The sequence below is a fragment of the Chryseobacterium sp. FG46 genome, assembly GCF_057809135.1.
Genome location: NZ_JBMDJJ010000011.1, coordinates 57672 through 140365, shown reverse-complemented (window position 1 = coordinate 140365; position 82694 = coordinate 57672). Strand labels below are relative to the sequence as shown.

Sequence of the window (82694 nt, the reverse complement as noted above, 5' to 3'; positions counted from 1 at the left end):
TTCTATTCAGATTATCCAAACTTTTTGCTTAGTCCCCAACTTTTGCGCTTGATCCGTCAAAACAGACAATGTAATTTTTGAAGAACATAATCAGAATAAATAAAAACAAAAAAACCTCTAAACTGAATTAGAGGTTTTAAAGTGGTTTCTCCAGGAATCGAACCAGGGACACATGGATTTTCAATCCATTGCTCTACCAACTGAGCTAAGAAACCATTTATGTTTTTGTTTATTACTTCGTTGTTTTAAAGTGATGCAAAAGTATAATATTTTGTAATACCACGCAAGTTTTTTGAGTTATTTTTTTGATGAAATGTATTGGTGTAGCCTGTTTATGTATTCAATGCGCTGTTCATCAATTATTTGGAAGGATTCTTTTTTTTATTTTTTTTTAAATATTATTTTTAATAGTTTTCTGCCAGTGTATTTTCATTACTGAAATTGATTTTTATTCTGAAATTATTGTCCTTATATGTTCCTGATAAGACAATAATTGAAAAATAAAACGAGAGCTATTTTTGATTTTATAAAATTTCAGGTTAAATTCGGGATTGGGTTACATCAAGTAATTTACAAAACAAATTTTTGACTTATGAAATTACCTACTGAATTAGGAGATGAATATATAAACAAAGTTCTTTCCAACCTTTCCTTGGAAGATCTTCCGGGTGAAGAGTGGAAGCTGATAGAGGACTTTGAAAATTATACTATTTCTAATCATGGAAGGCTAAAAAGTTTGGAACGGTGGGTTCCTGTTCCCAACGGAGGAGAGCGAAAAATATTGGAGAGTATTAAGAAACCACAGCTCGAGAGATATTTAAACAAGTATTTGAAAACTCATTTTTATCATGTGAGATGTAGTCTCTTTAGTGAAGGAAAAGTATATGGAAAATCAGTAGCACGTTTGGTATATTATCATTTTGTTGAAAAATTTGATATGGATGATCGTTCATTTCTTATATCTTTTAAAGATGATAATCGGTTTAATGTACATTTTAGTAATTTGGAAAAGTTAACCCTCAATAAACTACGTAGTAAAACCCTTAATAAAGGTAGAGGGAAGAAAGGCAACTATCAGCAGACAGTAAATCAATACACGGTTGACGGTGACTTTGTTGCAAGCTATAAAAATATTTATGCAGCAAGTGAAGTGCTTGGAATTTCTCCTCGTCACATTCTATCTGTACTCAACAAGAACAGGATTACTGCAGGACAGTTTCTATGGTTTTCAGAAGAATATATGCCTACTAAAGAAGACTTTATACCGAAGACTAAAAGTAAGCCGGAAAAAATACTCAATACAAGTCTATGGAAAAGACTCGGGCAGCCGCTAATTGAGGAAAGCAATCCGCCGGCCTGTATGAATTTATCACTAAAGGATCTTCCTGGTGAAAGGTGGAAGCCAGTTCCTGATCTTGAGGGATGTTTTGCCATTTCCAACAAAGGAAGAATAAAGCGGCTAAGCAGCTGGACGGAGAATAGAAACAAAACTTTTTGGAAAGAGCATATCATATCGCTCTTTGTACTAAGGCCTGATAATAAATCGTATTATTTTTATACTAAATTAAGCTATAAGGGACGAAATCATCCTATAGCTATTACCCGATTGCTATATTATTGCTTTGTCGAAAAATTTGATCTTACAGACAAAGATCTGGTGATTGTAAACAGAAATGATCCACAATGGGATTTAGAAATTTCGAAATTAACCTTACAGTCTGTTACTACAATCCTTACTGAAAGAAATAAACAGTATGCTACTAAGGTAAGAACGGTACTTAATTCCAAAGAAGTATTCAATAATCCTCTTTGGGAAAAACTAGGCAAACCCCGGATTAATAAGAAAAGTCCTCCAGCCGTTTTCGATTTAAGTTTAAGAGACTTATCGGATGAATGCTGGAAGTCACTACCCGGTTTCAAGGGTAAATATGTTATTTCCAATAAAGGAAGGATAAAACGATTGAGGGGATGGAAATCTGGTGCTGAATTGTATGGAGAGGAACAGATTTTATCTTTGAAGTTTAAAAAATCAGATTCTCCTTATCTTTATTTTACTCTGCGTACGAATGAAGGACGATTTGAAAAAAGACTTCCAAGAATGCTTTACTATTGTTTTATTGAAGAATTTGATCTGAATGACAGAACACTATGGATAGTTAATAAAAATGAGACTCAATGGGATATGGATATGTCAAAGCTTTTATTATGCTCTATGGCAGACTCTCTTAAAAATAAGAAATAAGTTATCAATGTCGCTTAAATGTTGCCCTCAAATTCTCCAGTTGTAAAAATGATGAAAAAGAGTTACCCCATTTTGCTCAGATTAAATAAACAGATAAATGGCCTGCAAGGATTGTTAAAGAAATAAATATTAATTATCTCCTAATTTTAGGATTTTTTTTTAATATTATTGAAATTTAATTATTTAATCTGTTTTAAAGTTATTCAATTTGATTATAACTGTCAGATTAAGTATTGACTAATTCATTTCAACTTTGCCTTTTTATCTTTTTAAAGAATCAAATTTTTGTTCTGTCAATTAGAAATTTTTAGGCTACTTATTTATAAAATTCTACCTAAAAGTTCCATAACAATTAAAAATAGAGTAAGTATAAAATCAATCATAATATTTTAGTTTTAATAGTCTAATCGAGCACCTTGCTTTTCCCACATCGATTTGTAAATTGATTCTTTGGAAATAAGTTCAAGATGATTACCTTTTTCAATAACCTGCCCGTCCTTCATCACCAAAATAGTATCAGCATTGGCGATAGTGCTTAGGCGATGGGCAATAACAATCATGGTTTTTTTCTGATTTCTGAATTCCTGTAAAGTGTTTTGAATAACCAATTCTGATTCTGTATCCAAAGAAGAAGTGGCTTCATCTAAAATTAATATTTCCGGATTTTTATATAAAGCTCTTGCAATGGCAATTCTCTGTTTCTGACCACCGGAAAGCAAAGCTCCGTTTTCACCTAAATACGTTTGAAAACCGTTGGGTAGCTTTTCAACGAAAGTTAATATACCCAGGTTTTTTGTGATGTTTAAAATCCTCTGTATATCCGGAAATTCTTCTCCTAAAGCAATATTTTCAATCACATTTCCTGAAAATAAATCGATCTGTTGCGGAACTACAGACACTAAATTTCTTAAAGAATAGTTGGAGATATAATTGATGTCATAGTCTCCAATCATAATTTTTCCTGCTTTGAGTGAATATAAATTTTGAACTAAAGAAGCTAAAGTCGTTTTACCACTGCCACTTTCTCCAACAATAGCAGTTGTTTCTCCCTTTTTTATAAGACAATTGAAGTTTGTAAAAACTTCGGTTCTGCTGCCATAACTAAAACCTACCTCCTTAAACTCAATATCTCCAATATTGTCTTTTGTTAATTCTAATTTATCTGTATTTTCCTCACGATCCAGATCCATGATTTCAAAAAGACGATCGGCAGCGATTAATGCATTCTGAATGGTTTTGTTCATTCCGATTAATTGCGATACAGGGCTTGTAAAATAGCCGATCAAAGCATAAAATGATAATAATTCTCCGGGAGTGATCACTCGGTCAATTACATACCCTGAACCTGCCCAAAGTAATACAATCGTAAATATTCGGGATAAAAATTCTGAAGAATTGCCGGAAAATAAAGCATTCATTACCGAAGCATAAATTGTTTTTAATAATTTTGAAAAAGCATTATCCGTTTTATTATTAGCAAAAGTTTCTACTCCAAATTGTTTTATAGTCTTTACAGAAGTGATGGATTCCACTAAGTGAGATTCAAGTTCGGCACTTTCTTCCATCAGCCTTCTTTCAACTTTTTTATTCAGCGTATTGGTGAGCCAATACACTAAAAAATAAAAAGGAATTACCAGTGCAGTAATTAATGCTAATTTCCAGTAATAGGTAAACATCAAAGCAAATGAAAAAATAATGATAAATAAGTTTACAAAAATCTGTATGGAAACATCATTAATAAACGTTCTTATTTTTACCGCATCATTTACTCTTGAGATAATTTCCCCAACCTTCATTGTATCAAAGAATCGTTGAGGTAATTTTAGCAAATGCTTGTAATATCCGAGAATAAGGTGCTTGTCCATTTTTTGCCCGGTTTGCAATACCAAAACACTTTTCATAGCTCCAATGAATATTTGAAATAGTAATATTACAATCATTCCTACAGAAAGAAGGTTTAAAAGCCTTTTATTTCCGTCTATCAGAACATAATCTGTTATTTTTTCAATATAAATAGAGGTTGATAATCCCAAAATAGTATACACCAATGCGCCTAATAAAGCTTGGATTAAAATACTTTTGTGGGGCTGAACTAAGTTCCAGAATCTTTTATAGAGACTTGTTTTTTCATCTTTTTGTTCAAAATATTCATTAGGTTCCAATAGAATAAGCACTCCTGTCCATATTTTTGAAAACTCTTCTATTTTGTAATCCTCCAATTTTCCTCTTGCGGGGTCCATCACCGTTATTTTATCTTTCGCAACTTTGTAAATGACCACATAATGATGCATTTGTCCGTTAACAATAACATGGGCAATAGCTGGCAATGGAAGTTCCGGCAAAGCATCAACACCTCCTTTTACCCCTTTTGCATTGAAACCCATTTGTTCCAACCCCTGTATTAACCCTAGAACATTCGTTCCCCTTGTATCAGTATGACAGATCTGCCTGATCTTGGCAATTGGCATTTTTAATCCGTAATGGATGGCAACGGAAGCAAGACAAGCAGCACCACAATCCTTTAGATCATGCTGTTTTATTAAAATATCTTTTTTCATTACTTTAGTTTCGGGTTAAACCAATCATCAACTCTGTCGAACAATAGTTGCCACAATGTGCGGTCTATCAAATGAAAACGGGCCGTAAAGCTCATTCCCTTCCCGATATTTCCTTTATATCCGCTTTTCAGTTGCAAATAATGATGATCCATTTTGCAAAGCACTCTGAAAAAGGCTTCTCCGGTTTGTTGGTTTACTTTAATATTTTGATCTATTTCCTGCACCTTTCCTTCCAGCAGGCCCCATTGATTATAATTATAAGTGTCGATCTGGAATTTTACATTTTGTCCGGTATGGATAAAGCCTATGTCTTTTGGAGAAACCAAACATTCAGCAATTAGGCTTTGTTCAGGAGATATTTCTCCTATGCTTTGCCCTTGCACCAAAAAATTACCTTTCTGTATTCCTGAAAAATTAACAAGCCTTCCCGAAATTGGAGCTATAATGATATAGTTTTTTTGTTCTTGGTTGATACGTTGTACTTCTGAACCTAGAGAACGTAACTGTCTTTCTATTTCCCTTTTTTGAGCTTGCCATTGAGCTATTTGTTGTTCTTTGATTCCTGAAATTTGTTTTTTTAACCCTTGATAATCATAATAATATTTATCGTATTCTGCTTTAGGAATTACCCCCTGATTGTATAGGCTCACAGCTCTGTCATAATCTTTTTGAGCTAAAGACAATTGTGTTTGTACCTGAGCAATTTTTTCCTGCATTGCCGAAAGTTCTCTTTGATATTGCCCGGTTTGTAAACCAGAAGTTTGTCCTCTTGTCAGTTGAATTAAGTCCTGTAACTGTGCTGAGTAATCTGAACTTTGGCTGTTTTGCAAATTCTTTTGAGTATCCAGCTGCTCTGCTGTTACGATCAGCAAAGTATCACCTTGTTTGAGTTCCTGGTTATTCTTTTCTAGTTTACTATAAATAATTCTCCCAGAAACAATAGCAGAAATTTTAGTGTTCTCCTGAACAGATCGTATTACTCCTCTTGATGAAGAGGAAATGGGGACTTTTATTATTGGTAAAATGCATAGGAAGGTAATTACAAGAATTAATATCCCTATATAAATTGATTTTTTGAACATTGAAAAAGTGATTTTTACATTATAAATAGATAACCGTAAAGATTAAATAACGCATGGAAGAGAACAGTTAAAATATAACAATACTTATTGTTGTGCTTATAATAATAGACATAAAGATTATTTAGAATTAATCCTCCGAAAAATGTCATCACAATATATAACCAATTGTAGTAATGCATTGAGGAAAAAACAATACTCATAATGACTATACACATTACATTGTTTTGGATTTTAATTTTTTTAAGAATTAGATACAAAATATGCTGGAAAATCAATGTTTCTACAATAGGAGCTATACAAATTGCAACGAAGTTAAGTTCATTTTTTGAAATATTCTGGTGTTTGTTGTAAGTGACATTAAAATGTAAGTAATTGTCATTGACATAATTGAAAAAATACCCATTCAGAACTGCTAAGATAAATGAAATTATAAAGAAAATAATTAGCTTTTTCATAAATGATAAAATGCTACCTTATTATAAAGGTAGCAATTTTTATTAGTTAATAATTATTAATTATAACCACCTCTCGGTCCTCCAACAGGATGTGAAGCGATTGTATCTGCAGCAGCTACGATTGCATCAGCTGCAGCATGAGCACCAGCTCCGATTGCATAAGCAACATCGTACCAAAAACCATCACCTCCATTAATTGATAATAGTTCGGCGTTTGTAAGGGCTTCTAAATTCATATTCAGTTTTAATTTTAAAATTAATGACCTGCACTAGCATAATAACCTGCCAATGCCACCTGACGTGCATATTCACGTGCTACTGCTCCAGCCGCATAAGCTATATCATACCAAAAACCATCACCCCCGTTAACTGTTAATAACTCAGAGTTTGTAAGTGTTTCTAAATTTTTCATAATATTAATTTGTTAGTTAATTATTTTTTTGGTGGGTTGTAATGCCCATTCCATCCATCTGAAAGCCCATCTTTGATTTCATTCCAATTTTCTATAACTTGTTCTAAAATCCACCAAGCCCCACCATTACCGCCTCCGTTTACTGTAATAGTCTCATGAGCTTCAAGCTCGACTAAGTTTAATTTTTCTAGATTCATTTTAATTTAATTTTAATCGTTATTAAGGATTTAAAGGTGGAGTACCTGTATATATAACATTACCAAGAATATTAATTGTTTGTGGATCTCCACCAATTGAGCCGCCTTCAATTGTTAATAGCTCATTTGTTGTTAAAAATGTTAATTTCATTTTTTTAAATTTTTAAATTCCTTTTTGTCATACAATCCCTGACATGGGAGTTTTGCTGATCAGCTCTATTTATACTTTTCATACTGCGCATTATGAAAAGAAAAATATTTGTGTTTTTACCTGAGACAAACTTAGGCAAGAGTTGAACATAAAAAAAACAATAGGTATCAGGATTTATAAATCCATATTATGAATTTATAAATTATTAATATTAAAGTTGTTGAAAATCAGTTAATTATATTATTGTTGAGTTTCAATTTCTTTAATGTAAATTGAAGGGGTAGTTCCAGTTTTTTTCTTAAATGCAACCGCAAATGCCTGCACATTATTATAACCAATTTCTTCCGCAATAGCCGGTAATTTATAAGACCGGAATTTTTTATCTTTTACAAGTCTTTCCAAAACATAATCAATACGCAGATCATTAAGATAAGAAGTGAAATTCTTCCCTTTATGATTATTGATCGTTTCGGACAAATAAGACGTATTGGTTTTTATATTTTTTGCCAGACTGGCTAGTGTAATGCCATTTTTTAAAAACAATTGTTTAATTTCAAAAGCTTCCAATTCATTTAGAATAAATAGAGTAACCTCTTCCGGAACAGTTTTAGTTATTATATTTTCTGTTTCAGTATGTTCAGGAATTAGAGATAGCTCAGGAATTTCTTTTTTAATATCTGTAGTAGATTCAGAATTTCTTTTTTCAATACTATGAATCAGTTCCTGGGCAATTTTCCGGTGTTCTTTTGCTGTTTTCTTTGCTTTATAATAGAGATATAGAACCAATAAAAGAATTAGTAATAAAAAACCAATCGAAGCATATAAAATTGTTTTCCTGTTTTTTAGATCGTTGATAATCTCTTCTTTTTCCTGTAAAAGGTTAGGGGTATCATATTTCTTGGGCAGTTCTGTGGACAAATATTGAAACTGCTCATCAAGTTTTTTGTCTACTTTTAAAAAACGATCAATATAATACAATTGTTTTTCTTTATCGTTCTTTTCTTTATAATAGTCTATTAGGTAAGTGTATACTTCCCGAAGTTCTGGGAAGGTAATATTAGTTTTCTGTACATTAGAGTCTAAAATAACAAAATATTTAACTGCTTTCTCTTTATTTGCCATTCCTTCAAAAGCTTTACCCAAATTAAAAAGTGCGTAATTTGCATTATCATCATTGATGCTGGAGAAATATTGATAAGCTTTAGATAATTCTGCTATGGCAGCTTTATATTTTTTTTGTTTAAGATTATAATAGCCAGAATAATAAAAATATTGGTTAACTATATATTTATTTTTACTTGTGAATTGTGATCTTTGACCTTCTCTAATTAAAAAATTGGCCGAATCTAATTTATTAAGTTCGATATAACAATATATAAGACTTATACGCATTTGATTATGTTGGGATTCATCTGTAATATTATTACCATTATATAAATAATATCTGAAAGTCTTAGCTGCTTCTGCATTTTTACCTATATAGCTATTTAAATATCCAATATTTATATTAGCATATGCAGTCATTTTACGATCATTCTGTTCTTTGGCATGTTGTAATCCTAAGATATAATTATCTAAAGCAACTTTTAAATTATCATATTTATAATAAAGATTTCCTTTCATCAAATCTGTCTGAGAAGGATATATTGTCCCTTTTAAATTTTTCGTAATTATTGCTGTACTGTCCAGATATTTTAGTGCATTGGGAAAATTTTCATTAAAATGCATAAGGACATAGCCGTCAGCTATTTGAAGGTTTTTTTTTTCTTTTTTTGCTTTTTGTAGATAATATTGAGCTATAATTTTTGCTTTATCTGTTTGGATATTTTCATTATAGTTATAAAATTTATCTTTCAATTGAGCATAATTCAATTCACTTAAGGTGTCGACAATATTTTTTTGAGCATAGATTAAATTACCCAACAGTAATAGAATAGGAAATATTAATTTCATCATTTTGTAATTGAAATGCATTATTAACTATAAAAAATAAAAAGTGATATTTATGTTTCATAATTCTCATATAAGTGCAATACAAAAGTATTAATTTCAATATATAAAATTGCATTATATATTAATATGTAAGCTTTTTAGGATTATAAATTTATAAATCTATACATCTATACATCTATACATATAGTTTTTTAAATCTAAAGATATTTAATTTGTTACATGCAATTGAATTTTTCAAATTTGAAAATTATAATGATTAAAATTAATATGAGTATAATTGGGCTTATAAAGCTCATGAATCTGCTCTTTCTATCAAAAGACCAGTCAAGTGCTAAATGTAAATGATAATGAAGCAATTAATATTTATCATTATTTGTTTTTTCTCGATTTTTTCTTATTCCCAAAAAACTAACTTATCACCTTCTAAACCAGTTACAGAAAGTTATTTTGGAACTAAGATTATTGATGAATACCGAAATTTGGAAAGTTTAGAAGATCCTAATACTATTAATTGGATAAAATCTCAAACAGCATATACCAACTCAATTCTTGATCGAATTCCTAAAAGGAATTATTATGTAGAGAAAAGATTAGAACTTGATAAAAGGCAAGGATATTCTGTATCTGATTTGAAAATAACAGGTAATGATAAATATTTTTATTTAAAGAAAAATGAAAATGAAAAAATCTCCAAGCTTTATTATAAGGATGGATTTTCAGGAAAAGAAGAATTGCTCTATGATCCTGTTAATTATAAAAATAACGAACGCAATCATGATTTCGTTATTAATTACATAAGTCCTAGTTGGGATGGTAGTAAAATTGCAATTTCTATGTCTGAAAAAGGGAATGAGTTAGCAGATGTAATTATTATGGATGTTAAAACAAAATATATTCAGCCAGAAATTCTTACTAATACAGCACCTGCTTCTTTTGATGGAATTAAATGGCTAAATGATAACACTGGCTTTTTTTGTGTAGCTTTTTCTACAATTGATTCTAAATCTAAAGATTTTTATAAAAATACACGAACTGTTTTATACAAAATTGGAACAGATTCAAAGAAATTAATTGAAATTTTTTCTGCTAAATATAATCCTGAATTAAAAATGACCGAAGATCAATTTCCTATGCTTTTAGATTTTGATAAAGAAGATCAGTATTATATAGGTATGGTTGCAGACTATAGTTATTACAGAAAAACCTTTATTATTAGTAAAAAAGATTTACTAGAGGGTAAAAAAAATTGGAAGCTTTTATCTGAACCAAATGATAAAGCAAAAAATTTAGAAATCTGGAATAATGACATTATTTTTGTTTCAGGCTATAATTCATCTTTTAATAAACTATGTAAAACGAGTATTAATAATTTCAACTTTAAAGACCCAGAAGTTTTAGTTCCTGAAAAAAAAGATGAAATTATTAAAAGTTATAGAATCACTAAAGATGGTATTTATTACACTACCACCAAAAATGGAGTGGAGGCTAAATTATATTTGCATAAAGATGGAAAAGATATTCATATCCAACTTCCATATCCATCAGGAAATATTAATTTGGAAAATAAAGGAGTAAATTACTCTGAGTTTTGGATAACATGCTCAGGCTGGGCAAATGAGGGACAACGTTTTAAGTATGATGTAATGACTAATACTTTGAAGCCTGAGAATCTTACACCTATTACAGAGTACCCTGAATTCAAAGATATAATAGTAAAAGAAATTACTGTAAAAGCTAGAGACGGAGAAGAAATCCCGGTATCACTAATATATAATAAGAATCTCAGAAAAGATGGTAAAAATATGGTGCTTATTGATAGTTATGGTTCTTATGGAATATCCTATGCTCCTTTTTTCGCAAAAATGTATTTATTATGGATTAACCAGGGAGGTATGGTTGCTGTAGCTCACGTAAGAGGTGGAGGAGAAAAAGGAGAGCAATGGCGTTTGGGAGGATATAAAGAAACAAAACCTAATACCTGGAGAGATTTAATAGATTGCACAGAATATTTGATAAGGGAAAAATACACCTCAAAAGATAAAGTTGCTATTTGGGGTGCTAGTGCTGGAGGAATTACAGTGGGCAGGGCTATGACTGAAAGACCAGATCTTTTTAAAGCTGTTATTGCAGAGGTTGGTGTAATGAATCCTCTTAGAGATGAGACAACACCTAATGGCCAGCCAAAAGAATTTGGTACAATAAAGGATCCAAAAGAATTTAAAGCTCTGCTGGAAATGGATTCTTACCACCATATTAAAAAAGGAGTAAAATATCCTGCAACTTTTATATCTGGAGGAATAAACGATCAGAGAGTTATCGTTTGGGAACCTGTAAAATTTGCAGCAAAGCTAATGGCTAATAACGCTTCTAATAATCCAACTTTATTAAAAATAGATTTTGAAGGAGGTCATGGAGGTAATATTCCTTCAGCACAACGATACGCCAACTTAGGAGATATGTTTGCCTTTGCATTATGGCAACTAGGACATCCTGATTACCAGCCAAAAGAAAACACAAAAAAATAAATGTCACGTTTTCCGTATCAATTTTTTGATGAATATGTAGTGCGTACTCCTTTATTTTCACGCAAAAACTTTCAACAGACAATAAGTAGCAAAGATGAAATTACAGATGCAGAACTGAAGGAAATCTGCATCAATCCCATATTTCAGGAGGCTGTTTATTTGGCTTCACCAGATTTACATGATGAGCTGGCTAAATGGATTAATTCAGAAAAAGAAAATCAAAAGCTAAAACAAACCCTGTTAAAATATTATAGCCGAATAAGTACGCGATGTACTCCATTCGGCTTATTTTCATCGGTTGGGTTGGGATCCTTCGACAAGCTCATGATAACAATTCCAGTTTCAGAAAAAATTAGAGATACCAAATTGGATATGCACTTTCTTGTTTCCTTAGCTCAACATTTTGTGCAGCTACCGGAGATAAGAAACAAGCTTTTGTTTTTTCCTAATAACAGTATTTATAAAGTAGGAAGCAGGATCCGCTATATAGAATACCAGTACAACGAAGGAAAAAGGGAGTATATTATTTCTTCAGCCCCACTTTCTGAGGAATTACAGCAGATATTAAATTTTTCAAAAGAAGGAAAAACGATACGGCAAATTGCGGAAATTTTGATTGATGAAAAAATCATACAAGACGAGGCCCTGGAATTTGTAGAAGAACTCATCAATAATCAGGTATTGGTAAGCGAATTGGAACCTAATGTTTCGGGAAACGATTTTTTGGATACTATCATTACTATTCTAGGTAAAAGAGAAATAAAAAAAGAGGCTGAAATTTTAATTTCGATAAAAAATAAACTGGATGAATTAGACAAAAACATTAGTAATCCAATCTCCAAATATGCTGAAATCGAAGAATTAATAAAACCCTTTGCAATAGAATACGAGCCAAAGTATCTCTTCCAGACTGATCTTTATAATAAAGCATTGCCTCATTTGTCCTTTGAATGGAAAAGGCAATTAAAAAAGGGAATAAGAATCTTGAACAAAATCACTTTGAGTCAAAGGGAAAATGAATTTTCAAAATTTAAAAAAGCCTTTAGTGAAAGATTTGAAACACAGGAGTTGCCATTGCTGTATGTTCTGGACAATGAAATAGGTATTGGTTACAAACAAAATGTTGCTGCAAAAGGTATTCATCCTTATTTGGAAGATCTGATTTTTCCGGTTTTACAAAAAAATCAAAACAAGAATATTGAGCTTACTCCGGTTCAACAGATCCTTAATGAAAAGGTGCAGGAAGCTTTATCTGATAATCAATATAGTATTACATTATCTGATGAAGATTTCAAAGATTTTGAAGAGAAATGGGATAATTTACCGGATACCATATCCATAATGACAGAGATAATTTCTGATAACAGCCAGAAAAAATTATTATTAAAAAATAGTACCGGAAGTAGTGCTGCTGATCTTCTAGGGCGATTTTCTTCAGAAAAATCACAAGTTCAGAGTCTCACAAAAAAGATTACTCAAAAAGAACAAGAGCTGAATCCTGATGAGATTTTGGCAGAAATTATCCATTTACCAGAAGCAAGAATAGGAAATGTAATCAGGAGACCAACTTTAAGGCAATATGAAATTCCTTATTTAGCCCAGTCGCTTTTGCCTGCAGAAAATCAAATACAAGTTGAGGATTTGTATATTTCCTTAAAAAATGATGAAATTGTTTTACGGTCAAAGAAATTGAACAAGAAGATCATTCCTTATTTAACAAACGCTCACAATTACTATACAAATACTCTTCCTGTCTATCATTTTTTATCTGATCTGTATTCTCAAAATACCAGATCCGGGCTTTATTTCAGCTGGGGTGGATTAGAGCATATTTATAGATTTCTGCCAAGAGTAGAATATGATAATATTATTCTTTCAAAAGCCAGATGGAAAATTACTGAAAAAGATATTTCTTCTTTGGATTTATTAAATTCAGATAAAGAAGATTTTTTGCTGAAACTAAGAAATTGGAGAAGCAAAAGAAAAACTCCTGTGTGGATTCAATGGGTAAAGTTTGATAATACTTTAACGATCAATCTGGAGAATTACGATATGGCAAAGCTTTTTATTCAGGCTGTAAAAAGTGAAAAATCAATCATTATAGAAGAGTTTTTATATAACGAAAATGATGAATTTAAAAGAGAATTCATTTTCCCCATGCACAAAAATAAATAACTGTTGTGATAAAAAGAAAATTTGTTCCGGGAAGTGAATGGCTGTACCTGAAAATCTATACAGGTGTGAAAACAGCAGATCTTATTTTGGAGGAAGCAGCACAGCCTTTGGTAGAATACTTTCAAGAAAATAATTTTATTTCAAAATGGTTTTTTATCCGTTATAATGATCCGAAACCACATTTAAGAGTAAGGTTTAAATTAAATAGTATTGATAACTGTAATAAGATTATTGAGAAAATAGATGAAGCCCTATATGAATCTGTAGAGAGTGGAGAAATTTCAAACATTATATTTGATACTTATAATAGAGAAATTGAACGTTACGGGGAAAACACCATTGAAGATGCTGAAACCTTATTTTGCAAAAACAGTGAATTTACTTTTCAATGTCTGCACTATGAAGATGAAGAGAAAATTATTGTTTCTCTTTTCTATATTGATGAAATGTTGAATAAGCTAAACCTTTCAGTTCAGGAGAAACTAGATTGGATAAAAGATTTTAATACAGCTTTTAAACAGGAATTTAATGCTGATAAAAAATTAAATTCTCAATTGGATAAAAAATATCGGGAGTTTAAACCAAAATATTTAGATTTTACTAGATCGGTAGATTTTTTGGAAGAGCGAAATGTGATTATGTCTAATATTGAAGAGAGTAATTTAGTGTTGCGGAATATTATTAACCACCATAAAAATCAATCTTTAGGAATATCATTGCAAAGCTTTTTCAGTAGTATTTTTCACATGAATATCAACCGGTTGTTTGTTTCTAATCAGCGTTTGTTTGAGATGGTTATTTATGATTATCTATTAAGGTATTACAAAATGAAATTATATATCCAATAATCCATATCATCCCTGATCCCTGTTATACGTAAAAATACAAAAAAACCTCTGACTAATCAGAGGTTTTAAAGTGGTTTCTCCAGGAATCGAACCAGGGACACATGGATTTTCAATCCATTGCTCTACCAACTGAGCTAAGAAACCATTATATTTTTGTTTGACTTACTTCGTAGTTTTAAAGTGATGCAAAAGTAGTAAGTTTTAGTATACAAAGCAAGTATTCATCGTACTTTTTTTGCATAAAGTTAAAAACCTACTGATTATCAGCCGGATTATTTTCCTGTTCTTTTCTGATCTGCTCACTCATCTCTTCCAATACCGGTTTGATCGTGTTTTCCGGAAGATCACTGATTCGGATATACATCAATCCGTCAATCGCATCATTGAAGTTAGGATCCACGTTAAAAGCAATTACTTTAGCATTTTGTTTAATATATTTCTTGATCAGAACAGGAAGTCTCAATTCAGGTTCAAGATCATCAATAATCTTGTCCAGCTTATTCAGGTCAGACTCCATTTCCTCAAAGAAAATGTTTTTATCCCTGTCGCGAAGCTTTACCTTGTATTCATTTCTCGGAGTGATATATTGAGCTACTGCAGAATCAAAATAATTAGAACGCATAAACTCAATCATTAGCGATTTTGAGAACTCAGAGAACTTATTAGAGATACTTACACCACCCATAAGAAATTTATGATCAGAATTTCTCAGACATACATGCACAATCCCTCTCCATAAAAGGAAAAGTGGAAGTGGTTTCTGCTGATATTCCTGGCAGATGTAGGCACGCCCCATTTCAATCACCTTTTTAAAGAAAGGGTGTATGTCCTGCTCAAACTCAAATAAAGAGCTTGTATAAAAGCCTTTGACGCCATATTTTTTCATCACTTCTCTACCCAATGCCATTCTGTATGCACCAGCCAGTTTTTTCTCACCGTTATCCCATAGGAAAAGGTGGTGGTAATGCTTGTCATACTCATCAAGGTCAAACGGAAGATTACTTCCTTCACCTACCGCACGGAAAGTAAGTTCTCTCTGACGTCCGATTTCCCTCATAATAGATGGAATTTCCTCGTAAGTCGTGAAATAGATCTCATAATTCCCGTTACTGAAAAGCATTTTATCAGTTCCTCTTAATTTGTCAACATCTTTAATGATATCTTCTAGAGGCGTTTCATCAATGATATTCTGAACAATATTTTCTTCCTTCAATAAAGGAAATTTTACAGATAAATTCTGAAGATTGATACTTTGAGCAAGAGATTTTCTTTTTTCATAATAAGATTTCATCATATAAACCTTACGTTTCAGAAACTCTCCCAATTCCTCAATTGTTTCCATATCATCCATTGCTTTCACAGTAATAGGACGCCCGATCCTGATTCTGATAGGTTTTTCCCTGTCATTCATCATTTCTGCAGGAAGCATCAGTGTCTGTAAATTCGGGTGAAGCTTAGCCACCTGATAAAAAAGTCTGCTGTTCTTGGCATGGAAATACATAGGAACTACCGGCACTTTAGCCATTCTGATCAGCTTAAGTGCCGTTTTTTCCCATTCCTTATCTAAAATTTCTCCGTAAGGATTATTCTTGTTGGAAACTTCTCCTGCCGGGAAAATACCTACACAGCCTCCATTTTGCAAATGCTTGAGTGTTTCACGCATTCCCGAAGAACTGCTGTAAGCTTCTTTTCTATTTTCAAAAGGATTTACAGCGATTACATAAGGTTCCATCGGTTTGATCTTCTCCAAAAGGAAATTACCCATTACCTTGAAATCCGGACGAACCTCTGTGAGAACTTTGCACATCAGGATTCCGTCAATAGCACCCAGCGGATGATTGGAAACCAGAATAAATGGCCCCGTTTTCGGAATCTTTGCCAGATCTTCTTCAAAAGCTACATAGCTTAGGTTTCTTTCTCTCACAAATGAGTCGAAAAAGTCTTTGCCTTCCTTGTCTTTTAGTTTGTCGTATAATTTATTTACTTCGTTTATTTTAGCAATGCTCATCACAGCAGATGCTACCGGGTTCTTGAGAAACCCAATTTTATTTAAGCCGGAAGCTTTGATCAGATCGTTTTTCGAAATTAAACTCATGTGTGTTTAGTCGCAATTAATATTATTGTGTTACCATTTGAAGAGTATTCTTGGAGATTTGTTCCAATAATACATTTTTTTCATGGTAAAATTTATCAATGTGATCCTTCTTCGCATTTCTTACTGTGAATAAAGATACATTTTTAATTGCTTCGGTTTTAAAAATTTTTTGAAGCTCGTTGTTAAGCTCATCAATATGATTAAATTTATCCTCAAGGCACAGTGCCAGAGAGATCGCAGAATTCTGCATCAGGGAAACTTTGATCTTATATTTGGATAAATATCCGAAAATCAGGCTCATGTGATCTTCTGCAATAAAAGAGAAGTCTCTGGTAGAGATTTTCAAAAGATCCTGGTTTTCTTTTAAAATATAAGATTCTTCCTGTTGGTTTTTGTCGGAAGCACCTACTTTTGTTCCTTCTTTGGTAGGATCTACGAAAGATTTTACATAAAAAGGAATGTTTTTTTGCTGTAGTGGCTGTAGTGTTTTCGGGTGAATAACACTTGCACCATAGTAAGCCATTTCAATAGCTTCCTCATAAGAAATATTGGAAAGAAGAGTTACATCACTGAACTTTCTCGGATCTCCGGTCATTACTCCCGGTACATCTTTCCAAATTGTCATTGCTTCAGCATTTAAGCAGTAAGCAAAAATAGCAGCAGAGTAGTCAGAACCCTCTCTTCCTAAGGTTACCGTAAAATTGTTGTCGTCAGAACCAATAAATCCCTGAGTTACATAGCATATTTCAGGATTAAGATGGGAAATAAATTCTTCCGTTTTTTTCCAGTCTACCGTACCTTCTCTGTAAGAATTATCGGTTTTTATATAATCTCTGGCATCCAGCCATTGATTTGTAAACTGAATTTCATTCAGGTATTCACTCACTATTTTTGTAGAGATCATTTCGCCACAGCTTACCACCTGATCGTATACGAAGTTGTAGTTAGGCGATTTATTTCTTCTTAAAAAAGAATCAATATCATCAAAAAAGACTTTGATTTCAGCAAAAACCGCATGATTTTCAGGAAAAAGTCCTTCCGCAGTTTCAATGTGTTTTCGTTTTATCTTTTCAATCTCAGTTTGATAGTTATCTTTTTTGAAATAAAGTTCTACAACTTTTTCCAACTCATTGGTCGTTTTACCCATTGCTGAAATTACCAGCAAGCATTTGGCAAATCCCTGGCTTTTTAGAACCATGGACACGTTTTTTACACTGTCGGCATCTTTTACTGATGCTCCACCAAACTTGAAAATTTTCATTAAATTGTTAAAAATAAAATTGTTAGATAAAAAATTACATGAGTTTTTTACGGACGTCAAAATTATAAATTTACAACGAGATATGAAATAGCCATGTGCGGAGATAGAATTAAGATTTCCTTAAAATCAACAATTCATGAAATAATCTGAATTTTTTACAGGCATAAAGTAGCAAATTTGGAGACCATATTTTCATTAAAACCCTGATATTATGTTGTGCTTTGCTTGTATCTCTCTGAAATACAGAAGTTAATCTCTTTTTTAATTAAATTTTCTTAATGCGATAAATTTTCCGAAATTTGGGCAAAACGTAAAAAGAAAAATATGTCAAATCAACCATTACAGACTTTAGGAGAATTTCTTATAGATAAACAGGACGATTTTCAGTATTCTACAGGTGAATTTTCTCGTCTTCTAAGTGCAATAAGATTGGCTTCGAAAGTGGTAAACAGAGAAGTAAATAAAGCCGGAATTGTAGATATAACAGGAGCTGCAGGAAACCAGAACATTCAAGGGGAAGAGCAGCAGAAATTGGATGTGATCGCTAATGAAATTTTTATTACGGCTTTATCTCAGAGAGAGGTTGTTTGTGGTATTGCTTCTGAGGAAAATGATGATTTTATTGATATTAAATGTGGTGAAAACGGACATTTAAGCAAATATGTGGTATTAATTGATCCTTTGGACGGATCTTCCAATATTGATGTCAATGTTTCCGTAGGAACTATTTTCTCCATCTACAGAAGAGTTACAGAACCGGGAACTCCTGTGCAGCTGGAAGACTTTTTACAGAAAGGTGTCAATCAGATTGCTGCGGGATATGTTATTTACGGTTCATCTACCATGATTGTTTACACAACAGGTAACGGAGTAAACGGATTTACATTAGATCCGTCTTTAGGAACCTATTATCTTTCTCATCCTAACATGACTTTCCCAAAAACGGGTAAAATCTATTCTATCAACGAAGGAAACTATATCAAATTTCCGCAGGGAGTAAAAAATTACCTTAAATACTGCCAGATGGAAGAAGGTGACCGTCCTTATACTTCAAGATATATTGGTTCTTTGGTTGCAGACTTCCACAGAAATATGCTGAAAGGAGGAATTTATATTTATCCATCTTATTCACAGGCTCCCAATGGAAAATTAAGACTTTTATACGAATGTAATCCAATGGCATTCCTTGCAGAGCAGGCAGGAGGAAAAGCAACAGACGGATTCAGAAGAATTCTTGAAATAGAACCTACAGAACTTCACCAGAGAATTCCTTTCTTCTGCGGAAGTATTGAAATGGTAGAAAAAGCTGAAGAATTTATGCGTATTGACAGCGTAAAATAAATGGAAGCAACTTACTTACAATATTTATTACAATTTAAACGCCCGAGTGGAACATCTCGAGGCGTTTTGCTTGATAAAGAGACCTTTATTCTGACTATTTCCGAAAAAGGAAGAAAAGGAGTAGGGGAATGTGCTGTTTTCAGAGGACTGAGTTTTGATGACAGGCCTGATTATGAAGAAAAACTGAAGTGGCTTTGTGAAAATATCAATCAGGATACCGACTTTTTGAAAGAAGAACTGAAAGAATTTCCTTCCATCTGGTTTGGATATGAGCAGGCAATTCAGAATTTGAAATATGATGGCAGTCTTTATTTTCCAAGTGAATTTACCGAAGGAAAATCTGCCATTACCATTAACGGTCTGATATGGATGGGCGATGCGGGATATATGGAAGAACAGATTCAGGAGAAGCTGGATAAAGGATTTCATTGCATTAAATTAAAAATTGGTGTCGATTGGAAATCTGAGCACGTTATTCTTCAGAAATTAAGAGAAAAGTTCTCCAAAGATCAGCTGGAACTTCGTGTGGATGCCAATGGTGGATTCAGTAAAGAGGAAGCGGTAATTGTTTTACAACAGCTTGCTGATCTTCATATTCATTCCATTGAACAGCCTGTCAAAGCCGGAAATTGGGATGATATGGCTGAGTTATGTGCAAAAACACCTATTCCGATTGCATTGGATGAAGAACTGATCGGAATTACTGATCCTGAAAAAAAGAAACAGCTTTTAGAAACGATAAATCCTCAATATATTATTCTGAAACCTGCTTTAGTAGGAGGATTTTTGGGTTCAGATGAATGGATTTCTCTGGCGGAAAATCAGAATATAGGCTGGTGGATTACCTCAGCTCTGGAGAGTAATATCGGCTTGAATGCCATTGCTCAGTATACATTTACCAAAAAAAATCCAATGCCTCAAGGTTTAGGCACTGGAGCTTTATTTGTCAATAATTTTGAATCCGATTTAGAACTCAGAAATGAGCTGCTGTGGTTCAAAATATAACTGTTACAAAATTTATTAGCATAATGGCGGTGGTGAATCCGGGCAAGTAGTCTGCCCACAGTAGTCAGGAGCCCATGATCTGCAGCACATGGCAGCCGGATTCCAACTATTACACCCAAGAGGCGGTCTTCCTCCTTTGATGCTTTTTAATTCCCCTCTTTTGATTTTCTTTAGATTTTTCATGATAATAATTTTATTTGATTGGTAAGTAAATGTCGATAACTTTTTTTAATTATACAACATGTGGAGAATTATTTAGTAATATTTAACAATTTCTCTGGAATATTTAAATAGTATTGAATATGGGTTGGGTTGGTCGCTGTCTTTTAACCTGGCAATCCCTTCCTGTTCAGAATATATAAATTTTTTTTATCCGGTCTGTAGGGGAGACCTGGTAGTTGTGATTCGGATATTTTACTGATTTAAAGGTTTTTACCCAATTAAATCACATCTTTTACGAAGATGGCTTTCTTTAAATAATTTAATATAAAAGAAACCCTTTTTTTAATCTGTCCCATAATAAAAAATTATATTTCCCTATTGTTTGAATTAGCAATCTTTGTGCCATACTGTAATTGAGGGCTAATTTTAACATAGGATTTATTTTTTAAGAAATAATTGTGAAAACATTTTCGTTATCTTTTGTTCTGTTGGTGATAAGATTTCTGTCAATTCCGTATAAATTCTGGAAGATATCATTTTGTACCTGCGAGCTTGAAAGATATCCCCAATGGTTTCCCACTTCATATTTAAAGCTGCCCAGAAGATCATCTTTTACGAAGGTACAATCAATAACAGACACAATATCTTTATACTGATCAATTCCACTGGGACCGTTTTTGCCAAGTCTTGGGGTGAGAATATTTTTTGTAAACTGAGAAGCCCCCAGAATAATATCCTGTCTGTTCAAGTAAATAGAAATCCTGTTGGCCAATAAAGGAAGTTTATTAAATGAGTCCTCGGAATCTTCAAATACTTTATAGCTCACATCGGCATTCAGCAATACAACCTGGTCAATTACACGAAGGATATTTTCCCTTTTAAGGCTGTATAACATGCTTTGAAGCACTCTGTTTCCCATAGAGTGCGCCATTAGATGTATTCTTTGATTGCAGGGAGCAAGATTCCGGTTGGAAAAAATATCTTTTAAAAATTGAGTATAGAAATAAAACATTCTCATTAGCGATGTTCCGGAATTGATGCTGGAAGCCTTATCATCAAAATAACTCAATGGGATTATACTGCCGGAGGCCGGCCAGCTCACAAATAAGATATGCTCTACAGGAGACGCAGGATTATCAATGAATATTTTCTTAAGATCAAGGATAGCCTTTAATTCGTCATCAAAATCATACAAATAACCATGAATGAATATTAAGACATCACTTCTGTCTTTGGTAGATGACATATTCTTGTATAATTCATAAAACATTCTTTGGGTTCCGCCAAGATTATTGGCCGTAAGAGAAGATTTTTTAATTCCTTTTTCACTCAACAGAACGTCTAAAACTTCTTCATAACCCTGTTTTTCGGGTTCAGAAAAAAGTTGGTAATTTAAAATATTTCTGTTGGTGTAGTCTTTTTTCTTTTTGACCTGTGCAGTAGGTTTCTTATAATTGTCAAAATCACATTTAGCGATTCTGAAATTAGGAATTGAGTATTCTTCATTGGAAAAAGAGTCTACTCTTTCGTCTTTGTGCCGGATAATTTTCCGGTTGCTTAAGATATAAACGGCCATGAGGGGTAATGGGTTAAAATGGTATTAGCTTTCCCAAGTTAGTGAAAAATATTGAATTACAATCAATGAGGCTTTTAAATTATCACTTTTACAAAAGCTTATTTTTACGTAACTTTGTGAAACTTTTTTTGCTAAAAAATAAAAGCTACTTTAATGGAAGAAGAAAAAAAATCACTCAATTTTATTGAGCAAATTATAGAAGATGATTTGGCAAACGGTCTGAAAAGAGATCAGATCCGTTTCCGTTTTCCACCTGAACCCAATGGTTATCTGCATGTAGGGCATACAAAGGCTATCTGCATCAACTTTGGTCTTGGTGAAAAATACAATGCTCCCGTAAACCTTCGTTTCGACGATACGAACCCTGAAAAAGAAGAACAGGAATTCGTAGATTCTATCATGAAAGACGTTGAATGGTTAGGTTTCAAATGGGATAAAGTTTTGTACGCATCCGATTACTTCCAGCAGCTTTACGATTGGGCCGTTCAGTTAATTAAAGAAGGAAAAGCTTACGTAGACGAGCAGCCGTCTGAAGTGATTACTGAGCAAAGAAAGAACCCTGCAGAACCGGGAATTGAATCTCCATACAGAAACCGTCCTGTGGAGGAATCCTTGGATTTATTCGAAAGGATGAAAAACGGGGAATTTGAAAGTGGTTCAATGTCTCTTCGTGCAAAAATCGACATGGTTTCGCCCAATATGAATATGCGTGACCCTGTGATGTACAGAATTTTGAATAAGCCTCACCACAGAACAGGTACAGCCTGGAAAATTTATCCTATGTACGACTGGGCTCATGGTGAATCTGATTATATCGAACAAATTTCGCATTCATTATGTTCTTTGGAGTTTGAAAACCACAGACCTTTGTACAACTGGTATTTAGATCAGGTTTACGAAGAAGGAAGAGTTAAAAACAAGCAGAGAGAATTTGCAAGGATGAATGTTTCCTATATGATTACTTCCAAAAGAAAGCTTCAGAGACTGGTAGCTGAAGGGGTCGTAACCGGATGGGATGATCCTAGAATGCCTACTATTTCAGGGATGAGAAGAAAAGGATTTACTCCTGCTTCTATCAGAAACTTTATTGAGAAAGTAGGAGTAGCAAAAAGAGAAAACCTTATCGAAATTCAGTTGCTTGATTTCTGCGTGCGTGAAGACCTGAATAAGGTTGCCAAGCGTGTGATGGCAGTTGTAGATCCAGTGAAATTAGTGATCGAAAACTATCCGGAAGACAAAGAAGAATGGTTGGAAACTGAGAATAATCCTGAACAGGAAAATGCAGGAACAAGAGAAGTACCATTCTCAAGAGAAATCTATATAGAACGTGAAGACTTCAAAGAAGAAGCTAACAATAAATTCTTCAGACTTAAATTGGGTGGAGAAGTTCGTTTGAAATCTGCCTACATCATCAAAGCTGAAAGGGTAGAGAAGGACGAAAATGGTGAGATTACTACCATCTACGCTACTTATGATGAGAAGAGTAAGTCGGGAAGCGGAACAGAGGAAAGTTTAAGAAAAGTAAAAGGAACTTTACACTGGGTATCTGCAAATCATGCTATTCCTGTAGAAGTAAGAATCTATAACCAACTGTTTACAGTGGAACAGCCTGATGCGGAAAAAGATGTAGATTTCTTAAACTTCATCAACCCTGAGTCTGTAACAACGGTAAAAGGATTTGCTGAGCCAAGTCTGAAAGACGTTGCTGTGGGAGAACCATTACAGTTCCAGAGAATCGGATATTTTACAAAAGATCAGGATTCTACAGATGATACATTGGTATTTAACCGAACAGTAACTTTGAAAGATTCTTATAAACCTGAATAATTTTCAGGAACAGATCATAAAATAAAAGCAGGACTTCATTTGAAGTCCTGCTTTTTTGTTGTTGGAATACGCGAAGGCGCAAAGAAATTTATGCATTCTGGATATTTTTGAGGCGCAAGAAATGGAAGATTTCCGGCAAGTGTAATACTACTTAATCAATCAATGTTCTAAGCTCCAGGGATCAACAAATTACAATTTTATCGGAGATAAAATCTTTGCGTCTTAAAAACGGTTTAAAAAAATAAGCTTGCGTCTTTGCGAGTTCCAACATACAGCTTTCAGAATTAATCTTAAGTAAGAATGATAAGTAAAAAGCAAGACTTCATACAAGTCCTGCTTTTATTATTTAATAGTTTAAAATCTGAAATTTAAGATTCTACTTCAGGAAACCCTTGTCCTGATAGGTGGGGTTTGGATATTTATAAAATCCTTCTCCGTTTAATACTCCCAGTTTTCCTTTATCAATATAATCTTCTTTTAATTTTTCAACGGCTTTGATTTTTAAAGGATCCTGAGTTTCTTCAGCTTCCATCTTATTAATATTGTAAGCGGTTGTAATTCCTACAATATCCAGAATACCAAATGGCCCTGCTGGTGCTCCGGTAGCTACCATCCATGTCTTGTCAATTGTTTCTATATCTGAGACTTCATTCACCCAGAGATTGACAGCAGCGCCAAGCAGCGGAACCAATAATGAATTGACAATATATCCGGGTTGTTCCTTCTGGATAGGTAGTGCTACCATTCCAATCGCTTTTGCAAATTTGATCAGCGAATCAAATACCTCCTGAGAAGTTCCGGGATGCCGCATTACCTCTCCGGTATTGTGCTTCCAGATTTCATTGGCAAAATGAAGTGCTACAAACTTTTCCGGTCTTCCTGTAGCTTCAGCAAACTGACTTGGAAGAAGGGTGGAAGAATTCGTTGCAAATACGGTTTTTTCAGGGGCTGTCTGAGCCAGTTTATGGTAGAAATCCATCTTAATGGCTGGATCTTCGGGAACAGCTTCTATCAGAAGATCGGCATCTTTTACTGCCTCAGCAAGATCAGATGAATAGCTGATATTTTTAAACGTGGAGTCTAGTTGCTCCTGCGTTGCTCCCAGGTCCTTTTTGTAAGCTTCACTTAAAGCGTTGAACTTACCTTTGGCTTTTTCCAGTACTTCATCATTGATATCATATACAGTAACTTTGAATCCGTGATAGGCAGTCTGGAAGGCGATCTGATATCCCAATACACCACTTCCCGCTATCGTTATATTTTTAAAATCCATGTGATTGATTTTTGATTAAAGATGCTTTTATTCGATGATCTTTTAGCCTTTTACTCCTTTTACCCATTCCTGAAATCTGGTCAGGAAAGATTCATGCTCTTCCTGTTCTTCAGGACGGTTTACAAGGATATGTTCAAAGTAAGTTCCTTTTAATATTTTTCTTAAAATTCCTTCTCCCAGGAAGGGTTTATAGTCATTCAAAGCCTGGGTAGCTTTTAATAAATGTCGGATGTCATACTGCAACGGATTGATGTCCGGAACCTGTTTATTGAGATTAAGAAGGTTGTAAACAGCTATTCTCGCCGTTCTCACAGAGCTTTCCATGGTGAAGACAACATCATTATTGGTTTCTACAAACTGTCCTACAAGACCTAAGTTGGTACATCCTTCAGGAACTACTCTCGGACGGTCTCCCATTGCTCTTGGCATAAACATAGAAGTGATGTAAGGCATGAATGCTGTACGTACAATGGTGTTTTCTATAACGTTATCCAGTTGATCAGTCATTCCAAGGTGATAACACAGCTCGGCAAGAATTTCGTTTCCGGTACACTGAGGCATTGTTTTTTTAATGTAATTACCTTCTTTACCCATCAGTAAAGCGTATACCCATACTACAAGGATGTCATCCGGCTGGGTAAGGAAGTGCGGCTGTCTGTTGCAGGTAAAGCTCATCACCCAATTAGAGTCTGTAATGGTAATAATCCCTCCTGTAGCTGTTCTTCCGGAATAAGGATCATTTACACACAGTTCTTTAAGCTTTTCTGTGAAGGCAGATGGACGACAGGTTAATGTAGCAGATTCCCAGGAAGATTTTTCAATATGACTACAGAATTTTTCAGGCTTCCCGAACACTTCAGATTTCGCTGCAAGATTTTTCCATAGTTTCCATCCGGCACTTTGTCCGGCGCTGCTGTTATCTATCGTAACTTCGGGAACAGTATTGTTGTCTCCGTAGAACGTACTTTCAGTCATAGATCCGGTAGTTACAATTACGTAGTCGTCTTTACCAATTGGTATTCTTACTTCTTCTCCATTTTGTTCAGTGATGATTCCTTCTACTGTTTTTCCTTCCGTATTAATATGAATATCAAGATCTTTTACCAAAGTGTTGAACTGAATCTGCACTCCTTTTTCCACAAGGAAGTTTTTTAATGGAGTTACATAAGTGTCATACTGGTTATATTTTGGGAAAACAAGGCATGAGAAGTCTTTCATTCCGTCAATGGCATGAAGAAATCTGTGCATATAAAGTTTCAGTTCCAGTAAGCTGTGCCAGTTTTCGAATGCAAACATAGAACGCCAGAAAAACCAGAAATTACTGTTCAGGAAAGACTCAGAAAAATAATCTTCAATGGTAAGGTCGTCCAGCTCTTCTTTTTTCTTTAACAGCAATTTTACAATGGCCAGCTGATCCTTTTTCTCAAGTCCGAATTTACTGAAATCCTTGATCTGTCCCTGGTTATGAATGAGTCTTGCTTTGGAATAGTTCGGGTCGTTATCATTTATGAGGCGGTATTCATCCAGCACACTGTAAGGCGCAGGCAGCTCCAGGGCAGGAATATCCTGGAACATATCCCATAAATTTTCATAGGTCATATCCATTTCTCTTCCTCCACGTATGATGTAACCGTCTTTGGCATTTCCGGCTCCATCCAGAGATCCGCCTTCCACATCCAGCTGATCGAGAAAAATAATATTTTTGCCTGGTACACGGCCATCACGGATAAAATAATACGCTGCCGACATACCGGCAATTCCGCTTCCTACAATATAGATTTTACTGTTTTCGTAAGATTGCAAAGGAATACCTTTATTACGTTGGTAATTCCCGATCTGGTCGGAGAAAGGCATCGTCTTTTCAGGAGTGTTAATCTGAACTTCTTTACTTGAATCCGGTTCGTGGTTTACTTTGCCGAACTGCTCAGAGGTATTTAAAACTTTATCGAATTTTGAATTGATCGTACTCATCTTTTATTGTTTTTAATTAACAGTATAAAGGTACCTCTATTCAGAAAGCGATATATATCCTCAAGTTCAGAATTATTATCCCCAAATTCTCATGACTGAATATTTTCTTTAGTTCTGTATTCCGAAGGCGAAAGCGTCGTATGTTTTTTAAAGAAACGGCCGAAGGCTGACGCCGAATTAAACTGAAGTTCAAAGGCAATTTCTGATATGGTGATCCCGGGATTTCCAAGCATTACATAAGCTTCTTTAAGCAGCGCCTCATCAATAACCTCATGAGGGGTTTTTCCACTTGCTTTCTTAATGATTTCGATGAGGTATTTATTGGAAACATGAAGTTGATCTGCATAAAACTGAACCGCCCGTTCCCTGGTGATATTTTCACGGACCAGTTTACTGAATTTGAGATAAAGGTCTTTTTTCCCTTCTTCTTTTTCCGGATTGGAAGCATTTTCCTGTTCCATAATCTCAGCAGTCTCCAGCAGAAGATTGAAAATAATGGTACGGATAATCTCTTCCGTAAACTTTCCCTGTTTTTTCGATTTTTTATCAAGGTAGTCCAGAAGGTTTTGCAGGAGTGAAGAATTAGTTGCCGTAGTTTTTACGATGCTGTATGAACCTTTGGAAAAAAGATTCATTTTTTCAATAATAAAAGGATTGGAAATATTTTTAATCAGGAAATTCTTGTCGAAGAACAGCAGTTTCATCGTAAAATCTTCACTCGTCTTTACAAATTTTACAATTGTGGAAGGAGCAGCCATAAGAAAACTGTGGGCCTCTATTTTATATTTCTGACGGTCTATCTCAATATTGATTTCTCCGGCAGTACAGATACATAGAGCGTAATAATCCATCCTGAAAGAAGCTTTAGGGAATTTGAAAATGGGTTTCCCGGAAGAAATGTAATAGGATTGCCGGCAGTCAATACTGTAAAAGGATAGCGTATCATGTAAATTTTCGTAGGTTACCATTCTTAGTATTGATTAAATTTTATGGTTTTTGAAGAGGTTTTTAGCTTAAATAGCCTTACTGTTACTGCAATTTACGATTTTTATAAAAGTCTTTGGATTTTATATTTTAAATAATCCATTTTTATACTGACAGACTGTTTGTATGGAAGTTATTGATGAAAAAGGTTTTAAATAGAGGCTTTTTGGGTTATTTTTAGCTAATTTTGCACTTTCAAATTTCCCCAAAAATAGTATTGTGAGATTAATTAACGTATATACGAGTTCTTTTAAAGGACTCTCGCAGGAGAGTTGGATGCTGGCGTTGGTAATGCTCATCAACAGGGCCGGTTCTATGGTACTTCCGTTTCTGGGAGTTTATATGACCAATCATTTACATTTCAGTATTGAAAATTCCGGAATTGTACTGAGTTTTTTTGGAATAGGTTCGGTCATTGGATCATGGCTGGGCGGTATGATCACGGATAAAATAGGAGAGTATAGGGTACAGAGTCTGAGTTTACTGCTCAGCGTTCCTTTATTCTGTCTGATTCCGCTTTTTACAACGGAAGCTGGTCTGGCGGGAATTATTTTAGCCCAAAGTATTGTAAGTGAAACGTTCCGTCCGGCCAACTCGGTGGCGATTACCAAATATGCAAAACCTGAGAATATTACCCGTGCTTTTTCGCTCAATCGTATGGCTGTTAATCTTGGATTTTCCATTGGTCCGGCGCTGGGTGGTATTTTATCGGCTATTTCTTATGAATTTCTGTTTTTCAGCAATGCATTGGCTGCTTTGCTGGCAGGATTGATGTATATCTGGTTTTTTAAAGACCGTGCAAGACTGGCGAAAGAGAAAGCGAAAAAGATAAAAGAAGCGATTGTTATTAAAAAGGAAAGTTCACCCTATCGCGATAGTAAATTCTTGATTTACTGCGTATTTTGTATGTTGTTTTCCATATGTTTTTTCCAGTTGTTCAGTACGCTGACGATATTTTATAAGGATACAGCACACCTGAGCCAGCAGAATATCGGATATATTCTCGGATACAGTGGTTTCCTGATTGTACTGCTTGAAATGGGACTGGTACAGATTGCTGAGAAGTATTTCACATTAGCTTTTACGATGTTGATCGGGACTTTCCTGTGTGGTATTTCCTACGCCATGCTTGCTTTCGATTACAGTTTGATTACGCTTGTATTGTCTATGACACTGCTTTGTGTAGGAGAAATATGGACACTCCCTTTTATGTCAACCATTACGGCATTACGTTCGGGAGAGAATAACAAAGGCGCTTATATGGGATTGAACGGAATGTCATTTTCCATTGCCTTTATCATCACACCTTATATAGGAACACTGATCGCTGAAAAATTAGGTTTCAGTGTATTATGGATCGGAACAGGAGTACTGGCGGCAGTTATCGCGACTGGCTTTTACTTTATCATTCCATGGATGCTTAAGGATAAAAATAAGGTAGAAAAAGAGATTATATAGACCTTTGTTCATGAATTTAAAAATAAAAAGTTTCCGGGCAATTTCGTAGAAATTGCCCGGAAACTTTTATTAATCATTCTTGTCCGATTAAATTAAAACATAATTACTCTGGAGCTATAATTTTAAAACAAATACGTCCTATTAACAGTTAGCTCTCATGGGAGCTGGATTTGATCCCATCGGGATCTGCTGTTAGTAGAAAAAAATGAAGTCCCGGTGAAAAATAAAGCTCCAGAGGAGTGACCTGTTAATTCATGCTGTAAATATTGATATTTTCAATGTATTTATACTTTTTATCGGACAGTAATGTTTTTAAATATATTAATGGCTTAATATTAAGATTTTGAAAGAATGGTATTGATGATCATATTCGCGTGAATCCTTGAATTTTCAATAAACCAAAGGTGGGTATCTTTTCCTCCGCAAACTACTCCTGCAAGATAGAGATTAGAAATATTGGTTTCCATGGTTTCAGGATTATAAAATGGATTGAGGCAGTCGCCGTTGAGTTCTATTCCTGAATTTTTCAGAAAATCAAAATCCGGAAGGTAGCCGGTCATGGCCAGTACGAAATCATTGTCAATTTCATGAGTTTCTCCTTTCTCATCTTTAAAAACCACAGAATTTTCTTTAATCTCGATCATTTCTGCATTAAAATGAGCTTTAATACTGCCCTCTGCAATTCTGTTTTCAATATCCGGTTTTACCCAATATTTTACACTTTTTGAAATCTCAGAATGACGGACAATCATCGTTACATCAGCTCCTTTTCTGTAGGTTTCCAGAGCTGCATCTACAGCAGAGTTGCTTGATCCTACAACAACAATTTTCTGTCTTGTGTAAGGATAGGGTTCTGTATAATAATGTTTGACTTTCGGAAGATTTTCTCCTGGAATATTCATAAGATTAGGAATATCATAGAATCCGGTAGCAATAACTACATTTTTAGCCCGATAGATTGCTTTGGTAGTTTTGATTTCAAATATTTCATCTTTTTTCAAGACATTCAAAACCTTTTCATAAAGATTGATATTCAGGTTTTTTTGTCTGGCAATTCCCTGATAGTATTCCAAAGCTTCCTGTCTTCCAGGTTTTGGAGCAGTAGAAATAAAGGGAATCTCATCAATTTCCAGCTTTTCAGCAGTGGAGAAAAAACGCATGTACAAAGGATAATTGTACAGTGAGTTGACAATGGTTCCTTTTTCTATGATTACATGACTAAGATTGTTTTTTTGAGCTTCAAGGGCGCAGTTCAAACCGATGGGTCCGGCCCCGATAATCAGAATGTCCAACATTTCCATCTAACAAATGTACGATGTAATTTTTAAAATGAGAAGCGGAAACCTACCAATCCTCATAGTCTTTATCTCTTTACGTTATTTACCGCTTGGCATCAGTTTTGGTGTTTTTACCCATTGCAAAATGTAAAATATGAAAAAATTATTGATCGCTGTAGTCGTTTTGAGTCTTGTTGCAGCCTGTAAGAAAGAAGCTGGAAAACCTGTTCCGAACGAGATCGATTCCATTGCACAAAATAAAACAGACAGTGCAGGTACGGTTCAGAATAATGCTGATAAAGAAGCTGCTTTAAAGCAGACTAATGATGAGGTTTTGAAGGCACTGAAGAATAAAGATTACACTGCTTTTGCTTCCCTGATCCACCCGCAGAAAGGAATTCGGTTTTCAATGTATGCTTTTGTTAATCTGAAGGAAGATAAACATTTTTCTAAAGCAGATTTTGAAAAATACCAGCCTGCTAAAACGTTGTTTACATGGGGGTTACAAGATGGCTCAGGAGATCCTTATAAAGCAACAATTAATGATTATTTGGGTAAATGGGTGTTTTCCAAAGACTTTACAGCTTCACAATATTCATTGAATAAATTTATCGGAGGAGGAAATTCCCTGAATAATTTAAAAGAGATTTATCCAAAAGCCGATTTCACAGAAAACTATATCAAAGGAACCGAAAAATCCGGTAATATGGACTGGAAAACGGTCCGATTTGTATGGGAAGAATTTCAGGGTAAATATTATCTGATTGCTGTGGTGAACGATCAGTGGACGATATAAAAGTTCAAAGTTAGAAGTTAGAAGTTAGAAGTTAGAAGTTAGAAGCAGGGAAATGGAATAAACTTCCAGCTTCCAGCCTCTAACTTCTTTCTCTTTTTTATCTCAAAACTTCAGTCAGCTGCTGAGTAAGATTTTTTCTTGAGAACTGCTCAATATGCTGAGTGTTTTCAAGAAGGCTGCCATTTTTCCAAAGTTCAAATTTTTCTAGAACAAATTTTTTGACAGTTTCTGTATCCTGATAACTAAAATGTTTTCCTGCCTTAGTTTCTTCCAGAATTTTTGCCACATCAGCTTTCTCAGGCCCGAAGGAAAGAATCTGTTTTCCTGAAGCCAGATATTCAAAGATTTTTCCTGGGATGATTCCCTTTGAAGATTCATTCGGGAAATTGGTAATAAGAAGCAGATCAGAATTCTGCATCTCTTCTACCGCTTTCCCATGAGCAAGGTATCCAAGGTTCAGGATATGGTTTTTCAGGCTTGAATTTTCAATGGACTGTAAAATTTTATCATCTATTCTTCCGACAAATTTTAATTTAAAATCAGTGGCAAAATCGACATTTTCCCTGATCAGTTCATCAAGTGCTTTCCATAGATTATCAGGATTTCTGAGTTGTTCCAAAACTCCTATATAACTTAGCGTGAACGTTTTACTAGCCTGTGGATTTGCTTTTTCACCTTTTTGCCCTGCATCACTTTCATCAAATCCGTTCGTAATACAAACGGCATTGGCTCCTGTTTTCCTGAAGTTTTCCGCATCAGTGTAGCTTGTCGCTAAGGTAATGTCTGCATTTTTAAATACAGCACTTTCCAGCTGACGGTGTTTTTTATCCGAACTTTTGGTTAATTTCAAATGTTTGTAATAGGAAATCTCTGTCCATGGATCACGGAAATCGGCAATCCATTTCAAATCCGGCATTTTATTTTTAAGCCCTAAACCAATCAGATGGAGCGAGTGGGGAGGACCGGACGTAACGATGGTGTCTATTGAATTCTCTTTCAGGTATTTTTCTAAAAATGCAATAGAAGGTTTTACCCAAAAGACTCTGGCATCAGGAATGAAAAAGTTACCTCTTACCCAAATTGAAAGTCTGGATTTCCAGCTTTGGTTTTTTCCTACATCAAACTGTCCCGCTTTGAATTTTTTATTGCTTTTGTTCAGTTTTTCAGCCAGCTGATAAGGTTCCCAGATTTTGGTTCTTACCATCTCAATATTTTCAGGAACGTCTTTCATCAACGTTTCGTCCAGCAATGGATAACTTGGATTTTCCGGAGTATAGATGATCGGTTTCCAGCCAAAATCTGGCAGATATTTTGCGAATTTCAGCCATCTTTGAACACCAGGACCTCCCGCAGGAGGCCAGTAATAGGTGATAATCAATATTTTTTTCTGTTCCATTTATTTACTTCTGTCAACCATGTCATTCTGAACGAAGCGTAGCGCAGTGAAGAATCTCACTCTATCTCTTCATTAAGCATTTTGTTCAGCTGCAATCTCTTTTTTCTTGTTCTTATTCATCCAGAAAATTCCAAATGCAGCCAGCAGGATAAATAATCCGAATGAAAGAAGAGAAATCCATTTTCCTTTTTCAATCACTTCAGGTTCAAAAACCATTCTGATATGGTGATTTCCTGCCGGAACATGTACGGCACGAAGCAAATAATCTGCTTTGATGTACGGAACTTCTTTCTCGTCCACAAGTACTTTCCATCCATGAGGATAGTAAACTTCAGAGAATACGGCCAATTGAGGTGTTTTAGACTGAGATTTAAATTCAAGTTCGTTAGGCTGGTATTTTGTAAGAGTAATAAATGCTGTAGAATCTGCCTGAACAGGTTTGTTATCAAAATATGATTTGTCAGATGAAGAAATGACAGCCGTTTTTTTGTTGTCTATACTCCCGATAGCTTTTATTTCCTGGTTAGGAGTATCTACAAATTTTAAATCACTTACAAACCATGCATTTCCGTTGGCTTTTGGATTAGGAACAACCTGTGGCTGCTCAGGGCCTCCGAAAACCATGTATTTGGCATTTAATAAGTTTAAAATATTAGGTGTTTTTACACTGTCGACACTATTAATGTATTCATTTAGTACATCATCGTATCTTCTTAATTTAACAGCGTGATAACCTCCAATGGAAGCCTTAAAATAAGACGTATTGGTTTCACTGGTTACACCCAGTGTCTGGTTGTAAATTCTGTAGTGCGTTTTGTCTTTTTCAGCAATCGTTTCCAATGTTTTGTTGATGTTGACATTGGATAAAATAGATTCCAGATTTGGATTTCCCTGAACTTTTTCAGCCAGCAGATCTGAGCTTTCTGTCTGGAAAGGATTTTCAGCAAAGATTTTATCTACATAATTTTCATCGTTTAAGTAACGCTTGTTGACGGACCAAAGATCAAATAAACTTACCACTCCGATGATAATCAAAGCTATATTCTGATTAAGCTTTTTCTTTAAAGTTAAGAATAAAGCAGCTGCAGCAATCGCTACATAGATGAATGCTTTTATCGCATCTATTCTGAATAGTTTATATCTTTCATCTACAAGATAATCGAGAAGGAAAGGAGGGAAGTAGGTTTTTTCGCTTTCTGTAGCAAAACCTAGTAATGACTTTCCAAAGACTAAAAGAATCAACAAAAATCCTAACGTTCCACCTCCCACATAAAGAAGGATTTTCTGTTTGTATTCTTCGGTCAGTTTTTCATCTGTGAAAAATCTGTATAATCCTAAAATGGCAATTAAAGGGAATAGTAGCTCTACTACAACTAAGATGGATGAAGGCGCTCTGAATTTATTATAGAACGGTACATAATCGATAAAGAAGTCGGATAGCGGCATGAAGTTACTTCCCCAGGCCAGCAAAATAGTGAGAATGGAAGCTCCTAAAATCCAGTAACGGTATTTTTTAGAGGCAAAAAAGAATCCCAATAAGGCAAGGAAACATACAATAGCTCCCTGATAGGCTGGTCCGGAAGTTCCCGGCTGATCTCCCCAGTAGGTTACCCCGCTGAAACCTTTGGAAATTCTATCCATTTCTGCCTGTGAGCCTACATTTTCCTGAACCAGTTCCTGAACTCTGTTCATGATTTCTTTTCCTTCAGGTTCCTGGCTTCCGCCACCCATTAATCTTGGGATAAAAAGGTTTAAAGTTTCCAGTTGCCCGTAGCTCCACATCAGCATGCTCTCTTTGTCCATTCCGGATTTTCCTGAAGTATGGCTGTCGTTATTTAAAATCTGCTTTCCACGAACTGTTTCTTTTACATATTCAGAATTGGCCATGATTCTTTGTGAATTCATTCCCACTCCGATAACACATGATGCTGCTATAATTCCTGATGAAATAAGGAAATGCTTCATCGGTGTCTTTTTCTGGATAGCTCTGATGAGTTCAGATAGGAATAAGAATCCTAAAGCAAGGAAAAGATAATAGGTCATCTGTGGGTGGTTCGCAGCAATTTGAAGACCCATAAAAAGGGTAGTGACAATGAACCCCCAGATGTATTGTTTTCTGATATACACCAGTAAAATACCGGCGAGCAGCGGTGCAAAATATTCAATGGTATTGACTTTACCATTATGTCCGGCGGCAATAATGATATAAAAATAGGTTGAAAGCCCGAAGAAAGTGGCTCCTAAGAGTGCATATTTCCAATTTCTGACTACTACCATTCCCAAAAGGAAAAAACCTGCAAACAGCAGGAAGAGATAATTAACCGGCCTTGGCAGGAAATTCAGATTGCTGTCGATTTTTTTGATGATGTCACCTTTGAACTGGCTTCCCATCTGATAAGTCGGCATTCCCCCAAACATGGAGTCACTCCAATAGGTCTCATTTCCGGTATTAGCTCTATAATCGAGCAGTTCTTTTGCTCCTCCTCTGTACTGCACGATGTCGTGCTGGAAAAGCTGTTTCCCTGAAAATACAGGAGTGGAATATAAAAATGCTAAAACTATAAATACTACTAATGAAGCTGCAATATAAATTAAGTTTTTATTTTTTGCCATGCTGGTTATTATCTTTTATTTCTTGGAATTTTTACCTTTTGTCCTTACTCTCTTTCACCTCTTCGTAGTCTACAGTTTCTGCATCCCAGTTAAGGTTCTGTTGGTTATTCTTATTCGAGTTTTGTATGTCCTGCTGTCTGTTATTCTGGTTGTCGTTATTGAAACGATAGCTGTAGAATGTCTTAAAGAAAATCCTTTTCAGAATGTTCCAGACAAAGAAAATAATAATGGCAGAGAGTACTAACTCAAGAATGTACTTCATAATTTTTTTGTTTAAAGTTCAGGGTTCAACATGTAAACTTTAAACCCTGAATGTTTATTCAAGTTATTTGGCAGATGGGTTTACCATTACCGAAGAATTGGAAACGCTCTTCATAGACTGAGATTGTTTTCCATCTGAAATGGTTTCTATCTGAGTTGTTTTTACGTTGATATTCAGGTTGGTAATCCATCCAGTACTTTCGTCAAATTTAATGGTTCCGTTCTGAACCAGTTCACTGCTCAGGCTGTGTGTAATTGGCCCTTGAGCTTTCTTTTCTGTTTTCTTAGGAATACCTCCGGTTACTGCAATTTCTGCTGCTCCGTTTCCTAAGCTTTTAAGCACATAATTTGATGTTACTTTTACGCTTCCGCTTGGATCAGCATTTTCAGAAGTTGACCACTTTTCTCCCATTTTTACTCCTTTTTTAGGAATAATCATCAGGTTTTTATGGAACTGATCTTTCAGTACTTTTTCGTTGAATGACTGCTTAAGGCTCGCTACTACGCTTGCTTTTTCATTGGCATCTTTGATAAGTGTACCTACGGCGTTACCTACTTTTGTGTAAACAGCATCAAATCCGGTAATAGAAATTACATTCCCTTTGGTATCCATCTTCATCTGAAGTTTGTTTCCGGTAAGTGCTTTGTTGACATTCCAGATCATTTTAAGATCATCTTCTTTAGGAAGAGGAAGTTTAGTGTCTACTACTACCGTTTTTCCCTGTGCTGACTGAGAACTTCTCTTTGCTACAAGGTTAAGGGTCATCTCATATACGTTTCCTTTGATGTCATCCACTACAAAATTCATTTCATCTGTAGATTCGCTGGTAGCCGTGATGGATTTTCCCTGAGGATCTGTCATGGTTTTTACATCCCTCTGATAAGTGGTAAGTGGATATGTCTTTCCTTTTTCTAATTTGAAAGTCTGTGTGATAACTCCCGCAGAATCTTTAATTGCCGGATTTTCTGCCACTTTTGCTACAGAATCAGCAGGAACTTCTACAGTTACTGTCTTTCCGGTTTTAGGATCTACTTTTGTTATTTTTGCCGTTTCTTTTTTACAAGATACAAGGGCTATTGATGATATAAGCGCAAGCGCTGCAATGTTCTTCATTTGATTTTTTAAACTTTATTTTTTACTACTATTTCTTAATCTGCAATATCATGCGGTTTTGCTTCATATTCTCCACCTGATTCATTGGAAAGGATTATGATTCTGTATTTTTTGACAGATAAATCTGAAATACATATAAAAACAATATCCTCATAATACTGCAACGTGATTGTACTGTCTTTGTTTATGGATTGGGTATTACGGCCATTTTTTGTCTTACCGCTTCATACAAAATTGCCCCACATGCTACAGATACATTCAGAGATTGAGTTTTTCCTTCAATAGGAAGTTTTATTTTTTCATCAGCATGATGCAATACTTCTTTAGAAATTCCGGTTTCTTCATTTCCCATAACAATAGCGCATGGCTCTGTCATGTTAACATCATAAATTAATTTCTGAGCTTTTTCACTGGCTGCATACACAGAAATTCCGCTTTGCTGAAGGAAATCTACTGCATGAGCCAGGTTGTTTTCTTTACATATTTTAATGTTGTAAATAGCACCTGCAGAAGTTTTTATAGCATCGGAGTTAATAGGAGCTGCACCCTTTTCCGGAATGATAACCGCGTCTACTCCTACACATTCTGCCGTTCTGCAGATCGCACCGAAGTTTCTGACATCAGTAAGTCTGTCCAGGATTAAAAGAAAAGGTGTTTTTCCCTGTTCAAATAACTGTGGAACAATATCCTCCACCTTATGAAACGGTACATCCGAAATAAAAGCAACCACACCCTGGTGGTTTTTTCTTGTAAAGCGGTTCAGTTTTTCAACCGGAACATAATTGGGACGGATTTTATTTTTCGCTAAAATGGCTTTTAATTCAGCATAAATAGGACCCTGAAGTGCATTCTGCACAAAGATCTTGTCAATCGTTTTTCCCGCTTCAATTGCTTCAATCACGGGACGCAGCCCGAAAATAAAATCGTCTTTCATTGAAAATATATTATATAGTTATAGAGTGAATTGTCAATCGTGAATTTTACTTTGTAAGTCAATCTGGTGGATGCATATTTACATTTGACTATTGACTTGCGCAGCAAGATTCACTATCTGCCTTTCTCTCCTAAAATTGCTCTTTTTTGTGCCATCACATATCCGTAGTGAAGGGTTTCATGCATATTGTTGAAGATGATAGCATCCTGGATGCTTTTCAGATCCATTCCGAAACTTGTAGTGTAGGGAGTGTAATCTGAGAAGAAATCACTGTCATAATCCTTCATTAAAATCTTTGAAGTTTCTGTAAGCAAAAATTCTAAATCTTCCACTTCAGATTTCTGAACATTTAAGTTGGGTAAAGTTCCTTTCTTGTAGGTCTCAATCCAATACTTGTCAATACGGAAAGGATTTCCGCTCAGGTAATAGTGCAGCAGCTGCTGTGTGGCAACAGTATGTGCAATATTCCAGTAAATATTGTTGTTGAAACCATCCGGAATCAGAATCAGGTCTTCATGAGAGGTATTCTGAAGGATATCTAATAGGTTCTTTCTTACCTGTCTGTGTGCTTGAAAATGATAATTCATTTTGCAGAATTTTTAATCTCCAAAAATAGTTTAATAAACTGGAAATGACAATTTTTGAACAGATGATTGAAGCAAAATTTATATATTTTTATGAAAAAAACTAATAATCTTATTGAGTTTTAAGCCTTCAGCAATTCATAACCTCGCATCAATGCCGGAATTTTTAACAAACTTTAACTCAAAAATGGCATTTATTATGTTGATTAATGCAAGTATTTATCAGAAATTTACCACTTATTTTAAATCAAGCTATGTCAGAGATATATCAAGCTGAAGATATCCGCCAATTGACGGAAAAAGTAAAAGAAAAAAACTACTTATTTTCTCTTCTGAGACAGGAAATCAACAAAGTTATTATTGGACAGGAATACATGGTAGATCGTCTTTTGGTAGGACTTTTGGGAAATGGACACGTCCTTCTTGAAGGAGTTCCGGGACTGGCTAAAACCTTAGCGATAAAAACATTGGCAGACGCTGTTCATGGAGATTTTTCAAGAATTCAGTTTACACCGGATTTACTTCCTGCTGATGTAGTAGGAACCATGATCTTTAATATCAAAGACAATGATTTTTCTATAAAAAAAGGACCGGTATTCGCGAACTTTGTTTTAGCGGATGAGATCAACCGTGCGCCGGCAAAAGTACAGTCCGCTCTTTTGGAGGTTATGCAGGAAAAACAGGTGACAATTGGTGATGAAACCATGAAACTTCCAAAACCGTTCCTGGTATTGGCAACGCAGAACCCAATTGATCAGGAAGGAACTTATTTGCTGCCTGAAGCACAAAGCGACCGTTTTATGTTGAAGTGTACTATAGATTATCCTGCTTTTGAAGACGAAAGACAGGTGATGAGAATGGTTTCAACATCCCATCAGCCCACAGTGAAACCTGTCATTTCCCTTCAGGATATTGTAGATGCGAAAGAACTGATCAATCAGATTTATCTCGACGAGAAAATTGAAAAATATATACTGGATATGGTGTTTGCAACACGTTATCCGGAAAATTACGGTCTTTCTGAACTTAAAAATTATATCAGTTTCGGAGCTTCTCCAAGAGCATCCATTAACCTTGCTATTGCCTCAAGAGCCTATGCGTTCTTAAAAGGAAGAGCATTTGTAATTCCGGAAGATGTAAAAGCATTGGCAAAAGATGTATTGAGACACAGGATGGGCTTAACCTTTGAAGCTGAAGCAGAAGAAATTTCAACAGAAGAAATTATTAACAGAATTTTAGCAAAAATACAGGCACCATAATGAGTGATGTGATCATAAGAAAAGCAGTTCAGCAGGATTGTGCTTCCATGTTAGGTTTGATAAAAGAATTGGCAGAATATGAAAAAGCATTGCATGAAGTAACCGTTACTTTGGAGGGTTTTACTCAGGATGGTTTCGGAACTTCTCCCGTGTGGGGAGCTTTCGTGGCAGAATATGAAGGAGGAATAGTTGGAATATCATTGTACTACGACAGATATTCAACATGGAAAGGACGAAGGCTGTATCTGGAAGATCTTGTTGTTACAGAAAGACTGAGAGGAAAACAAATAGGAAAGAAATTATTTGATGCAACGCTGGAATATGGTAAAGCCAATAATTACAGCGGAATGGTATTCCAGGTATTGAACTGGAATGAACCAGCCATCAATTTTTATAAAAAATACAGCCCGAAGTTTGACAATGAGTGGTTGAATGTTTCTATCGAATTAAAAGATTAACCCCGAATTCCGCACTCAACATTAAACTTAGAATTTTAAACATTAAACTCGTCTATGCAGATAAAAGATATTGTAAAAAAAGTAAAGCAGATTGAAATCCGTACCAGAAAAAAGACGGAGGCTGCTTTAATGGGACAATATCACAGTGCCTTTAAAGGGCAGGGGATGACTTTCTCGGAAGTACGTCCCTACCAGTTTGGTGATGAGATCAGAAGAATCGACTGGAATAAAACCGCACGTTTCCGTGAGCCATTTGTAAAAGTAATGGAAGAAGAAAGGGAATTGACAATGATGATTCTGGTTGATATTTCCGCTTCCATGGATTATGGCACAAAGGTTCAGCTGAAAAGGGAATACGTAGCCGAAATTGCAGCCAGTTTAGGCTTTTCAGCAGCAGGTAATAATGATAAAGTAGGACTGATCCTGTTTGCGGATAAAGTATACAAAGTCATTCCTCCCCAAAAAGGAAGAAAACATATTCTTTCCATTATCAGTAATATTCTCACTGCAGATTATGTTCCGGCAGAATCTAAAATAGACAAGGCAATGGAATATATGATGGGAATTTTTAAAAGAAAATCTCTGGTATTTCTGTTTTCAGATTTTGAGGATGCCTATGATTCCAAAATGCTGAGAGTGGCATCAAAGAAACATCAGTTGCTGGGAATGAGGATTTATGATGAAAAAGATAATGAAATTCCTGACGTAGGATATGCCCGTTTACTTGATGTGGAAACCGGAAAAGAGATCTGGGCCAATACTTCCAGTGCAAGATGGCGGTATACCTTCGCGGAAGCTCAAAAACAAAAACTGAGAGCCCTGGAAGAAGATTTTTCCAACAGCTCTGCCAGTTTTATGAATATCAATACCGGCTCAGATTATTCAAAATTATTGTATAATTACTTTCAGAAAAAATAACATCGGGCTTTGCTCGTAACTAAAAAACATGAGGCAGCTGCCTTTATTATTTTAACATTGAGAAAAATACTTTTAATATTATCTTTTCTGATCTGTGCAAATGCTTTTTCACAGATATTATCCTCTAACGTAGAAAAGAAGACTCTTGCTCTGGGAGAAATTAATCATCTTACCATAAAGATTGATAACCTTAATGAACAGCAGGTAACTTCGGCTGCCAAAAATGAGCTGCTCCCTTTTCATTTTGAAGAAACCAAAGACAGTATCGGACAAACGGCTAACACGTATGAAAGAAAGATAGAGTTTGCTGTTTTTGAAGAAGGAAAATTTACCATTCCGGAACTGGAATTCAAAGTAGGAGATCGAATACTTAAAACGATTCCTTATGAAATAGATGTCATTAATACAGCTCAAAAAGCAGATCAGATCAATGATATCATGAATAACAAGCAGGTGAAACTTGAACCCAAAGATTACTGGGAGCTTTACAAGTTTTATATTCTTGCAGCATTGGCAGGGATTGCACTGGTTATTGCCATTATTATGTTTGTAAAATGGGGAAGAAAATCAAAGAGTTCTCCTGTAGTGGCTACCAATCAGACCTTAAAAGAACTTGATTCCCTTAAAAAGAAAAAATATATTGAAGGCGGAAACTTCCGTTCATTTTATGTGGAACTGATCGATATTTCCAGAACCTTCATTACAAAACAATACCGCCTTCCGGCAGATGTACTTCTTACTGATGACCTTATAGATGTCATGAAAAAAAATAATACAATATCGCAGGACAACGAAAAAATAATAGAAGATGTATTTCTTAGAGGAGACCTGGTGAAATTTGCCAAAACATTCCCGGATCAGGAAACCATGGAAAGAGATTTTGCCAATATCAGGGATTTTGTGAAAAGATCATCCAAAGATTTAGAATTCGAAAACTTAAGAAAGGATGTTTAATTTTGAGTTTTACAGTCCATGGTTTTTGCTGCTTTTTCTGCTTTTTATTCCACTTTTAATTAAGGATATTGGAAGAAATAAAAGAAAAGGTATAAAAGTTCCTACGGTAAAAAATATGGATCATAGCGGTGGCATCCAGGGTGTACTTTTTTTACTGAAAATTTCGAAGTATATCATTCTTTCTGCGTTGATTATTGCCATGGCAAGACCGAGAACGTTTACCATTTCTCAGGACAGAGACGATACAAAGGGAGTGGATATTATGTTATCTATTGATGTTTCTCTAAGTATGCTTGCTAAAGATCTTAGTCCGGACAGAATCACAGCATTGAAAGATATTGCCGTGAAATTTGTCCAGAAACGTCCGAACGACAGAATAGGAGTGGTTGCCTATGCGGCTGAAGCTTTTACTAAAGTTCCGGTTACCTCAGATCATCAGGTCGTTATTGATGAAATTAAAAATCTGAATTCTGCAGGTCTTGAACCTGGAACAGCTATCGGAGAAGGTCTTTCCGTAGCGGTGAATCATTTGATTAAAAGCAAAGCCAAAAGTAAAGTAATCATTCTGATGACGGATGGAGTAAGCAATATTCAGAATGCAATTCCTCCACAGATCGCAGCCGAACTTGCAAAAAATAATAATATAAAGGTATATTCAATAGGAATAGGAACCAATGGTTATGCACTGATGCCGACATCTCAGGATATTTTTGGAGACCTTATTTTTACGGAAACAGAGGTTACCATTGATGAAAATACCTTGAGAGAAATAGCACAGACAACGGGAGGTAAATATTTCAGAGCTACCTCAAACAGCAGTCTGGAAGAAGTATATAATGAGATCAACCAATTGGAAAAATCTGATGTAAAGGTTTCCAAGCTGTACAATTATGAAGAATATTTCAAAATATTCCTTTGGATTGCACTGGCTATGTTGGTATTGGATGCATTGTTGAGATGGGTATTTTATAAAATTTTAAGCTGATGAGTTGGTCTTTAGGAAATTATTGGTATTTATTTTTACTGTTGCTTCTGCCGCTGTTAGCTTCTTTCTTGATCCGTTTTTTACAATGGAGAAATAAAAAAAGAGAAATTTTTGCGGCCAGCCAGTTTCACGAGAACTTATTTGAGAAAAGATCAGGATTTACAAAGTTCTTTCCTGCATTATATTTATTGGGAACATTATTTCTGATATTCTCTATCATTGACCTTCTGAACGGTTCAGAAGAGGTAAAAAGTACCCAAAAACTGAACAATGTGATCTTTATGCTGGATGTATCCAATTCTATGAACGCTGAAGATATAGATCCAAGCCGTTTAACGGAAGCCAAAAATCTGATGCTGGCTACCATGAAGAAAATGAATAATGACAAAGTCGGTATCGTGATTTTTGCAGGAAATGCCATGTCTATTATGCCTCTGACAACAGATTATAATTCTGCCGAAACTTATATCAGCGGTATTGAAACCAGCTCTATGCAGATTCAGGGAACAGATTTTCTGAAAGGAATGCAGGCCGCTGCTGAAAAATTTAAAAATGTGAGCAAAGGATCCAGAAAAGTAATTCTTTTGAGTGACGGTGAAGATAATGAAGGAAATGATAATGCTGCCATCAGATTGGCTAATAAAGAAGGAATAAGCATTACTTCTGTAGGAGTGGGTACAGATGAAGGTGCTCCGGTTCCGGAATATGTGTTCGGACAGCTGATGGGTTATAAAACCGATGCCAACGGAGGTACAGTGATTTCAAAAAGACAGACAGAAGCATTAAAGAAAATGGCTGAATCTACAGACGGAACTTATATTGACGGAAATAATATCAATGAAGCTCCGGACAGAATTGTAGACGCAGTTAATAAAAAATCTGCCGGTGCGGAAACTATGGTGAAGTCGCAAAATGCCAATCATTATTACCAGTATTTTCTTGCAGTATCTCTTCTGTTTTTCTTTTTAATTTATATTTTTAATCCCAAAAAAGACTTTAATGTGTAGAATTCCTTTATTTATAGAAGAAATTCTACAACTACTTTAACCGAATTTTAACAAATAAAACTCTGTTTCTTAACATATAAAGGAATAATTTTGCAAGTGATGAATACTAAAATCATATTTTTATCGTTTATTGTTGCCCTTTCGTTCTCAGGCGTCATGTTTGGGCAGGAAAGCTATAGAAATTTAGTGTATGAAGGCAATCAGAAATTTGACGGTAAAGATTATGACGGTGCCTCTTCAAAATATATGGAAGCGATAAAATCCAATGATAAAGATTTTACCGCTCATTACAATATGGGGAACGCATTGTATAAAAGTAAAAAATACGAAGAAGCAAAGGCTGAGTTTGAAAAAGCAGAAAAACTTTCACAGACACTTCCCGATAAAATGGCTGCTCTTCATAATTTAGGAAATGCTTATATGCAGATGAATCAGCCGGAAAAAGCTGCTGATTATTATAAGAAAGCTTTGAAGCAGGATCCCCACAGTGAGGTAACCAGAAAAAATTATGAGATTGCCAAACTGAAAGAGAAAGAAAAACAACAGCAAAAAAACGAACAGAATAACTCAGGAAAAGGCGGCGGCGGAAATGATCAGAACAAAGGGGATGATCAGAAAGGCGACAAAGACAAAAAACAGGATCAGGGTAACGGCCCACAAAACGAAGGTAAAAGTGACCAGGGTGACAATCCAAAGCAGAATCAAAATAATGAAGGCAGAATGCCAAAGAATCTTGAAAATGCGATCTTAGATAAAATAAACGAAAAAGAAAAAGAAACCGCCAGAAGAATTTTAAATAAAAATTCTTATTCGATGCCTGAAAGCAACGAGAAGGATTGGTGATGCAGCACAAATTAATTTACATATTGCTTACTCTGGCATCCGTAATTACTTACGGACAGGTAAATCTGTCTATGGACGCAGATAAAACCGAATATGCGGGTAAGGATATCATTAATCTGACCATTGTTCTTGAACTTAACGGAAGTGATCTTGTACAGCAGACAGGTTTTCAGCTTCCGGATCTTTCAAAATTTAATATTATAGGAAGCGGATCTGTTACCAATACCGTGATTGATCCGGCTACCAATACTTTAATTACCCAAAAAGTTTCCAGAATTGCTCTTGAGCCTAAGAAAAAAGGGAAAATAAAAATTGGTTCCGTTCTTGTTACCGTAAACAACAGGATTTATAAAACAGAACCTTTTGATGTCAATATCCGTGATATTGTCGACAGAAGATCATTGGCAGCCAATACTTCCAATGACGTCTATCTGAACATGGAAATCGATGACCGGGATGTATATCAGGATCAGCCTACCGTAGCTGTTCTGAGAGTGTATTCAAGAAATATGGATAACCTGAGAAAGGTGAAAAATATCCGTCTTCCTCAGCAGGACAATATCAATGTACATCCTATCAATTTTGATAAATCTGAGATAGATCCTTCAGGATATGGAAATATGCCTTCACAGGTTCTGGCTATGTTTATGGTATTTCCGAATGAAGCCGGATATGTTGAAATTCCAGGAGTATCCGCTTCGGTAAGTACTTATTCAATTAAAACAAAAATTGTTTCCAATAAAGTTAAAATCAATGTAAGAAAGCTTCCTGAAGGAGCTCCGGAATGTTTTAAAAATGCTGTTGGGAACTTTAATGTCAACGTATACAATGCTTCCAAAGAAAAACCGGAAGCCAAAAAGCCTCTGAATGTAGTGGTGAAAGTTTCAGGAGAAGGTAATTTACCGGATATGCAACTTCCTAGAATTGCAGCTTCTCCGGACTACGAAGTTTTTGCACCGAAAATTACCTCTAAAGTAGCTCCGGGAACTACCGGAATGAAAGGTGAAATCCTGGCTAATTATGTGATTATTCCTAAAAAATCAGGAGTAATTTCAATTAAGACAGAGCAATTTGCTTTCTTTGATCCTGCCAATAAAGAATATGTAGATCTTGGACAAAAAACACTGGATCTTAATGCATTTTCTCATGATCAGATTATGGAGGCACGTTCTACTGTAGAAAAAGTAAACGAATACACCAATAACCTTTTGGAGACAGTAAATACTCCGGTATTAAAAACCACTTCATTTAAAGTAAAAGAAAAAAGTAAATTCCACTGGAATATTCTTTTAACCAATATTGCTATTCTGATCAGCTTATTTGTTGCGTATCTGTTATTTAAAAATTGGCAAAAAAAACGTACATTAGTTAGGGAAACTGTACCTTCAAAACCTTTAGGTTCAGTAGCTGAAACAGAAAAGGAGATCAGAGAATTGATGAAAACAGATATCAATGATTATTTCGGATATCTGGAAAATCTTAAAGATAACGGAGAGTATGAAAAGTTTTTTATAACTCTGGAAGAATTGGATGAAGAAGTAAGAAGTCAGTATTTTCAGGGCTCTGCTTCCGAGTTTAAGACTTTTCTTGAAAAGCACAAAGGGTCTTCACTGGCAGAAGAATACAGCAAGCTACAGCAGAAAGTTCAGATGGAGAAATACAGTCCTGTGAAATCAACTGAAGCTCTTGAAGAACTTTTGAAAACTATTGTTAATTTATATTCACAAATTAACAAATAATCAGTTTATTTTCATATTTTTGCGAAATTTTTAATTACAAATAGATGGAAATTTTTGATGGTTTTTCTTTTAAAGAGGTTGTTACCAGCTTTATGGTTCTTTTTGCTGTTATTGATATTATAGGCTCAGTTCCTATTATAGTAAGCCTTCAGCAGAAGTTTGGACAAATTGAAGCCGGAAGGGCTGCCATTACTGCCGGAGCTATTATGATTGTTTTCCTGTTCGTAGGAAATAAGATTCTTAAGCTTATTGGAGTTGATGTAAATTCCTTTGCTATTGCCGGAGCTTTTGTGATTTTTGTCATAGCGCTGGAAATGATTTTAGGGATTGAAATTAATAAAACTACTGAAGCAAAGGCCGCATCCATTGTACCCATCGCATTTCCGCTGGTTGCTGGTGCTGGAACCCTAACTACTGCACTATCTCTCAGAGCTGAATTTCATGATATTAATATTATCTGCGGGATTATTCTTAATACAATTTTCGTATATTTGGTGCTGAAATCAGCGAAATGGCTGGAAAGGAAAATCGGGGATGCTACTTTGATGATTCTTCAGAAAGTTTTCGGAATTATCCTTTTGGCAATTTCAATTAAATTATTCACCGCAAATTTTGCCCAGTTGGTGCAGAATTATATTAATTTTTAAGAGTCATGAAGAAGTTTTATAAAGTATTTTTAGTACTGTTTATTGTATTCATCACCATCAATCTTTATGCTATCAACTGGCAAGCAACAGATATTCTTGGAGATGAAGATAACATTAAGTTTGTATTCTCAGCAGGTGCTGCAGCAATAGGCCTTATCCTGCTTTTTGTAATGGATACCTGGAGCAGAATTGGTGTAAAGAAATAAATTGAATTTCTCAATATAGATATAGCCTCTTTCTTTTTGAAGGAGGTTTTTGTTTTTTTAGGTGACAGGTTTTAGGTAGCAGGGGCTAGATGATAGTAATTATGAATTATGAATTATCGCCGTTATTAAAAACATTATTGGATTTCATATTCAATAAGAACAGGCTTTAGCCAACTTATAATTATGGTGCAAAGTTCGCAAAGGTATTATTAGCCACTTTAAAATCATTCGCAAGGGCGTTTTGCACTCAGCAAGGAAAACTATACGAAAATATCCGTGAAAATCTGTGCAATCTGTGATCAACTTAACACGTAAAATAATATGATCTAAAAAATAGCCAAGTTTTTCAATATCGCTTCAGATTTCAGTTCTGTTTCTTTCCATTCTTTGTCCGGATTGCTTTGAGCTGTTATTCCGCCTCCCACAAAAATATGTACAGAATCTTTATAAAGCCTTGCACAGCGTAGATTTACAAAATAAAGAATACTTTCTTGTGTTTCTACTTTTATATAGCCTGCATAAAATTCACGGGGGAATTTTTCGTATTTACGGATATTCTCATTACAAAAATCTTTTGGAATACCACAGACAGCCGGAGTAGGATGCAGGTCCTGAATAATTTGATCAAGATCTTCAGGTTTTATACTGGTTTTAAAATCTGTTCGTAAATGTTTGATATTACCGGAAATATGATCATAGGTTTCCGATTGTTGTACGTTGTCAGAATAGTTCTTAAGAATATCCTGAATGTAAGTGGTAACCGGCTTTTGTTCTTCAATTTCTTTTTCAGACCATTCTTCAGATACGGGAAGAGTTCCGGCAAGAGCCATGGTTTCAAATTCGAGAGTCGTCTTATTAAACTTCCCTAATACTTCCGAGAAAGCTCCCATCCATGCATTTTTTCCATCATTAAACAGATATCTGAAGGCATTGGGGTAAGTTTCGCAAAGATTTTTGAAACTCTCTTTATAATCGATGGATGTAAAGTCTGTAAAAATTTTTCTTCTGGAATAAACCATCTTTGGCAGGTGATTTTCTTTAATCACTTCGATCACTTTCTGCAATGTTTCGCAGTATTCTTCTTTTGTTTCGGCAGAAGAAGCTGTAGAATCGCTTATCAGGCTTTTGTTGCTAATAGAAGTATGAGCAAATTCTGCAGCATCAATTTCAAAAATATCTCCGCTGAAGCTGATCTGTTCTAAGCTGTTATAGGAAAAAAAAGTGACAGCATTTTTTGTGTTTTTTTCATCCGCAGACAGGAGTCTCTCGTCAAAAGGAAATTTGAAATAAATCATGGGTTATGAAAGATTTTGAAAATCATCATTGGGAAATACTATAGAAAATTCCCCCTGTGATTTTCCTTTTTACAAAGGTATTACTAGTCTTAAAGATGTCAAAATAAAAAGAGCTTAAATTTAATTAAGCTCTTTATTTTTTTATGTTGATGCAATTTATCTGTGAATGATATTGTTCGTCATTGTAGTATGATTGATCAAAACTCCTTTTTCATCACGGATTTCAATTTCAGAAACGTGCATGGTTTTACCTTTTCTGATAAAACGTGCCGTAGCAGTTACAATACCATCTTTTTTGCTTCTTAAATGATTGGAATTGATATTGGTTCCTACTCCGTAATATTTTTCACCATCGATAAAAATATTAGACAGGCTTGACCCTAAGGTTTCAGCTAAAACGCAGCTAGCTCCTCCATGCATGATTCCAAACGGCTGATGGGTTCTAGGGAGAACAGGCATTGTGGCTGTAAGGGTTTCGTTTTCAAGATCAATATCGATAAATTTGATTTCAAGGGTTTTGGCAAGAGTTACATCTCCCCAGTTATTGATGAATGCTAATATTTCTTCTTTTGTCTTACCTTTCATTTTTAATAGTTGATAAATGATGATTAATTTTGCTTCTAGCTTCTAGCTTCTAGCTTCTAGCTTCTAGCTTCTAGCTTCTAGCTTCTAGATCGGTTCCCATAATATCGGGATTCCAGTTGGCAGGCACTTTGGGAACAATGTCATTTTTTATATAATAGTCCTGGATTTCCTGTATAATTTCTGAAAAAGGGACTGATGCTATTCTTTCATAGGGAATGGTGTAGCCCAGATAAACAATTTTTCTTTTAAAATCCCCTGCTGCCAGAACAATAGGAACTTTTGCAGCCAAAGCCATGTGATAAAATCCTTTTCTCCATTTGGGTACCCAGCTTCTCGTTCCTTCCGGAGTAATAACAAGACTGAAATCTTCCTTTGAAAACTGGTTGGCTACGAAATTCACAAGGTCGTTTTTCTGGCTCCTGTCGATCCCAATACCTCCAAGCCCTTTTACGATACCTCCATACCAGGCTTTGGTGTGGGCATCTTTAATAATAATCTTTAAAGGTTTTTCCAAAGACCAATAGGCGAAATTTCCTAAAATGTACTCCATATTATGAGTGTGTGGTGCTACCACAAGGATACACCTGTTCAGATTGTTGACATCGCCCTGCAGAACGACTTTCCAACCTAATATTTTTAACATTGCTTTGCCTAACAGCTTTTTCATAAATTTTCTGGATTAAAAACAAAAAAGTATAACCAAACTTTGGTTATACTTTACAAATATATTGAAATATTATCGCTCTTAAAACAAACCGCTAATTAAATCTACGATTTTCATTACGAATTCCATTGCAAATTGTATCATGATAAGGCTGTGTTTTTGATTATTTGGTTATTAAATTTTAGCTTTACGAAATTAAAACTTTTTTTTCACATAATAAACTAAATAGAGATTTATTTTCACTTTTCTGAGAGAAGAAGGGTGTGAATTTCAAACGGTTGCCATCCACTCACACCTTCTACCACTCTCTGAAGTTAATTATTTAGTTTGTATGGAAATTTCGTTTTTACCGTCTTTGATTTTGATGTCCATATCTTTATTTGATTTTTTGATGGTAGACACTGCAGAATCAATTACTTTCTTTGCCTGGTTGTTCGGAACTTTTTTACCGTTTACAATGATGCTGTCTTTGTCATCAGAGTTGTATTCGATACTTGAACCGTTTACCGTGATTTTATTTTTTTCAATTCTGATACCGTTGTTGTCTTCATCCCCATCCTGATCACTGTCATTGATTCCGTCTCCGTCTAAGTCTCCATCCATATTGATGCGGTCTTTTTTCATTGATATAACCACCATTTTCTGAGGAACTACAAGTTCATAATCAAGCCTGTAATCTCTGAATCTGTGCTCATATGGATACTTGATGTAGTTCGGAAGTAATACTTTATTGTTTACCACTTCTACAGGAACTGTCAGCTGGATAGGGAAGTTATATCCTTTTCCTTCTTTTTTGATGATCAGATAAGGAGTTTTAATATCTGGTTTTCTTGTAACATCTACAGAAATATAATCTTCCTCATACACTGATTTTTTATCAGAATAAATATCATTGTCATACGCTTTGAAGCTCTGAGGGATGTTGATCTGTTTTACATCCACATATACGGTATCTGAAGTGGTGTTGATGGCAACATTTTCTACGTCTTCCTTGCTTCCTCTGTAAATCATATCTTTCTTAGCCATGCTTATCCCGAAGTAAGTTCCAAGCCCGATCAAAAGAAGGAATAAACCACCTACAACCCATCCGATATTTCTCAGTTTTGTTTTTGGAGAGAAAATCTTGATGCTTAATAAACTGAAAAGGATTGCTGGGATTAAGCTTCCGATCACCATCATAGCAGCCAGTACTTTATCAAGTCCCTGATCATCCATATAGAATCTGATCTCATTGGCTCCCGGGAAATCCGTATCCATTGCAAAAAGGGCAAATAATACAAATACTCCAATAATGCTGCTTACAGCCATCAGTACGAAGAATCCTCCTACGATATATTTGAAAATATTCCAGACTCCGCTGCTTGCGTTGCTGATATACGGTTTGTTTTCGTTATAGATTTCTCCGACCCTCTGAGTAGATTCATTGGCAAACTGTACCAATTTGTTAGACTCATTCTTAAGATTGTCGAAGTTCATAGGCTTTCCCTGCATTTTCAGGAAATCTGCTGCTGTTTCAGCTTTTGGAAGTACGATCCAAAGGATTACATATAAAAGACCTATTAATGAAGAGGAAATGGCTGCTGTGAAAATTCCTAATACGAAGATTCCCAGCCAGATTGCTCTCATGGTAGTAATATCCATTCCTACATATTGAGCTAAACCTGCACAGACTCCTGCTACTTTTTGTTTTTCCGGATCACGGAACAGCTGCTTTTTATCTGTATAATGAGTTCCTGAATTATTGTTTCTGGCAGATGTTTTTTCAGAAAAATAAGCTTCTTCCTGTTCTTCGATTTTTTCAGGGCTTCCGATCTGTGCGATTACCTTTTCTACATCGGTATCGTTAATCACTTCACGTTTTCCTAAAGAATCTTTGAAAATCTCCACCATTCTTATTTCTATGTCATGCATTACTTCATCAGCCTCAGAAGCATCCAGAGAGCTTCTCAGTGCGTTCAGGTAATCGCTGAGCTTTATATATGCGTGTTCTTCTATGGTAAAAGAAAAACCTGCGAGTCCTATTGAGAGTGTCTTGTTCATAGCTTTGTTTTTTAATTTTGTTGAGTGATTTGGTTTACTGAGGCTGTCAGTTCATTCCATGTATTGAGAAGTTCATCCAGGAAAAGTTTTCCTTTTTCTGTGATCTGATAATATTTTCTGGGTGGTCCTCCGGTAGATTCTTCCCATCTGTAAGAGAGAAACTCTCCGTTTTTAAGTCTTGTAAGAAGAGGGTAGAGGGTCCCTTCCACTACATCCAGTTTTCCTTTTTTCAGTTCGTCAATAAGATCAGAAACATACATTTCGCGGTTATTGATGAGACTTAGAATACAGAATTCCAGAATTCCTTTTCGCATTTGCGCTTTGGTATTTTCGGTATTCATCTTTGATAAGTTTTGTTAATTAGTTATATAATTTTCGAAGTTCGGAACCTAGCTAGTTGTACCTATTTCGATTTTACATTACAAAGATATGTAATTAAAATGGTATTATGCAATACAAAGTAGTGTAATTTTTAAAATAAATTATTTAATATACTGATAATCAAATAAATAATTTTTATTTAAAATTTGTTAGAATTAGATTTGAATGAGAAATGGTGAAAAAAACACTTAAATTTTAAGTAAGAATGAAAGAAATGAAGAGAAAAGAAAAGTAACCAGCTATCATTCATTACTCATTATCTGATTTTGAGGTCCGTATCAGTATTCGTATTTTTGTTAGAAATAAAAACACCTAAATCATTTGTAAAAAGCAAATCTAAAAGTACTTACAAAAGAAAAGATAAATAATAAATGGGTAACCACAGGGTATACTCTTCAGAACAATATAACAGAGAAAAGTAAAATGAAAATTCAGAAAGAGATCGATTTTATTCTTGCAGTGGATGCACTTAAAAATGTACAGCGAAGAAATTATAATGCAGATGATTCCCGAAGAGAGAATACGGCGGAACATTCCTGGCAGATTATCATTCTTGCCCAGATCCTTTATCCGTATGCTAAAAACCGTGCAGATATTGATTTACTGAGGGTGATAAGAATGCTTTCCATTCATGATCTTGTGGAGATTGAAGCCGGAGATACTTTTATTTTTGATGAAAAAGCAATGGTAGGAAAATTTGAAAGAGAGAAAGCTTCAGCCCAAAAAATCTTTGGAATTCTGGATGAGCCTTTGCGTACAGAATTTTTTAACCTGTGGCTTGAGTTTGAAGAAGAGACAACACCGGATGCTATTTTTGCCTGCGGGATCGACAGGATTATGCCGTTTATTTTAAATTCCCATACTACAGGAAAGAGCTGGACGGAAGCAGGAGTAACAGAAAAACAAATCCGAAATATGCTTGAAAATGCTATCAGCAGAGCATCGGATGAAATGGGAGAGGCCTTTGAGCTTCTTTTAAATAAAAGTCTGGAAACGGAAAAAGTGTTGAAATAATTTCAATAAAAATATAATAAATTTCGGGCGGCCAAAGGCCGCCCGAAATTTATTTATAGTATTTGAATTGGTTTTTTGAATTCATCGATGGCTACAAAAGTAAAATCACCTACAATAGCTTTTTCTCTTTCATAGGAATACATCTGTTCAGTGTAAATTTCAACATTCACTTTCATACTGGTTTTTCCCACGTATGAAACTTTCCCGATCAGTTCCACAATGGTTCCGGCAGGAATAGGTTTTTTAAAATCAATCTTATCACTGCTTACGGTTACCACTCTTTTTCTGGCAAAACGGGTTGCTGTGATAAAAGCTACTTCATCCATCAGCTGCATGGCAGTACCTCCAAAAAGGGTATCGTAATGATTGGTTGTGTTAGGGAAAACCGCTTTAAAGATTCTGGTTTCGGATGCTTCAATTCTTTCTTCTGTAGTCATATATCATTATTATAATTAAAGCGATAAGAAATGATTGGAAACAACAGAATAATGACAGGAACTTACAGAATTCCTGAAACAATCCATCAGATCAATACAACTTCAAATCGCGAAAGTTACATGTTTAAGAAAAAGGCAGGTCTCCTGACTTGTAACATCATTTATCTCCTTCCCATGCCTCGCACAGTGGATCTTTGATAAAGACTTCAGTTACTTACAGTTGCGCGACAGTCCGTGATTTTCACACGGTTCCCTTTTAATCTGCAGTGATGCAGAACCAATTTCTGTGATGAATAAGTGTAAAACTTTTCGAATGCAAAAATAATGAATTTATTCCGGATTATGATAAATAATCTGGCTGATTACTCTTCCCTTCTTAATTGTCCAGAGTGTAGTGTATCTGTTTTCTCCTGAACCATTGATCATATAAAGAAAAATATTATCATTGTCAAGAGATGTTACTCCTACGTTCTCAAAATCCATGGTAGGCTGGAACATATTTTTGATAGCTTCTCTTACAAAAACAGATCCTCTTCCGGGTTGCTGCACTCTGATGGATTTGATTTCGGTCATTCCTTCAGGAAGGTCATTTCCAATTCCCCAAGGTTTTACTTTATCAATGGTAAGAATCTTTCCATCCGCATCTTTTTCCTTTTTACGATATCCTGCATTGGAAGGATAAATATCAATCACCACTTTGCTTCTTTGGGCAGTAGGGATTTTAGGATCCGAATTGTCGGTGAAAATAAGGGATCTTCCATTTTTAGATTTAGATGGAGTATAGGCGGGAAGCTGGTCCACATATGCAATACGCCCTTTATTCACCATTCCTTCCTTATCAAGAGTTTCATACCGTACAAAAGGCTTGTCGTCATCCTGTTTTTCCGGATATTTGATCCAGATCCATTCCGTTTCTCCCGGAGCCGGTTTTACATAAACAAATACATCTCCTTTGCGCATACGGATCTTGTCTACAATTTTTCTGTAATCGTCTTTGTGTACACGTACGTTGGCATATCCTTCCTCAGCTTTTACCACTCCAAAAGGAACTTTTGTCTGTGCTTTTACAAAGGTTATAGATAAGATACTGAAAGCAGATAAATAGAATGCTTTGTTTATGAAAGTCATCATGAAATTTTTTTGATCTTCCAAATATATAAATTAAATGCTTTTCGGAAGATAATTATACCGCTGCAGTTCACTTAAATCTTGTATTTGTTTCAGATGACCGTCTGAAAGCAGAAATATACGTTCGGAAATATCCAGAACATCTTTAAAATTATGATCAGAAATAATGAAACCTTTATGTGCTGACTCCCGCAGTATATTTTTCTTTAATTCTTCAGTAACCTTGGGAGAAAGACTATGAAATGGCTCGTCCAGTAAAATAAAATGGGCTTCAGAATAAATAATCATCAGGGTTTCAATAATTCTCTGTTCACCTTTAGAAAGGTTTTTAGGTTTTTCATGGAGGAAAGGCTTTACGAATTCTGAAGTAAAAAGTAGTTCAGTATTCTTTTGATTACAAAAAAGGGGAATCAGGTTTTTGATTTTTACATACCTGGGTAAAAAGAGATCCTGTGGTAAGTAAGCAATTCTGTTTTTTCTATCGGAAATGGTTTTCAGAATAGTGTTGTCATATTTTATAAACTGAGTATCGCCATATTCAGTTCCGAAAATAACTTTTAACAGTGTTGATTTTCCGCTTCCATTTCTGCCCAGTAATCCTATAACTTGCCCTGTTTCACATCCTATATAAATATCCTGCAGAATTTTCCTCTCACTAAAAGATTTTGTTACGCTATCAACATGCAGTCTGCTCATAAAAACAATGTTATAATTTTTACAATAATCCCCGATACTATTGTTCCTGCCCAAAGAAACATCCTTGAAAACCCTGTATTGGCATAAAAGTAATATTCGCTTTTAAACCTTATTTCATACATAAAGTAATGAAGAACAGGTGAAATCAGAAGAAAACTTAATCCAAATGTTTTAATACTGAAGGGAAGCAAAAAATAAATAAGTAATGAAAACAGTAGCGCAGGAATCAGTATTTTTTTATAAAAGATCCAAAGAATAGTAAAGTTTCTCACCATGTTTAATACTTTATGAATTCAAATATATTAAAAACCTTTATACAAGAGAGAATTAAAAGATTCATTAAAAAATAAAATTAAAAGAGAGAACACTGAAAAGTGCTCTCTCTGTATTTGCGTAATTTAATTCTTAGATAGATTAATTAAATTCTCTCCAATTCATCCGCATCAATCGTGGTCTTGAAAGTTCCGTAATTGACAATTACTTTGTTTCTGGAAATTTTCTCAATAGTTCCTACACTGGTACTTCCTGTAATACGAACACGTTGTCCAATCTTCATCCAGACAGCGCGGTCGGTTTTACGTTTTTCTTCCAGCTTTTCATTGGTTTCAGCAATTTTTTCAATCACCTCTTCTTTTTTCAGCTGTTGGGTTATTTTTCTTTTAACAACCTGCAGTCGTTTGGTTTCATCTTTATCAATGCCCAGTTTTCGGAATTTCTCCTGCTCAAGAAGTTTTACAAAATCTTTTACAACATCCTTTCTGGATTTCCCTTTGGTATAGCTGTCGATGAATGCTTCAATCTTATTTCCAAACTGCAGTTTGCGGTGTTCCTCTTCATACAGCTTCTGGAAATTGAACAGTTTCTGCTGAAGCTGGTCATTCAGTTTTTGAAGGTTATCACGCTTATCTTCTACAGACTCTTTTCTTTCTGCAAGATCGGATTTCAGCTTTTCAACTTCAAATTTTTCCTGCTGTAGTTTTACAATCGTTTTGTCAAGATTCACAATATCATGCTCTACCTTTTTCTTGGCAGAATGGATAATGAATCTCGGAATTTTATTCTTTTCTGCAACTTCAAACGTAAATGAACTTCCTGCCTGTCCTACTTCCAGCTTATACATCGGTTCCAAAGTTTCTTCATTGAAGAGCATGGCTGCATTCTGAGCGTTGGGAAGCTGCTCTATTACCAGTTTAATATTGGTATAGTGCGTTGTGATGATGGCAAAACTCTTTTTGTCATAGAAAAACTCCATAAAACTTTCTGCCAGCGCACCTCCAAGTTCAGGATCAGAACCCGTACCGAATTCATCAATAAGCAGAAGGGTATTGGCATCAGCCTCACGAATGATCCCGGACATTTTCTTCAACCTTGATGAATAGGTCGATAAATGGTTTTCAATGGACTGGTTATCTCCAATATCCGTCATGATTTTCTCAAAGAAAAACATTTCAGACTTTGGGTGAACCGGAACCAGAATACCACTCTGAATCATCAGCTGCAATAGTCCAACTGTTTTCAGGGTAATTGATTTTCCGCCGGCATTCGGACCGGAAATACAGATAATCCTGTTATGTTCTGTTAAGGTAAGTGTTTGAGGGTGAATTGTTTTGTTCTCAACTTTGTTTCTTAACCATAAAAGTGGATGATAAGCATCTTTTAATCTCAGTGTTTTATGATGGTTGATTTTAGGAAGAACTCCGTTGATCAGTTCACCAAATTTTGCTTTAGCTCTCGTAAGATCAAGATCAAAAATATACACCTGATATCTCCACAGCTGAGGCTGAAATTCTGCCAGTTCTGCTGTAAGCTTACGGAGAACTTTATCAATTTCTTTTTTCTCCTCCTCTTCATTTTCACGCAGCTTGAAATAGTGCTTTACCACACTGTCCGGCTGAATATACGTAATGGAACCTGTTTTGGAAATTCCTAATGTTCTTCCGGCAACCCTTTTTTTGAATCCTGATTTTACCGCCAGAACTCTCTGGTCATCAATAATCGTTTCCCGGATGTCGTCCAGAAAATCACTTTGTCCATACGTGGTAAGCGCACGGTTAAAATTTTCCTGGATTGCTTTTTTAGCAAGCTGAATTTCAGTTCTTATCCCTTTCAACGCTGGAGAAGCCTCATTTTTTACTTCACCAAAACGGTTAAAAACCTTATCTACCTTATCAATGATCTCTTTTCTGAATTCCAGTACAGAAACTTCTTCTAATAAAGTAGGAAACGTTTCCGGCATGGTAGGGAAGAATTTCTGAAGTCTTCCGATCTGTTCCGTGATGGTTTTTATTTTGATGAAAGCAGCATTTTCCAGACGGTAGTTCTCAATCAGCATCAATTTCAGCTCACTTTCAATATCTTCATACTCATCAAACGGAATCGCATTTGAACTTTCAAAACTCGACAGATATTCTGACGTTTTTTTTAATGAAAGTTCCGCCTCGTCAATTTCCATCGGACGAAGTTGAAGAATTTTTTCTCTTGTTTTCGGAGAATACGCAAATGGGGAGATTTCCGCGAGCAATTGCGGAAACTCTAATTCGTCTAAATCTTCTTTATCTATATACACAGTGCAAATTTAGTGAGAATTTTGATTATTACGTATATCTGAGAGATGTACAGAATAAATTAACCGTGAATTTAATAGGATTGAGCTGCTTTTATTAAATTTGGAATGTGAAACTGGAAACTCTAAGATTGATTTTAAAGGAAATCAATGAAAATAATACAGAAGATATTTTAAAAATCCGAAGCAATCCGGAGGTTAATAAATTTGTGAAAAGAATTTCACCAAAGACAAATTATGATGCCCTTCAGTTTATTTTAACAATTAAAGAAAGAACTCGGAACAATCAAACAGCCTATTGGGGGATTTCTTTAAAAGATCAACCGGATCTTATCGGAACCATCTGTCTCTGGAATTTTTCTGAAGACCGGAAGAAAGCAGAAGTTGGTTACGAACTGTTACCCGAATATCACAGGCAAGGCATTATGTCTGAAGCCTTGAAAGCAGTTTTAGATTTTGGCTTTAACGAATTCCATTTACAGGAAATTGTAGCCATTACCAATAAATTCAATGAAAATTCGAAAGGTCTTCTTTTAAAACATCATTTTATTTTGCAGGAAGGAAAGCAGGATGAAGGTTTTCCGGATAATATTATCTTTAGCTTGCAAAGAGCTTGGGCCAACTCTTATGAGATCTGCTAGGTTTTTCTCTATCTTTATTGCCGATTGACATTGCATATGAAAAATGAAATAAAATCTTTAACGGGACTTAGAGGGATTGTTGCATTATGGGTAGCGTTTTTTCATTTTAGTTTTTTTAGGAATGAATTCATTCAGGATGTAGTAGGAAAGGGATATGTAGCAGTTGATATTTTTTTTGTGTTAAGTGCTTTTTTACTAACAGTTTCTTATTCCGGAAAATTGAAGGATTTGAATTATAAAGTAATAGAGGTTTTTTATAAAAAAAGAATCAACAGGATTTATCCTGTGTACATTATATCAGTAGTTTTTATAGCATTGTTTTTAATGAAGACTTCTTTAGCGGGATTCCTCATAAACGCCACCTTATTACAGTGTTTTTTTACCCCGGATTATCTGCTGAATGTAGTCTATTGGTCACTGAGTACAGAATGGGTTTGCTATCTGATATTCCCTTTTATGTTATGGTTCATCCTGTATTATAAAATACGCGGCGAAATTTTAATCATCATAAGTTTGGTTTTGAGGTTTCTTCTTCCTTATTTACCCGGACATTTATATATTGGCTCCGAACATCCCATGGAAGCAGGAGAGTCACCAAGATATCTTGATCTTCCTTATGGCTTTGTTTCCCTGTTAAGAACAGTCTCTTCCTATTTTCTTGGTATTGGAGTTGCCCTTTTACCATCATTTAAAATGAAGAAAGAAAACCAGATCCTTTATATCATTCTCCTATTGTTTGTGTCCATGTTGTTTGTGGAAAAAGGACTATTGTTTATTCCTTTATTATCAGCATTGATGATTAAATATCTGTATGAAGGAAAGCCTAACTATCTCAAAACATTTTTAGAAACCAAAGCCGTGTACCTTTTAGGAAATATTTCTTACTCGTTATACATTATCCATTATATGGTGAAGAAGCAGGATTTTGTTATTGTGAATAATTACCATCTTAATAATCTTTTGTTAATCTCTCTTTCACTATTGCTGTCCTATTTTTCGTATATGCTTATTGAAAGAAAAGTGAAGATATTTAAAGTATAATGGAAGCTCTTATTTTAATATTATTATTTTTGCAGTATGACCTGGACAGAAATTTTAGCCCCTATAAAAAGCACGGAATACTTTACTACCCTTTGGGAGAAAGTGAAGAATGAATATGCAACAACCAAAGTTTTCCCGCCAAAAAATCAGATCTTCAGAGCATTGGAACTTACTGCTTTTGATGATATTGAAGTGGTGATAATTGGCCAGGATCCTTACCATAACGATTATCAGGCAAATGGTTTATGCTTTTCCGTTTCTGAGCAGGTTGCCGCACCGCCCTCACTTAAAAATATTTTTATTGAGCTAAAAGATGATTTGGGAGTGGTAAGAACTTCCAAAGAACTTGATGATTGGGGAAGACAGGGCGTTTTACTGCTGAATGCTACGTTAACGGTTCGTGCGCATTCACCCAATTCACATAAAGACCTTGGCTGGGAGAAATTTACCAATTTTATCATTAAGGAAATTTCAGATAAAAAAGAAAATGTAGTGTTTGTATTGTGGGGCGCTTTTGCACAAAAAAAAGCCGAACTCATAGATCCGGCTAAACATTTTATTCTTAAATCGGCACACCCTTCACCTTTTTCTGTGTACAGAGGTTTTTTTGGAAGCAAGCCTTTCTCAAAAATCAATGAATACCTTGTTTCCAAGGGGAAAAAGCCTATTTCCTGGTAGAATCAGCTGATTGATCTGCTTTTTTTATCGTAATTCCGATTTTATATTTTCCGGCTAATGCTTTTGCTCCATCCTGAGATTTCGGATACGGAGCAATATCCTGCAATGTAATAGTGTAACCATTAAATTCTGTCGATTGGTGATAATTTCTTCCCGGGAAATCTCCGCTGGCGAGGTTCAGAATCATCGGCCGGGTAGAAGTTCCCATTACTTCCACCTGGGCAAGAGCAACTCCCGCCCAGATACAATTGACTCCTTCAGGACAACGGCTGTCTTCAGAAACCCCTTTGAATGTCACATTCATCTGGTATTCTCTTAAAAACTTATTTTCTCCTTCATTCAGGTAGATAACACCGTCTTTCTGGTTATTCGTACTTGTTGATTTTGTACCTGTAGACATTTCAGCAGCTTTTGTATTCATCCTGGATTTCTTTTGGGCATCACATCCTGTTAATGCAAATATTCCCAGACTGAGTATGATAACTTTATGGAACATAGTTTCTTATATTTAATTAAATGACGTTAAACATATCAAGTAATACTACCAAAAACATTGCCACTCCCACCACAAAACTGAATCCGGTTCCATAAATGAAGCCTATCAGCGCTCCTTTGGTAGATTGTAAAGCCTTGTTCATGTCTTTACTGTCGTGAAGTAATTCACCAATAAATACCCCTGCAAACATTCCTATCAGAAATCCCAACGGAATCGGAATAAATATTCCAACAATAGTTCCAATAACAGAGCCGATACTTCCCCAACGGGTACCTCCATATTTTCTGTTGGTCTTTGCCGGAATTACATAGCTTAATACTACAGAAGCTACGGTAAGAATTCCGAAGGCCCAGATATAAATCATGGGAAGATCAGCATCCGTTCCGAATTTATAGATCAAAAGTCCACAGATACTCAGCAAAAGACCAGGCAATACCGGAAGGAAAGTACCCAGTATTCCAATAAATAATAAAATGAGGCAGAAAATATTAATAATTGTTGTATCCATTCTTTTAAAAAAATATACATGCAATATAAAAAAAGTGACCTTATAAAAAGCCACTTTGAGAACTGAGTTATAAAATTTTATTACAAATTTAAGATTACGTATTCCAGAATCGGTCCTGCTTTACCGATATTTCCGCTTGCATGGTTATGAAATGTGGTATAGTAGATATTCCCACTGCTGGTAGTTCCTGAACATGATCCCACGTAATCACCGTGCGCCTGGTGAGCATTCCATGCATTCTGATTAATGGTAATGGTAACATTGTTGCCACCTGCCGTATGATGGCAGATCGTCATATGATTATTGTTTAAAGACGTTCCCACTGAGATTTTAGGAGCCGTTTTATCCACATATTTATTAGTTCTTATCATCAAAGGTTCATTACCTTTCTGTACCAGTACTTCCCAGAATGTAGGATCATAATGCTGAATTTTTTCCCATAAAGACATATCATACTGAATATCCAGTGTGCTAAACCCTAATGCTGCAGCCATAGCAGCATTGGTAACACTACAGTTATTATACATGGCAGAATTTCCGGTGTTAGTAAAACAAATCTTTGTGAGATCCAGAAAACCTCCATAAGTACTGCAGCCTGAAACGTATTTATCTCCCCCTACCAGATAAGCTGCTGCCCAGTCTGAGGTGTAAATGCTTCCGCCATTCGTGATAAAAGTAGAAAGATTACTGAAAACAGAAAGATCATTACCGGGAGAGTTGGTTCCCGTCTGTGCAGGATTACGTGAACCGCAGTTCAGGAAAATAATATCATACTGAGAAATGGTGTTGAAATTTTTTAAATCCTGATAGCTGATTTCTGTCGCGGTGTAACCAAGACTTGTAATAATGGCCTCTATTTCGTCATAACTACCTTCTACATAAGCTATTTTTGCAATCTGATTTAGTTTGGAATCTTTGCTGGCAACACTGGTTGTTTCATTTTTATTAACCGTAACGGGAATTTCAGTTCTGAAATTAAGGCCATTGCCAGTCTGGATGTGAAGGGTTGTATTTCCCTCAGGTGCAGTTAGGCTGAATGAACCATCTGCATTGGAATACGTGTGATAAACCTGATTTTTGCTGTCAATAGTAAATACAATGGCACCGCCAATAGGTTTTGTTCCGTTTTTAGCAAATACTTTGCCTTCTACCGTTCCGGTGGATACTGTTTTGGAAACTTCCGGGTTGATCGAGTCATCACCGCCTTTACAATTGACTAACAGTACAAGGCTGCACAGCATGATGAACAAGTAGTTTTGTTTCATATTTAATTGGTTTTGATGGGTTTAGTTTTAATCAAATTTAATTAATTTTTAATATTAAAACATTAAAACTGTAAATTATTTTAATATTTTTTATTTAAATCTGTAATTCATAGTTAATTTTTTATCTATAATTGTGGGTTGTAGCATACTTACTGTTTTTTAAGATCATCGCTCATAATTTTTATTAAATATTTTCGGGAGAATAGCTTTTGGGATGAAAATTGATTGTGAATAGTAAAATGATGATTCTTAATTTCATAAATTTGCTGTGATGAATGACCAGTTACAAGAAACCAAAAACTTTATACAGGAGCTGAGCGAGCAGCTTTATATTTACATTACCCGGATTTCACCCTCCGGGCTGGATTGGATTTTTCATATCATAGTAAAATTGAGCTTACTTCTTGTCCTGTTTTTTATTACCGATTTTATTTTTAAGTTCATCATCAATTCGGTATTCAGGTTATTTCATAACGAACAGAAGTTTCCCATTTTAAAATCTATTTATCAGTCGAAGATCACCAATTCTGTAGCTCATTTTGCTGCTTTGATTGCTGTTGCCGGGATTCAGGGATCTATATTTCCGGAAAATGCGCTGCCGAAGACAACCATTTTTATCATAAGATGTATCAATCTGGGATTGGTACTGATATTAGCGGGAATGCTTTACAGATCACTGACCGCTTTCAGGAATTATTTCAGCATTAAACAGGATTTCTATAAAATAATGGCGCTTAATGCTATTTCCGAAACCGTAAAAATCTTAGGACTTTTCATATTTACAGTAGTGGGACTCTGTGTGATTTTCGGAATCAAAGGAACCACTATTGTAGGAAGTCTTGGGGCAATTACAGCTGTTCTGGTATTGGTTTTCAGAGATACTATTCTTGGGTTTGTAACAGGTCTTCACGTGGCTACTTCCAAAAATCTGAAAGTAGGAGACTGGGTAAGTATTCCCAAATACAGCATTGAAGGAAATATTACGGAGATCAACCTTTTGACAACCAAAATTACCAATTTTGATAAAACAGTTTCTACGATTCCCACTTATGATTTGATGACCACCGAGATCAAGAATATGCAGGTGATGTCTGAATCTAATACCCGAAGGATTAAAAAATCAATCTACTTTAACATTAATTCTTTTAAGTTTCTTACGGATGAAGATATTGAACGGTTAAAAGAAATCAATTTAATTTCAGATTATCTGAAAGAAAAGACTTCTGAAATCAGAAAAGAAAAAGAAAGCCTCGAGCATAAAGATAAAGTAGTGAATGGAAGACAGCTTACCAATATTGGGGTTTTCAGATATTATGCACAGAAATATATTGAGAACGATCCTGATATTGACAAAAACGGAACCCGGATGGTTCGTCAGCTGGAGATTACCCCACAAGGGCTGCCACTTGAAGTGTACTGCTTTGCCAATGATTCACAATGGGAACGTTTTGAGCAGATTCAGGCCGATATTTTTGACCATTTACTGGTGGCTTCGAAAGAATTTGAACTTCAGGTGATGCAGGTAAGTGTGAAGGTGTAGAAAAACGGGAAGGCAGAAGAGGGAAGCTGGAAGTTTCAGCACCTTTAAAACAAATTTTAATTAAATTTTTAAATGATCATGAATGTAGAAGACCAAAGGAAGTACAATGTCTGGATTTACTTTCAAGCTTCTAACATATCATATCTAACATCTACAATAAAAAATGACAAAACTAAGCGTAAACATTAATAAAATTGCGACGTTACGAAATGCAAGAGGAGGTGAAACCCCAAGTGTTACAGAAGCTGCTGTAAAAATTCAGGAATTCGGAGGACAGGGAATTACCATTCACCCAAGACCTGATGAAAGGCATATCACAAGAAAAGATGTCTATGATCTGAAGCCGTTGGTTACGACTGAGTTTAATATTGAAGGAAACCCTCATCAGAGCTTTATCGATATGGTACTGGAGGTGAAGCCTGAACAGGTGACTCTTGTACCGGATGCTGATGACGCTATTACATCCAATGCAGGCTGGGATACCCAGAAACATCTCGATTACCTTACAGACATCATTGCAGAATTTAAAAAAGCAGGAATCCGTACTTCTGTTTTTCTGGATCCTTTGCCGGAATTGGTAGAATATGCAGCTAAAACAGGCGCAGACAGAATAGAATTGTATACAGAAGCTTACGCAAAAAATTATCTTACCAATAAAGAACAAGCTATAAAACCTTATTACGACACAGCTGTTGAAGCCACCAAACTCGGATTGGGAATCAATGCCGGACATGATCTGAGCTTGGAAAACCTGAAATATTTCTCAGATACCATTCCGAACCTTCTGGAAGTATCTATCGGCCATGCTTTGGTTTCCGAAGCACTTTATATGGGATTGGAAAATACGGTTCAGGCTTATCTGAAGAGACTGGCAAAATGGTAAAAAATATGGAAATTTTAAATTCAAAAATATTCGGCGAAAATGTAACGAATACGCCGCTTCTTGTATTTCACGGACTATTCGGAATGCTCGACAACTGGGGAAGTTTCGGAAAGGATCTGGGAGAATATCTTCCGGTACACCTGATCGATCTTAGAAACCACGGAAGAAGCTTTCACTCAGAAAGTATGTCTCATGATGATCTGGCAGATGATATTGCCCGTTATATGGATCATTATGGTATTCAGAAAGCTCATGTTCTGGGGCATTCATTAGGAGGAAAAGCAGTGATGCAGTTTGCGATAAAATACCCTGAACGTGTTGAAAAACTGATCGTTGTAGATATTTCACCTAAAGCATATCCGCCGCATCATCAGGGAATTATTAAAGCACTGGAGACCGTTGATTTCAATACGGTAACTTCAAGAAATGAAGTGGAAGCCGTCCTGAACCAATATATTCCTGAAAGATCTACCGTACAGTTTCTAACGAAAAACCTGTATTGGGATGATAATAAAAAACTGGGCTGGAGATTCAATCTCAAAACGCTATCTGAAAAATATACAGAATTTGTATCCAATGCCATTAAATTCGGGGTTTTTGAAGGCGATACACTGTTTATTGCAGGAGCAAAATCCAATTACATCCTGCCACAGGACGAATTCGGTATCAAACAGCAATTTCCTAAAGCTAAAATTGTGACAGTAAAGAATGCCGGGCATTGGGTGCAGGCAGAAAATCCGGTTGATTTTGCAAATGTTGTCAAGGATTTTCTTGGTTTGAATTGATTTTATGCTTTGATTTGTAGTTTTATGTTAAAATTTTATTAAAAACTTATATTATTTCTCCATGATTTGAAATTTTTGTACTTTGGATTTTCAAAAAACAATAAAAATATTAACTTATGGAAAACAAAAATTCAAAAAAGAAGCCATTTTTTGCATCATTCTTAGAAAAACAGGTTAAAGATCCTGAAACAGTAAAAGGAGGAGGTATTACTTCTGTATTGGCAGACCAGATTACTACATCTCTGCAGGATCAGATTACTACTCCTCTTAAGGATAATGTTACAAAGCCTGATAATGATAATGTAACCATGAAATATCCTTCTGACGGAGATGAGGATGTTTTAGATGTTTAATATACTACAGCTTAAGCTTAATTATATATCAAACCAAAACTAAAACATTATGAAAAGCAACAACTCAAAAAAGAAGCCGTTTTTCGCATCATTCTTAGAAAAACAGGTAAAAGACCCGGAAACGGTAAAAGGAGGAAGTGATGTCACACTTGCTGAAAGAGATTTGATCACAAAACCGGCAATAGATACAGTAACTTCTCCAAAAGACGATATGATGCACACGCTGAAATATCCTTCTGACGGTGATGATGATACAATCAATGTTCCACTGTAAGATCAGAAAGAATATTAAGTAAAATAGTAGGGGAAACTTAGACATTAAGTTTCCCTTTTTAATACAACCGGCCAATGATTCTCTGCATCACCCACTCACAGGATTTTTATAATATTGATCTCTTTTTCGAATATCTTACCTCTAAAAATATTCCCTTTTTCAGACTGAATTCTGACCGCCTGAATCATCTTCAGAAAATCAGTATTCATGAAAATTCATTTGAATTGACTGACGAATCAGGAAATACCATCCATTCTGATGATATCAAAGGCGTATGGCACAGAAAAGCCTGGAAGATCAGTGCTCCCGAAGAGCTGGATCAGGATTATGAAAAAATCTTTCTCAACGAATATGGAAGCCTGAGGTATAATCTGATAACAGCTTTAGAAGATATTCCCTGGATCAACCCTTATGAAAATGAAAAAAAAATAGATGGAAATAAGATCTTTCAGCTGAAAATAGCACAAAGAAATAACTTAACCATTCCCAAAACCATTTTTTCTAATGATGAAGAAAAAATAACAACATTTTTCCATCAATACTGTCAGGGAAAAGCCATTGCGAAGCTTCACGGAGTTACCGCAAAAACAATGTCAGGGGAAAATATGATTTCCACTACCATTATTGAGAAAGGGTCTCTGGAACACCTTTCAGATATTGCTTACTGTCCGATGATTTTTCAACCCTATATTGACAAAGAATACGAATTACGAATCGTGTATGTAGACGGTGAGTTTTTCACAGGAAAAATCAATAACAGTGAAAATGCGGATTGGAGAGTAGCCCGTGAAGGGTATTTCTGGGAAACATATGAATTACCTGAATCCGTTAAAGCCAATCTCACCTCCATGATGAAAGAAATGGGACTTTATATAGGAGCGATCGATATGATCAAAGGAAGAGACGGGGCGTATTATTTCCTTGAAGTCAATCCTCAGGGAGAATGGGGAATGCTTCAGAAAGAACTGGGATTTCCCATCGCAGAAAGAATTGCCGATAACCTTATCAAAAGAATTAATTTCCATGAATAAAATTTTAATAATTACCCATACCGCAGATAACTTTTCCATTGAAAAAGTAACAGAATACATAGAAAAAAATAATTGTGAAGTCATTCGCTTTGATGTAGACGTTTATCCATTACAAAACAAACTGTCCACTATTTTCCAGGATGGAGAATGGATCAGTTACCTGGAAACTCCTGAAACGAAACATCGTTTGGACGATATTTCTGCCATCTGGTACAGAAGAGCCTACAATATCGGAAAAGGATTAAAAGAAGAAATGGATTCTAAGTTCTACGGTGCGGCTATGGGAGAAATCAGAAATACCCTTTTTGGTTTCTTCGAATCTGTGGATGCTTATTCTTTAGGAAAGCCTAGTATTTACAGAAGGCTCGACAGTAAAGAAGAACAGTTGAAAATTGCAGATAAATTAGGTCTTACCATTCCGGCAACCTGTCTTACCAATAATCCTGATGAGGCAAGAAAATTTATACTGAAACATCAAAATGTGGTGGCCAAAATGCAAACCGGTTTTGCTATTTATGAAAACGGTGTGGAAAATGTAGTGTTTACGAACGTTGTGGGCGAGGATAAGCTGGAAGAGCTGGATTCATTATTATATTGTCCTATGCAGTTTCAGCAGATGATTCAGAAGAAAAAAGAGCTTCGTATTACCATCGTGGGAAGAGATGTGTATGCATTCGAAATAGATTCCCAACAGTCTGAAGATGCCAAAGTAGACTGGAGAAAAGACGGAGTTAATCTGATAGATAAATGGAACAGAACAGAACTTCCGGCAGATGTGGAATCAAAACTGCTTGAATTGCTTGATATGTATAATGTAGATTATGGAGCCATAGATATGATTGTTTCTCCTGAAGACGAATATTATTTTATCGAGATCAATGCAGCAGGAGAATTCTTCTGGCTGGATAATCTTACAGAAGGAAACCTTATTTCCAAAAGTATTGCAGATGTTCTCTGCGACAAAGCTCCAAGAAGAAATAATGAAGTAATGGCGTAAGCAATAAAGAATTTTAAACATAAAAAAGTCCTGAAAGAATTGACAACTTTCAGGACTTTTCATTTGGATGAGCTATTGAAATTAAAATTTTCCGGTTTGTTGTATTCAGAATGATAATATTGGTTAAATTAAGTTGAATTATGCTTTAAAAATCGCAAATTTGCAAAAACAGTTTTTCTAAAGAATTTTTATCGATCCGGAAGAATTGCCGGATAGAAAATATTGTTATATTTTAGTCAGCAATCAAGTAAAATAATTAATGATTTTTGTAACGGGTGCTACCGGAATTCTGGGAAGAATAATTGTACTGGAACTTCTTAAAAGAGGGAAAAATGTACGTGCTTCCAAAAGACCGGGCAGCAATTTAAACGAAGTAAAGCATTCATACAGCTTTTATACGGAGAATCCAGACGATTTTTTCAATAAAATTGAATGGGTAAACGTGGATTTTGATGACCTCGATTCCTTACAAACTGCACTGCAAGGTGTAGATGAGGTATATCACTGTGCTGCCAAAGTGAGTTTTCATCCAAAAGATGAAAAAGAAATGTACCGTACGAATATCAAAGGTACAGAAAATCTTTTGTATGCCTGCGAAGGATCAAGCGTTAAAAAATTTCTCCATGTAAGTTCCGTTGCCGTCCTGGATAATTTCAATGAAAAAGGAGAACTTGATGAAGAATCTGACTTTAATCCGAAACTGGAACATTCTGCATACGCTATTTCCAAACACTTATCCGAGATGGAAGCCTGGAGAGCTTCAGCAGAAGGTCTGAATGTGGTAATTATCAATCCAGGAATGATCGTGGGAAGCGGAAACTGGAGTCAAAGCAGCGGTGAGCTTTTCTCAACCTTTGAAGACAATAGTTTTACCTTTTCAGGAGGTTCTGCCTACGTTGATGTAAGAGATGTAGCCAATACCGCCATTGGATTAATGGAAAATAATCTTTTCGGAGAACGTTTTATTATTGTCGCTGAAAACAACAGGTATGCAGACCTTGCCAAACAGGTAAGAACACGATTGGGACTTAAAGATGCCAGAATTCTTTCACAATCTGTACTCAATATCGGAAGAGTTGCCAATATGCTTTTCGGATGGCTCATTCCAAAACTGAAAATGGTTACCCGATCAAATATCGAGGCCATTTCTTCATTCAACACCATTTCCAATCACAAAGTCAGAGAAAAACTAAACTATCAGTTTATCCCTGTAAAAGAAAGTATAGACTTTCACCTGAATAATTATATTAACGACAAAAAGCTGAAGAAATGAACCTTGCAGAGGCAATTATCCTTAAAAATGTAGAAAAACATCCCATAAAAGCAGCTATCGGATTTAAAAAGAAAGATGCAGCATGGAAAGAGCTGAGCTGGAAAAAATTCAGTGAGATTATTTTTAAAACGGCCAATGCTTTAAAAGAATCCGGAGTTCAGGAGAATGACAGAGTCGCTATTTATTCAGACAATTCATCGGAATGGATGATTATGGATCTGGCTTCTTTGGCGATTGGTGCTGTCACGGTACCTGTTTATTCTACCAATAATGCTGAGCAGGCAGAACATATCATCAACGATTCCGGAGCGAAGGCTGTTTTAGTAGGAAATCAAATGCAGTATGATGCCTGTCTTGAGTTTTTACATAAAGAAGAAAACAATCTGGAAACCATTATTGTTTCCAAAAAAGCAGTGTGGATCAAGAAAGAATTTAACAGTTTTTATCTTGAAGATTTTATCGCAAAAGCTTCATCAGAACTTGAGATCTGTAAAAAAGAAAATGATGATACAGCCACATTGATCTATACTTCCGGAACTACCGGAATTCCAAAAGGAGTAATGCTTACCCATGGGAATTTTATCAAAGCATTCGACTCACACTTTGAGTTTTTTAAGTTTAAAAACTTTGAAGAAGAACTTTCACTGGCATTTTTACCCTTAAGCCACGTTTTTGAAAGAAGCTGGAGTTTACTTTGTTTATACGGTGGTGCCCGTGTGTATTTCCTTGAAGATCCTAAAAATGTAGCCAAAGCACTGGAAGAAGTAAAACCTACTGCCATGTGTGCCGTACCGAGATTTTTCCAGAAAGTATATGCCGGAGTTCTTGAAAAAGCGGAAGAAGGTTCATCATTGAAGAAAAAGATTTTTGACTGGGCGATTAAAACCGGATGGGAAACCGCAGAATTAAGAAGAAATGAAAGACCGGTACCTTTTGGATTAAAATTCAAAGAATCTGTAGCTGATATGTTGGTTTTCAGTAAAATTAAAAATAAAATGGGTGGAAGACTTTGGTTCCTGCCTTGTGGTGGAGCTTCTTTGTCGCCGGAAGTTACCCGTTTCTTTGAATCAGTGGGAATTCATGTAACAGTAGGATATGGGCTAACGGAAACTACGGCAACATTGACGCTTTTCCCTCTCACTCACTTTGAACATGGTACGAGTGGAAAACCACTTCCGGGAGTAGAAATGCGTATCGGAGAAAATGATGAAATCCAGGCCAGAGGCAACGGAATCATGAAAGGCTATTACAACAAGCCTGAAGAAACCGAGAAAGTATTCACAGATGACGGATGGTTCAAAACCGGTGATGCAGGAAAATTTGATGATAAAGGAAACCTGATCATTACGGACAGAATCAAAGATCTGATGAAAACTTCCAACGGAAAATACATTGCTCCGCAACAGATTGAAAATCTTCTGACCAACAATAATTTTATCCAGCAGATTATGCTGGTTGCAGAAGGAAGACAGTTTGTTTCAGCGTTGATTGTTCCTAATTTCGAATTCTTACAGGATTATATTAAGAAAAATAATATTCCTTTTACCAATTGGGAAGAGGCGGTAAAAAATGAAAAGATAATTCATCTTTATAAAGAGAAAATTAAAGAATTACAAAACCATCTTGCAGACTATGAAAAAGTGAAGAAATTCACCTTAATGCCTGCCGAATTTGATATCAATACCGGAGAAATTACTCCTACCTTGAAAGTCAAAAGAAATGTAGTGATTAAAAAATACGCAGATATTATAGAGAAGATGTACTAAAATTTTTTTGAACTCTTTTTTTCACATCAATTACAACTGGAGATGTGAAAATTTGCCTCCCTTGGAGGAGTGGCGAAAATTCAAAGAATTTTTGACGAGATGGTTCAAAATAATGACTTAAATTAAACTATGACGACACAAGATTTTATAGGAAAAGAAAATTTCACCATTCATACCCAAACGGTTTCAGAAAGCTGTCCGTCCAATATTGCCCTGATCAAATACTGGGGAAAATATGCTGATCAGATTCCTGCTAATCCAAGCATCAGTTATACTTTAAACCATTGCAAGACCAATACGTCAATGGAATTTACAGCGAACGAGCCTTTTTCAGTACAGACTTTCCTGGCTGGAAACGAAGAAGCGAAGTTTGCCGAAAAAATTGAAAAATATTTCAGAAATATAGAGCAGTATCTTCCATGGGTTTTAAAAGGGAGATATGTGATCAGAACAGAGAATACATTCCCACATAGTTCCGGAATTGCAAGTTCAGCTTCAGGATTTGGAGCCATTGCAAAATGCCTGATGGCTTTAGATGCTTCATTTACAGAAAAAACATCTGAAGAAGAGTCATTGAGAAAAGCTTCATTCTTAGCAAGATTAGGAAGTGGAAGTGCATGCAGAAGCTTATATAACGGTCTTGTGGTGTGGGGAAAAACGGATGAGGTAGCCGGAAGCTCAGATTTGTTCGGAGTACAATATCCTGACGCAGAAATTCATGAAGTCTTCAAAAACTTTAATGATTGGGTGCTGTTAATTCATGAAGGACAGAAGAGTGTTTCTTCAACGGTAGGACACGGTTTGATGAATACCAATCCTTATGCGGATAGAAGATTCCAGGAAGCAAGGGAAAACTTTGTCCCGATGAAAGAAATTCTGGAAAACGGTGACATGGAAAGCTTTATAAAGCTGGTAGAACATGAAGCGCTTACACTGCATGCGATGATGATGATGAGTGATCCTGCTTTTATCCTTATGAAAACAGGCACTTTGGAAGTTATCAATAAGATATGGGATTTCAGAAGAGAAACCGGTCTTCCTTTATTCTTTACGCTGGATGCCGGAGCGAATGTTCACCTTCTGTTTCCAGGCAATGGTTCTGAGGAACAGATCAAAGCATTCATAGAAAAAGAATTATTACAGCACACTCAGAAAAATGGAGTAGTGAAGGATGTGATGAGATTTTAGAATTAAAAAATATTCAATAGAGGTGGGCTTTTTAGCCCACTTTTTTAATCCTCAGTGACCACCGTTTCCCGTTCCCCATCTTCTTTCTTTCCTTCCTCTATCATGACTTCAGCCTCTGCTTTTTCTTCAGCAGTTGCTGTTTCTATAAGCTCTTCCTGTTCATCATTGTGATGATCTATGAAAAACTCGCAGTATACCGGAAGGTGGTCTGATCCAAAATTCTCCAATGTCTTCAGCTTTTGAATAAAAATATCTTCACTGTGAAACATCAGATCGATAGGAAACCTTAAAAGACGGTATTTTGCATGAAATGTAGAAACAAAAGAGTGCCCGATTCTCGGATCTATGAGGTGACTGGTTTTTCTGAAAAGAACAGATGATCTTGACCATGCAACATTATTGAAGTCTCCTACCACAATAATCGGTTTTTGGATTTTTTTTACACGCTTGGCGGTACTTAAAAGATCGCCATCTCTTTCCTTTGATGTTTCTTCCTCCGTAGGACTTGGCGGCGGCGGATGAACCCCGAAGAAAACAAAAGAAAAGCCATCAGCAGTTTTCATATGGATCTCAATGCTCGGAATATCATCAGCTACAAAATAATGGGTTTTCGCTTCCTTAATCTCAACTTTTGAATAAAAATGCATCCCATAGGTATTTTCAAGAGTCACTTTGTGCTGGTAGGAATATTCTTTTTCTAAAGGTGTCATTGCTTTTTCCCAATCTCCATTGCTTTCCATGGTCATGAAAAAATCAGGATTATGTTTTTTGACAAGTCCGATGAATTTCTCATACTCTTTATTGAACTGATACACATTGGCGGAAATAAAATGCAGTTTATCAGAAGACCTGTGACGCTGTCTGTGTTTTTTTACAGGATAGAAATGGGTGTATCTGATCAATGTTTGACCATGATAAATAAACATAACCAGCAGAAGACCCTGATAATACCAGAAATATTCTGTAGAATTTGTGAAGAAACCTAATAGAAAGGTAAAGAATATAAGGTAGGTGACCTGTATTTTAGCAAATTCAGGAACTCTGAATATCCAGTGAGAATGCTGTATTTTTGGTAATATAGTCATGACCAGAAGAACTATGGCCAGAGTCAGGTAAATAATCCACATATAAAATCTCTGAAATAATTGGGTTACAATTTAAGGAAAATGAATTTTAAAATTTGTTAATCAATTTAAATTTTATTTTATCTATTTTTAATTATATAAATCTATACTATGAATAAAATAATTTTATTTCTTGTTCTGATCAGTATTTCGTGTTTCGGCCAGCAGAATAAAGATATTGAAAAACCTATCCGAAACCTGTTCCTTGGTATGAAAAATGCAGACTCTGAGTTGGTAAAATCCGCTTTTACAGAGAATGCAGTGCTGCAGACCATTACGAAGGATGGTACTGTAAAAAGTGACAACATACAGGATTTTGTTGCTTCGGTTTCAAAATTTACAAAAGGAGATCTGGATGAAAGGATTATTATAGAAGCCATTCATACGGATGGAAATCTGGCCAGTGTATTTACTCCTTATTCTTTTTATATAAAGGGAAAATTATCCCATTGCGGGGCTAATAGTTTTCAGCTCGTAAAACAGAATACCGAATGGAAAATTCAGTATATTATTGATACAAGAAGAAAAGATAACTGTAAAGAAATACAGCAGTAAAATTAAAAAGTAGTTTAAAATCAGAAAAAATGAAGATTCATCATATCGCCATCATCTGTTCAGATTATGCCGTTTCGAAGGCATTTTACACGGAAATTTTAGATCTGAATATCATCCGTGAAGTATACAGAGAGGAAAGACAGTCTTATAAACTTGATCTGGCCATAGGAGATCATTATGTGATTGAGCTGTTTTCCTTCCCTAATCCTCCACAGCGTCCGTCACGTCCCGAAGCATGCGGCTTAAGGCATCTCGCTTTTTCTGTAGAAAATGTTTCGGAAAAGCGAAATGAACTCATAGGAAAAGGGTTAAACTGTGAAGAAATCCGAATCGATGAATTCACCGGAAAAGAATTTTTCTTTACCCAGGATCCGGACCAGCTGCCGTTAGAGTTTTATGAAATGTGAAAAATTAGTGGGCGTACCCTGCAAAGAAACTCACTGCCATAATCGCTAAAACAATGGAAGAAATGACTACATAAACGTAGTCTTTTTCTTTTAAATAGCCTATTAAAGCAAAAATAATTCTCATCAGAGGAGTAAAAATCAACAAAAGAATACCCAGCTGAATAATAGCCGTACCTTCTCCTTTACATAAAGAGTCCCAGAAATGACCCCAAACCTTTTCAGAAGAAGTTCCTACCACAAGGCTGGTATATTTTTCAGGCATTTTAAAACCCTCAAAAAATAACTTGACAAAACCAATCAGTGATGTAGCCACAGACAGAATAACCCCCAGTCTCAGAAGGTTTCCTACCGAACGGTTCAGATCAACATCTGTAAAATTCTTTTTCATTATCTGAAGCTTTTGTTGATCCCGTTATACATCATGTAAATAGAAAGAATGGTAATCACAATGGCAAAAAATATTTTTAATTTTTTGGTCTTCGATACCATCAGCGTTTTTGAACCTATAAAACTTCCGATGACAACTCCTATCAATACGGGAGCTACAATTACCGGGATGATTTCACCTCTCTGGAAGTAGATCAGGGCACTGGCTACTGCCGTTACTCCGATCATGAAATTACTGGTAGTTGTAGAAACTTTGAAAGGAAGCTTCATCATATTGTCCATCGCCAAAACTTTCAATGCACCGGAACCAATTCCTAGAAGTCCGGACATTGCTCCCGCAAACATCATCATCAAAAATCCGGGAACTGTATTTCTTGCAGAATAGCTTTTCAATACTCCTTTATCAGGAAATGTTCCGTATAATTTCAGCTTTTCTTCTAAACTTCCTTTTACTAAAGGTTCCTGGTGATCAGGCTTTCCTTTTAGATTTAAAATAACCGTTAGAAGAAGAATGCTTGCGAAAATAATTCCGATTGTATTGGGGCTAAGTATTCCGGAAACCAGGGCACCAATAATAGCTCCTGCTGTGGTGGCTATTTCGAGAAACATTCCGATTCTCATATTGGTAAAACCTTCTTTTACGAAAGCTACTGCTGCACCGGAAGAAGTTCCGATTACAGAAATAAGTGAAGCACCAATAGCATAATGCATTGGAACGCCAAAACCTAGCGTTAATAAAGGAATGATAATAACTCCTCCTCCTAAACCTGTAAGCGAACCTAAAAGACCCGCAGAAATTGCGCCAAGGAAGAGTATGATGACTTCTGACATACTACAAATAATATTACAAATATAAAATTATTGTGGTAGTCTGCCAAATATTTGAAAAAGATAAATTTAACGTATTTTTGCATGCATGAAAAATGAGTTGAAATTATTTTATATCATCCTGGGGGCAACACCTGAAGGAAGAAATATAGAACAGCACGATGTTTTCTTCGGAATAGCGGAGACTCTTAAAGATCTGGTTCCTGATATGAAAGAATTTTGGAAGGAAGCTGAAGGAAAAATTCATCTGGACTGTTATCAGGAAGTGAGATTTGCAGATGGATACAAAGTGGAGATTGTAGAAAAAGGAGAAAAATCTTCGGAAGATCAGTTGTTTTTTCTGAATTTAGGCGGTTACAAACCTGGTTTTTTTGAAGAATTTCATGAGCAGCACTTGATGGTAGGGCAGTCTATGGGAGAAATTGTAAAAAGAGCAAAAGCAACCGAATTTTATCAGACAATGGGATTTGAAGGCGCCGTAAGTCATATTGATGATAAACATGGAGTGGATATTGATGATATTTTCAATGTAAGTGATATCCTTCCTGCTTCTATGAAAGAAAAGTATTCTATCGTCCTTCAAAAGTCTGATGAAGAAAATCAGGAGAACCCGATGGGGCTTGGCTATTTAAAAATCGATAAAATTCAATAAGCGTAAATCTAATAAAAATAAAAAATGAAAATAGGAATTCTGGGAGGCGGACAGCTGGGAAGAATGTTAATACAAAGTGCATTGAAGTATGATGATGAGTTTTATACGCTGGATCCGGCATCTGATGCTCCATGTCATAATATCTCATATTTTACACAGGGAAATTTCAATGATTATGAAACGGTTCTGAACTTCGGAAAAGATAAAGATGTTGTAACCATTGAAATAGAACACGTAAATGCTGACGCATTGGCAGAACTTGAAAAGCAGGGAATAAAAGTAGTTCCTAATGCCAATATTATCAAGACAATCCAGCAAAAGATCCTTCAGAAAGAATTTTATAAAGCTCATGATATTCCAAGTCCGGAATTTCAGGTGGTGTGGAACAGTGATGAGAAGATCATCATGCCACTGCCATTTGTTCAGAAGATGAATACAGGAGGATATGATGGAAAAGGAGTGCAGGTAATTAAAACGGAAGAAGATTATCAGCATCTATGGACTGAAGCTTCTGTTATTGAAAGTCTTGTAGACATTGAAAAAGAGCTTTCTGTCATTGTTGCAAGAAATGAAAAAGGAGAAACCAATATTTTCCCGGTAACGGAAATGGTAGCTGATCCAAAGCTGAATCTTTTAGACTTTAATGTATGTCCGGTTCTTCTGACAGAAGATGTTCAGAACCAGATTGATTCTATTACAGAGAAATTTCTGGCGGCTGTGAACTCACCAGGATTGTTTGCTATCGAATTATTCCTTGATAAAGAAGGAAAAGTATGGGTGAATGAAACTGCTCCAAGGCTGCACAATTCAGGACATCAGAGTCAGGAAGGAAATACTAATTCGCAATTTGAGCAGATGTACCGTGTGGTGAAAAACTTACCTTTAGCTGATACAGACGCCATCACTTACAGTGGAATGCTGAATTTGGTTGGAGCAGAGGGATACGCTGGAAAAGTAGTGTATGAAGGAATGGAAGATGTTCTTAAACTTCCTGAAACGTACATCCATTTATACGGTAAAACAGAAACCAAACCGGGAAGAAAAATGGGACACATCAACGTTCTTGCAGATTCCAGGGAAGAGCTTATGGAAAAGCTTGTACAGGTGAAAGGAATGGTGAGAGTAATTGCTGAATAAGCCAATTAAAACATATAAAAGGGAGCTGTTATCTTTAAAACAGCTTCCTTTTTTGTTATGAGATTATTCAATAGGAACGGGCTTTAGCCCGTTTACAAATGATTATCAATTCAAATGGCTTTAGCCAAAACTTAATTTTAGGTTTCGGCTAAAGCCAATTTTATTTCTATGGTCACATCGGGCTAAAGCCCAACGCTATTGATTATTTTGTTTATTGATGAAAAAAATGATTATTCGTCCATCGATAACCTCCATCATCCCTCTTTCAGCTTCCATCCTCTTATTTAAAAATCTTCTGAATCACATTTCCAATCTCCACAAAATCTCCGTGATTTCCTACGGAACGTATTTCCGGACTGTTTTTGTCGTATTCTGAGAAAGGGAAAATAAGAAGGTAATTATTGTCTTTCAGGTTTCTGTTCAACAGTTCAGGGATCAGTCTCATTCTTGGAATGTAGGATTTCATGCCACGTTTTGCCATCAGAATAATCAAGGCTTCATCATCTTTCAGCTGGGCAGCAGTTCTTTCACCATCCTGCCATGTGCTCATGATAATGAATTCTGCTTCTATATTGGCTTTTTTAATGATTTTCTGAAGAATATCAATGATGTTTTCAGGAGCATAAAAAACTACTGTGGCTCCAGAATTTCTGGCAATATTCCACACCCTTAGCAATGCATGGAAGAACCCTGCTTCCTGATGAGCATTTTCGGGAATCATCACTGCATATTTTTTAATGGTGGAAAGCGGTTGTGCAGCATGGTAAACCAGTACATTCACATCATCATTCTGCAGATAACCGTTGTAAAGATTGTATACAAAAGAAGGAGAAAACCCTTTTTCGTCCTCCAGGCCAATAATGAGATCGGTGATTTTCTGTTCTTTAATCACATTATTCACTCCGTTGATGACATCATTGTCATATCTTTTTAATGACTGTAGTTTCACATCTGCCGCTGCGGCTGCATCTGCTGCCTGGTGAAGAAGTTTCTCCGCATTCTTTACCGAAGATTCATTTTTGTCTTCGTTGATGACATTCAATGCAAAAAGATCTTCTGTATTGGAATGTGCTTTGATCAGAATTCCCAGATTCACCATTCTCTCAACAGTTGCTTCGTGGTTGATGGCTAAGAGAATATTTTCTTCTTCATGGGTATTTCCTGAAACGGTATCTTCATTGTCACTTTCCGCAATTTTCTGGGCACTGGCCATAGAAATGAAAGAGGAGATGGTACAGGAAATCAGGATCAGTAAAATACTTCCATTCAGAACATGTTCATTTAATAATCTTACCGGCTCTCCGGTTTCGGTTTCAGAAAGGATGATGTTGTAACCTACCATTACAGAAGCCAGTGTTGCCGCTGCAGAAGCGGAGCTTAATCCGAAGATCAGTTTTCCTTCCTCTTTGGTCAGCCTGAATGTTTTTTGAGTGGCTACAGCAGAAAGATACTTCCCTCCGATAGAGGCTACTAACATAATTCCTGCTACTTCGAGGGTTTCCCAGCTTTTGAAGAACACTTTAAAATCAATCAGCATTCCTACACTGATCAAAAAGAACGGGATGAATATGGCATTTCCTACAAACTCAACCCTGTTCATCAATGAAGAAGTGTGAGGAATAAGTCTGTTCAGAGCCAATCCGGCAAAGAATGCTCCGATGATAGCTTCTACACCAGCCAGTTCAGCCAGCATAGCCGCCAGATAAATCATAACCAGTACAAAAATATACTGTGAGATTTTATCATCCACTCTTTTAAAAAACCAACGGCCAATAATAGGGAAAACAATGAGTACAATCAGGGCAAAGACCACAAAAGAGACCAATAATTTAACCCAAAACTCTGTTCCTACATCACCCTGGGACATTCCTACAATCACAGCAAGTACCAATAAGGCAAGAATATCTGTGATCATTGTACCCCCAACGGTGATATTAACCGCTTTATTTTTCGCAATTCCCAACTTACTCACCAATGGGTAAGCGATAAGCGTGTGAGACGAAAAAAGACTGGCAAACAGAATGGAGGTCAGCATGGAGAAATGTAAAAGATAATATCCTCCCAGATATCCCAATACAAAAGGTACTGTAAAGGTATAGATACCAAAAGTGAGACTTTTCCATTTGTTCTTTTTAAAATCTCCCATATCAATTTCAAGCCCGGCCAGAAACATAATGTAAAGAAGTCCGGTGGTTCCGGTTACTACTATACTGCTGTCTCTGGACAATACATTGAATCCGTTTGGACCAATAATAGCTCCGGCGATGATAAGCCCCAAAAGATGGGGAACTTTAATTTTATTAAGCAGCAGTGGTGCTGCAAGGATGATGACCAGTACCAACAGGAACTTCAGTACCGGATCTTCTATAGGAAGACTCAGGTTGTGTATACTCAGTAAAATCATAAGTGTTTATTTTGTGGAACGTACTAATTCAACAGAGAATCTGGCGGTACAGCCATCAGAAGTGATGGTTCTTGTTCCTTTGATCTTGTTGTCCGAAATATCATTAAGAAGAACGCTCATTTCTACATTCTTTTTGGCCGTAGAATCGGTTTTGAAAGACAGTCTGATCTCATTGTTTTCAAACTTGCCTGTATACAGTCTAACCAGATTATTGTTGTTGATGATTTTGGTGATGGGCTGGGTAGAATCGTTATCAAATTCCCAGATATCGGTACGTTGGTCACCCACGGCATATTCACTGCAGTTGGATTCCGTGCAGATTACTTTTCCATTCCATGGGCCGGAAATTTCCGTGGGCCATGCAGCAGCAATCACTACAGAATCTTTTTTCGCAAAAATACTGTCTCTCATTTTCAGAAGCGACTGATATTCGGATTCTTTTTTTGCGAATACTTTTTCTTTTTCTAATAATTGTTTTTCCCTGTCTGTCAGGTTCTTTTCCTTCTCTTTGTAATTACAGCTTACCAATAGAAAAGAGGCAGCCAGCAATAAAAAAAATGTGTTTTTCAGCATATTGTATCGGTTGGAGTATACAATATAAGGAAAATGAAGGAAATACAAAACCCAACAGGAACAGATCTGATTTTAATTATATTTAATAAGTTAGAAAACAGTTGAATAGATAGGGTAAGATAATTTGATATTATTTTCTGTTTTAAGATTCAATTCTTTGTCTTTTGAACATCTCCGGTTTGTAATTAATAATGAAAACTCCACAGATAATCATGACAGCTGCAAGAATAAATTTAAACGTTACTTTTTCATCCATAATCAGCCAGCCTAGAAATATGGCAATAATAGTGTTGATATAAGCGAGGATAGAAACCTGAACCGGTGAAATTTTCGTCAGTGCATAATGAAAGGCGAAAAAAGCTGCTACAGAACCGAAAACAGCAAGGTATAACATCGCTGAAATACTTTTGATTGTCCAGTTTCCGAAGTTGTAATTTTCAGAAAACAGAAACGCAAAAATAACCTGAACTACTCCTGCAAACAGGAACTGATAGAACAGATTCAATGTAATATTTCCGCTTTGGATGTTTAATTTCTTGGTGAAAATAGTTCCCGAGGCCCAGCCTGCAATGGCGCAGAAAAGGAAGATCATTCCCATTCTGTAATCTGGGTTGGCAAGATCTTTAAGCCCGTCCCAAAAAATAAAAAGAATCCCGCTGAAACAAAGCAGAACGCCAATAAGCGCCCGCAAACTAAATTTCTGCAATCCTACAGCCACGCTTCCTAGAAACACAAGAATAGGAGAACACGCACTGATCAATGAGGCAAGACTGCTCGAAACACTTTCTTCAGCCACGGTAGTCATACCATTCGCTACTACCAGCATCAGGGAAGCAAAAATAATCTGGTATCCTAAACTTTTCCAGCCAATCCACTTGAATTCTTTTCTCGAGAGAAGAACAATAAGCATAATAACGGAAGCCAGAAACTGTCGGATTCCGGCTACAAACCATGCAGGAATTGTTTCCACAGCAACACGAATAGCTAAAAAAGTAGTTCCCCAGACGATAGCAACGGTAAGAACAGCAAAAATAAGTTTATAATCTTTCAATGTATATTAAGTAGTGTAACCAACAAAATTAGCCGTTTTAAAATAATTATGATGGGTACAGTTGCTTTGTTTTTTACTGATACAGATAGAATAAAATGAAGATAGTATAGGGAGTTTAAAGAACTTCCCGCCTCCTTCTTCCAACTTCCACCTTTATTTTTTATCTTTGAACATCTAATAAAATTGAAGATGGTAGGAATTATTATGGGCAGTCAGAGTGATCTGCCGATCATGGAACAGGCTGCAAATTTTCTTAAAAGCCTTGATATCCCTTATGAATTAACGGTAGTTTCGGCGCACAGAACACCTGAAAGAATGTTCGATTATGCAAAGACTGCTCAGGAAAGAGGTTTAAAGGTAATTGTAGCAGGAGCAGGAGGAGCGGCCCACCTTCCGGGAATGGTAGCGAGCTGTACTACGCTTCCGGTAATCGGAGTTCCGATCTTGTCCAGTAATTCTATAGACGGATGGGATTCTGTATTGTCTATTCTTCAGATGCCTGGAGGTATTCC

The 82694-nt window shown here is 35.7% G+C and carries 78 protein-coding genes, 2 tRNA genes and 1 riboswitch (1 of these 81 only partly in view); of the genes, 38 read left to right on the top strand and 42 right to left on the bottom strand.

The window, feature by feature from the left end; genetic code table 11:
- Positions 1 to 142: 142 nt before the first annotated feature.
- Positions 143 to 215: transfer RNA gene (locus ACODR7_RS10585), tRNA-Phe, on the bottom strand.
- Between the two features lie 377 nt (positions 216 to 592).
- Here ACODR7_RS10585 and ACODR7_RS10580 point away from each other — a divergent pair.
- Positions 593 to 2242: an NUMOD4 domain-containing protein gene (locus ACODR7_RS10580; RefSeq protein WP_488838986.1), complete on the top strand. Its 1650-nt coding sequence runs from the start codon at positions 593 to 595 to the stop codon at positions 2240 to 2242.
- Between the two features lie 395 nt (positions 2243 to 2637).
- Here ACODR7_RS10580 and ACODR7_RS10575 read toward each other — a convergent pair whose 3' ends face one another.
- From ACODR7_RS10575 to ACODR7_RS10540, 8 genes are all read right to left on the bottom strand, one after another.
- Positions 2638 to 4800: a peptidase domain-containing ABC transporter gene (locus ACODR7_RS10575; protein WP_488838985.1), complete on the bottom strand. Its 2163-nt coding sequence runs from the start codon at positions 4798 to 4800 to the stop codon at positions 2638 to 2640.
- Positions 4800 to 5882 carry an HlyD family secretion protein gene (locus ACODR7_RS10570; protein ID WP_488838984.1) on the bottom strand — a complete coding sequence of 361 codons (1083 nt, stop codon included), beginning with the start codon at positions 5880 to 5882 and terminating at the stop codon, positions 4800 to 4802. Before ACODR7_RS10570 ends, ACODR7_RS10575 begins: the two co-directional genes overlap by 1 nt.
- Positions 5883 to 5896: 14 nt before the next feature.
- Positions 5897 to 6337, bottom strand: a complete 441-nt coding sequence (locus ACODR7_RS10565) for a CPBP family intramembrane glutamic endopeptidase (RefSeq protein ID WP_488838983.1) — start codon at positions 6335 to 6337, stop codon at positions 5897 to 5899.
- Positions 6338 to 6393: 56 nt separating this feature from the next.
- Entirely contained in the window at positions 6394 to 6573 is a 180-nt protein-coding gene (locus ACODR7_RS10560; RefSeq protein WP_488838982.1) for a hypothetical protein, read from the bottom strand.
- Positions 6574 to 6593: 20 nt separating this feature from the next.
- The gene (locus ACODR7_RS10555; protein ID WP_156121181.1) at positions 6594 to 6749 is read right to left on the bottom strand and encodes a hypothetical protein; all 156 of its coding nucleotides are present in this window, start codon (positions 6747 to 6749) and stop codon (positions 6594 to 6596) included.
- A gap of 20 nt (positions 6750 to 6769) precedes the next feature.
- On the bottom strand, positions 6770 to 6946 hold the full coding sequence (locus ACODR7_RS10550; RefSeq protein ID WP_488838981.1) for a hypothetical protein: 177 nt from the start codon (positions 6944 to 6946) through the stop codon (positions 6770 to 6772).
- 22 nt (positions 6947 to 6968) lie between these two features.
- A complete protein-coding gene (locus tag ACODR7_RS10545) occupies positions 6969 to 7097 on the bottom strand; it encodes a hypothetical protein (protein ID WP_488838980.1) in 129 nt (42 codons plus the stop codon).
- Positions 7098 to 7337: 240 nt separating this feature from the next.
- A complete protein-coding gene (locus ACODR7_RS10540) occupies positions 7338 to 9053 on the bottom strand; it encodes a helix-turn-helix domain-containing protein (protein ID WP_488838979.1) in 1716 nt (571 codons plus the stop codon).
- Positions 9054 to 9397: 344 nt separating this feature from the next.
- Between ACODR7_RS10540 and ACODR7_RS10535 the strand changes: the two genes are divergently transcribed.
- Genes ACODR7_RS10535 through ACODR7_RS10525 form a run of 3 tightly spaced genes read left to right on the top strand, consistent with a single transcriptional unit; the run spans position 9398 to position 14598 of the window.
- A complete protein-coding gene (locus tag ACODR7_RS10535) occupies positions 9398 to 11575 on the top strand; it encodes a prolyl oligopeptidase family serine peptidase (RefSeq protein ID WP_488838978.1) in 2178 nt (725 codons plus the stop codon).
- Positions 11576 to 13750, top strand: coding sequence for a lantibiotic dehydratase family protein (locus ACODR7_RS10530; RefSeq protein ID WP_488838977.1), 2175 nt, complete (start codon positions 11576 to 11578; stop codon positions 13748 to 13750).
- Positions 13751 to 13755: 5 nt separating this feature from the next.
- Entirely contained in the window at positions 13756 to 14598 is an 843-nt protein-coding gene (locus ACODR7_RS10525; protein ID WP_488838976.1) for a thiopeptide-type bacteriocin biosynthesis protein, read from the top strand.
- 71 nt (positions 14599 to 14669) lie between these two features.
- On the opposite strand, the gene ACODR7_RS10520 is transcribed toward ACODR7_RS10525, so the two are convergent.
- The 3 genes from ACODR7_RS10520 to ACODR7_RS10510 all read right to left on the bottom strand — a co-directional run bounded on the left by ACODR7_RS10520 (position 14670) and on the right by ACODR7_RS10510 (position 17954).
- A tRNA-Phe gene (locus ACODR7_RS10520) sits at positions 14670 to 14742 on the bottom strand.
- A 109-nt stretch (positions 14743 to 14851) separates the two neighbouring features.
- Positions 14852 to 16693, bottom strand: a complete 1842-nt coding sequence (locus ACODR7_RS10515) for a bifunctional lysophospholipid acyltransferase family protein/GNAT family N-acetyltransferase (protein WP_076596049.1) — start codon at positions 16691 to 16693, stop codon at positions 14852 to 14854.
- 22 nt (positions 16694 to 16715) lie between these two features.
- Complete coding sequence (locus ACODR7_RS10510; RefSeq protein ID WP_488838975.1) at positions 16716 to 17954, bottom strand: aspartate kinase; 1239 nt, start codon at positions 17952 to 17954, stop codon at positions 16716 to 16718.
- A 324-nt stretch (positions 17955 to 18278) separates the two neighbouring features.
- Here ACODR7_RS10510 and fbp point away from each other — a divergent pair, with 324 nt between their 5' ends.
- Together fbp and ACODR7_RS10500 are read left to right on the top strand one after the other, a co-directional pair.
- Entirely contained in the window at positions 18279 to 19295 is a 1017-nt protein-coding gene (fbp, locus tag ACODR7_RS10505) for a class 1 fructose-bisphosphatase (RefSeq protein WP_488838974.1), read from the top strand.
- Positions 19296 to 20300 carry an o-succinylbenzoate synthase gene (locus ACODR7_RS10500; protein WP_488838973.1) on the top strand — a complete coding sequence of 335 codons (1005 nt, stop codon included), beginning with the start codon at positions 19296 to 19298 and terminating at the stop codon, positions 20298 to 20300.
- A gap of 15 nt (positions 20301 to 20315) precedes the next feature.
- On the opposite strand, the gene ACODR7_RS10495 is transcribed toward ACODR7_RS10500, so the two are convergent.
- Both ACODR7_RS10495 and ACODR7_RS10490 read right to left on the bottom strand, forming a co-directional pair.
- Entirely contained in the window at positions 20316 to 20483 is a 168-nt protein-coding gene (locus ACODR7_RS10495; protein WP_488838972.1) for a bacteriocin-like protein, read from the bottom strand.
- A 424-nt stretch (positions 20484 to 20907) separates the two neighbouring features.
- Positions 20908 to 22038 (bottom strand): alpha/beta hydrolase, encoded by a 1131-nt coding sequence (locus ACODR7_RS10490; RefSeq protein ID WP_488838971.1) that lies wholly within the window; start codon positions 22036 to 22038, stop codon positions 20908 to 20910.
- 153 nt (positions 22039 to 22191) lie between these two features.
- Between ACODR7_RS10490 and ACODR7_RS10485 the strand changes: the two genes are divergently transcribed.
- The gene (locus ACODR7_RS10485) at positions 22192 to 23865 is read left to right on the top strand and encodes a glutamine--tRNA ligase/YqeY domain fusion protein (protein ID WP_488838970.1); all 1674 of its coding nucleotides are present in this window, start codon (positions 22192 to 22194) and stop codon (positions 23863 to 23865) included.
- Between the two features lie 376 nt (positions 23866 to 24241).
- Here ACODR7_RS10485 and ACODR7_RS10480 read toward each other — a convergent pair whose 3' ends face one another.
- The 3 genes from ACODR7_RS10480 to ACODR7_RS10470 all read right to left on the bottom strand — a co-directional run bounded on the left by ACODR7_RS10480 (position 24242) and on the right by ACODR7_RS10470 (position 28077).
- Positions 24242 to 25138, bottom strand: coding sequence for a 3-hydroxyacyl-CoA dehydrogenase (locus ACODR7_RS10480; RefSeq protein ID WP_488838969.1), 897 nt, complete (start codon positions 25136 to 25138; stop codon positions 24242 to 24244).
- Positions 25139 to 25180: 42 nt separating this feature from the next.
- The gene (locus tag ACODR7_RS10475; protein ID WP_488838968.1) at positions 25181 to 27109 is read right to left on the bottom strand and encodes an oleate hydratase; all 1929 of its coding nucleotides are present in this window, start codon (positions 27107 to 27109) and stop codon (positions 25181 to 25183) included.
- An 89-nt stretch (positions 27110 to 27198) separates the two neighbouring features.
- Positions 27199 to 28077, bottom strand: a complete 879-nt coding sequence (locus ACODR7_RS10470) for an AraC family transcriptional regulator (RefSeq protein WP_488838967.1) — start codon at positions 28075 to 28077, stop codon at positions 27199 to 27201.
- A 292-nt stretch (positions 28078 to 28369) separates the two neighbouring features.
- On the opposite strand from ACODR7_RS10470, the gene ACODR7_RS10465 reads away from it, so the two are divergent.
- Entirely contained in the window at positions 28370 to 29551 is a 1182-nt protein-coding gene (locus tag ACODR7_RS10465; protein ID WP_488838988.1) for an MFS transporter, read from the top strand.
- A gap of 335 nt (positions 29552 to 29886) precedes the next feature.
- Here the strand turns inward: ACODR7_RS10465 and ACODR7_RS10460 are convergent, their stop codons facing one another.
- The gene (locus tag ACODR7_RS10460; protein ID WP_488838966.1) at positions 29887 to 30852 is read right to left on the bottom strand and encodes a YpdA family putative bacillithiol disulfide reductase; all 966 of its coding nucleotides are present in this window, start codon (positions 30850 to 30852) and stop codon (positions 29887 to 29889) included.
- Between the two features lie 130 nt (positions 30853 to 30982).
- Between ACODR7_RS10460 and ACODR7_RS10455 the strand changes: the two genes are divergently transcribed.
- Positions 30983 to 31624, top strand: a complete 642-nt coding sequence (locus ACODR7_RS10455) for a hypothetical protein (protein WP_488838965.1) — start codon at positions 30983 to 30985, stop codon at positions 31622 to 31624.
- Positions 31625 to 31721: 97 nt separating this feature from the next.
- Here the strand turns inward: ACODR7_RS10455 and ACODR7_RS10450 are convergent, their stop codons facing one another.
- From ACODR7_RS10450 to ACODR7_RS10425, 6 genes are all read right to left on the bottom strand, one after another.
- Complete coding sequence (locus tag ACODR7_RS10450) at positions 31722 to 33020, bottom strand: glycosyltransferase family protein (protein WP_488838964.1); 1299 nt, start codon at positions 33018 to 33020, stop codon at positions 31722 to 31724.
- A 72-nt stretch (positions 33021 to 33092) separates the two neighbouring features.
- Positions 33093 to 35633, bottom strand: coding sequence for a YfhO family protein (locus ACODR7_RS10445; protein ID WP_488838963.1), 2541 nt, complete (start codon positions 35631 to 35633; stop codon positions 33093 to 33095).
- 31 nt (positions 35634 to 35664) lie between these two features.
- Positions 35665 to 35895 carry a hypothetical protein gene (locus tag ACODR7_RS10440; RefSeq protein ID WP_488838962.1) on the bottom strand — a complete coding sequence of 77 codons (231 nt, stop codon included), beginning with the start codon at positions 35893 to 35895 and terminating at the stop codon, positions 35665 to 35667.
- A 63-nt stretch (positions 35896 to 35958) separates the two neighbouring features.
- Positions 35959 to 37008, bottom strand: a complete 1050-nt coding sequence (locus ACODR7_RS10435; RefSeq protein WP_488838961.1) for a DUF6263 family protein — start codon at positions 37006 to 37008, stop codon at positions 35959 to 35961.
- Positions 37009 to 37192: 184 nt separating this feature from the next.
- Complete coding sequence (gene rlmB, locus ACODR7_RS10430; RefSeq protein ID WP_488838960.1) at positions 37193 to 37942, bottom strand: 23S rRNA (guanosine(2251)-2'-O)-methyltransferase RlmB; 750 nt, start codon at positions 37940 to 37942, stop codon at positions 37193 to 37195.
- A 113-nt stretch (positions 37943 to 38055) separates the two neighbouring features.
- Positions 38056 to 38529 carry a DinB family protein gene (locus ACODR7_RS10425; RefSeq protein WP_110010139.1) on the bottom strand — a complete coding sequence of 158 codons (474 nt, stop codon included), beginning with the start codon at positions 38527 to 38529 and terminating at the stop codon, positions 38056 to 38058.
- 251 nt (positions 38530 to 38780) lie between these two features.
- Here ACODR7_RS10425 and ACODR7_RS10420 point away from each other — a divergent pair, with 251 nt between their 5' ends.
- From ACODR7_RS10420 to ACODR7_RS10375, 10 genes are all read left to right on the top strand, one after another.
- On the top strand, positions 38781 to 39785 hold the full coding sequence (locus ACODR7_RS10420; protein WP_079243966.1) for an AAA family ATPase: 1005 nt from the start codon (positions 38781 to 38783) through the stop codon (positions 39783 to 39785).
- The gene (locus ACODR7_RS10415; RefSeq protein ID WP_488838959.1) at positions 39785 to 40243 is read left to right on the top strand and encodes a GNAT family N-acetyltransferase; all 459 of its coding nucleotides are present in this window, start codon (positions 39785 to 39787) and stop codon (positions 40241 to 40243) included. Before ACODR7_RS10420 ends, ACODR7_RS10415 begins: the two co-directional genes overlap by 1 nt.
- Before the next feature lie 54 nt (positions 40244 to 40297).
- Positions 40298 to 41161, top strand: a complete 864-nt coding sequence (locus ACODR7_RS10410; protein WP_488838958.1) for a DUF58 domain-containing protein — start codon at positions 40298 to 40300, stop codon at positions 41159 to 41161.
- Between the two features lie 57 nt (positions 41162 to 41218).
- On the top strand, positions 41219 to 42115 hold the full coding sequence (locus ACODR7_RS10405) for a BatD family protein (protein WP_051934306.1): 897 nt from the start codon (positions 41219 to 41221) through the stop codon (positions 42113 to 42115).
- Positions 42108 to 43100, top strand: coding sequence for a VWA domain-containing protein (locus ACODR7_RS10400; protein ID WP_488838957.1), 993 nt, complete (start codon positions 42108 to 42110; stop codon positions 43098 to 43100). Before ACODR7_RS10405 ends, ACODR7_RS10400 begins: the two co-directional genes overlap by 8 nt.
- Complete coding sequence (locus tag ACODR7_RS10395) at positions 43100 to 44107, top strand: vWA domain-containing protein (protein WP_488838956.1); 1008 nt, start codon at positions 43100 to 43102, stop codon at positions 44105 to 44107. Before ACODR7_RS10400 ends, ACODR7_RS10395 begins: the two co-directional genes overlap by 1 nt.
- A 99-nt stretch (positions 44108 to 44206) precedes the next feature.
- Positions 44207 to 44950, top strand: a complete 744-nt coding sequence (locus ACODR7_RS10390) for a tetratricopeptide repeat protein (RefSeq protein WP_488838955.1) — start codon at positions 44207 to 44209, stop codon at positions 44948 to 44950.
- Complete coding sequence (locus ACODR7_RS10385) at positions 44950 to 46689, top strand: BatD family protein (protein ID WP_488838954.1); 1740 nt, start codon at positions 44950 to 44952, stop codon at positions 46687 to 46689. The genes ACODR7_RS10390 and ACODR7_RS10385 overlap by 1 nt, the downstream gene beginning before the upstream one ends.
- A 44-nt stretch (positions 46690 to 46733) precedes the next feature.
- Positions 46734 to 47336 (top strand): MarC family protein, encoded by a 603-nt coding sequence (locus ACODR7_RS10380; RefSeq protein ID WP_076597437.1) that lies wholly within the window; start codon positions 46734 to 46736, stop codon positions 47334 to 47336.
- Between the two features lie 5 nt (positions 47337 to 47341).
- Positions 47342 to 47542, top strand: coding sequence for a hypothetical protein (locus ACODR7_RS10375; RefSeq protein WP_076597436.1), 201 nt, complete (start codon positions 47342 to 47344; stop codon positions 47540 to 47542).
- Between the two features lie 326 nt (positions 47543 to 47868).
- On the opposite strand, the gene ACODR7_RS10370 is transcribed toward ACODR7_RS10375, so the two are convergent.
- The 5 genes from ACODR7_RS10370 to ACODR7_RS10350 form a co-directional block, all read right to left on the bottom strand.
- Complete coding sequence (locus ACODR7_RS10370) at positions 47869 to 48837, bottom strand: chorismate-binding protein (protein ID WP_488838953.1); 969 nt, start codon at positions 48835 to 48837, stop codon at positions 47869 to 47871.
- A gap of 156 nt (positions 48838 to 48993) precedes the next feature.
- A complete protein-coding gene (locus tag ACODR7_RS10365; RefSeq protein WP_076597434.1) occupies positions 48994 to 49422 on the bottom strand; it encodes a PaaI family thioesterase in 429 nt (142 codons plus the stop codon).
- A gap of 70 nt (positions 49423 to 49492) precedes the next feature.
- Complete coding sequence (locus ACODR7_RS10360; protein ID WP_488838952.1) at positions 49493 to 50089, bottom strand: 1-acyl-sn-glycerol-3-phosphate acyltransferase; 597 nt, start codon at positions 50087 to 50089, stop codon at positions 49493 to 49495.
- A 315-nt stretch (positions 50090 to 50404) separates the two neighbouring features.
- Positions 50405 to 52126, bottom strand: a complete 1722-nt coding sequence (locus tag ACODR7_RS10355) for a PspC domain-containing protein (protein ID WP_488838951.1) — start codon at positions 52124 to 52126, stop codon at positions 50405 to 50407.
- An 11-nt stretch (positions 52127 to 52137) separates the two neighbouring features.
- Positions 52138 to 52467 (bottom strand): PadR family transcriptional regulator, encoded by a 330-nt coding sequence (locus tag ACODR7_RS10350; protein ID WP_002977573.1) that lies wholly within the window; start codon positions 52465 to 52467, stop codon positions 52138 to 52140.
- Positions 52468 to 52930: 463 nt separating this feature from the next.
- Here ACODR7_RS10350 and ACODR7_RS10345 point away from each other — a divergent pair, with 463 nt between their 5' ends.
- The gene (locus tag ACODR7_RS10345; RefSeq protein WP_488838950.1) at positions 52931 to 53521 is read left to right on the top strand and encodes an HD domain-containing protein; all 591 of its coding nucleotides are present in this window, start codon (positions 52931 to 52933) and stop codon (positions 53519 to 53521) included.
- A 53-nt stretch (positions 53522 to 53574) separates the two neighbouring features.
- Here ACODR7_RS10345 and ACODR7_RS10340 read toward each other — a convergent pair whose 3' ends face one another.
- From ACODR7_RS10340 to ACODR7_RS10325, 4 genes are all read right to left on the bottom strand, one after another.
- The gene (locus tag ACODR7_RS10340) at positions 53575 to 53958 is read right to left on the bottom strand and encodes an acyl-CoA thioesterase (protein ID WP_002977578.1); all 384 of its coding nucleotides are present in this window, start codon (positions 53956 to 53958) and stop codon (positions 53575 to 53577) included.
- 117 nt (positions 53959 to 54075) lie between these two features.
- Positions 54076 to 54255, bottom strand: a riboswitch (cobalamin riboswitch).
- Positions 54256 to 54288: 33 nt separating this feature from the next.
- Positions 54289 to 55089, bottom strand: coding sequence for a hypothetical protein (locus tag ACODR7_RS10335; protein ID WP_488838949.1), 801 nt, complete (start codon positions 55087 to 55089; stop codon positions 54289 to 54291).
- Positions 55090 to 55119: 30 nt separating this feature from the next.
- The gene (locus tag ACODR7_RS10330; RefSeq protein WP_488838948.1) at positions 55120 to 55782 is read right to left on the bottom strand and encodes an ATP-binding cassette domain-containing protein; all 663 of its coding nucleotides are present in this window, start codon (positions 55780 to 55782) and stop codon (positions 55120 to 55122) included.
- Between the two features lie 418 nt (positions 55783 to 56200).
- Positions 56201 to 58348 carry an endonuclease MutS2 gene (locus tag ACODR7_RS10325; protein WP_488838947.1) on the bottom strand — a complete coding sequence of 716 codons (2148 nt, stop codon included), beginning with the start codon at positions 58346 to 58348 and terminating at the stop codon, positions 56201 to 56203.
- A 107-nt stretch (positions 58349 to 58455) separates the two neighbouring features.
- Between ACODR7_RS10325 and ACODR7_RS10320 the strand changes: the two genes are divergently transcribed.
- The 3 genes from ACODR7_RS10320 to ACODR7_RS10310 are packed head-to-tail and all read left to right on the top strand — an operon-like array spanning position 58456 to position 60705.
- On the top strand, positions 58456 to 58986 hold the full coding sequence (locus tag ACODR7_RS10320; RefSeq protein ID WP_488838946.1) for a GNAT family N-acetyltransferase: 531 nt from the start codon (positions 58456 to 58458) through the stop codon (positions 58984 to 58986).
- A 36-nt stretch (positions 58987 to 59022) separates the two neighbouring features.
- Positions 59023 to 60027: an acyltransferase family protein gene (locus ACODR7_RS10315; protein ID WP_488838945.1), complete on the top strand. Its 1005-nt coding sequence runs from the start codon at positions 59023 to 59025 to the stop codon at positions 60025 to 60027.
- A 36-nt stretch (positions 60028 to 60063) separates the two neighbouring features.
- Positions 60064 to 60705: a uracil-DNA glycosylase gene (locus ACODR7_RS10310; protein ID WP_076597424.1), complete on the top strand. Its 642-nt coding sequence runs from the start codon at positions 60064 to 60066 to the stop codon at positions 60703 to 60705.
- Here ACODR7_RS10310 and ACODR7_RS10305 read toward each other — a convergent pair.
- The 3 genes from ACODR7_RS10305 to ACODR7_RS10295 form a co-directional block, all read right to left on the bottom strand.
- Positions 60692 to 61201 carry a hypothetical protein gene (locus tag ACODR7_RS10305; RefSeq protein WP_488838944.1) on the bottom strand — a complete coding sequence of 170 codons (510 nt, stop codon included), beginning with the start codon at positions 61199 to 61201 and terminating at the stop codon, positions 60692 to 60694. The genes ACODR7_RS10310 and ACODR7_RS10305 overlap by 14 nt on opposite strands.
- Before the next feature lie 16 nt (positions 61202 to 61217).
- Positions 61218 to 61709, bottom strand: a complete 492-nt coding sequence (locus ACODR7_RS10300; RefSeq protein WP_488838943.1) for a DUF456 domain-containing protein — start codon at positions 61707 to 61709, stop codon at positions 61218 to 61220.
- Positions 61710 to 61789: 80 nt separating this feature from the next.
- On the bottom strand, positions 61790 to 62974 hold the full coding sequence (locus tag ACODR7_RS10295; protein ID WP_488838942.1) for a peptidase associated/transthyretin-like domain-containing protein: 1185 nt from the start codon (positions 62972 to 62974) through the stop codon (positions 61790 to 61792).
- A 271-nt stretch (positions 62975 to 63245) separates the two neighbouring features.
- On the opposite strand from ACODR7_RS10295, the gene ACODR7_RS10290 reads away from it, so the two are divergent.
- The 10 genes from ACODR7_RS10290 to ACODR7_RS10245 all read left to right on the top strand — a co-directional run bounded on the left by ACODR7_RS10290 (position 63246) and on the right by ACODR7_RS10245 (position 73064).
- The gene (locus ACODR7_RS10290) at positions 63246 to 64514 is read left to right on the top strand and encodes a mechanosensitive ion channel family protein (protein ID WP_488838941.1); all 1269 of its coding nucleotides are present in this window, start codon (positions 63246 to 63248) and stop codon (positions 64512 to 64514) included.
- Between the two features lie 163 nt (positions 64515 to 64677).
- Positions 64678 to 65397 carry a pyridoxine 5'-phosphate synthase gene (locus ACODR7_RS10285; RefSeq protein ID WP_488838940.1) on the top strand — a complete coding sequence of 240 codons (720 nt, stop codon included), beginning with the start codon at positions 64678 to 64680 and terminating at the stop codon, positions 65395 to 65397.
- A 5-nt stretch (positions 65398 to 65402) separates the two neighbouring features.
- A complete protein-coding gene (locus ACODR7_RS10280) occupies positions 65403 to 66182 on the top strand; it encodes an alpha/beta fold hydrolase (protein ID WP_488838939.1) in 780 nt (259 codons plus the stop codon).
- Positions 66183 to 66298: 116 nt separating this feature from the next.
- Complete coding sequence (locus tag ACODR7_RS10275) at positions 66299 to 66535, top strand: microviridin/marinostatin family tricyclic proteinase inhibitor (RefSeq protein ID WP_488838938.1); 237 nt, start codon at positions 66299 to 66301, stop codon at positions 66533 to 66535.
- Between the two features lie 49 nt (positions 66536 to 66584).
- Positions 66585 to 66809: a microviridin/marinostatin family tricyclic proteinase inhibitor gene (locus ACODR7_RS10270; protein WP_488838937.1), complete on the top strand. Its 225-nt coding sequence runs from the start codon at positions 66585 to 66587 to the stop codon at positions 66807 to 66809.
- 74 nt (positions 66810 to 66883) lie between these two features.
- Positions 66884 to 67840 carry an MvdC family ATP-grasp ribosomal peptide maturase gene (locus tag ACODR7_RS10265; RefSeq protein ID WP_488838936.1) on the top strand — a complete coding sequence of 319 codons (957 nt, stop codon included), beginning with the start codon at positions 66884 to 66886 and terminating at the stop codon, positions 67838 to 67840.
- The gene (locus tag ACODR7_RS10260; protein WP_076597414.1) at positions 67833 to 68837 is read left to right on the top strand and encodes an MvdD family ATP-grasp ribosomal peptide maturase; all 1005 of its coding nucleotides are present in this window, start codon (positions 67833 to 67835) and stop codon (positions 68835 to 68837) included. Before ACODR7_RS10265 ends, ACODR7_RS10260 begins: the two co-directional genes overlap by 8 nt.
- 259 nt (positions 68838 to 69096) lie before the next feature.
- Positions 69097 to 70110 carry an NAD-dependent epimerase/dehydratase family protein gene (locus tag ACODR7_RS10255; protein ID WP_488838935.1) on the top strand — a complete coding sequence of 338 codons (1014 nt, stop codon included), beginning with the start codon at positions 69097 to 69099 and terminating at the stop codon, positions 70108 to 70110.
- Complete coding sequence (locus ACODR7_RS10250) at positions 70107 to 71876, top strand: AMP-dependent synthetase/ligase (protein WP_488838934.1); 1770 nt, start codon at positions 70107 to 70109, stop codon at positions 71874 to 71876. The genes ACODR7_RS10255 and ACODR7_RS10250 overlap by 4 nt, the downstream gene beginning before the upstream one ends.
- Positions 71877 to 72005: 129 nt before the next feature.
- On the top strand, positions 72006 to 73064 hold the full coding sequence (locus ACODR7_RS10245; protein ID WP_488838933.1) for a diphosphomevalonate decarboxylase: 1059 nt from the start codon (positions 72006 to 72008) through the stop codon (positions 73062 to 73064).
- Between the two features lie 44 nt (positions 73065 to 73108).
- Here ACODR7_RS10245 and ACODR7_RS10240 read toward each other — a convergent pair whose 3' ends face one another.
- Complete coding sequence (locus ACODR7_RS10240) at positions 73109 to 74191, bottom strand: endonuclease/exonuclease/phosphatase family protein (RefSeq protein ID WP_488838932.1); 1083 nt, start codon at positions 74189 to 74191, stop codon at positions 73109 to 73111.
- Positions 74192 to 74299: 108 nt separating this feature from the next.
- Here ACODR7_RS10240 and ACODR7_RS10235 point away from each other — a divergent pair, with 108 nt between their 5' ends.
- The gene (locus tag ACODR7_RS10235) at positions 74300 to 74743 is read left to right on the top strand and encodes a nuclear transport factor 2 family protein (protein WP_488838931.1); all 444 of its coding nucleotides are present in this window, start codon (positions 74300 to 74302) and stop codon (positions 74741 to 74743) included.
- A 29-nt stretch (positions 74744 to 74772) separates the two neighbouring features.
- On the top strand, positions 74773 to 75150 hold the full coding sequence (gene gloA2, locus ACODR7_RS10230; RefSeq protein WP_488838930.1) for an SMU1112c/YaeR family gloxylase I-like metalloprotein: 378 nt from the start codon (positions 74773 to 74775) through the stop codon (positions 75148 to 75150).
- Between the two features lie 4 nt (positions 75151 to 75154).
- Here the strand turns inward: gloA2 and ACODR7_RS10225 are convergent, their stop codons facing one another.
- Both ACODR7_RS10225 and ACODR7_RS10220 read right to left on the bottom strand, forming a co-directional pair.
- Entirely contained in the window at positions 75155 to 75538 is a 384-nt protein-coding gene (locus tag ACODR7_RS10225; RefSeq protein WP_488838929.1) for a DUF1634 domain-containing protein, read from the bottom strand.
- The gene (locus ACODR7_RS10220) at positions 75538 to 76368 is read right to left on the bottom strand and encodes a sulfite exporter TauE/SafE family protein (RefSeq protein ID WP_488838928.1); all 831 of its coding nucleotides are present in this window, start codon (positions 76366 to 76368) and stop codon (positions 75538 to 75540) included. The genes ACODR7_RS10225 and ACODR7_RS10220 overlap by 1 nt, the downstream gene beginning before the upstream one ends.
- A 97-nt stretch (positions 76369 to 76465) precedes the next feature.
- On the opposite strand from ACODR7_RS10220, the gene ACODR7_RS10215 reads away from it, so the two are divergent.
- Positions 76466 to 77017 carry a DUF1543 domain-containing protein gene (locus ACODR7_RS10215; protein WP_488838927.1) on the top strand — a complete coding sequence of 184 codons (552 nt, stop codon included), beginning with the start codon at positions 76466 to 76468 and terminating at the stop codon, positions 77015 to 77017.
- A gap of 24 nt (positions 77018 to 77041) precedes the next feature.
- Positions 77042 to 78154: a 5-(carboxyamino)imidazole ribonucleotide synthase gene (locus ACODR7_RS10210; protein ID WP_482400091.1), complete on the top strand. Its 1113-nt coding sequence runs from the start codon at positions 77042 to 77044 to the stop codon at positions 78152 to 78154.
- 280 nt (positions 78155 to 78434) lie between these two features.
- On the opposite strand, the gene ACODR7_RS10205 is transcribed toward ACODR7_RS10210, so the two are convergent.
- The 3 genes from ACODR7_RS10205 to ACODR7_RS10195 all read right to left on the bottom strand — a co-directional run bounded on the left by ACODR7_RS10205 (position 78435) and on the right by ACODR7_RS10195 (position 82182).
- Positions 78435 to 80558 carry a cation:proton antiporter gene (locus ACODR7_RS10205; protein WP_488838926.1) on the bottom strand — a complete coding sequence of 708 codons (2124 nt, stop codon included), beginning with the start codon at positions 80556 to 80558 and terminating at the stop codon, positions 78435 to 78437.
- Between the two features lie 6 nt (positions 80559 to 80564).
- Positions 80565 to 81131 (bottom strand): hypothetical protein, encoded by a 567-nt coding sequence (locus ACODR7_RS10200; protein WP_488838925.1) that lies wholly within the window; start codon positions 81129 to 81131, stop codon positions 80565 to 80567.
- A gap of 142 nt (positions 81132 to 81273) precedes the next feature.
- Entirely contained in the window at positions 81274 to 82182 is a 909-nt protein-coding gene (locus ACODR7_RS10195; protein ID WP_488838924.1) for a DMT family transporter, read from the bottom strand.
- A gap of 189 nt (positions 82183 to 82371) precedes the next feature.
- On the opposite strand from ACODR7_RS10195, the gene purE reads away from it, so the two are divergent.
- Positions 82372 to 82694 carry the 5' portion of a 5-(carboxyamino)imidazole ribonucleotide mutase gene (gene purE / locus ACODR7_RS10190; protein ID WP_488838923.1) on the top strand. The gene runs 181 nt beyond the window's last position, so only the first 323 of its 504 coding nucleotides appear in the window; the start codon lies at positions 82372 to 82374; the stop codon falls past the right edge of the window.

What these genes read in the sequence shown, in the direction of transcription:
- ACODR7_RS10470 (WP_488838967.1), bottom strand. Translation starts at nt 28,077, where the DNA reads ATGGTAACCTACGAAAATTTACATGATACGCTATCCTTTTACAGTATT.
- ACODR7_RS10570 (WP_488838984.1), bottom strand. Translation starts at nt 5,882, where the DNA reads ATGTTCAAAAAATCAATTTATATAGGGATATTAATTCTTGTAATTACC.
- ACODR7_RS10385 (WP_488838954.1), top strand. Translation starts at nt 44,950, where the DNA reads ATGCAGCACAAATTAATTTACATATTGCTTACTCTGGCATCCGTAATT.
- ACODR7_RS10480 (WP_488838969.1), bottom strand. Translation starts at nt 25,138, where the DNA reads ATGGATTTTAAAAATATAACGATAGCGGGAAGTGGTGTATTGGGATAT.
- ACODR7_RS10495 (WP_488838972.1), bottom strand. Translation starts at nt 20,483, where the DNA reads ATGAAAAATCTAAAGAAAATCAAAAGAGGGGAATTAAAAAGCATCAAA.
- ACODR7_RS10255 (WP_488838935.1), top strand. Translation starts at nt 69,097, where the DNA reads ATGATTTTTGTAACGGGTGCTACCGGAATTCTGGGAAGAATAATTGTA.
- ACODR7_RS10500 (WP_488838973.1), top strand. Translation starts at nt 19,296, where the DNA reads ATGGAAGCAACTTACTTACAATATTTATTACAATTTAAACGCCCGAGT.
- ACODR7_RS10465 (WP_488838988.1), top strand. Translation starts at nt 28,370, where the DNA reads ATGCTGGCGTTGGTAATGCTCATCAACAGGGCCGGTTCTATGGTACTT.
- ACODR7_RS10355 (WP_488838951.1), bottom strand. Translation starts at nt 52,126, where the DNA reads ATGAACAAGACACTCTCAATAGGACTCGCAGGTTTTTCTTTTACCATA.
- ACODR7_RS10490 (WP_488838971.1), bottom strand. Translation starts at nt 22,038, where the DNA reads ATGGCCGTTTATATCTTAAGCAACCGGAAAATTATCCGGCACAAAGAC.
- ACODR7_RS10450 (WP_488838964.1), bottom strand. Translation starts at nt 33,020, where the DNA reads ATGGAACAGAAAAAAATATTGATTATCACCTATTACTGGCCTCCTGCG.
- ACODR7_RS10460 (WP_488838966.1), bottom strand. Translation starts at nt 30,852, where the DNA reads ATGGAAATGTTGGACATTCTGATTATCGGGGCCGGACCCATCGGTTTG.
- ACODR7_RS10395 (WP_488838956.1), top strand. Translation starts at nt 43,100, where the DNA reads ATGAGTTGGTCTTTAGGAAATTATTGGTATTTATTTTTACTGTTGCTT.
- ACODR7_RS10400 (WP_488838957.1), top strand. Translation starts at nt 42,108, where the DNA reads ATGTTTAATTTTGAGTTTTACAGTCCATGGTTTTTGCTGCTTTTTCTG.
- ACODR7_RS10225 (WP_488838929.1), bottom strand. Translation starts at nt 75,538, where the DNA reads ATGAAAAAGAATTTTACAGATGTTGATCTGAACCGTTCGGTAGGAAAC.
- ACODR7_RS10250 (WP_488838934.1), top strand. Translation starts at nt 70,107, where the DNA reads ATGAACCTTGCAGAGGCAATTATCCTTAAAAATGTAGAAAAACATCCC.
- ACODR7_RS10530 (WP_488838977.1), top strand. Translation starts at nt 11,576, where the DNA reads ATGTCACGTTTTCCGTATCAATTTTTTGATGAATATGTAGTGCGTACT.
- ACODR7_RS10425 (WP_110010139.1), bottom strand. Translation starts at nt 38,529, where the DNA reads ATGAATTATCATTTTCAAGCACACAGACAGGTAAGAAAGAACCTATTA.
- ACODR7_RS10290 (WP_488838941.1), top strand. Translation starts at nt 63,246, where the DNA reads ATGAATGACCAGTTACAAGAAACCAAAAACTTTATACAGGAGCTGAGC.
- ACODR7_RS10360 (WP_488838952.1), bottom strand. Translation starts at nt 50,089, where the DNA reads ATGAAAAAGCTGTTAGGCAAAGCAATGTTAAAAATATTAGGTTGGAAA.
- ACODR7_RS10380 (WP_076597437.1), top strand. Translation starts at nt 46,734, where the DNA reads ATGGAAATTTTTGATGGTTTTTCTTTTAAAGAGGTTGTTACCAGCTTT.
- ACODR7_RS10305 (WP_488838944.1), bottom strand. Translation starts at nt 61,201, where the DNA reads ATGTTCCATAAAGTTATCATACTCAGTCTGGGAATATTTGCATTAACA.
- ACODR7_RS10435 (WP_488838961.1), bottom strand. Translation starts at nt 37,008, where the DNA reads ATGAAGAACATTGCAGCGCTTGCGCTTATATCATCAATAGCCCTTGTA.
- ACODR7_RS10560 (WP_488838982.1), bottom strand. Translation starts at nt 6,573, where the DNA reads ATGAATTTAGAAGCCCTTACAAACGCCGAACTATTATCAATTAATGGA.
- ACODR7_RS10410 (WP_488838958.1), top strand. Translation starts at nt 40,298, where the DNA reads ATGCAGATAAAAGATATTGTAAAAAAAGTAAAGCAGATTGAAATCCGT.
- ACODR7_RS10545 (WP_488838980.1), bottom strand. Translation starts at nt 7,097, where the DNA reads ATGAAATTAACATTTTTAACAACAAATGAGCTATTAACAATTGAAGGC.
- ACODR7_RS10350 (WP_002977573.1), bottom strand. Translation starts at nt 52,467, where the DNA reads ATGAATACCGAAAATACCAAAGCGCAAATGCGAAAAGGAATTCTGGAA.
- ACODR7_RS10285 (WP_488838940.1), top strand. Translation starts at nt 64,678, where the DNA reads ATGACAAAACTAAGCGTAAACATTAATAAAATTGCGACGTTACGAAAT.
- ACODR7_RS10515 (WP_076596049.1), bottom strand. Translation starts at nt 16,693, where the DNA reads ATGAGTTTAATTTCGAAAAACGATCTGATCAAAGCTTCCGGCTTAAAT.
- ACODR7_RS10275 (WP_488838938.1), top strand. Translation starts at nt 66,299, where the DNA reads ATGGAAAACAAAAATTCAAAAAAGAAGCCATTTTTTGCATCATTCTTA.
- ACODR7_RS10540 (WP_488838979.1), bottom strand. Translation starts at nt 9,053, where the DNA reads ATGATGAAATTAATATTTCCTATTCTATTACTGTTGGGTAATTTAATC.
- ACODR7_RS10335 (WP_488838949.1), bottom strand. Translation starts at nt 55,089, where the DNA reads ATGATGACTTTCATAAACAAAGCATTCTATTTATCTGCTTTCAGTATC.
- ACODR7_RS10220 (WP_488838928.1), bottom strand. Translation starts at nt 76,368, where the DNA reads ATGTCAGAAGTCATCATACTCTTCCTTGGCGCAATTTCTGCGGGTCTT.
- ACODR7_RS10345 (WP_488838950.1), top strand. Translation starts at nt 52,931, where the DNA reads ATGAAAATTCAGAAAGAGATCGATTTTATTCTTGCAGTGGATGCACTT.
- ACODR7_RS10440 (WP_488838962.1), bottom strand. Translation starts at nt 35,895, where the DNA reads ATGAAGTACATTCTTGAGTTAGTACTCTCTGCCATTATTATTTTCTTT.
- ACODR7_RS10205 (WP_488838926.1), bottom strand. Translation starts at nt 80,558, where the DNA reads ATGATTTTACTGAGTATACACAACCTGAGTCTTCCTATAGAAGATCCG.
- ACODR7_RS10555 (WP_156121181.1), bottom strand. Translation starts at nt 6,749, where the DNA reads ATGAAAAATTTAGAAACACTTACAAACTCTGAGTTATTAACAGTTAAC.
- ACODR7_RS10315 (WP_488838945.1), top strand. Translation starts at nt 59,023, where the DNA reads ATGAAAAATGAAATAAAATCTTTAACGGGACTTAGAGGGATTGTTGCA.
- ACODR7_RS10300 (WP_488838943.1), bottom strand. Translation starts at nt 61,709, where the DNA reads ATGGATACAACAATTATTAATATTTTCTGCCTCATTTTATTATTTATT.
- ACODR7_RS10455 (WP_488838965.1), top strand. Translation starts at nt 30,983, where the DNA reads ATGAAAAAATTATTGATCGCTGTAGTCGTTTTGAGTCTTGTTGCAGCC.
- ACODR7_RS10365 (WP_076597434.1), bottom strand. Translation starts at nt 49,422, where the DNA reads ATGAAAGGTAAGACAAAAGAAGAAATATTAGCATTCATCAATAACTGG.
- ACODR7_RS10415 (WP_488838959.1), top strand. Translation starts at nt 39,785, where the DNA reads ATGAGTGATGTGATCATAAGAAAAGCAGTTCAGCAGGATTGTGCTTCC.
- ACODR7_RS10510 (WP_488838975.1), bottom strand. Translation starts at nt 17,954, where the DNA reads ATGAAAATTTTCAAGTTTGGTGGAGCATCAGTAAAAGATGCCGACAGT.
- ACODR7_RS10580 (WP_488838986.1), top strand. Translation starts at nt 593, where the DNA reads ATGAAATTACCTACTGAATTAGGAGATGAATATATAAACAAAGTTCTT.
- ACODR7_RS10375 (WP_076597436.1), top strand. Translation starts at nt 47,342, where the DNA reads ATGAAGAAGTTTTATAAAGTATTTTTAGTACTGTTTATTGTATTCATC.
- ACODR7_RS10265 (WP_488838936.1), top strand. Translation starts at nt 66,884, where the DNA reads ATGATTCTCTGCATCACCCACTCACAGGATTTTTATAATATTGATCTC.
- ACODR7_RS10310 (WP_076597424.1), top strand. Translation starts at nt 60,064, where the DNA reads ATGACCTGGACAGAAATTTTAGCCCCTATAAAAAGCACGGAATACTTT.
- ACODR7_RS10550 (WP_488838981.1), bottom strand. Translation starts at nt 6,946, where the DNA reads ATGAATCTAGAAAAATTAAACTTAGTCGAGCTTGAAGCTCATGAGACT.
- ACODR7_RS10240 (WP_488838932.1), bottom strand. Translation starts at nt 74,191, where the DNA reads ATGTGGATTATTTACCTGACTCTGGCCATAGTTCTTCTGGTCATGACT.
- rlmB (WP_488838960.1), bottom strand. Translation starts at nt 37,942, where the DNA reads ATGAAAGACGATTTTATTTTCGGGCTGCGTCCCGTGATTGAAGCAATT.
- ACODR7_RS10565 (WP_488838983.1), bottom strand. Translation starts at nt 6,337, where the DNA reads ATGAAAAAGCTAATTATTTTCTTTATAATTTCATTTATCTTAGCAGTT.
- gloA2 (WP_488838930.1), top strand. Translation starts at nt 74,773, where the DNA reads ATGAAGATTCATCATATCGCCATCATCTGTTCAGATTATGCCGTTTCG.
- ACODR7_RS10535 (WP_488838978.1), top strand. Translation starts at nt 9,398, where the DNA reads ATGAAGCAATTAATATTTATCATTATTTGTTTTTTCTCGATTTTTTCT.
- ACODR7_RS10245 (WP_488838933.1), top strand. Translation starts at nt 72,006, where the DNA reads ATGACGACACAAGATTTTATAGGAAAAGAAAATTTCACCATTCATACC.
- ACODR7_RS10420 (WP_079243966.1), top strand. Translation starts at nt 38,781, where the DNA reads ATGTCAGAGATATATCAAGCTGAAGATATCCGCCAATTGACGGAAAAA.
- ACODR7_RS10200 (WP_488838925.1), bottom strand. Translation starts at nt 81,131, where the DNA reads ATGCTGAAAAACACATTTTTTTTATTGCTGGCTGCCTCTTTTCTATTG.
- ACODR7_RS10280 (WP_488838939.1), top strand. Translation starts at nt 65,403, where the DNA reads ATGGAAATTTTAAATTCAAAAATATTCGGCGAAAATGTAACGAATACG.
- ACODR7_RS10235 (WP_488838931.1), top strand. Translation starts at nt 74,300, where the DNA reads ATGAATAAAATAATTTTATTTCTTGTTCTGATCAGTATTTCGTGTTTC.
- ACODR7_RS10340 (WP_002977578.1), bottom strand. Translation starts at nt 53,958, where the DNA reads ATGACTACAGAAGAAAGAATTGAAGCATCCGAAACCAGAATCTTTAAA.
- ACODR7_RS10485 (WP_488838970.1), top strand. Translation starts at nt 22,192, where the DNA reads ATGGAAGAAGAAAAAAAATCACTCAATTTTATTGAGCAAATTATAGAA.
- ACODR7_RS10445 (WP_488838963.1), bottom strand. Translation starts at nt 35,633, where the DNA reads ATGGCAAAAAATAAAAACTTAATTTATATTGCAGCTTCATTAGTAGTA.
- ACODR7_RS10270 (WP_488838937.1), top strand. Translation starts at nt 66,585, where the DNA reads ATGAAAAGCAACAACTCAAAAAAGAAGCCGTTTTTCGCATCATTCTTA.
- ACODR7_RS10260 (WP_076597414.1), top strand. Translation starts at nt 67,833, where the DNA reads ATGAATAAAATTTTAATAATTACCCATACCGCAGATAACTTTTCCATT.
- ACODR7_RS10210 (WP_482400091.1), top strand. Translation starts at nt 77,042, where the DNA reads ATGAAAATAGGAATTCTGGGAGGCGGACAGCTGGGAAGAATGTTAATA.
- ACODR7_RS10330 (WP_488838948.1), bottom strand. Translation starts at nt 55,782, where the DNA reads ATGAGCAGACTGCATGTTGATAGCGTAACAAAATCTTTTAGTGAGAGG.
- ACODR7_RS10390 (WP_488838955.1), top strand. Translation starts at nt 44,207, where the DNA reads ATGAATACTAAAATCATATTTTTATCGTTTATTGTTGCCCTTTCGTTC.
- ACODR7_RS10370 (WP_488838953.1), bottom strand. Translation starts at nt 48,837, where the DNA reads ATGATTTATTTCAAATTTCCTTTTGACGAGAGACTCCTGTCTGCGGAT.
- ACODR7_RS10475 (WP_488838968.1), bottom strand. Translation starts at nt 27,109, where the DNA reads ATGAGTACGATCAATTCAAAATTCGATAAAGTTTTAAATACCTCTGAG.
- ACODR7_RS10295 (WP_488838942.1), bottom strand. Translation starts at nt 62,974, where the DNA reads ATGAAACAAAACTACTTGTTCATCATGCTGTGCAGCCTTGTACTGTTA.
- fbp (WP_488838974.1), top strand. Translation starts at nt 18,279, where the DNA reads ATGTCAAATCAACCATTACAGACTTTAGGAGAATTTCTTATAGATAAA.
- ACODR7_RS10575 (WP_488838985.1), bottom strand. Translation starts at nt 4,800, where the DNA reads ATGAAAAAAGATATTTTAATAAAACAGCATGATCTAAAGGATTGTGGT.